The organism is Cryobacterium sp. HLT2-28 (assembly GCF_004402495.1).
In the GTDB taxonomy this organism is placed as follows: Bacteria; Actinomycetota; Actinomycetes; order Actinomycetales; family Microbacteriaceae; genus Cryobacterium; species Cryobacterium mannosilyticum.
Window position 1 is genome coordinate 55,580 of the sequence record NZ_SOFH01000005.1, and the last position, 104,097, is coordinate 159,676.

Consider the following 104,097-nt stretch of genomic DNA (forward strand, 5'->3'; position numbering starts at 1 on the left):
TCCGGTCAGAAACCCGACAACGGCACCCGTGGCCAGTGCTCTGGGCAGGCAACTGCGCCAGTGGACGCCTCCACCGGGAAGGGCGCAGGGCCCCCCGGCCGACCTGGTCGGCAGGAGCATCCTCACGCCGGCGATGACCATGATCACGGCGAATGCCCCGAGCAGCACCCGCTGGTCGAGCATCCGGTTCACCATCGTACCCAGGTAGGCGGTGGCCACACCGGCCGCGCCGACGATGATGGCAAGACGCCAGTTCACGCCGCGCCGGAGCCGCGGGAGCACCGCTACGGCAGATGCCGCGCCCACCACGATCAGGGACGTCGGGATGGCCTCCGACAGCGGCAAGCCGACGCCATAGACGAGGGCGGGGACAGCGAGAATCGACCCACCCCCGCCGACCAGGCCCAGCAGCGCCCCGACGATCAGGCCCAGGACGAGGGCAGTGACGATCACGGAAGCTGGGGCAGAACCATTGGGAGGCCGACGGCCGCCCACTCGAGCATGCCTCCCGTCATCGTGTGCGCATCGAATCCTGCCTCTGCCAGGTGGTCCGCGGCGGCGGCGCTTCGACGCCCGCTCCGGCAGACGAGAATGACGGGCCGGGTCGATTCCAGAGCCGCGTGGCTGTCGGGGATGAGCCCCAGCGGGATGTGCCGAGCGCCGGGAATCATCCCGTCGACCAGTTCTTCGGCTTCCCGGACGTCGATGATCTGGGCGTCAGCAAGCCGGGTGGAAACCTGCTGGGGGGTGAGTTCCATCATGAATGCCTTTCTAATGAGGGGTCGGTGCGGTATCTCCACCACAGGACCCCGGTGAGCCAGGCCAGCGCAAAGACGCCGATCAGGACGCCGTCCGCGCTGTCGAACAATGCCATTCCGGCCGTGAAGACGACGGGGAGGACCATCGCGGCATACCAGGGCAGGTTCGGCGTGAGCACGCCAGCAGGCAGGACGAGGGCGAACAGTGCCCCCCAGCCGATCAGGTGGAGGGCACCCACGGCCGCACCCCTGCCGAGGAGGCTTCGCTTCTCGGCCGGGTGGAATGCCGTTCGGAGCACCGACACGGTGCTAGACGGTTTGCTCGGCCATCGGCAGTCCGGCCGCTTCGGCATCGCCGAAGGACGCGTCGACGTGCACGACGTCCCGGCCTGCGCGCTGCAGAAGGCTCGCGGCGACTCCGGCACGGTAACCGGACCCGCAGTGGACCCAGATCGTGCCGGCCGGGATGTCATCCATCCGGGAGAGGAGCTCGTGGAGGGGCACGTTCATCGCGCCGAGCAGGTGGGAGTCGCCGAATTCGTCGGTGCGTCGCGTGTCCAGCAGGACGTCGCCGGCGGCGCGGTCGCGCAGCAGTTCTGTCCAGCCCACGCGCGGGTACGAGGCGACCGGGGCGTCCGGGGCCAGGGCGTGCGGCTCGGTGCCGATGGCGGCGTCCGGCGAGTCGATGCCGATCCGGGACAGGTCACGGATCGCGTCCTCGACGTCGGCGTGCGCGCCGACGAGGGTGAGCTGCTCGTTCCAGGGCAGCACCCAGCCGAGGTAGGTGGTGAAGTTGGAACCGTTGCCGTATTCAAAGCTCACGGCACCCTGCAGGTGGTTGCTGGAGAATGCGACCCGGTTGCGCAGGTCGACGACCCATTCGCCGTCGGCCAGCCTCCGGGCCAGTTCGGCGGCATCCAGCGACTCGGGCACCTGGAGGTTCGCCGGGCCCGGACCCTGGGTGTTGGCCGGGGCCATGTGCGCATAGTACGACGGGTAGGCGGTGAGGTTGGCGATCAGGTCGGCGACGAAGTGCTCCTCGTCGGCGTCGGTCAGGGCGTGGTTGGCCGTGAGCTGCTCGCCGATGGTGGATGAGCCGGCTCCGGTGGCGGGGCCGCTGGAGCAGAACGAGCCGAAACCGTGCGTCGGGAACAGCGCGGCGTCGTGTTCGGCTTCGTGGACGAGCCTGCGCGCGGACGCGTACTGGTCGTGGGTGAGCCCGACCGTGTCCGTGGCGGCAACCAGGTCGGTGCGGCCGACAGATCCGAACAGCAGGCTTCCCCCGGAGAACACGGCCTCGGTGGTGCCGTCGCTGACAATATACGAGACGTGGGTGTGCGTGTGCCCGGGGGTGGCGACGACGGTGACGCTGAGGTTGCCGACCTGGATGACCTGGCCGTCCGTGACCGGTTCCCGGTCGAATTTCACCGGGTCGGCGGCGTTGACCAGGTACTGTGCGCCGTGCGCCCTGGCGAGCTCGTAACCCCCGGTCACGTAGTCGTTGTGCAGGTGGGTCTCGGCGACGTGCGTGATCACGACCCCGGTCTCGCGGGCGACGGCGTCCACCCGGTCGGTATCACGCTGCGGGTCGATGACCAGCGCGACAGCGCCGTCATGCACCAGGTAGCTGCGGTCTCCCAATTGCGGGGTTTCGATAACGATGACATCCATGGTTCGAAGTCCTCCAGGTCTCAATGCGGATCGGTCCTACCGTTCACAACATACCCCCGGGGGTATCAAATGGCAAGTCGGACACCCCCACCCCGCCCTCGTACTCACTCCGGCAGCAATACCCCACCGAGTATTTGCCATAATACCCCATAGGGTATATTGTGGTCTCATGGCTACCATTGACATCACCGAAAAGACGTTCGACGAGACCATCACCGACAACAGCATCGTGCTCGTGGATTTCTGGGCCGGCTGGTGCGGCCCGTGCCGCATGTTCGCGCCGACCTTCACTGCCGCGTCGGTGAAACACCCGGAAATCGTGTTCGCCAAGGTCGACACCGAGGCCGAACAGGGTCTGGCCGCCGCGGCCGGCATCCGTTCCATTCCGACCCTGATGGCGTTCCGCGACAAGGTCCTCGTGTTCTCCCAGCCCGGAGCGCTCAACGCCGCCTCCCTGGACGAGGTGATCGCCGGAGTCCAGAATCTGGACATGGCGGCCGTACACGCCAGCGTCGCCGCCCAGCAAGCCTCCGCCTGACGCGTCGGCCGCCACGCAGTATCGTGAGCCTCCCCGCAGCCCCCAGGATGCGCCGTGATGCGGCGCGCCGCCCGGCTGAGCTGGGACTGAAGCAGAACCTCGCCCAGTTCCTGCTGCTCGTCGCCGTGAACGCGCTCGTCGGCGGCACGCTCGGCCAGGAGCGCACGGTGTTGCCGCTCCTGGCCGATCAGGTCTTCCACCTGGACCGCTACACGAGCGCCCTGACCTACATCATCGCCTTCGGCCTGGCGAAGGCGGGCACCAACTACTTCGCCGGCACCCTCTCCGACCGCTACGGTCGCAGGCCCGTGCTCATCGCCGGCTGGCTGATCGCCATCCCTGTACCTCTGCTGCTGATCTTCGGGCCCTCCTGGGAGTGGATCGTTGCGGCCAACCTCGTGCTCGGGATCAGCCAGGGCCTGACCTGGTCCACCACCGTGATGATGAAGATGGACCTCGTCGGTCCGGAGCGGCGCGGATTGGCGATGGGCTTCAACGAGGCCGCCGGATACCTCGGCGTCGCCGGCACCGCGCTGGCCACCGGATACATCGCCTCCACGTCCGGGCTTCGCCCCGGCCCGTTTCTCCTCGGCGCCGCCTTCATCGCCCTGGGCCTCGGACTATCCGTCGCCTTCGTTCGGGAAACCCACCACCATGCCAGGGCCGAGGCGGCCTCCCACGTCTCGGCGCACGCCGACGCCGGTGCCTCGCTCACCAACCGCCAGGTGTTCACGCTCACCAGCTTCCGGGACCGGTCCCTGTCCTCGGTGAGCCAGGCCGGCCTGGTCAACAACCTCAACGACGGCCTGGCCTGGGGACTGTTCCCCATCCTCTTCGCGGCGGCCGGCCTCAGCATCGAACGCATCGGCATCCTCGCCGCCGTCTACCCTGCGGTCTGGGGCGCCGGCCAGCTCATCACCGGCGGTCTCTCCGACCGGATCGGCCGCAAATGGCTGATCGTGGGAGGGATGCTCGTCCAGGCCGTCGCGCTGGGCCTGACCGGTGTCGGCCAGGGTTTCGGCATCTGGCTGGCTGCCGCGGTGTTGCTCGGGGCCGGCACCGCCATGGTCTACCCGACCCTGCTGGCGGCCATCGGTGATGTCGCCCACCCCGAATGGCGCGCTCGCTCCGTGGGCATCTACCGACTGTGGCGTGACGGCGGGTTCGCAATCGGCGCCGTGCTCTCCGGGCTGCTCGCCGACGCTTTCGGCATTCCCAGCGCCATCCTGGTCGTGGCGGCCCTCACTGCCGCGTCCGGTGCGGTCGTCGCCGTGCGCATGCGCAGCAACGACTACGTTGAGATCCAGCATCTGGCGACGTGAACGGGCGGGACATGACGTGACCCCTAGCCTGCGGGGGCAGCCGTGACAGGCAGCCGGATGGAGATGATGGTTCCCTCGCCGGGCACCGACGTCGCCTCGATGGTGCCGCCGTGGCTGCTCACGATCTCACGCACCAGGGCCAGGCCGATCCCTGAGCCGGCGACCTGCTCCGCCGCGCGGCCCCGCCACAGCCGGTCGAAAACGTGCGGGAGTTCATCCGGCGGAATGCCCGGACCGCTGTCAGCGACCCGGAGCACCGCCTGGCCGTGCTCGAGCGTGACCGTCAGTGCTACCCCGTCCCCCGGTCGGCAGTACCGGGCGCTATTGGCCAGCAGGTTGCCGACGGCCTGATGCAGGCGGTCGGCATCCGCCCGCACGAACGCGGGCCCACCCGGGTCGACAGTCAGATTCAGGTCCGCCGCCCGCAGCTGCGGCTCTCGGAGGGCGGATTCGTCACGGGCGATCTGCGCGAGGTCGACGGTGGAAAGGCGCATGGACAGCCCGGCGGTCTCCACCGCCGACAGCTCGGCCAGGTCGGCCACCACCCTCCCCAGACGGAGCGATTGGTCGTGCAGGCCGGCGAGGCCTTCCGGAGTGGGCTGCACCAGTCCATCGCGCAGTTCCTCCAGCCCCGCCTGCAGCGCCGCCAGCGGGGTGCGCAATTCGTGGGCCACGTCGGCCGTCAGATTCCGCCGATCACGATCGGACCGCACCACCGCATCCGCCATCCCATTGAAGGCAACGGCCAGCTCGCCGAGCTCGCCCGGCCCCGGACCGGCTGCACGCGACTCTCGGTCCCCCGCGGTGAAGGAGCGTGCCGCATCGGTCATCCTCCGGATCGGCCGGACGAGCAGCCGAGTCACCAGCCAGCTCGCACCGAGTGCCACGATGAGCGCGACGACCGCGGCCATCGCGATCCACGACCAGGCGACGTCGACCACCCGGGTTCCGGCCATGGCGCCGAAGTTCACCCGGACCGTGCCGACCTGGCCGCCATCGCTGAGGATCGGCGCGGTGACGACGTTCTGGCTCATTCCGGCCCCCTGGCCCATTCCCTGACCGTTGGGGCGTCCGCCGCCGGATCCACTGGTCTGAACCATGTTGCCGTCCAGGTCGAGAACGGAGAGCCGGGCCGGCGCGGCGTCGGCGATCGCGATGGCCCGGCTCAGATCGGCCCGGTCCCAGCCACCGTCCCTCCGGTAGGCGTCGGCGGCGGCTGCTGCGGCTGCTGCTGCGATCTGCTCACGGTCGGCCTGCTCGGCCACCTGCACTCCCCGATCCACACCGATCACGGCCGCCCCGGTGAGCACGAGCACCGATGAGACGGCGACGAGGACGAAGGCGAGCAGGAGCCGCCGCCCGAGCGGCCCCAGTCCCAGGCCGACGGGGGTCACGGTGTCTCGTCCTGGCGAAGCCCGAGCCGGTAGCCGACGCCGAGCACGGTCTCCACCACGTCGGCTCCCGAGGCGCCGAGCTTGCGCCGGAGATTCTTGATGTGGGAGTCGATCGTGCGCTCGTAGCCCGCGTACTCGTAGCCGCGCACCCGGTTGACGAGTTCGTACCGCGAGTACACCCGGCCGGGCGCGGCGGCGACCGCGGCCAGGAGCCCCCATTCGGTAGGGGTCAGGTCGAGCAGTGCGCCGTCCAGCCAGGCCTTGTGTGACCCCTCGTCAATGCGAAGGCGGCTGTTCCCGTAGCTGACCGGACCGGCCTCGCCGGGCAGGCCGCTGTAGCGGTGCATCACGGCCTGCACGCGGAGCACCACCTCGGCGGGACTGAAGGGTTTGGTCACGTAGTCGTCCGCGCCCAGCTCGAGCCCGTGGATCCGGTCCTCCGTTGTGCTGCGGGCGGTCAGGACGATCACCGGCAGGTTACCCATTCCGTGGATCTCCCGCAGAATGTCCGTGCCGTCGATGTCGGGAAGGCCGAGGTCGAGGATCACCAGGTCGGCCGAGGCAAGCAGGCGCAGCGCCTCCGCGCCCGACGAGGTCGTGAGCACGGAAAACCCCGCCCGTTCCAGGTAGCGGCGGAGCACGTCCCGGATGTCGCGCTCATCCTCGACGACCAGCACTGTTGGCATGACTTCACCCTATCCGTCAGGTCAGGCACGGATGCCGCGGCGCCGGATCTCCACGCGATCTCCACACGCCCGACAGATCCCCTGCACGCGGCGGAGGGATCTTGTAGGGAGAAACAACCCCAAGCCCAAGGAGCACACCATGCGCAAGAGAATCATTGTCACCACGGCGATCGCCAGCGGAGTCGTCATCACCGCCCTCATTGCCACGCCGAGCATTGCGGCCATGAACCGGGGCGGAGACGCCCAGGGACCCGGCCCTGCAGTGACCAGCAGCCAGCCGTACGCCCATTCCGACGACATGCCCGGCCAGGCCGGCAACATGCACCGCGGCATGGGCGACAGCGCCGGTACCGGCATGGGCATGGGCATGGGCATGGGCGACGGTGTCGCCGACGGCACCGGCCCCGGCCCCGCAAACGGTGCCGGCATGCGGGGCGATCACGAACCCGGCCAGGGAATGGGAACCGGCATCGCCGACGTCGCCAGCGGCACAGTGACGGACGAGCAGAAGGCCGCGCTCACCGCGATGGCCGCGGAGGAGAAGCTGGCCCACGACCTGTACATCACTTTCGCCGAGAAGTACGACGCCACGGTCTTCAGCCGGGTGGCGCAGTCGGAGACCAAGCACCTCGAGGTCGTTCGCACGCTCCTCGAGCGCTACGACATCACCGACCCGACCGTCGGACTGGAAGCAGGAAAGTTCCCGACCGATGCCGCCCAGAAGCTCTACGACACGCTCCTCAGCCAGGGCTCGGTCAGCCTGGACGCGGCGAGGGAAGCGGCCCGCACGGTCGAGACGACGGACATCGCCGATCTGACGGCAGCCTGGGAGGGAGTCACGGCTCCTGACGTGCTCGCGGTGTACGCGAACCTGCTCGCCGCCTCGCAGCACCACCTGACCGCATTCGGCGGCTAAACGGGAACACCACCCGTGAGGGGCGTCCACGACCGTGGACGCCCCTGACCCCTGTCCGCGAGGATCGGAGCCGACCGCGCTACGGGGTGGTGACGATGGCGAGGCCGGTCGAGCCGGCCGCTGCCGACATGGCACCGGCATCCGTCACGTGGGCGTAGCCCAATTCTCCCAGCCGGGCGGCGGCCGCCGCCGACCGATTGCCCGACTGGCAATAGACGACGTAGTTGCCGGACGTCGGCAGCGCCCTGATCCGGCTGTCGAAGTCGGGCGACTGCACGTCGATGTTGACGGCGCCGTCGAGGTGACCGGCCGCGTACTCCCCCGCGGTGCGCACGTCGATCACGACGGCATCGGCGGGCAGGGCTGCCGGCGCGGCGGACGAACATGCGGTCAGACCGAACAGGGCGGTGAGGACAAGGGCCAGGGTTGTGATCACTGTTTTCATCCTCCCATGCTATACCCCCTAGGGTATCATGGGACCAAAGTCCCAATACCCCCTGAGGTATCAGAGTAGGTTCGAGTCAACAGCACGGTAACTGGGATTGTGGGGTTTGAGATGTCACGAGTCGTCATCCTGGGCGCGGGGGTCTCCGGGCACACCGCGGCGCTGTTCCTCAAGCGACGCCTGGGCAGGGACCACGAGGTCGTCGTGGTGTCGCCCAACTCGCAGTGGAACTGGATCCCCTCGAACATCTGGGTCGGCGTCGGCAAGATGAGCCCCGACAGGGTGGTCTTCCCACTCGCCCCGATCTACCGGCGCAAGAAGATCGATTTCCGTCAGGCCAGGGCCGTCGCCCTGCGCCCGGAAGGTGATGCCGACAATCCCCAGGGCGCCGTCGACGTGGTCTACACCGATCCGAAGCGAGTCGGCCGGACCGAACGCATCCGCTACGACTACCTGATCAACGCCACCGGCCCCAAACTGAATTTCGCGGCGACCCCCGGGCTCGGCCCGGATGCCGGCAACACCGTCTCGGTCTGCACGCCCAGCCATGCCGTCGATGCCGCCGCGCACCTGGCCGCCGTCATCGAAAAGCTGAAAGCGGGCGAGCTCCAGACGCTGGTGATCGGGGTGGGTCACGGCACCTGCACTTGCGAGGGTGCAGCCTTCGAGTACGCGTTCAACGTCGAGCACGAGCTCCGTGCCGCGGGGGTCCGGGACCGGGCCGAGGTCATCTACCTGACCAATGAACACGAACTGGGCGACTTCGGCGTGGGCGGAATGACCTTCAGCCAGGCCGGCCGCCGGATCACGAGCGAGGCCTGGATGGAATCGCTCTTCCGCGAGCGGAAGATGAAGGCGATCACCCAGGCCGCAGTGACCGAGATCGAACCCGGGCTGATCCACTACCGGCAAATCGACGGCAGCGCGAACACCCAGCCCTTCGACTTCGCCATGCTCCTGCCGCCGTTCCGGGGCGTCGGCCTCGAGGTGTTCGACCGCGGCGGAGCCGAGATCACCGACACGGTCTTCGCCCCCAACGGCTTCATCCGGGTCGACGCGAACTACGAGGCCAAGCCCTTCGAACAGTGGACGGCAGCGGACTGGCCGAAGACGTACCAGAACCCGAGCTATCGCAACGTCTTCGGAATCGGGATCGCCTTCGCTCCGCCGCACGCGATCTCCCGGCCGTACGCCACTCCCGACGGGATTGCCATCGCGCCGGCTCCCCCGCGCACGGGCATGCCTTCCGGCTCGATGGGGAAGGTCGTCGCGATGACCATCGCCGACATGATCCTCCACGGTGCTGCCGAGCCGACCCACACCGCGTCGATGGGCGAGATGGCGGCCGCCTGCATCGCGTCGACGGGCACCGGGATGCGCTCCGGGACTGCCGCGGCCATGTCGATGTCGCCGATCGTGCCCGACTACTCCCGCTACCCGGATACGGCCGGCCGGGATCCGAAGGAAACGACAGGGGACATCGGCCTGGCGGCGCACTGGGTGAAACGGATGCTGCACACGATGTTCATCTACAAGGCCAAGGCCTATCCGCTCTGGTATCTCATCCCCGAATAGCCCGCACCAGACGACTCGATCCAACGGAGAACAGCATGGACGACACCCAGCGCCGAATCAACGCGGCACCGCTGCCCGCGGCCCGCGAATTGCGGCGCCGGCGCAATCTCATCCTGCAGTTCCTGCGCTTCGTGCGCCTGAACTGGACGATGTACCGACTCGCCAGACACCACCACTAGGAAGCCGGGTCGCACCGGCGCGAAGGCCGTGCAGCCGGGACGGGCCGCTTGCGCAGGAGGCTAGTTGCAGGTGCAACGCTGCTCGGGCGGAACATCGGCCATGACGCTGGCGACGTGTTCGCCGCATCCGGCCCAAGTGATCTTGCCACAACGGTTACAACGGACTGCACTGCACATGGGGCGCTCCTTGATTGTTCCAACGGAGATTCCAGCATACCCCCCAGGGTATCAAGGGGCAAGTGGCAAGAGGGTTCGAAGGTGAATCCGGCACCCAGCGAGCCCCTCTCCTGCCGATGACGACCTAACATTGGTCAAATGGAAATGCAGAAGGCCCCTGTGGTGGCGGCCCGGCCGGGAGCCAAACGCGTCTCGTATCGATGGCCGTTGATCAGCGGCGTGGTCACCCTCGCACTCGCCGTGGCCCTCGGCACCCTGATCGCGCTGCGCGAGAACGGGATGCCGCTGTCCATCGACACCGAGTGGATGACGGAGCTGATCGAGAATCGCGCGCCGGTCTGGGACGTCCTGGCCCTGGCGATGGATTCCCTCGGAGGGGGTCTGGTCGCCATCCTGGTCCTGCCCGTCCTGATATCCGGCGCACTGCTGCTGGCAAGACGCCCCTGGGCCGCCGGCTACTTCCTCACGGCTTCGCTGCTGACCGGCGGCCTCGTCCAAGTGCTCAAGACCCTCTTCGGCCGGGCCCGCCCGGAGAACGTCCTGACGAACCTGGATTTCGGTTCATTCCCGTCCGGGCATGTGGCCAATGCGGCGACCATGGCCGTGGTTCTGGCGCTCCTCTTCCCGCGGGTGTGGGTTTGGGTGGCCGGGTCCGTGTACACGGTCCTGATGATGATCAGCCGAACCTACCTGGGCGCGCACTGGCTCACCGACACCGTCGGCGCGCTGTTCCTCGGGATCGGCGTCGCGGTCGTGCTCTGGGCGCCCGTTGCGGCGAGACTCGACGGCGAGCACGCCCTCGCGGGCAGCCGGCCGGCCCGCCTCTCCCCCGTGCTCCGGACGCTGCACGCACGGCTCATCGTCGAAGCCAGGCCCCTCGAGCCGGCCACCCGGCGGCGACTCCAGCTGGTTGCGGCCGGCCTGGCCGGTCTCGGCGCGCTGTGCTTCACGGTCATCCTCCTCTCGGTGCTCGGCCGGAATGGCCTCACCGCCATCGACGCGCCCGTGCAGGAGTGGCTGGCGGCCGGACGGTCCCCGAGCCTGACAGCGGTCATGATCGGGCTGGCCATCGTCTTCGGGCCGATCGCACTGCCGATCATCCTCCTCGTTGTGGCACTCACCTGGGGCATCGTCACCCGGCACGCCTGGCGGCCGCTCGTGCTGGCGACGGCCATGCTGACCGGGGTCGTGCTGGCGCAGATCATCGGGCACTCGGTCAACCGGCACCGACCGCCGACCGAGCTCATGCTCTTCGGCCCGGATCCATCGTTCTCATTTCCGTCCGGCCATGTCCTCGGCGCGTCGGACTTCGTCCTGCTCACGGCCTATCTCGTGCTGTCACGCCGGTGGAGCACCCGCGGTGCCGTCGCCGGGTTCGGCGTCGCGGCGGTCTGCATCATTGCCGCTGCCGTCAGCCGGGTCTACCTCGGCTATCACTGGGCAACGGATGCGCTGGCATCCGTCTCGCTGTCCCTGCTGATCCTGGGCTGTGTGATCGCCTTCGACACCTGGCGCGCCTCGCCGGTCGCGGAGACGGCCGACCCGGTGGAGACGGCCGACCCCGTCAGGTGAGCCGGGCGCGCCAGGCCCGGGCGAAGCAGTACACCCCGTAGGCGAGGAGCCCCACTCCGATCACGCCCAGGATGACCCCGCCAAAGGGCAGGGCCGCCAGGCCCTTCAGGGCTCCGTCGAGCCCGGTCGACTTGCTCGGGTCCAGGGTGAACGCCGCCACCAGGATGAGCACCGCCACCACGATCAGCGCGACGCCCTTGGCGATGTAACCGGCGATTCCCAGGGCGATGATCGCCCGGCCGGCGGCGCCGGCGGGCACCGAGAGGTCGGCGGTGAACTTCCTGAGCGCGCCCTTGCGCACGAAGTAGACACCGATTCCCAGCACGACGAGGCCGCCGAGCAGGAGCACGAACACCCCACCCGGAGCCTTCATCAGTGCGGCGCTGGCGTCGCGGGTGCTGGTGGCCGAATCCGTTGTGCCCCCGAAGGCGAAGGTCGCCGCTGTCCCCGCGAGCAGGAGGTAGACGGCGGCCTTGCTGACCTCGACGACCCGATGCGACCATTTGCGCTTCGGGTCGGCACCCTGGATCAGGAATGCCCCGAGGAGCAGCCAGAGCCCGAGGGCGAACAGCCCCACCACCACGGTCCAGAGCACGAAGACCCCGCCGGGGCTCGCCGCGAGCTGGCCGAGCGCCCCGGATTGGTCGGCGGTTCCGCCGCCGCCGACCGCAACGGCGATGGCGATGCCGGCGATCAGGATGTGCAGCAGGCCGTTGACGGCGAAGCCGAGGCGGGCCAGCGCCTGTAACGTGGTACTTCGTTTGGCCGCGCGGGCGACCTGGGCTGCGGGATCACTGTTCACGGCCCCAGCTTAGGTCTGCCGGCCCGATTCGTGGCAGGAAATCGGCGGGTGGGCCCGGCAGGCCGAGAGGTCGGCCTGCCGGGCTCGACCATTACTTGAGGATGCGAATGAGCTTCTTGTTGGCGAACTCCGCGATGCCGAAGCGTCCCAGTTCGCGGCCGAACCCGGACCGCTTGACACCACCGAACGGAAGTTCCGGGCTGTCCAGGAGCGAGCCGTTGATGAAGACCATCCCGGCGTCGATCAGGTCGGCCACGCGCAGGGCCTGCTCGGGGTCCGTGGTGAACAGGTAGGAGCCGAGGCCGTAGGGGATGTCGTTGGCCACCTGCACCGCCTCGGCCTCGTTCTGCACGCGGTAGATCGCGGCAACCGGGCCGAAGAATTCCTCCCGGTAGGCGTCGCTCTCCGGGGAGACATCGGTGAGGACCGTGGGCGAGAAGAAGGCGCCCTTTCGGCTCCCCCGGGCGTGAACGGTCGCGCCCTGGGCCTCGGCGCGCTGGACCTGTTCCTCGAGGCCCTCGGCGGCGCCGAGGGAGGAGAGCGGGCCGAGCGTGGTCTCCGGCGACGTGGGGTCGGCCGGCACGTTGCCGGTGATCTTCGCCGTGAAGCTCTCCACGAAGGCGTCGAACAGGTCGTCGATCACGATGAAGCGCTTCGCGGCGTTGCACGACTGGCCGGAGTTGTCGATGCGCGCCGCGACGGCCGCGTCGACGGCTTCGTCGAGGTTGTCGGTGCTGAGCACGATGAACGGGTCTGAACCGCCCAGCTCGAGCACTACCTTCTTGAGGTTGCGGCCGGCGACCTCGGCGACGGCCGCGCCGGCACCCTCCGAGCCGGTCAGGGACACGCCGCAGACTCGGGGATCCGGAATGATGATGTCGGCGATCTGAGCGCTGGACGCGTAGAGGTTGCGGTACGCGCCGGCCGGGAACCCGGCATCCGCGAAGATCTCTTCGATGGCGGCGGCGGATTCGGGGCACTGCGAGGCGTGCTTGAGCAGGATCGTGTTGCCGAGCACCAGGTTCGGGCCGGCGAACCGGGCAACCTGGTAGTACGGGAAGTTCCACGGCATGATGCCGAGGAGCACACCCAGGGAGGCGTTGCGGATGAAGGCCGATCCGTCGCCTCCGAGCAGCTCGATCGGCTCGTCGGCCAGGAACGCCTCGCCGTGGGTGGCGTAGTACGAGTAGATGTCCGCCGAGAAGTCGACCTCGCCGAGGGCCTGCTCGACGGGCTTGCCCATTTCGCGCACGATGAGCTCGGCCAGGTGCTCGCGGCGCTCGGTGTGCAGGTCGGCGACCCGCTGCATGAGGGCCGCGCGCTCGGCGACCGACGTGCCGCGAGAGAACTCACTGTGGGCACGGTCCGCGGCCCCGATGGCTGCGGTCACCTCATCATCGGTGGCGAGGGGAAAACTCGATCCGCTGGCTCCGGTCGCCGGGTTCGTGACTGTGTATTTGCTCATTGTCTCTCCAGGTGTCGTCGTTAACGCCGATCGAAAATGCAACCATCCTGCCGGGGCAGGGTCACTCGTGTGTGGTTACAGTCTGCCGTAGTCGCGGCGCGGATGGCCACGGCCCGAAGACCGCCCCCTCGCCTCAGACCGGCGGCTCCGGGTCGTACTGGATTCCCCGGCGCACGGCGCGGGCGCGCTCGAGACCGGCAAGGCGCCGCACCAGGTGCAGCGCCATGTCGATGCCCGCGCTCACGCCGGCGCTGGTGATGACATCACCGTCGTCCACGTACCGGTCCTGCTCTCGCACCGTGATGGTCGGGTCGAGTTCGGCGAGCAGGCCGAGGGCCCCCCAGTAGGTCGTGGCCGGCCGATTCCGCAACAGGCCGGCAGCGGCGTAGACGAGGGCGCCGGAGCACACGCTGGTCATCAGCGGCGTCTTCGCGTTCTGCGCCCGTACCCAGTCGAGGTGTTCCGGGTCCCTCATCAATGTCCGGGTTCCGTTGCCGCCCGGGTGAAGGACGACGTCGTAGTCGGGAGCGTCCGCGAACGAAGGGTGCGCGCCCAGGGTGAGGCCCTTGGACGCGAGCACCGGCTTGCCGTCCCTGGACAGCATCGATACCGCATACCCGTCTTCGGGGAAGGTGAGGGTCCAATACGCCAGCACCTCCCACGGGCCGACCGCGTCGAGTTCTTCGACGTCGTCGAAGAGGAGGATTCCAATGTTGCGTGTCATGGCACGTTCACCTTTCTTGTGGTTGAGTCCGAGAGTGGTTCGGGTCGGACTGCCTGCCGGAGGCCGGCCGCCGCGGGCCGGAGGAAGCAGAGGGCGACCAGGGCGCCGAGCGCCGCGACCAGGCCGGCGGCGATGAATGCCGCATGGAATCCGGCGGCGAGGGCCGGCACGTCGGCGATCCGGGCCGCGCCGGCCTCGCGGGCACTGAGCGCGGCGGCGGCACTGAATGCCGCGATTCCCACGGCGGCGCCGATCTGAGAGCTGGCATTCGACAGCCCGGATGCCAGGCCCGGCATCGTCGACGGAACCCCGGAAGCGATCACCATCGTTGACGGCGTGAAGCTGAGCGCGACGCCGGCGGCGGCCAGGAGCAGCCCCGGAAACACGTCGAGGCCGTACCCGGCGCCGGGCGGGGTGCGCGAGAGCCAGAGGTGTCCGCAGGCGAGCAACAGCAGGCCCAGGGTCAGCGTGCGCGCGGCGCCCAATGTGCGAATGATCCGGGGCAGGAGAAGCAGGGACACCAGGAATCCCGCGATCGATGTGGGCAGCATTGCCATGCCGGCCGTGCCCGGTTCGAGCTCCAGCACCTGCTGGAGGTACAGGGCGCTGAGGAAGAAGGTCGACACCCGCGCCGCGCCGCCGAGGAGACCCACGACGACTCCGGCCGACACCGTTCGTTCGCGGAACAGGGTGAGGGGGATGATCGGGTCGACGGCGTGGCGCTCGATGACGACGAATCCGACGATCAGGCCGATGCCGGCCAGCGCTCCGCCGACGGCCTGAACGGAGAACCAGCCCTGGTCGGCGATCGAGAGGGTCGCATAGATCAGGGCGAGTGCGCCTCCGGTCACGGAGATCGCCCCCCGCAAGTCGAAGGAACGCCGAACCCTGGGCCCCGATGGACCGACGACGAGCAGTGGCGCGCAGACGAACGCGAGGAGGGTGACGGGCACGGTGAGGAAGAACACCCATTGCCAGCCGGCAGCCGCGGTGATCAGGCCCCCGACCGAGACGCCGACGGCCCCTCCCGCCGCCGAGGCGGCGCCCCACGCGCCCATGGCCCTGGCCCGCTCGTCACCGGGGAATTGCAGCAGGATGATCGACATGGCGGCCGGGCTGAGCACCGCGGCACCCAGACCCTGCAGCGAGCGGGCGAGAATGAGCACCGCTTCGGTGGGAGCAAACCCGGCCATCAGCGTCGTCGCCGTGAAGAGTGCTGCCCCGGCCATGAACATCCGTCGGTTGCCGAACAAGTCGGAGGCGCGCCCGGACAACAGCAGGAAGCCGCCGAACGCCAGGAAATAGGAGTTGACCACCCACGCCACGCCCGTCTGGGTGAGGCCCAGGTCGTGCTGGATGGACGGCAGGGCGACGTTGACCACGGCCGTGTCGAGCATGACGACGAACTGGGCGGAAATGAGCGTCACCAGAGCGGCGCGGCGCCTGCGGCTCATGATCGCCGCCCGAGTCGGAGTGGTTCGACCGGGGAGAGGAGAGCGTGAAGCGTGTCGCGGAGCACCCGGGATGCGTCGTTTTCGGCGAGCCGGCCGGCCCTGATCTCGGACCCGGCAACGTGCAGGATCGCGTACAGGCAGGCCGCCTGCAGCCCGACGGTGAGGTCGGTCCGGAAGACCCCCTCGGATCGCCCGGAGACGAGCAGGGGCTGCAGGAGCAGCAGGGGGCGATCGTGGAAGTCGCGGACGCGTTCTGTCGGGACCTCGTGTTGTGCGGCCTCGAGGAACCCGGTGGACTGGGCGAATATCCGCCAGGACGATCGGACCAGATCCTCCAGGCACTCCCACGGCGCCCTGGCCAGGTCCAGAGCCGCCAACTGGGCCTCGGTCCGACTGATCGTCCGCTCGAAGACAGCGCCGATGAGTTCCTCCCGTGTGGCGAAGTACTCGTACACCGTACCCCTGGCCACGCCCGCCGCGATGGCGATCTCAGCGACGGTCGCGCGAGGCTTCTCATTCAGGCAGGCCAGGGTCGCGTCCATGATCGCGTTCTTGTTCCGAGTCGAATCAGATCGGGGCATTCTCATACCCACTAACTTATACATACTTGTTTGAGATATGAAATGAGTTGAGGAAACTTCTTTCATTCGGCGGCAGCGACGGGGCTGACATCTCGACCTGAAAATAAGTCTTGACATCTCAGACACGTGTGTATAGTTTATGAGAAACAAAGTCCAACACTCGTGTACGACTTAGCGGCGAGGGTCTCCCGGCCCCGCCGTCACCGCCACCACTTCGACAAAGGAGAAAGCCCATGCTCAACTTCTCTCGCCGCCCGGCCGAACCGGCTACGGTCTCCACCCCGTCCGTTCCCGACAGCCGTCGCCGGCCGTGGGCACGGAGGCTCCGCATCACCGGGATCGTGGCTGCGGCTGCCGTCGGTTTGACCCTCGTGTCCACGGGCGCGAACCTGGCCCTGGAGGGCGCTGAGCGCTCGAGCATCACGCCCTACGGGGAACGGATCGAGATCAGCGCCGGCTCGCTGAACGTCTACCAGTCCGGAACCGTCGGCCCGGCGATCGTGCTGCTCAGCGGTCTCGGCACCGCGGCGCCCGCGCTGGATTTCGCCCCGCTGATCCGGGCGCTCGGCAACCGCAAGGTCATCGTCGTCGAGGGTTTCGGCTACGGCTACAGCGACATGACCGCCCCCGCCCGCACTGTGGAGAACATCACGACCGAACTCCACGAGGCACTCACCGGGCTCCATGTCCCCGCACCGTACGTACTGGCCGGACACTCCATCTCCGGTTTCTACACCCTCGCCTACGCCAACCGTTACCCGGAGGAACTGTCCGCCGTCATTGGGATCGATCCGACCGTGTCCGCCGGCAAGCTGGGCGCGCCTTCGGTCGGCACCTCGACCGGCTCCCACGGTGGCATCCCCTGGTCCCGGATCCCGTCCGTCACCGGGCTCGTGCGCTGGGTCGACTCGATCGCGCCCAGCCTGGCCGAACCGGCCGGCGACGCCTTCACGGCCAGTGAGCGAGAACGCCTCCGCCTGATGTCGAGCTGGAACTTCTACAACCCCGCCCTCACCGACGAAACGCTGGAGATGGGCAACAACGCCCGGAAACTGCAGGGGCTCCGCTACCCCGACGGCCTGCCCGTGCTCGACTTCCTCGCCCAGGACACGATCGACTCCGACCCCGACTGGCAGAAAGCCCACGAAACGCAGCTCCAGAACGTTCAGCAGCACAAGATCGTCGTGCTCAAGGGCGGGCACTACCTGCACTGGACCCAGTCCACAGTGATCGCGAAGACGATCACCGACTTCCTGGCTCGGAACAACTAGCACGGCACGACGATCTGCCTCGAACCCTTCCCGAACCCATCCCGAAAGGATCACCACCATGGAATTCATCATTCTCGCGGCCATCACGTTCGCCGCCGCGGCGACAGTCCGGGCCATCACCCGAGACGGCTACACCCGCGTCGCGACCCGCACGCACCACACCGGCCCGGCGAAATGGAGCAAGTGATGGCCTCCGACCGAACCCTGGCCACGTTCGCCCGCCGTTGGCCCGGCAGGGTGCTCGCCGCCGTCGTTCTGCTCGCCATTCCGGCGGTGATGCTGTTCATGTCGCTGAACGGCGGCACCTACGCCGACGACAGCTGGACCGCCCTGCTCATGACGGGCGCACTGGCCCTGGCCTACCTCGTCTCACGCCGACTGATTCCCACGGTGGTGGTCGGAGCGCTCGTCGTCGGCCTGACCGCCTGGACCCTCTCCCCCAGCCTCGCCGACAGCCGCATCGGCGACGCGGCGGTCCTCGGCAGTTTGGACCGGGAAGCAGGCCAGGGAATGCTCGCCGGATTCCAGGACCTGGCGGTCGCCCGGGTCGACCTCGACTCAGCCCACCCGGTCCGGTTCGGCGGCCTCGGTGCCGACGAGACAACCCTCATGGAGGTCGGGTCGCTGACGAAGGCGATGACCGGACTCGTGATCAGGGACGCCGTGGACCGGGGCGAACTGCGCATGGACATCCCGGTGTCGACCTACCTGCCCCAGCTGGCAGGGTCGCCGGCCGGCACGGTCACCCTGAACGAGCTCGTCACCCACACCGCCGGCTACGCCGAATTCGGAGCCGCCAGCCTCCGCCGCGCACTCTGGGGCGCACCGCTCGGCCAAAACTTCCTGGGCACCGGCCTCACGCAGCTGCTCCAGGAAGCCCGGGAGGGAACTCTCCCAACCAGAGGGGCCTATGCCTACTCCACCCTGGGCGCCGCCATTGCCGGGCAGGCCGCGGCGGACGCAGCCGGGATGAGCTACCCCGACCTGATGCGCACCCGCCTCTTCGAACCGCTCGCGATGACCCACACCGTCATCGAAGACCAGCGCTCCCTCGTTCCGGGCGGCCGATCGAAGAGCGGCCTCCGCGTGCAGCCCTGGCTGCTGGACGCCTACGCACCGGGCGGCGGCGCCGTCTCCACCACCGGCGACCTCGCCAGGCTCGCCACCGCGCTCCTCGACGGCACCGCACCCGGCCTGGCCGCCCTGGACCCGACCACCGCTACAGACATGACGGGCACCCGCATCGGAGGCTTCTGGCACGTCTCCACCAGGGATGACGGCCGGACGCTCGCCTGGCACAACGGCCAGACCGGCGGCTATAGCTCCTACTTCGGCGTCGACCGCACCCGGAGCATGGCCGTCATCGTGCTCTCCGATGTCGCCAACCCCGCCGCCTACGACCTGGGCGTCGAACTCCTGGCCGACCGCGACTGACACCAGTGCAGGTCACACGAGGCTGACACTGGATTCACGCGTCCAGGTAGGCGACCACGTTGGCCGGAATCCCGAGCACCAGGGCATAGGCGTCGTGCGCGAGCAGAAGGCCCCGCGGATGCCGGGACACCTGCCAGCCGTGCAGGTCGAGGCCGCGCGTGAGGGTTTCAATCCACGCCTCCTCCCGTTCCCGGGCATTGCGCGGTTCGCGGTCCGCCCCGAGGATCACGCGGTATCGCACCTCCTCGACCGAGAGGCCGGACAGCTCCTCCAGGTGATGGTCGACGTCGAGGGCGACGGGAGCGAGGTACAGATCGGCCAGGTCATGTGGTCGTGTGCTCACAACCGCCTCCTTCAGTTGACCTCAACATAGCCGTGCACTCCGCCGAACGATAGCGAATTGACGGCATTGGACAGCCCGTCGAACGCCCTGACCGCCGGTCGGCGGTCGGCGAGCGCCGTTTCCCCCGGCCCTCAATATGATGAGGTCATGCCGACGCCCGTCCTGGCCACGAAACTCTTCGTTCCTGCTCTGCGACCCCAGGTCGTTCCTCGCCCGCGCCTGATCGCGCGTCTGAGGGAGGGCCTGCGCCCGGGCCGGAAGCTGACTCTCATCTCGGCCCCTGCCGGCTTCGGCAAGACAACTCTCCTCAGCGAGTGGATCGCCGACAGCCGGCAACGTGACGCGAGCGTTCGAGTGGCCTGGGTGTCCCTGGACGACGGCGACAACGATCCGGCCCGCTTCCTGACCTACCTCGTCGCCGCCCTGCGGAGTGCCGGGCCCGCTCAGCCGCCATCGGTCGAGCAGGCACTGACGGTCGAGCAGACGCTCACGGCGCTCATCAACGACATCGCACAGGCGCCGCACGACACCATCCTCGTGCTCGACGACTTCCACCTGGTTGATGCGGCACCGGTGCGGGATGCCCTCGCCTTCCTGCTGGAGCGCCTCCCGTCGAACGTTCACCTGGCCATGGCCGGCCGCTCCGACCCGTCGCTTCCGTTGGCCCGGCTGCGGGGCCGGGGCGAGTTGACCGAGTTGCGTGCGGCCGATCTGCGCTTCACACCGGACGAATCCGCTGCGTTCCTCAACGAGGTGATGGGCCTGACGCTGTCGGCCACCGACATCGCCGCCCTCGAGACCCGCACCGAGGGCTGGATCGCCGGCCTGCAGCTGGCCGCCCTGTCCATGCGGGATCGTTCGGACATCGCCGGTTTCATCCGGGCGTTCACGGGCAGCCACCGGTTCGTGATCGACTATCTGGTCGAAGAGGTGCTGCAGCGCCAGCCGGACGACGTGCGCAACTTCCTGTTCCGCACCGCCATTCTCGACCGGCTCAGCGGCCCCCTCTGCGACGCCGTCACCGGGCAGGCAGGGGGCGACGAGATGCTCGAGAAACTGGAGCGGGAGAACCTGTTCGTCGCTCCGCTGGACGACCACCGCCGGTGGTATCGCTACCATCACCTGTTCGCCGACGTTCTCCGGGCTCGGTTCCCCGCCGAGTGGCGCGACAGCCTTCCCGACCTCCATCGACGAGCCGGCGAGTGGTATGAGCGCAACAACCTGCCCGAGGACGCGGTCAGGCATGCGCTTGCCGCCGAGGACTTCGAGCGCGCCGCGAACCTCATCGAGGGGGCCGTGCCTGCCCTGCGCAAGGGCAGGCAGGACGCGACCCTGCTCGAGTGGCTCACGCTGCTGCCTGCCGAGGTCGTGGCTCGCCGGCCCGTGCTCAGCGTCTACCTCGCCTGGGCGATGCTCATTGCGGGCAACCTGGATGCCGTCGAACTCCGGCTGAGGGATGCCGAGGCTGGCCTGCGTGCGGCGGCCGGCGCAGGCAGCGGGCCCGGCGCAGCCTTGGCCGACGCAGCCGTGCCCGGCGCAGCCGTGGCCGACCCTGCCGCAGTCGGAGAAGAGCTTCGGCTGCTGCCGGTGATGATCGCCGTCTACCGGGCCTCGCTCGCCCAGGCGCTGGGTGATGTGGCCGGCACCGCGGAGCACGCCCGGCGCGCGCTCGACCTCACCGAGCCGGGCGATCACTTCGGACGTGCGGCGGCGGCCGGCTTCCTGGGCCTCGCCTCCTGGGCGAGCGGAGACCTTGAGGCGGGACTGCGGGCCTTCGCCGAGGTCAGGACGACACTGCGGCTGGCCGGCAACACCGCCGATGTGCTCGGCACCACGGTGGTGCTGGCCGACATGCTGATCCCGCTCGGTCGCCTGCGTGACGCCCGGCGGGCCTACGACGAAGCCCTGCAGGTGGCGAGCGCGCAGGGCGAGCCGGCTCCGCAGCCGATGGCCGACCTGCATGTGGGCATCAGCGAGCTGCACCGGGAGCAGGGCGAACTGGATGCCGCCAGGGAGCACCTGTTGGCAGCCCAGGCACTCGGCGAGCGCGCGTCCCTGCCCGAGAACCGCTATCGCTGGTTCGTCGCGATGGCGCGGGTCAGGGAAGCCGAGGGAAACCCCGACGCGGCGCTGGACCTGCTCACCGAGGCGGAACGCCTGTACGCGCGCGGCTTCTTCCCCGAGGTGCGCCCGATATCCGCGCTGAGGGCACGCGTCTGGATCTCGCAGGGCCGGCTCGCCGAGGCACGGGAGTGGGCGACCGGGCAGGGGCTCTCCACCGCCGAGGTCAGCTATCTGGGCGAGTTCGCGCAGATCACCCTGGCGCGACTGCTGATCGCCGAGCACCGGGCCGATCCGAAGCAGGGCGCGATTCAGGAAGCACTGGCACTGCTGGACCGGCTCCTCGAGGCGGCCGAGGCAGGGGGCCGCACGGGAAGCGGCAACGAGATCCTGGTGTTGCAGGCGCTCGCCCATCAGGCCCGGGGACGTCTCTCCCTCGCCCTCGCGTCCCTGGAACGGGTGCTCGACCAGGCCGAACCTGAAGGCTACCTGCGACTCTTCCTCGATGAGGGTGCTCCCCTGGCAGAGCTTCTGGGTGAGGCCGCGCACCGGGGAATCCGGCCGGGGCACCTCTCCCGGTTGCGCCGCGCATTCCGGCCGGCCACCGCCGGGGCCCAGCCCGTCGGGGCCCAGCCCGCCGTACCCCTGGCCGCCGGGGAGGCGCTGAGCGAGCGCGAACTGCACGTGCTCCGGCTCCTGGCCACCGAGCTCACCGGGCCGGAGATCGCCCGCGAGCTCTACCTGTCCCTGAACACGATCCGCACCCACACGCGGCACATCTTCGGCAAGCTATCGGTGAACAGCCGGCCGGCGGCCGTGCGCCGGGCCGAAGAGCTGGATCTGCTCTAGCGCCGGTCGCCGACGGCGACACCGACGGGACACCGACAGGGACTGACAGGAACTCTGACAGACAGGGGTGACATCATCGAAGGACAGGGCGGGCGCCGCTGACGCATTCGCGGCCCACCGCACCGCCATCGAAATGAAAGCCGCCGTGTGACCCACCCAGCAGAGCAAGCCGACATCCGCCTCATCGTCTCGGACATGGATGGCACCCTTCTCGATGACGACGGCCGCGTTCCCGACGCGTTCTGGCCTCTCCTCGACGACCTCGCGCAGGCCGGAGTGCTGTTCGTTCCCGCCAGCGGCCGCCAGTACCAGACCCTCCACGCGGTCTTCGGCGAGCGCGACGGCCTGCTCTACATTGCGGAGAACGGGGCCAACGTGGTCAAGGACGGCACCAGCATCGTGCAGGAACCCGTCGATCCAGCGATCATCGCCCCCATCGTGGACTGGGTGCGCACCACCGCGGCCGCCGGAGCCGACCTGGGGATCATCGTCTGCGGCGCCCGCTCCGCGTACATCGAACGCTCCGATCCCGACTTCGTCAGCCACGTGTCCCGCTACTACGCGGCACTCGAGGTCGTGGCGGATGTCCAGGTCGCCGCCCTCGATGACGTCGTCCTCAAACTCGCGATCTACGACGTCGGCAGGGCCGAGACCCGCACGGGACCGGCGATCCGCGAGCTCGACCTCCCGGCGGACGTTGTGGTCTCCGGCGAGAACTACGTCGATGTGATGGGCCAGGGAGCGAACAAGGGCCGGGCCCTGGTGCGGCTCCAGCAACAGCTGGGCATCAGCAGGGATCAGACGATGGCGTTCGGCGACTACCTCAACGACGCCGAGATGCTCGATGCTGCCGGGCATTCCTACGCTGTTGCCAACGCGCACCCGAGCATCCGTGCCCGCGCCCGGAACATCGCCCCCTCGAACTCGGAGGCCGGCGTGATCAGCAGCATCCTCGCCGCCCTGCCGCACCTGCAGGGCGAGCGCGCGACGAGCATCCTCTAGCCGTACGCGACCTGACCCCCCGGCGACGGGGAACCAGTCGTATGCTCGAAGCGGGTTGGATCGAGTCAGACGACGCCGGCGGGCAAACGCCCGCGGGCAAACGCCGACGGGCAAACGCCGACGGGCAGACGCCGACGGGCACCGCCAGGTCGGCCCGGCGCTACAGAGGGAGACACGATGAGCATCGCCACGCGCACGGACACGCAGACGCCGGCACTGCACGTTGCCGACAGCCACGATCGGATTCGCGTGCGGGGCGCGCGCGAGAACAACCTCAAGAACATCGACGTCGAGATCCCGAAGCGGCGGCTGACGGTGTTCACCGGCGTCTCCGGCTCCGGCAAGAGTTCGCTGGTATTCAGCACGATCGCCGCGGAGTCGCAGCGGATGATCAACGAGACCTACAGCGCCTTCGTTCAGGGCTTCATGCCGACGCTGGCGCGGCCCGACGTGGATGTGCTCGACGGGCTGAGCACCGCGATCATCGTCGACCAGGAGCGGATGGGCGCCAACCCCCGGTCCACCGTCGGCACCGTCACCGACGCCAACGCCATGCTGCGGATCGTCTTCAGCCGGCTCGGGCAGCCGCACATCGGCTCGCCGAAGGCCTACTCGTTCAACGTCGCCTCGATCAGCGGGGCCGGCGCCGTCTCGATCGAGCGCGGCGGGCAGACCGTCAAGGAGCGGCGCAGCTTCAGCATCACCGGCGGCATGTGCCCGCGCTGCGAGGGCATGGGCAACGTGACCGACCTCGACCTCGCCCAGCTCTACGACGACAGCAAATCACTGAACAGTGGGGCCCTCACCATCCCCGGCTACAGCATGGACGGCTGGTTCGGCCGCATCTTCAGCGGCTCGGGCTTCTTCGACCCGGACAAGCCGATCCGCGACTTCACCAAGACCGAGCTTCACAACCTGCTCTACAAGGAACCGACCAAGATCAAGGTCGACAACATCAACCTCACCTACGAGGGGCTGATCCCGAAGATCCAGAAGTCGATGCTGTCCAAGGACAAGGAGGCGATGCAGCCGCACATCCGGGCCTTCGTCGACCGGGCCGTCACCTTCACCACCTGCCCCGACTGCAACGGAACCCGGCTCAACGAGGGCGCCCGGTCCTCCACAATCGAGGGCATCAGCATCGCCGACGCCTGCGCCATGCAGATCAGCGACCTGGCCCAGTGGGTGCGCGGCCTCACCGAACCGTCCGTGGCGCCGCTGCTCGACGCGCTGCGGGAGAACCTCGAGTCGTTCGTGGAGATCGGCCTGGGCTACCTGTCGCTCGAACGGCCCACCGGCACGCTGTCCGGCGGCGAGGCGCAGCGGGTCAAGATGATCCGCCACCTCGGCTCCTCCCTCACCGACGTCACCTATGTGTTCGACGAGCCCACCATCGGGTTGCACCCCCATGACATCCAGCGGATGAACGGCCTGCTGCTGCGGCTCCGGGACAAGGGCAACACGGTGCTCGTCGTCGAGCACAAGCCGGAGACGATCACGATCGCCGACCACGTCGTCGACCTCGGCCCCGGCGCCGGTGCGGCGGGCGGCGAGGTCTGCTTCGAGGGCACGGTCGAGGAGCTGCGCACCAGCGGCACCCTCACCGGTCGCCACTTCGACGACCGGGCCGTCCTCAAACAGACGGTGCGGATGCCCGCCGGCTCGCTCGAGATCCGGGGCGCGACGGCGCACAACCTGCAGAGCGTCGACGTCGACGTGCCGCTCGGGGTGCTCGTCGTCGTCACGGGTGTCGCCGGCTCGGGAAAGAGCTCGCTCGTGCACGGCTCGATCCCCGCCGGCGACAATGTGGTCTCGATCGACCAGGGCGCGATCCGCGGCTCCAGGAGAAGCAACCCGGCGACCTACACCGGGCTGCTCGACCCGATCCGCAAGGCCTTCGCGAAGGCCAACGGGGTGAAGCCGGCACTGTTCAGCGCCAATTCCGAGGGTGCCTGCCCCGCCTGCAACGGCGCCGGCGTCCTCTACACCGATCTGGCGATGATGGCCGGCGTCGCCACCACCTGCGAGGAATGCGACGGGAAGCGGTTCCAGGCATCCGTGCTGGAGTACCACCTCGGCGGCCGCAACATCAGCGAGGTGCTCGAGATGTCGGTGACCGACGCCGAGGCATTCTTCGGCGCCGGGGAGGCGCGCACGCCGGCCGCGCACGCCATCCTGGACCGGCTCGCCGACGTGGGCCTCGGGTACCTCAGCCTCGGCCAGCCGCTCCCCACGCTGTCCGGCGGCGAGCGCCAGCGGCTCAAACTGGCCACACACATGGGCGAGAAGGGCGGCGTCTACGTGCTCGACGAACCGACCGCCGGCCTGCACCTCGCCGACGTCGAACGGTTGCTCGGCCTGCTCGACCGGCTCGTCGACTCCGGCAAGTCGGTGATCGTCGTCGAACACCACCAGGCGGTGATGGCGCACGCCGACTGGATCATCGACCTCGGCCCCGGTGCCGGGCATGACGGCGGCCGGATCGTCTTCGAGGGCTCCCCCGCCGACCTCGTCGCCGCCCGCTCCACCCTCACCGGCGAGCACCTCGCGGCCTACGTCGGAGCCTGACCGCGAGGAGACGCGCGTCCGGCCCTCAGCTGCCGGTCGTGTTGGCCGACGCCGCGGCGTGCTCTGAGCCTGCTTGCCCGGCCTCGGCGACCTTGCGCCTCTTGACCAGGACCGCGAAGTATGCGGCGGCAACGGCGCCAACCAGGCCGATACCGGCCGTGATCAGGAAGTACAGGTTGTTGGCGCTGGCCACGTCATCACCATAGGCGGTATAGATGGCGGCGCTGATCTGAGGCAGGACGATGTCGGGAAGGTACCCGACGAGCGAGATCAGCCCGATCGCGATGCCCGTCGCCGCCACAGGAACCCGGCAGTCTTCAAGCAGCGACCAGTAGACACCGCGGATGACGTAGACGAACAGTCCGACCAAGACCACCAGCACGTAGACCAGACCGATGGCAAAACCACCTGGCATGAGCGCCAACCCGATCAGCCCGACGGCCGCGGCCAGCATGGCGGCCGACAACACCCGAGACTTTCCGAGCTTGTCGGCGAGGTATCCACCACCGAATCCACCGATGGGCCGCATCCACATCACGACGACGGTGACGACTCCGGCGGCAACCGGGGTAACCGAGTGGTTCGTCGTCAGGTATCCGGAGAAGTAGTAGTACGCCCAGAAGAGGGTGTACCCACAGAACAGTGCGAACATCAAGACCCACACTTCACGGATCTTGAGGATGCGGCGAACGGCGGCGAACGTCGACTCGACCGGCTCGGCGTGGGTCTCCTCGGCTTTCATCTTCTCGTCGCTGGAAAGCACGAAGAAGAGCACAACGGCGAGCACGATGAGCACAGCGCAGTACATGTACACGACCGCCTGGAATCCTGCCGTGGTGTCGGTGATGTTCGACCCGCCGTCGCCGACGAACGCCGCGAAGATCCCGACCGCCACGGTGGCAAGGGCCGCTTCAACCACTCCTCGCCCGCCATCGAGGGCACCGAAGAATCTGCCTTCCTCGTTCTTCTCAGCGAGCAGGTTGACTGCCTTCAGGAGCGCACTCCAGAAGGTGAAGACGGAGGCAAAGCCCCAGACGAGGAAGACGTAGACCAAAGTCGACTTGTCCGGGATCTGGGCGTAGAACAATCCCGTGACCGCTGTGAGGGCCAACGAAAAGGTGATCATGTACTTCGTGGGGAATTTGTCGGCCAGCCATCCGCTGGGGAGGTAACCGATGACGAAGATGATGCCGAGCATCGAGTACAGATTTGCCAACTCGGCATTCGACATGTCGAAGACCTGCAGAATTGTCGCCTCAAAGTTCTGACGCAGGTACACCAACGGGTAGATGGAACCTCCCGCCAGAATCAGCAGCACGAGTTGGAAGATCTTCTTTGAGTGGCCGGTCTTATACATGTGCGATTGCCCCTTTGCGATCGTAGAGGATACGGTGCGTGCGTTGGAGGATGGCGTCGGTCTGCGCCGTGATGTCGACGGAGACCGCGCGGAGTTGGGTGTAGAGGTCGATGTTTTCGACGTTCGGCTCGAAGGTGTCCTCGCGATGCACCATCCTGCTGGAGGCGTCATCGAAGGTCGGGTACACACCGCAGGCGACGGCGACGCAGATGGCCGCGCCGAGGCCGGCTGCATTGCGCACCTCGTTGCGCACCACAGGAATGCCGAAGACATCGGCAAAGATCTGCATGCACAGGTCGCTGTAGGAACCGCCGCCGGAGACGACGAGAGTGTCGATGGTGATGCCCCGCTCCTCCTCCATGTTCACCATGTTCTGCTTCATGGTGAAGGCGATGCCCTCGAGGATCGAGCGGTACATGTGGGCATAGCCGTGGCGCTCATCGAAGCCGAGGAACATCCCCTTCTTGTACGGCTTGGTGGGCGGCGCGAGCCAGTCGAGCACGCACAGCAGGCCGTCACTGCCCGCCGGAACGTCAGACGCGACCGCGTTGAGGAAGTCGTCGCCGGTCATCCCTGCGGCTGCTGCGCCGTCGGTGATTTCCCGCCCGAGAAGGTTGCGGAGCCAGGAGACGGTCCACATGCCACGACGGATGCCTCCGCACTCGTAGATGTACCGGTGCGGTTCTGACGCGAAATTCGAGAAGAACGACGTCGGCTCGGCGACGAATTCCTTTCCGACGATCATGCCCGCGATGTACGTGCCCAGAGACACCAGGCCCGTCGTTTCGTCGCGGAGCCCTGCCCCGAGTGCTTCGGCGGCCTTGTCGTTTGCGGTGTGCACGACTGGAAGGCCCTGCGGGATTCCAGTGCTGGCCGCGAACTGCTCGTTCACGAAGCCGCCGACGTCGCCGGGCATCTGCAGCCGATACAACATGCTCCGGCTGACGTTGTACGTGTCGAATGTCTCCTGGTCGCTGAACCAGTCCCAGGTTCCAACGTCCATGGGCCATGGGCCGATGTAGTTGGCGATCGTGTCGGTCAGTTCGCCCGTGAGGCGCCCCATCAGGTAGCCCGATGTCGTTGTCACGTGTACAACGTCGTCGTTGGTCGGTTCGTAGGGCTTGGAGAGGCGTTCGTCCATCCAGCTCTGCACTGGCTCGACGAGAGTGCCGTCCGCGCGGGTGAGGGCGCGGCAACACCGGATGCTGCACAGGCCCACGCCGATGATGTCTGCCGGATCGCCCTGGAATGCCTGCATTGCACGCGACGCGGCGGCAACGATGGAGTCGTAGAGGTCGTCGTGTGGATGCTCGACAACGCCCGGTTCGGGTGTGTAGAGGGGCTCCAGGGCCTGGCTGGCTTCGCACACGACTCGTCCGTCGGTGTCAAAGATGACCACCTTCGAGCTTTGCGAGCCGCCGTCGATCCCCAGAATGTACTTCTTCGTCATTGTGAGATTCATGTTCAGGTCCCGGCGCTCAGCGCACCAGATAGCCCCCGTCGACGCTCAGGATGTGCCCGTTCACGTAGTCGGAGGCGCGGCTGGCGAGGAACACTGTCGCCCCCATGAGATCTTGCGTCTGACCCCAGCGGTTGGCCGGGATGTGATCGAGGACCCGCTGGTTGGTGTCGGGGTTGGCTCGGGTTGCGGTCGTGAGCTCGGTGGCGTAGTAGCCGGGGGCGATGCCGTTCACCTGGATTCCGAACTGCGCCAGCTCGTCGCAGTATGCCTTGGTGAATCCGGCGATGCCGTGCTTGGTGGCGGCGTAGGCGGGCGACCACTGGCCACCGAGGAAGGTGAACACCGAGCAGATGTTGATGATCTTGCCGCTGCGTTGCGGAATCATGTACTTGGCGCATTCGTGCGACATCTCGAAGGCAGCGGTCAGGTTGAGAGCAACCATCGGGTCCCACTGCGCGCGGGTGTACTTGGTGACGTCGGGCTCGTTGATGCTGCGGCCGGCGCAGTTCACGAGAATATCAATGCTGCCGAATTCCCGGACGCAGGCTTCAACAACTTTGTTGGGGTTTCCTTCGGCCGTGATGTCCGCCATGAGATACGAGTATTTTGAGCCGGCCGCCTCGACCAGCGCGCCGGTTTTCCCGTCGTCGGGCATGATGCTGACGGCGAACACGTTCGCACCGGCTTTGGCCAGCGCGAGGGTGAACGCCTGACCGAGCCCGGTGTTTCCACCGGTGACGATCGCGGTCTTGCCCTTGATTGAGAAGAAGTCCATCTGGAAGTCCGAGATGTTGACGTCAGTCATGCGTTTTCTCTGTTTCTTGTTCAGTGGGGTTGTGCGCGGGTGCGCCGGTCGGCACACGGTCATCGTGTGCCTTTCGGCGCACCCGCGCCGGAATGGGTGGCTACTTCTTGAGTGGGAAGATCGTTCCGCGGTTCATGATTCCGTTCGGATCGAACGCGGTTTTGAGGGTCTCGAGCATGTACAGCGACGAGCCGTATTCCTCGGCCAGGAAGTGCGTGCGGTGCTTTCCGACGCCGTGGTGGTGGCACATCGACCCGCCCAGCTTGAGGGTTTCCTCGACGATGATGTTCTGGATCGGGTCGTGGTAGGTGGCACGTTCTTCGGTGGGATCAACGTCGATCTTGTAGTAGTAGACGAAGTACATATTGGTTCCGTTGAGGTAGCTGTGGCTGGAGTGGCCGCCGAGCAGGCTGAACTCCGCCGAGATCTCATTCCGGATGCGAGCAAGCGCGTTGGTGTAGATGTCGTGGATGACGCTCCAATTGCCCGAGATCTCGGTGGTGAAACCGTTGATCAGGGTGTCCCGGATCTCGATTCGCTCCTCTTCGATCTTCGAGACGTCCCAGTTGAGGTTGTCGAACCAGTCCTCGATGAGCTTGTCCTCGACCCGATCCGCCGAGCCGAAGCCGGCGACGATCTCCTCGATGGCCGCTCCCGTCGCGTCGGCGATCGGCTTGGGTCCTTCGGCGACGAAGATGAGCACGCACCGCCCGTCGGAGAAGTGCTTGAAGTGGTACAGGCCGTCTTCCTTGTCGTAGAGGCGGGCAACGGACGGACGGTAACCCTGGGTGATGACCTCCCGGAGGATCTCCAGGCCGGTCTTCATGTCGTTCAGCAGGTAGCCGTAGAACTTGTTGTTCTCCGGGTAGTAGCGGAAGATCTTGACCGTGACCTCGGTGACGTAGTTGAACGCACCCTCATTGCCGATCACCAGGTGGCGGATGTCCGGCCCGGCCGCGCGTCTCGGCACGTTCTTGATGCGGCAGATCTGGCCGTTCGGGAAGACCGTTTCAACGCCGACGAGCATGTCTTCGATTCCACCGTAGAGGGTGGAGAACTGTCCGATGGAGCGGGTTGCGACCAGCCCGCCGTATTGCGCGAGGGGCTTGGACTGCGGCGAGTGCCCGGTGGTGTAGCCGATCTTACGGAGCTCATTCTCCAGGTCTTCGAGGCAGACGCCGCACTGCACGGTGGCCAGCATGTTGGCGGTGTCGATGCTCAGAATCTGGTTCATGCCGGAGCCGTCGACGACGATGGAGTCTTCGATCACCGTTTCGAGGCCGCCCTCAGTGGCTGAGCCTCCGGTCTTCGGAACGACGTTGATGCCGTTCTCGTTCGCGAATTTCAGCACCTGGGCAACCTCCTTGGGGGTGCCGGGCTTCACGACGGCCGCGGGCAACGGCAAGGCGTAGATGCCGAAGATGTTCTCGACTTTGTAGTACCGATCTGCGCTGTTGTCCTTCAACGTCTGCTCGTCGGTGATGACTCGCTCGCTACCGAGGATGTCAACGTAGGCACTAACGATCTGTTCACGGGTGAGGCGCATTATTCGACTGGTTCCGTTCGTTCTAGGTGTTCGTGTTTTGCGGTGTGAGGCACTGAACCCACCACTTCGTGGATTAACGACAAAAAAAGAACAGCGATCCCCTCAGAAGAGGGGGTCGCTGTTCTCTAAGTTTTAAGCAACAGTCCCGAACCAGGTCCGGAACGCGTGTGAAGTTGAAGGTTGAGCGGAAGCCTAGCATGGCCATTCGTCTCCCGCGCAAGCAGGTTCTCGAATGAGGCGCGTGGAACCGTGCCTGAGTCGCCCGGTAGAGTTCAGCGCATGGCTGACGAATCGTCCCGGATCAGCGACGTCATGTCGCTTCACCCCGTAATCGCGAGCATCAAGGATGAAGACGGGCTCAGGGCGGTTTTGCGTGCCCCCTGCCCTGTCGTCTTCGTTCTCTTCGGATCCGTGATGACCATTCAGGGCATCGTTGCGACCCTGAAGAACGCCGAGAAGACGGTATTCGTGGATGTGGACCTGCTCGACGGCTTTTCGAGCAAACCGATCGCAGTCGATTTCCTGAAGGCTCACACCCAAACCGACGGAGTTCTGAGTTCAAAGACCATCATGGTGAAGGCGGCGAAGGCTGCCGGCCTGATGGCTGTCCATCGACTGTTCCTCGTTGATTCCCTCAGCTACAACAACGTGTCCAAACAGGTGAAGATTTCGGAACCGGATGCCATCATGATCCTGCCAGGATGCATGCCGCGAGTGCTCTCCTGGGTGCGCGCCGACACCAACCTTCCCCTGATCGCGGGGGGATTGGTCTGCGACAAGGAAGACGTGATGGCCGCCCTGAACGCCGGCGCCAATGCGATCGCGTCTTCGAATCGCGGCGTCTGGCTGATGTAGCGGCCACCCGGCTCTGTGGTGCGCCAATCGGCGCCGGCGTTACCAGCCGTCGCTCAGCACCTGGTCGAGCGCGTCCACGAAGAAATCCGCGCTCTCCCGGCTCAGGCACAGGGGCGGCTTGATCTTCAGCACGTTCTGCCGCTCGGAAGTCGGCTGCACGATCACGCCGAGCTCCAGCATCCGTTCGCAGATGGCGGCGGTCTCGCTCGTCGCCGGCTCGAGGGTGTCCCGGTCGCGCACGAGTTCCACCCCCAGGTACAGGCCCAGGCCGTGCACCATCCCGATCAGCGGATGCCGCTCCGCGAGTTCCGCGAGCCGGCCTGCCAGGTGCCGGCCGACGGCATCCGCGTTCTGCTGGAGGGATTCGTCCCGGATGACGTCGAGCACCGCGAGGCCCGCGACGCAGCCGACCGGGCTGCCGCCGGCCGAGGAGAAGAAGTTGCCCTCCCCGGCCAGGGATTCGGCGATGTCCCGGCGGGTGAGCACCGCGCCGAGCGGATAGCCGTTGCCCATGGCCTTGGCCACCGTGATGATGTCGGGCACCACGCCCTGCTGCGCCGCACCCCAGAAGTGGCTGCCCAGCCGGCCGTAGCCCACCTGCACCTCGTCGGCGATGCACAGCCCGCCGCGGGCGCGGACCTGCTCATAGGCGAGCGCGAGGTAGCCCGGCGGCGGGACGACCCCGCCGGCGTTGCCCAGCACGGGCTCGCAGATGAAGGCGGCCAGGTCAGCCCCCGGGCCGTTCGGAGCATCGAGCAGCCGGGCCAGATCGGCCGCGTATCCCTGCGCCGCCCCGGTGCCGCGATGCGTCCCGCGATACGCGTTGGGAACATCCGCGATGTGCACCCAGCCGGGCCGGGAGGCCGCGGCGTGGGGGTTGTCGAAGGCCGAGGTGGACACCGCGTCGGAGGCCATCGTCCAGCCGTGGTAGCCCTCTCTGAGGGCGACGACGCCGTCGCGGCCGGTGTGGATCCGGGCCAGGCGCAGGGCCAGGTCCACGGCCTCGCTGCCGCTGTTGACCAGCAGCACGGTGTCGAGTGAGGGGTCAGGCGCTGTCGCCACGATCCGTTCGCAGAGATCGGCGAGCGCCGAGTAGAGAAAACGGGAGTTCGTGTTGAGCAGCTGCAACTGGTCGCTGACGGCCCGGCTGAACCGGGGATGGCTGTGTCCGATCACGGCGACGTTGTTGACAATGTCGACGTAGGAGCGCCCGCGGGTGTCGACGAGCAGTTCCCGCCAGCCGCGTTCGATCTGCGGCGGCTGTTCGTAGTACTTCTCCTGCGCGGCGGCCATCACCCTGCCGCGCCGGGCCAGTTCGGTCGCCGGATCGGCGACGGATGCCCGCGCGGCCAGCCCCAGCAACCGCGCCGGGTCCGGCACGAGGGTTGCCCACGCCGCGGCGCGGGAGGTCTGCGCGAAGGGCGGGGCGGCATCCGGGGCCGCCAGCCCCGGGCGGGCGAACTCCTGCACGGTCACCCGGCCGACCGGGCCCGCCGCCGACTCCCGGTCGCCGTTCGGGCGGGCAACACCCAGTGGCTCCCCCGCGGCGACCCACGCTCCCGGCACCTGGTTCGACGCGATCCCGCCGATGCGCAGTTCGAAACCGGCCAGGGCCAGAACCAGATGGTCGTCGCCGACCTCGGCGACCTCGGCGACCTCGGGCGCCACGATCTCCGACCCGGCAGGCAGGAAGACCTCGGTGAAGAGGGCGAAGGTGTGAGGTTCCGCGTGCGAGCGCGGCGGGGTTCGGGTGAGCCGGAACTGCCCATAGGGGGCGACGGCCGCGGTGCGCCGGGCGAGGGCTGCACGCGCGAGCTGCCATTCGGCATCCGTCTGCTGCCAGAGGCCGTCGGCCAGCAATGGGCTGGTCACAGAGAAGTCGAGCACCTCGTAGTCGCCGCCGGCCAGCGCGGGGATCATCGGGAGGAACGTTTCCGGCTCGGCCGGGGCGTGCGGCGGCCGGCCGAGCGCCAGCCGGATGGTCGCTTCCGCCTCCTCCCAGCCGATCGCGCTGGCCGCGGCGAAGACGCGCCACTCCGCGTCCATCCGGTGCCTGGCATAGTCGTTGTCCTCGTCGATCCGCACCTGCTGCTCGCCGCTGGCCACCAGCACCGCCCCGCGCAGCACGATCAGCGGCCACAGCGCGACGATCTCGTCGTCGGTCAGGGGAACCACCTCGTCGAAGGCGACGATCGCCGCAAGGGCGGCGAACGGATTGTCCGGCACGTGGTGCAGCACGGATGCGGCGGTGACCGCGAGTTCCGCGATCAGCCACCCTGTTCCGAGGTCGCCGAAGTCGATCACCCCGTCGGGGAGGTGGTGGCCGTTCGGCAGCACCCGGCAGATCACATTGTCATCGGTGATGTCCCCGTGGATCGTCTGCAGCCGGAGGGCCGGGATCACCGTCGCCAGGCGCGCGGCGGCGCTGTCGGCGATGGCGCGGAGCCGTGCCCGGGTGTCCTCCTCCGGCACCCAGTGCACCAGCAGGTCGACCACTGCCTTGGCGTTGCGCAGGTCCCACTGCAGCGTGCGGTCGAGCCCCGCCGCCGCGAAGTCCTGCAGGTGCAGAGCCGTGGTGCCCGAGAGCCGGCCCAGCGCCCTGACCACCGGCGGGGCCAGATAGCCCTGGGCCTCGAGGGAGGGCCCCTCGATGAAGGTCAGCAGCCGAACCGGGAGGGCGCCATCCGTTGCCGGCCAGTACTGACGGATGTTGCCGTCCAGCCCGCGCACCGGCTGCGGCACCCGCATTCCGCGCGCGGACAGGTGCTCCATCACCGCGTCCTGCGCGGCCAGCTCGGAGGCGGAGAAGGCGGGATTGTCGACCTTGAGCACGTAACGCGGCGCCCCGTCACTGGATGCGGCGTCGCGGGAGCCGATCAGGAAGTTGCGGTCCTGCTGGCTGCCGAGCTCGCGGGCCGTGCCCGTGATCCCGAAGAGGGACGCGGCCATGGTCTCGGCGTCCGCCGCGGTGACGTCCGGGCGCACGAGTCCCTGCCCACTGAAGAAATCAAAACCTGGCACGTCGACGCTCCTCGCAGATGGGGCAGTGAATCCTGCCAGTTTGGCACCACCGCGACCCGATCACCGCCCGGCTACGTCGGCGACCGACCTGGCCCGCTGAGAGGGCGCAAGCTGGCCCGGTCACCCAGCGAGACGGTGCCCGGGCGGATCACCCGGGCATAGACGCCGAACTCGATCTCGCCGGCGTTGAGCCGGTAACCGGCGAGCGTCTTGAGCAGGCTCGTGCCGCGTGCCCCGGTGTCCGGCTCGAGGTCGATGACCGCGCACCGCGGGATCCCGTGCCCCACGAGCAGCCGGGCACCGCCCAGGTCCAGTTCCCGGCCGGCCCAGGAATCCTCGGCGTGAGCCGCGGCGTCGCCGGTGTCGATCGTGAAAGTCGACCGGAACCGGCGCTCGTCGACGATGATCCCGGCCTCGTCGGCCAGGCGACCCAGCGACCCGGTCGTGGAGAGCGTGACGGAATCCCCGTAGACCACCGCACCCACGACGGAGCAGCGTGCCAGCACGACCGCTCGCCCGAGAAGCCGGGAGAATTCTTGGGCCCAGGGCCCGTGGACCACCTCCATGGCGGCGGCACGGCCCCAGTAGTCGAGTGCGAGGCGGCGCCCGCTCATCCGGGGAACCGCCTCGATGCGTTGCCCGTCGATCTCCACCGACAGCACCCCGTCGTCCCAGCGCGCGCCGCAGGTCACCAGAGACGGATGCTCAACGGTCCTGATGACCTGTCCGACCTCCAGATCGACGACCGCGAAGACCCGGTCTCCGACCGGCCCATCCGGCCCGAGCAGAACGTGGCTCCGCGACCGGTGGCGACCGCCCTTGAGCGCGCAAACACCGATGCCGTGCACGTGCATGATGATCACCACCCAATCGGCCGGATGCGGCCCAGCACAGCGTACCCAACAGCGCGCGGGGCCGTGCGCCCAGCATTGACCACACCACTGACCGCCAAATAATATATGATTCAACAAGCGATAATCGAACTGCGCGTTCCATTATCGAATCGACAGTGCCGTCCGATTCGCCCACACAGAGAAGTGAGGAAGCCGTGCAGTTCCACCACCACGGATACGTGTCCACCGATCCCCGCATACAAGACGCCGCGGGCGTCGGCCTCGATCGCCCCGACGAGCTCCCCGAGAACGTCGACGTTCTCATCGTCGGCACCGGCCCCGCGGGCATGATCACCGCCGCCCAGCTCTCTAAGTTCCCGGGCATCACCACCCGCATCGTGGAGCGCCGCGGCGAACGCCTGGCGATCGGGCAGGCCGACGGCATCCAGGCCCGCAGCGTCGAGACCTTCCAGGCGTTCGGCTTCGCGGAGCGCATCATCGCCGAGGCCTACCGCATCACCGAGATGGCGTTCTGGAAACCCGACCCCGCAGACCCGTCCCGCATCGTGCGCACCGCCCGCGCCGTCGACGACCCCACCGGCATCAGCGAGTTCCCGCACCTGATCGTCAACCAGGCCCGCGTGCTGGACTACTTCGGCGAGGTGATGGCCGATTCGCCGACGCGGATGAAACCCGATTTCGGCTTCGACTTCCACAGCCTCGTGAACACCGACTCGGGCGAGTATCCCGTGACGGTGACGCTCGTGCACACGACCGGGGAACGGGCGGGCCAGGAGCGCATCGTGCACGCCAAGTACGTGGTCGGCGCCGACGGCGCCCGGAGCGCCGTGCGCGACTCGATCGGCGCCGTGATGGCCGGCGACCAGGCCTTCCACGCCTGGGGAGTGATGGACGTCCTCGCGGTCACCGACTTCCCTGACATCCGCACGAAGTGCGCGATCCAGTCCGGCTCGGGCGGGAACATCCTGCACATCCCCCGGGAGGGCGGCTACCTGTTCCGCATGTACGTCGACCTGGGCGAGGTGGCCCCCGACGACAACGGGGCCGTGCGCAAGACGACGATCGAGGAGATCATCGCGAAGGCGAACGAGATCCTGCACCCCTACACGCTGGACGTGAAGAACGTGGCCTGGCACAGCGTGTACGAGGTCGCCCACCGGCTCACCGACCGGTTCGACGACGTGCTCCCCCACGAGATCGGCACCCGCACCCCGCGCGTGTTCATCACCGGTGACGCCTGCCACACGCACAGCGCCAAGGCCGGCCAGGGCATGAACGTGTCCATGCAGGACGGCTTCAACCTGGGCTGGAAGCTCGCCTATGTGCTCGACGGTCGCAGCCCCGAGTCGCTGCTCGGCACCTACTCCGCCGAACGCCAGGTGATCGCGAAGAACCTGATCGACTTCGACAAGGAGTGGTCGAGCCTGATGGCGACGAGGCCGGAGGACCTCGAGGTGCCGCTGGAAGACTTCTACACCCGAACGGCCGAGTTCCCGGCCGGTTTCATGACCCAGTACCCGCCGTCGATGCTGGTCGGCGAGGCAACGCACCAGGATCTCGCCACCGGGTTCCCGGTCGGCAAGCGCTTCAAGTCCGCCCCGGTCGTGCGGGTCGCCGACGCCAACCCCGTGCAGCTCGGGCACCACCACCGTGCCGACGGACGCTGGCGGGTGTACGCGTTCGCGGATGCCCACCTCTCCGGTGAGCCCTCGGCCCTCGCCGACTGGGCGCACTGGCTTCAGACCTCGCCCGAGTCGCCGCTTGGCGTGCACACCCCCGCGGGCAGCGATATCGACAGCGTCTTCGATGTCAAGGTGGTCTACCAGCAGGACCACACCGGCGTCGACGTCGGCCGGGTGCCCGAGGCGTTCCTGCCCAGGACCGGCCCGTTCGAGCTGATCGACTACGAGAAGCTGTACGCCGCCGACCCGGAGCACGACATCTTCGAGCTCCGCGGGATCAGCCGGGACGGCGCCGTCGTCGTCGTGCGCCCCGACCAGTACGTGGCGAACGTGCTGCCCCTGGCCGCGACGGGCGAGCTGGCCGCGTTCTTCCGGCAGATGCTGCTCCCCCGGTAGACGTCACCGCCCGGCGGCCGCGCTCCGCTACTCGGCGGGCGGGCGCTGCCGTTGCCGTTTGGTTTCCGACCGCTGCTGCTTGGCGGCCAGGTGCCGCCGGCCCGACCCTCGGGTGGGTTTGGTCGGGCGGCGGGGAGCCGCCGCGGGGGCGAGCCCGTCGGCGACGAGGTCGGCGAGCTTGGCCAGGGCGATCTCGCGATTGCGCAGCTGCGATCGCCGCTCTGAGGCGGTCACGGTGATCACCCCGGCGATGAGCCGCCGGCCGAGGCGGGTGATCAGCAGCATCCGCTGATCGTCGGTGAACGCGGCCGACTCGGCGACGTTCCAGAACAGTTCGACCCGGCTGTCCGAGGTGTTGACGTGCTGGCCGCCCGGGCCGGACGACCGCGAGAACCGCCAGCCGAGTTCCGACGCGGGAATCGTGAGCGCGGGTGACACCTCCAGGTCCATCCCCCCAGCGTGGCACGATCCGAGGTCGAGCGAGCGCCGCACGGGGCTCTGAGAGCGAACGCGTTGCGCTCAGGCGGAGCCGGCTGGGGGTTCGCCGTGCAGCGGCAGCGTGCGCACGCTCTCGAACTCGCGCAATCGGCCGTCCACGGGGTCGGTGAATCGCACCTCGCTGGCCAGGAGCTGCAGCGGGCGGGTGAAGTCGTCGATCTCGACGTCCTGGACGACCGGGTACACCGGGTCATCGATGATGGGAATGCCGAGGCCCAGCATGTGCATCCGCAGCTGATGCGTGCGCCCGGTCCTCGGCGTCAGCCGGTAGACGGCCGCGTCCTCGACGACCGTCTCCAGCTCGATCAGCGACTCCGCGTTGGGCGGCAGGTCGGCCACCAGCTCGGCCTGCCACTGGCCTCGGCGCGTGGTGAGGTGGTTGCGCACGGTGACGGGCAGATCCAGATCGGGCCGCAGCGGGGCCAGCGCCCGGTAGGTCTTGCCGACCTCGCCGCGCTGGAACATCGACTGGTACGCCCCGCGCCAGCGTCGTTCGGTGGCCAGGATCAGCAGCCCCGACGTCACCCGGTCCAGCCGGTGCAGCGGCGAGAGCTCAGGCAGTCCGAGCTCGGCGCGCAGGCGCACCACCACGCTCTGCAGAACGTGCCGGCCGCGGGGGATGCTCGAGAGAAAGGCCGGCTTGTCGATCACCACGATTCGCGCGTCCTGGTGCACGATGTGGACGATCCCGGGCACGAAGGCCTCATCGGCGAGATCCCGGTGGAACCAGACGAAGGTGTGCGGCGCATACGGGTCGCCGTCGGCGACCGGCGTGCCCGAGTGGTAGGTGAAGCGCTCCCCGGCCAGAAACCCGGTCACGTCGACGAACTCGGACAACCGCTCGTTCAGCCAGGCGCCCATGCTCGGCCACGGGTGCGCTGGGGCGCTGCCCCGTTCCGGGGTGCACACCCACGCCGCATCGAGCCCGTGACGTTGCGGCAAGGGTGAACGCGGGGGCATCACCGTATCGTACGTCTCACGCGACCTGCCCGCACGAGGAGTCGACGCCCGCGGCGGCCCACTTCCCCTCCTGCCAGGACACACTGACCACGCCACAATTCGGCACGCTCGCGCCGAAGCGATGTTCGGGCACCAGGCTGCGAAGCAGGCTCCCGAGCACACTTCCGTGGGTCACCACGAGCACGTCGCCGGCATCCTGCTCGGCTGCGCGCCCTGCCGCGGCGACCACGATCTCGAGTGCGGCCGTGACGCGTGCGGTGACATCGGCCCCGGTCTCGGCGCGGCCGATCGGGTCGAGGCGATGGATGCTGTCGATGACGCTGTCGAAGCCGTCGGCCGTCACTCCCGGCCAGTCGGCCGGGCTCGGGGCGTAGCGTTTGCCGTGCGCCTCGAAGACCGGCGTCCAGAGGTCGGCGTTGGGCTGGCCCTCCCAGCTGCCGAAGTGCCACTCGCGCAGTTCCCGCAGCGGCGTCGGCTCCAGCTGGGGATGCCCGGCGAGCGCCGCCGTCATCGTCGTGCGGGTGCGGGTGAGATCGCTCACGAACGCCGCGGCCAGCGGAACGTCACGCATCCGTTCGCAGAGGGCGGCGGCCTGGCGTTCGCCGCGTTCGGTCAGCGGAGAGTCGCACCAGCCCTGCAGTTGCCCGCTGACGTTGAAAAGGGTTTCCGCGTGCCGGACGAAGTGGATCTGGGCCATGGTGGGTGAGGCCTTTCGGTTGTCTGGAGCATTCCGGGCGCGCAACAGCGCCGAAAATCGGAATCAGGCCAGGAAGAATTGGGGGCCGGTCAAAAGTCTAGGCCGAGAGAATCGCTCTCAGAACAGCGGCCAGGGCACCGCGGGCATCTGCCCGTGCGGGGCGGGGAATCGCCCTTCGGCGCGCAACCGGTCGCAGCGTGCGGCGAGGGCGGCGATCTCCGGGTCGCTGAGCAACCCGGCGAGGGTCTCCCCGAGCCCGCCGGCCAGCTGGGAGACGACCCGGTCGATCCCGGCCAGCTCCTCGGCGGTGAGCGCCTCACCTATCCACCCCCAGAGCACGGTGCGCAGCTTGTGGTCGGCGTGGAAGGTGAGTCCGTGGTCGACGCCGTGACGGTGGCCGCCCGGCATCGCGAGGATGTGGTCGCCCTTGCGATCGGCGTTGTTCACGACGATGTCGAACACCGCCATCCGTCGCAGCGCGGCCGAGTCCTCGTGGATGAGCGTGACCTGGTCGCCCTGCTCGTCCGTCCCGTCGAGCACGGGGCGCCAGCCCGCCTCGGGCACGGCTCCCGATCCGACCAGGTCGACGGCATCCTGTTCGGGGTCGGACTCCTGCCAGAGCTGCACCATCCCCCGGCCCATCGGGCCGTCGCGCAGCCAGGTGCGGGGCACCACGTTCCAGCCGAAGACCTCCGAGACCAGGTACGCCGCGACCTCCCGGCCGGCGAGATCGCCGTCGGGGAAATCCCACAACGGATGCTCGCCGGCGATGGGCTTGTAGACGACCGTGACGCCGCCGATGCTGCCGAGGAAGGTCGCGTTCGAGGCCGTCGTGATCCGGCCCGTGAGCTCGAGCTCGCCGTCGCGGAGGTCGGTATCGGCATCCGCGTCGGAGCCGGCCTCGGGCGGCATCAGGGACTGCCGGGGAGGGCGCAGGTGTGCCCGTCCTCGTCGATGGGCTCGCCGCAGAACGGGCAGAGTGGGCGGCCTGCCCCCACCACTTCGCGGGTGCGCTTCGCGAACGCCCGGGCGGTGCCGACCGGCATCCGCACCAGCAGCACATCCTCCGGCTCCGGCGCGGCCTCGTCGAACTCGTCGGCCTCGCCCTCCAGGAGCGGGTAGGCCTCGACCACGACCTGCACGGTCGAGGGGTCCCAGGCCAGGCTCATCGAGCCGGTGCGGAATTCCTCCGCGACCGGCTCGTCCAGCGGGTCGTTGTCGACGAGTTCGACGGGAGTGCTGGTGGGGATGCTGAACGGGTTGCCCGTGTGGCTCATCAGCTGGTCGAGCATCTCGTCGATCTTCTCGGCGAGCAGCGCGGACTGCTGCTTCTCCAGCGCGACGCTGACGATGCGGGCTCCGTCGCGCACCTGAAGATAGAACGTGCGCGACCCGGGCTGGCCGATGGTGCCGACGACGACCCGGTCCGGCCAGTCGAACTCGTGGACGATTGTGGGCATGTGGGTATTTTAGGCGCCGGATGCGTGCGGCGCCTGACCGGCCCCGCCACCGACCGGTGCGTCGGCCGGCGGGGCTCCGGCGCCCAGCCAGGAGAGGTCGCCGGCGTCGGTGTTGACCGCGTGCACGCTCGGCCGGCCGGCGCCGTAGCGCACGATCGAAACGGATGCGGGGCCCACGTTGATGCGCTGGAACAGGTCAAGGTGCATGCCGAGCGCGTCGGCCAAGACCGACTTGATGATGTCGCCGTGGCTCACCGCCACCCACACGGCACCGGGCCCGTGCTCTGCTTCGAAGGCCGCGTCGAGGCGCCGGATCGCGGCGACCGACCGGGCCTGCATCGCCGGCATCGACTCGCCGCCGGGGAAGGTGACGGCCGACGGCTGCGTCTGCACCACCGACCAGAGCTCCTCCGCGGCGAGGTCACGCAGGGTTCGGCCCTGCCACTGCCCGTAGTCGCACTCGGTGATGCCCTCCTCGATCGGCGTCGCCAGGGAACCACCCTGGCGGTCGAGGATCAGTTGCGCCGTCTGCCGGCACCGTTCCAGTGGGCTGGAGACCACGGCGACGAGCGGCACCGCGGCCAGTCGCGCACCCGTCAGGGCGGCCTGGTCACGGCCGAGCTGGTCGAGACGGACTCCCGCGGCCCGCCCGGCGAGGACTCCGTCGGCGTTCGCGGTGGTGCGGCCGTGCCGCACGAGAAGGACTGTGGCCATGGGTACAGCCTAGAGAGCCGCCGTGGAAGCGGACTCCCGGGTCAGCGGACGCTCCTGATCGGCAGGATCGCCAGCGCCCCGACAAAGACGATGACGCCCGCCACGACGAACAGACCCTGAAAGCCGAAGACCGTTCCGATCAGCGCCGCGGACAGGGCGGGCGCGAGAGCCGTCGGAATGCCGGTCGCCATGTTGAGAATGCCGAGGTCTTTGCCCGCGGTCTGCCCGGCCCGCGGCAGCACCTGGGTCATCAGCACAACGTCGGACGCCTGGTACATCCCGTAGCCGAAACCGGTCAACATCGACATCACGGTGATCCCGACCAGGGTCGGCAGTGCGATCGGAACGACCAGGCCGGCAATCATCACTCCGGATCCGATCCAGATGAAGATCTTCCGCCGGCCGAGCCGGTCGGAGAGGAAGCCGGTCAGCAGCACAGCGATCACCATCCCCGGCAGGGCGGCGAGGCCGACAAAGCCGACGTTCGCGTTCGCCTGCGCGAGCGACAGCCCCGCGTAGTTCGTGAGCAGGAAATAGGTGAAGGTGCTCACCGAGGAGAATCCGAGCACGAACAGGAAACGCGCGAGGAACACCCACCCGAACTCCGGATGCTTCCTCGGACTCAGCCAGAACTGGGTGATGAAGGTGCGCAGGGAGAAGGGGTCGAGGCTGAGCTCCGTCGACGAGTAGTCCCGGTTGAGGATCAGGAAGAGCAGCGTCAACACCAGCAGCATTACGGCGAACGCGACGTACGCGACGCCCAGCTGCGCCGCCAGCATCCCCGCGATCACCGAACCGATCGTCGCCCCCAACATGGTCCCGGCACCGATCATGGCGGATGCCCCGCCCCGCCGCGCAACGGCGTAACGGTCGGGCAGCGTCGCCGTGAGCGGGGAGATGAGCGAGTTGATCCCCAGGCTCAAGACCGCCGCGGACAGGCCGACCGCCACCACGCTGGTCGATGCGCTCAACGCCAGTAGCGCCGCGGAGCCCAGTCCCGCTCCCAGCAGCATCCAGAGCGCTCGACGGCCGAACCTGGATCGGGTGCGATCGGAGAACGCGCCGATCAGCGGTTGCGACAGTGTCGTCACCACCGCGAAGAGCGTCGCAATGACCGCGAAATCGTCGATTTTGTTCGCCGGGTCGATGATGCTCAACTGGTTCGGGATCAGCACCGCCGCCACCGCCCCGTAGACCCCGTAGATGGCGAGCGCCTGCACGAGGAGCCACGCGGTCAGCCGGCCCGTGGCAGGGCGGGCGATCTGCTGCACCGGGGCGCCGGATCCGTTCGAGGGGAGACCGGCACCCGAATCAGCCGCACGATCGGGCAGGGTCATGCGGGTCCCTTCCGCTTCGGTGGATTCAGGCTAGGGCATGAGTGGTCGTTTCGGGCCTCACCGCTGGGCCGGATCCTCGCCCTGCGGAACGACCCTAGGATGGTCCGATGCAGTTCTCCCTGTGGTTGGCCCTTGTCGGCGCGGGCACGTTGATCAGTTTCACGCCCGGCGCGGGCGCGATCAACACCATGAGCAACGCCCTGAACGCGGGATTTCGCCGCTCCATCTGGGGAGTCCTCGGCCAGCAGGCCGCGCTGCTGATCCACATCGTGATCGTGGCGCTCGGTGTCGGTCTGCTCGTGGCCAGCTCCCCGATCGCCTTCAACATCATCCGTTACGCCGGCGCCGCCTACCTCGTCTATCTGGGCATCCGGCAGTTTCTCGCCAAGCCGGAACTCGACTCCGAGCGGGCGAGGGCGCTGAGCGACGAGCCGCGCTGGTCGATGTTCCAACGCGGCCTGTGGGTGAACATACTCAACCCCAAGGCGATCGTGTTCTTCCTGGCGTTCCTGCCCCAGTTCATCCGGGTCGACCGGCCGTTGCCGGCCCAGTACCTGATTGTGGCGGCCACCGTCGTGGCGATCGACGTTCTGGTGATGTGGTTCTTCTTCGCCGGGACGGCCCGCTCATTCCAGCGATTCACCCGCGACGCCCGCGGCCAGCGCGTGCTCAACCGCGTCTTCGGCGTGCTCTTCGTCGGCGTCGGCGTGCTGCTCGCGTTCATCCACTGAGCGCTCAGGGCGCACGCCGAGCAGGCAACTGGACGAGGCGGGTGAGCTGGATCAGGTTGCCGCAGGTATCGTCTACGCCGACCCCAGGTGATCAGCTGACGTGGATGTGCGGGCGTCGCTTGGCGTTGGGTTCCGATTCGCGCAACACCTCACGGGTGACGGGGGCGATCTCGCCGAGTCCGGTGAAGAAGAACTTGAACATGTTGGAGATCGGGTTCCCCTGGGTCCACTCGAAGTAGATCTCCGGGATCAGGCCGGTCTGGTCGCGGATCTCGAGCAGCACGGCGGCGATCGTGTTGGGCACGTTGCCGCTCGTCACCTGCAGCACGCGGTACCCGTGCTTGGCGACTCCGCGCACGAGTAGATCCTCCTCGAAATCGGACGAGTCGGAGGGGTGAACTTCGAGGAACATGATCGGCGACCCCGGCGGGATGTGCCCGAATCGACGCTCGTCACGGCTCTTGTTGCGGTACTCGGCCTCGGTGTCTTCATCGGGCTCGTGCGAGATGATCCGAATCACGTCATACTCCTCGGCATCCGACATGACGTAGTCAAGTGCGTTGGAATCCAACACGACCGAGGTTGCCCGAAGTTCGAAGGAACGCCGAATACGGGAGAGGATCGAGGTTGCCATGATGGCGAGAATGAAGAGGCCCGCGATCCGCACGCCATCCGGGCGTTCAAAGACGTTGGCGACCGTCGTATAGACCAGGATCACCGCCGTGACGCCAAACCCCAGCGTGCGCCAGCGCTGCTTCTTTCGCCGGGCTGAGAGGGTCACCGCGATGGAGGCGGACGTCATCAGCACGAGCACGCCGGTGGCGTAGGCGCTGCCCTGGGCGTCAACGCTCGCCTGGAAGACGACAGTGAGCAGGAAGGCGATGCCGATGAAGACGAGCACGAGCGGGCGGACGGCCCGGGCCCATTGGGGTGCCATCCCGTACCGCGGCAGGTAACGGGGAACAAGGTTGAGCAGGCCCGCCATTGCGGACGCGCCGGCGAACCAGAGGATGCAGATCGTACTGATGTCGTATGCGGATCCGAAGACGGGGCCGAGGTACTCGTGTGCGAGATAGGCGAGGGCGCGGCCGTTGGCCGGTCCGCCGGGCTGGAAGTCCTTCTGCGGGATCAGCAGGGTCGTCACAAGGCTGGAAGTGATGAGGAAACCGCTCATGATGAGCGCCGCCGTGGTCAGCAGGCGCTTGGTGCCGCGGATCCGGCCGGCCGGGTCCTCTTCGGTGTCGCCCGGGTCACCGGTCACTTGCGGCATCACGGCGACCCCGGTCTCGAAGCCGGACAGGCCCAGCGCCAGCTTGGGGAACACGATCAGAGCGATCCCGACCATGACCAGCGGATTGCCGTGTTGCACGGTGAGGGCGGCCCACCAGTCCGTGATCAGGGTCGCGTGCCCGGCGACGTGTCCTATGGCGACCAGGATCACGACAAGATTGAGGAGCAGGTAAACCGCCACGAGCACGACGGCGATGCCGATGGCCTCCTTGAAACCACGGAGGAAGACGATGCCGAGCAGCGCGACCAGGAACAGCGTGACCAGCACCTCCTGGCCCTGCATCCACGAGGGAGCGAACGGGTTCTCGATCGCGTGGGCTGTGGCATCCGCCGCCGACAGGGTGATCGTGATCATGAAGTCCGTGGCGGCGAACCCGAGCAGCACGAGCACGAAGAGCTTGCCGGCCCACCAGGGCAGCAGGCGTTCCAGCATCTGGATCGAACCGGACCCGTTGAAGCTCTCCTGCGCAACCCGTCGATACACCGGCAGGGCGCCCAGAAGAGTCAGGACGACCAGCACGATGGTGGCGATCGGCGACAGCAATCCGGCTGCGAGGGCCGCAATGGCGGGCTGATAGCCGAGAGTCGAGAAGTAGTCGACGCCGGTCAGGCACATCACCCGCCACCAGGAATGCGTCTTTTCGATGCTGGCGGCATGCGGCCCCACGTGCTCGCCCCGCTGGTTGACGAGGCCCTTGAGCATCCACGTGCGGACGCCGTCGGAGAAGACGCGAGATTTGGTCACCCGCAAACATTACGCCGTGCCGGTCAATGCCGTGTGCGCCCAATCGTGGGGCTGAGACGATGGCTGCCTTATTGGCGGGTTGCTTCCAGCACCGATTTGAGTTGTCCAAGCTGAGCGACTTCGGCCTGCATCGACCTGGTGATCATGGACCCCATGATCTTCATGAGCCCCTTCGCGTGGAAATCGAGGATGAAACGAACCGTGGTGCCACCGTCGTGTTCCGTGAGAAGGTATCTTCCCGTTGGTCGCGCCGGGACCGTGATCACCCGAAAGGCCAATTCTTTCCCCGGTAGAGCAGTTGTGATCTCATAGTCGCCCTGAATTGACCGGCCGCCAGGGCCGATCAAGGTCTGGCTGTAGACGGCGCCTGACGTACCGCCCCTGCCGCTCGCCAGGGCGATACTTCTCACGCCGGACCGCCATGTCGGGTTATTCACGCCATGCGCCATGTCGGGTTATTCACGCCATCCGCCAGGAAGGCATACACCTCTGCGCCCGGGCGGCTGATCTTGATTTCGTTCTCGGCGTGCGCCATGGGTCTCCTTGAGTGCTCCGATGTCTCTACATCATGGCGCAGCACCTGACCGTGTCGAATGGCGGGGCTTCCCCATTCATTCACGGATCGCGGAAGATCGGTGCGTCCGGCACGCATGGTATCCGCGCGCCATGAACGAACCCGGGTGTTCTGCCGGTTCGAAAACGAGCACGCGAGTCAGCTCGTGACGGATGCCATCTTCCCGGCGACGCAGACAACCACAACTTCTCCGACAGGACCGCGGGTTATGAGAATGCTTTGGCGATGCTGATCACGGCGGGGGTCAGCAGAACGATGAAGAGCACCGGCAGGATACAGAAGACCAGCGGGAAGACGACCTTCACTGGCACCTCCATCGCTTGTTCTTCGGCGCGCTGGTGTCGACGCATACGCATTTCAGCGGCCTGAACGCGCGGGACGTCGGCGATCGCGATGCCGCAGGTGTCGGCTTGGATGACGGAGCGAGGGAACCGTCCGAGGTCCGGTGAGGACATGGGTTCGCTGAACGCCTGGTAGGCATCTTTCCGGGCCTGTCCAACGCTCATGTCCTGCAGGGTTCGGATGACCTCCTCGGCGAGAGGGCCCTTACCGTTCGTGGCCGATTGCGCCCTGGCCGCTTCGATGCCGAGGCCGGCCTCCACGGCGATCGTCATCTGGTCGAGGGTGTCGGCGAGAGCATTCTGGGTCAGTTCCTGCCGTTCCTGCCCCAGCTGTAGATGAGTAGATCGGGGACGAAGAAACGGAGGAGCACAAGACAGATGCCCAATGCGATACGCAGCGGGCCAGGGTCCCCGCTGATCCAGAGAACAGCAAGGAGCGCGCCGGCCGCGGCGATGAGGGGTTTGCCGATCAGGATCTTCTCGAGACTCCACCCAGCCGGACGTCCGGCGGCGATGCCTTCATAGAGGATCGCGGCGTTCATCGCCGGCCTCGGGTGGTCAGGTCAGCCTGGAAGACGCCCGCTGACAAGGTGATCCCCCGGTCGCGGAACTTGTCTGCGAACCGAGGTCGAAACCCGGTTGCGACTGCGTGGCCAGAACCCCCCTGCACTGGGGGACGGCGAGGCCTTACGGATCGCCGTGGAACGTCTTACGGTTCCTGACATGTCCTCCCAAAGGGGGACGATCGAGACCCGAAATCGAGACGAAGGACAACCCATGACCAAGAACACCACGCTCACGGCAGTCACCGGCGACATGCAGCACAAGAGGTTCCGAGGCAAGAGGGCCATTGCGATCGTCGCGGCCGGCCTGCTCCTGGCCGGCGCAGGCGGAGCGTACGCGTTCTACTCGACGACCGGCGCCGGTACCGGGTCCGCGAAGAACGCCCCGGGCAATGGCACGCTCGTGCTGACCGCGAGCTTCGCCCCCGGGCTCACCCCCGGTGCCTCCACGCCGGTGACGTTCACCGTCACCAACCCGGGCACGTCGACCCTCAACCTCAACACGATCACCTCGGTGGTCAGCACATCTCCCTCTGGTTGTCTCCCGGCTGACTTCTCGATTTCCCCCGTCGTTGTCGACATCCGAGTGCCGGGCACTCCGAAGAACCAGGCAGCCGTCCCCGTTGCCATCCAGCCCACCGGTACCCTCGCGTTCGCCGACACGGCCCTCAACCAGGATCTCTGCAAGGACGCCGTCGTCACCCTGACCCTCAGCTCCAACTAGCGCACCAACGAGTGGGCGTGCTCACCTCCGAGCCCGCCCACTCGTGCAGTTCCCCGGTTCCCGGCGTGCCCGACTGCTTTGAGAGGTTGACGTGATTTCCCTCCGTCCCCACCGCACCACGCCCGGCACCACGCGTCTCTCGCTGTTCTCCCTGACCACCGTGCTCACCTTCATCGCGCTCCTGGTGTCCGTCACCGGAGTCGCCTCGGCTTACTACACCGCACCAGGTGGGGGCTCCAGCTCGGCCACGCTCGGCACTCTGCAGCCGCCCACGAACCTGGTCGTTCCCGCGACAAGCTCGGGCACCGTGAATCTCAGCTGGACGGCATCCGTCGGCGCACTCGTCCCGACCGGCTACTTCGCCACGCGCACCGCGACCAGCACCGGTTCGACGGCGGTGGCGGCCTGCGGCACCAGCCTGACGTCGACCTTGACTACCGTTTCCTGCGACGACTCGGGCGTGCTGACGGGTACGTACACGTACACCGTCACCGCCGTCTACAAGAGCTGGACCGCCACGAGCACGAAGAGCAGCAGCGTCACAGTTTCGAACGCCACCAGCCTGGCCTTCCAAACCGAACCGTCCGGCGCTGCGAGCGGCACCGCCTTCACCTCGCAGCCCAAAGTCGTCGTCCGGGACGCCGGCGGACAGACCGTGACGGCCAGCTCGAACACCGTCACCCTGGCCATTTTGGGCTCCCCCGTCGGCGTCACCCTGACATGCGCACAGAACCCGCTCCCGGCGACATCCGGCATCGCCACCTTCAGCGGCTGCCGAATCGACAAGGCCGGCACGTACACGCTCACGGCAAACTCTACAGGCCTCACCGCGGCCACGAGCGCCAGCATCACCATCACGTTCGGCGCCGCCACGAAGCTGGCCTTCACTACGCAGCCCACCGCCAGCACCGGCGGGGTCGCGTTCAGCACCCAGCCCGTCCTCACCGTGCAGGATTCGGCCGGAAACACCGTCACCACCAGCACCACTCCCGTCACCCTCAACATCACCACACCCGCCGGCGCCACACTCACCTGCACCTCCGCGAACCCGCTCCCGGCCACAGCCGGAGTCGCCACCTTCGCCGGCTGCAAGATCGACAAGGCGGGCACCTACACGCTGACGGCAAGCTCCGGAACCCTGGCCTCCGCCACCAGCACCGGCCTGACCATCTCGGTGGGCACGGTTGCGAAACTGTCCTTCACCACTCAGCCGCCCAGCACCAGCGGCGCCGGCTCTGCGTTCGCCACGACCGTCACTGTGCAGGACGCGGGCGGAAACACCATCACCGGCAGCTCCGCCGCCGTTGCCCTCAGTCTCACCACTCCAGGCCCGGCTGTGCTGACGTGCGCGTCGAACTCCCTGGCGGCATCCGCCGGGATCGCCACTTTCACCGGCTGCCAGATCGACAAGACCAACACCTATACGCTCACGGCAACGTCGTCCGGCCTCACCACCGCGACGAGCAGCTCCATCGCCATCACACCCGGCACCGCCACGAAGCTGTCCTTCACCACGCAGCCGTCCGCCACCGGGACCAGCGGCAGCGCGTTCAGCCCCCAGCCCTCAGCCACCGTGCAGGATGCGTTCGGAAACACCGTCACCACCAGCGCCGCCCCCATAACCCTCAGCATCACCACACCGGCCGGCGCCACGCTCACCTGCACCCCGACGACCTCGCTCGCGGCCGCATCGGGCGTCGCCACCTTCGCCGGCTGCAAGATCGACAAGGCAGGTGGCTACACGCTCACGGCCGCCTCGTCGGGCCTCACCGCCGCCACAAGTATCGGCATCACCATCTCGGCCGGCGCCGCCGCGAGGCTGGCCTTCTCGGCGCAGCCTTCCGCCAGCACCGGCGGCATCGCGTTCGGCACCCAACCATCCGTCACCGTGCTGGACACGTTCGGAAACACCGTCGCCACCAGCATCGCCCCTGTCACCCTCAGCCTCACCACACCCGCCGGTGCCGCTCTCACGTGCACCTCCGCGAACCCGCTGGCAGCCGCATCCGGTGTCGCGACGTTCGCCGGCTGCAAGATCGACAAGGCCGGCAGTTACACCCTGACGGCAAACTCTGGAACCTTGACCTCCGCCACAAGCAGCAGCGTGACGATTTCAGTCGGCTCCGCCGCGAAACTCGGTTTCCTGCAGCCCACTGCCAACGTCTCCGCCATTAGCCAAACCGTGTTCGCCACCGGCAGCCAGCCGAGCGTCGCCGTGCAGGACCTCGGCGGAAACACCCTCACCGGCAGCACCGCCACCGTCACCCTCAGCCTCACCGCCCCCGCCGGCGCCACGCTGGCGTGTACCCCGAACACCCTGGCGGCCGTATCAGGCGTCGCCACCTTCACCGGCTGCCAGATCGACAAAACTGGAGCATACACACTCACGGCAACGTCGCCCAGCCTGACCAACGGCACAAGCAGCACCGTCACCATCACGCCTGGCACCGCCACAAAGCTGTCCTTCACCACACAACCCTCCGCCAGCACCGGCGGCATCGCCTTCCCCACCCAGCCTGTGGTCAGCATCCAGGACGCATCCGGAAACACCGTCACCACAAGCACCGCCCCCGTAACCCTCAGCATCACCACACCCGCCGGCGCCACGCTCACCTGTAACTCCGCGAATCCGCTCGCGGCCACGTCCGGCATCGCCGCCTTCGCCGCCTGCAGGATTGACAAGACCGGCAGCTACACCCTGACGGCGATCTCGGGAACCCTGACCTCTGCGACGAGCACCAGCGTGACCATCTCGGTTGGCGCCGCCGCGACACTCACCTTCACCACTCCGACACCCGCCCCTTATGCCGCCAACACGGCATTCTCCACGTCGGTCACAGTGCAGGACGCGGGCGGGAATGCCGTCGCGACCTCCGTAACCCTGGATATCGCCAGCGGCGGCAACTCATCCGCAGTACTGACTTGCTCCAGCCTGACAGCGCCGACCGTGTCCGGCGTCGCCGCCTTCAACGGTTGCAAGATCGACAAGAAGGGCATTACGCCTTACAAGCTGAGGGCAACGGCGGGGGGCGTCTTCTCGACGTTCGACATCCAGGTCAACTGACTGCGTTGGTCCGCATCGCTTGGTCTATCGCGATACCGAACAGGCTCACAATGCAGCGCGGTAAACGACCTCAGGTGTGAGCTCGGAGAGAGGCCCAGGCGGGCGACCGACGCAACCGACCTCATGCCCTCAGTTGGTGCGTATCCGGGATCTCGGCATCTTCCGCACAGCTCCGGGGAAACAACTTTCGACCGCGGGGCGATAGTCGGGCTGCTCGTAGCGCTGGGGCGCCTAGGGCAGCGGACCGCGCCGAGCCAGAATCCCGGCGAAGAGGGCGTGCAACAGCGGGAGCGCAGAAACGGCCACGAGCACCGTTCCGATCACGATATCCTCCGCACGAAGCAGGATGCCCCCGATCAGCAGGGCGGCGAACAGGACCGCCGAGACGATCTGCCGTCCGGTTCGCTCGATGGCGCCCAGGCGACGCTCGAGCCGCGGAGTCTGCACCGAGACCGTGCCCTCTTCGATCCGGGTCGTGAGGTTGTCGAGCCGCTGCGGCAGCCTGGCGATGATGCCGGCCACCGACACGGCTTGCCTGGCGGCCGCCTGAACCAGGTTCCCGCCCTCGGCCCGGATCAACTGGGCCGAATAGGGCTCGACGGAGTTCCAGATGTTGAAGGCAGGGTCGAGCGAACTGCACATGCCCGAGGTCAGCGACATCGCGCGCACGATGAGGAGGAAGTTCTCCGGAAGCTGGAACGGCAGCGAGCGCACCACGTCACCGAACTCGAGGGCGAAGGCGCGGAACTCGCGCGGGTCGACATCCTGCAACTCGGCGAAACCCATCCCGCCGAAACGGGCGAACAGCTTCGTCATCGCCCGCTCGAGCTCCGCGGTGTCGGCGGACGGCAGCAGCACCCCTACCTCGCGGATGCCGTCGACCATACCCTTGCCGTTGCGTGACGCGGCGGCGATGAACAGCTTGCGAAGCCCCTGGCGCAGGGCGTCGGGCACCTCGCCCATCATCCCGAAGTCGATGAAGGTGAACTTCCAGCTCCGGCTGCCCTCCGCTCCGGGCCCGCTTGCGCCGCCGAGCGGGGTGACGAAGATGTTGCCGGGGTGCGGGTCGGCGTGGAAGTAGCCGTTCACGAAAAGCTGGTCGAACATGACGGCCGCGAAGTCGTCGGCGACCTCGGACGGGTCGATGCCGGCGGCCCGCAGCCCGTCGACATCGTTGATCTTGATCGCGGTCACATCCTGCAGGGTCAGCACCCGCCGGGTCGTGCGCTCCCACACCAGTTCGGGGACGCTGACCCGGGCGTCGTTGCTGAAGTTCTGGCCGAACCGTTCGGCGCTCGCCGCCTCGTGCAGGTAGTCGATCTCCTCGAGGCTCGTGAACGCAAACTCCTCGACGAGGGCGGGCATGTCGACGCGATCCGAGACCAGGCGCACGTGGCTGAGCCAGCGGGCGACCCGGCGCAGCGCGCTGAGGTCGACGTCGACGATCGTGCTGATGCCGGGCCGCTGGATCTTGACGACGACGTCGAGCAGGCCGGTGTCGGCGGCATCCGTTTCCGAGAGCCGGGCGCGGTGCACCTGGCCGAGGGATGCCGCGGCCAGCGGTGTCGGGTCGATGAACGAGAACGCTCGCTCGAGCGTCACTCCGAGCTCGGCTTCGGCGAGGGCGCGGATGGCCGGGAACGGCACCGGCGGAACCTCGTCCTGCAGCCCCTCGAGCTCCCTGGTGATCTCCGGCGGCAGCACGTCGAGGCGCGATGACATGAACTGGCCGACCTTGATCATCAGGCCGCCCAGGTCGACCGCGAGCACGTGGAAGTTCTGGGCGATGCGCTGCAGGCGCGCCGACCGGTTTCGGGCGGCGACGCGCGCGAGTCCGAACCGAGGGAGAACGAGTTCGTACCACCAGGTCTGCACCAGGTAGCGGGCGGCGAACCGCAGGATCCTGCGGGAGCGGGCGCGCATATTCCCGACGTCGGTCATCTGTTCTCCTTGATGCCGACGTGCTGTGGGCACTCGGTCAGTCCTGAGCGAGGATGGAATAGAGCTTACGACGTGCCTCGTCCAGTACGGCGACAGCCTGCTTCACCTGCTCGGGGTTGCCGGAGCGCCCGACCTGTGCGGCCGCCTGGGCCAGGTCGATGCCGGCCTTGGGCAGCGCGGTCGCCCGACCGGTGTCCCGGGCACCCTGTGCCTCCCACGGCGCAGGCTGGTCCGGTGCGGCGTCGGCCAGCCGTCGCCCCTCGTCGGTGAGCGAGTAGGTCTTGCGGCCGTTGGACTCCTCGGCGCCGATGATGCCCTCGTCCGCCAGCAGCTGAAGTGTCGGATACACCGAGCCGGGACTCGGCTTCCAGGCACCCCCGCTGCGTTCCTCGATCTCGTGGATGATCTGGTAACCGTGCATCGGCTTCTCGGCGAGCAGCGCGAGCACCGCCGCGCGCACGTCGCCTCGTCCCATCCTCGTGCCGGCCTTGCGGTCGAACTGTCCGCGCAGCTGCTCCATCGCGTCCCACACCGCGGCACCCGGCCAGCCCTCAGCACCGTGGCCCCGGCGGCCCCCGAACCCCTCGCCCATGAATGAATTGCTCATGATGTCCTCCTCAGTGCGCCCTAGCCACCACGGCTCGGCGATACCTAACGATATATCGTCCGGGGGTTCGATGGCGAGACCCGATTCCATATTCCGCCAAACAGTGCCGCCCAGGCCGTCGTTGCTAGGGGTGGGGTTCGAGCACAATTTCCAGGCCGGCTGGTGAGTTGGCGGAGAGGAGCAGGGCGTAGACCCAGTCGGAATTGAGGGGTGGCCTGCGGCTGCCGGCATATTTGTAGGAGAGGGAGATGTTGGGGTGCAACCAGATGGTGGTGCGGCCGATTCCGCTTGGGGGGCTGTCGGTCCAGCTGAAGTAGCAGCCTTCGCCGTGTTGGAGTTTGGCGGCGATGGCTGCTTCGAGGTGGGCGAGGAGCCGGTCCTCGAGATTGACCGTCAGCGACGCGTTGTAGGTCAGTTTTCCCATGCCAGCACCTCGCCCGGGCGCGACAGACATGGTTCTGGGCACCCCGGATTGTGTCGGTCGGTGTGGGGCGGCCCGGTTGTCGGGAAGGTACGCATCGGCACTGAGTTTGTCACCAATCGAGTAGGAGAGAACGTCGCGCGGGAACCACGGTGAGGCGGGAACCGTCCTGCCTGTTCCGGCAGGTCATTCGGTGAAGTCGACGTCGTGCCAGTCGACGTCGGTGGTCGCGATAGTTTCCTCAATTGGATACGACTTCGGCGCCGTCAGCGCGTGGATGCGGGCGTTGAGCACGGCGATCACCAGAGTCGTGTCGGGCCCCTTCCACGGGGAGAACTCGGGGACACTCATCAGCGCGCTCATCGGGCCCACGACCATGGTCACGATCAGGGTGTCTCCGTCGTCACCCACGGCGGGGAGGTCCAGGGTCTCGTTGGTGTGACTGATTCCCAGCACTGTGACCAGTTCCAGGAGCGCGTCCGCGACGTCGTCGGGGGTCAGGAATGACGCCCCACCATACGAGATCCGTTTCATACACCCCACCATGGCCCCGTGCAAGCCAGTGGCCTAGGCCCTTGCGCACGGCCCCGAGAGGGAGTGCCCCGTCAGCTGACCCATCACGCGAAGGTGATGCTCTGAGTACCGGCGTCCGGCGTTGCATTGACGAAATGCGAGATCATCAGCAGAGACAGCCGCAGTCCGCCGTTACGGTGTCCGCACCGACACCAGTGTCGGCGCGGATCGCGCTCGACACGCGTCGGCCGGTCGTCGCCGACATCCGGTGTCAGTGAGCCATCGGTGGCAGAGGTCAGTTCCCGGAAAGGCCGTTTGAGGATGCGTCGGCCGCCACCCGGGCCGCGAACTCGTCCATGCCCCTGGCGATGTTCTCCTGCCGCGACTCGTCGTCTTCGGGGTCGTCGGGGGCGTCATAAGGCCACGCCATGTACACGTTGGGGTCGATGATGAGGTACGCGGACAGCGAGCTGCGCGGGATCGATTCATAGTCGCGCACCTGCTCGTCGGAGGCGTCCATGCCCATCCACGCGATGCCCGTGTCTTCGGGCAGGACGACCCAGCCTTGACCGCGGAACACTTCGGCGAGATCCGGCGGGACGCTGGCGTGCACCTGGGCGAAACCGCGGGTGGTGAGGGCCGGCGCGAGAGTGTTGAGAAGTTCCCGGCACACCTCCGCGGATCCCCCGGCGATCAACAGTTCGATGACGGCGGTGCCGTGGTCGCTGACGATGGCATCGTCGATGTCTTCGTCGGTGGAGTCCTCGTCGAGCTGATTCTCGTCGACGTAGCTGTCGGGTTCGACGACGACCGCGCCGACGACCCGGCCGTCCTGGGTCTCGGCGACCAGGGCGAGGGCCATGGACTCCATTTGGAGTTCGATGGTGTCGTCGAAGTAGATCTCGGGCGCGTCATCGATTTCAGCCTGCGGGTTCTCAGCGAACAACGTGACGAACGCTGCCCGGTGACCTGTGCCCAGGCGTCGGACTCGGAAGCTCGGTTGCTCGCTCATGCGTGAGCCTTTCAACGATGGTGTGTGTGATGGAACGCTCCGAACGCGGAACACCCGTAGCCATCATCCCGCATGGCACGCACTACGGTGCTCGAAACCGGGCCAATCCGCCGTTCCGGCCGATACCCGTCGGGATCGGGGCTCGGACCCACGCCGACCATCCGACGTGTACTTCCACGGTTAGGGTGAGCACATGCGTTGGGGCCGAACATATTTCGCCGTGCAGGCGGTTGCCGGTGCACTGTGGTGGGCCGCCGTGTTCGCGTCTCCCGTCGTGCGCGACGTGACGCTTGGCGGCCTCGACCCGGTTGCGGTCGCGGTGTTCGACATTCCGCTGTTCGTCGTGGCCTCGTTCGTTGCGGCGTTCGGCATGAGGTGCGCCGCGATTGTCAGCACCGGCTGGACGGGCGTCGTCGCCATCGCACTCGCCGTGTACGCCACGGTCACCACCGAGGCAGGCTGGGGCGCTGTCACGATGGCTGCGGCCACCCTCGGATGCGTCGTGGCGCTGTGCCTGGTGATGCTCGGCCGCGTCCCAACCGCCTGGATAATCCGGGGTCCGTTCGCCTTCCGCCCCGCCGCGATTCGCGCCACCGCTGCGACGAACGTGGCTTCGACGTTCAGGCAGATCGTCGTGTTCTGGGGTCTGTTCCTGGTCGTGATTCCGCTCATCGTTGCGGCGGTCGAGCAACGCTGGGCCATCGCGCTGCCGTTTCCGGCCTTCGCTGGGTCCGTTGGTGGCGTCGTTCTCCTGGCCGCCAGCATCCTGGGCCTCTCGTCGGCATTCGTCATGTCGACCCTCGGAAGCGGCACACCGTTGCCGTCGGCGATGCCCAACCGCCTGGTCATCGCCGGCCCCTACCGCTGGGTTCGCAACCCGATGGCGCTCTCCGGCATAGTGCAAGGCGCCGCGGTCGGCGTCATGCTGTCGTCGTGGGTCGTGATCGGCTATGCGATCGCTGGTTCCCTGCTCTGGAACTACGTCATCAGACCACTGGAGGAATCCGACCTCGAGCAACGGTTCGGCGAGGTGTTTCGTCAGTACCGCGAAACGGTGCGGTGCTGGATTCCGCGAGCACCGGCTTCGTTCCCCTTGATTCATCGATGACGAGGCATTAGCGCGCGCATTGCCGGGCACAGAAGCCTCCCATTCCCGCCGCGCGATAATGTGGACACCATTGCCGCCGCCCTGCTCCAGGGCGACGCCCCCAATCCGAGGAGAACTACATGTCGGTCGGCTTGCTCGCCGTAGTCGATGACATCCTGACCGCCGCCCTCAAGGCGAGCGCGAAGACCGCCGGCGTCGTCATCGACGACGCGGCCGTCACCCCGCAGTACGTTCAGGGGCTCACGCCGGCGCGCGAACTGCACGTGGTCTGGCGAATCACACTGGGCAGTCTGTTCAACAAGTTCGTCATCATCATCCCGCTCGCCTTGCTCCTGTCCGCGTTCGCTCCGTGGGTGTTGCCGTTTCTGCTCATCCTCGGCGGCAGCTACCTGTGCTTCGAGGGTGCGGAAAAGGTCACCGAATGGTTCGGCGCGCATCACGACACCGGCGACACTGAGCTGCGGGATGAGCGCAAGCTCGTCTTCGGCGCGATCCGCACCGACCTCATCCTCAGCACCGAGATCATGCTCATCGCGCTGGCCAGTCTCGATCCCGATTTTGGGATCTGGATGACGCTCGGCGCGCTTGTCGTGATCGGCCTTGGGATGACGGTGCTCGTCTACGGCACGGTGGCGCTGCTCGTCAAGATCGACGACATCGGGCTGGCGCTGATGAAGAACTCGGTCAGACGGGTGCGACGCGCCGGCGCGCGCATCGTTCGATCGATGCCCGCCGTGTTCCGGGTGATCGGGATCGTCGGCACGGTCGCCATGTTGTGGGTGGGCGGCCATTTGGTGATCACCAACCTCGCCGACACGTTCTGGCACGGCCCCGCCGACATGCTGCACGCCGTGACGCGCGCCGTCGAGGCTGCCGGCCCGGTCGTCGTCTGGATCACCGACACCGCGCTGTCGGCCGTGTTCGGGCTGACGCTTGGCCTGATCATTGTCGCGGCTGTTCTCCCGCTGACGCTCGCCCGTCGGACACGAGACCGGTAGCCCTCACCAGTCACGCCACTGTTGACGCCAGCCGGGCGATGGCCGAGTCGATCGGCGGCATCAGTGCGCGGACTCACCAAGGCGGCGGCCCTTGATCTCGGCGCAGACAACATCCGTGTGGTCTCGGTTCGCCCGGGCAGCATCCGCACAGCGATGACGGCCGGACTGGAGGGTTCGGAGATGTACGCGACGCAGCCAATCCCGCGGATAGGCGAGCCGGAGGAAGTGGCGAAGCTGATTCTGTACCTGGTCGCCGACGCAACCTACTCCACGGGCATCGACTTCATCGCGGATGGCGGCGGGACGGTGGGGCCAGGTCCTGAACGTGTAGGCGTGTTCCGCTGTTCGGATTCCGCATCCCTGACCTCGTCGGGGTGAGCCTCCACCACCGGCCGGAACGGGATCGACGACGCAATCGCGAACACGGTGAGCAGCGAGAACGCGAGCAGTGCGACCCAGACGCCGCGCGCCTCGGTCATCGCGAGACGTGGTCCGGCGATGTCGAACGTCGTGAGCGTCACGCCGAGGATCAGCAGGGCGCTCAGCACGCCGCAGACGATGCGCGCCGTGAGGCGGCCTCGCCCCGAGATGGCGAACCCTCCGCCGATGGCGAGCAGCGCAACCGCTATGGCTCCCCCGCCCAGGCCCTGCGTGAGAAGCGCCAGGATGGCGTCGGGGAGGAGCATCGGGGCGATGGCGAACGCCGCGGGCGCGGCACCGAGCCACCGCCACCGGCGGCCTCCTCCGCTCAACCGAATCGTGTGCGCCCACCCCAGCTCAGCATCGTCGCACACGATCGGCCCGCCGCCGCCCACCTGTACGAAATGCTCAGCCCGCACGGACACCTGCACGTGATGCCGACCGTCATGACCCCTTACGGGGGCGCGGTCGCTCTCTACCTCGGCGATCTCGCGGCATTCCTGGGACGTTCCGCGAGTGCGCGGACGCACTACGAGGCGGCGCTCTCGAGCAGCCAGGACATGCACGCGCCCGCATTCTCGCGCCGGGCGCGAGAGGCGATTGCGCGACTCGGTCCGCCCACGTCTCCGCGTTCGCCGCTGTCTCTGCGCGAGGCGGAGGTCGCCGAGCTAGTCGGGGCGGGGATGACCAATCGCGAAGTGGCGCATCGGCTGTTCCTGTCGGAGCGAACCGTCGAGAACCATGTCAGCAACATCCTGCATCGCGTGGGCCTGCCGAATCGCGCTGCCGTCGCCGCATGGGTATCGCGGCAGCACCCCGCCTGACTGGCCGGATCAACCCGGTGATTCCCGGTGGCACTACTCACCCTCCGCAGGCGTCGACCCCTGCGGGGTGACGACAACCTTGCCGAGCGCCCGCCCTTCGCCCACGTAGGCGAGCGCCTGCGGCACCAATCTCGTCGCGGAGTGAAGAATCGTTCATGCCGTCAAGGTATCAGCGGAGAGTTCTCTGCCCGACACTCGGGTGAGCCAGATCGGATTCCCCGGTCCGCATCAGCGTCGGAAAGTGACGTGGATGACGCCGCTCTCCGCCACCTCGGATGACACGTCGTACCCGTCCTCCAGCCGATGCAGATCGTCCCAGAGATGGTGACCTCGGCCGAGGACGATGGGCGTGATCGCGACATGCAGGCGGTCGATCAGGCCGGCCCGGAGGAAGTCGCGCACCACGCTCGCTCCCCCGCCGATCCGGATGTCGCCGTCACCGGCCAGGTGCCGTGCCTCGGCGAGCGCCTCGTCCGGGGACATGGTGCGGAATTCGAACCGTGTGCCGTTCGGGAACTCGATAGGAGGGCGCGGAGTGTGCGTGAGGACGAGGACGGGAAAGCCGAACGGCGGTTCCTCTCCCCACCACCCACGCCAGTCGGGATCGTCCGGGAAGGCGTGGAGTCCGAACATCCCGGCGCCCATGATCTCGGCGCCGACTCCCTCGAAGTAGGCCTGCGCGTAGCGATCATCGATCCCGGTCGTCCCGGCGCCGTTCTCCTCGTGCATGACCCGTTCCCGAAAAGTCCGTGTGGCCGTGTAGGGGGCGACCAGGCGACCCCAATCCTCGCCGAACATGTTCTCCGGCGTCTGGTCGGTTGTCGCGGCAACGCCGTCGAGGGAGAGATTGAGGTCGGCGCGAACGGCCATGGGTACTCCTTGGTCCGTGAATGTATAAGGTCCAAATTTTCACGGCTCCCGCGCCGTGTCAACTCGCTCTTAAGACACGGTGATCGTGAGGAGCGTCACGCCTCGCTGGCGAGCATCCGGCCGTCGGGGTCCAGTCGCTTGAGCATCGCCGCCGAGATCGCTGAGAGCTGCGCGACCTGTTCGGCGGTCAGCGCGTCGAGGACGAACCCGCGGACCGCCCCGACGTGCCCGGGGGCGGCGGCCACGACCTTCGCCCAACCGGCTTCGGTGAGCGTGACGTTCGTCGCGCGGCGATCCTCCGGGCACAGCGAGCGTGCGACGAACCCGGCGCTCTCGAGGCGGGAGATCACGCGTGACAAGCGAGGAAGGCTTGCGTTGGTGCGAGCCGCGAGTGCGCTCGTGCGAAGGATGCGGCCGGGTGCCTCGGAGAGCATCGCCAGGGTGAAGTACTCGAAGTGAGTCAGGTCCTCGTCGGTCACGAGCTGAAGGTCCAGGGCCGCGGGGAGGAGTTCAAGCACAGCGGTGAAGCGCACCCAGGTCGTGCGCTCGTCGGCGGACAGCCATCTCGTCTCGGTCATGAGGAACATCCTACCGATAGTTGTACATGCAATGAATCGGTGGGTAATAGTTGCACCTACAAGCAATTGATGTATAGTTGCATCTACAAGTAATCCGCAGTCCGCGGTACGCCTCGATAGACAGGACACGAACATGACGAGCTTCACGATCATCGGAACCGGCAACATGGGTAGTGCGATCGGGGGCGTCCTCGCCGCCGGCGGCAGCGGCGTCACTCATGTCACCCATGAGGAGGTCGGAACTGCGCCACTGACCGGCGACGTCGTCATCCTGGCCGTCCCTTACTCCGCCCTCGACGGCATCCTTGCCGCCTACAGTGAGCAGCTCGCGGGCAAGACCGTCGTCGACATCACGAACCCGCTCGATTTCGCAACCTTCGACTCACTCGTGGTGCAGGCCGGAAGCTCAGCCGCCGCGCAGCTCCAGGCGCAACTGCCGGGCAGCAAAGTCCTGAAGGCCTTCAACACCAACTTCGCAGCGACCCTCGCGAGCAAAACGATCGGAGGGCTGACCACGACGGTGCTCGTTGCCGGTGACGACCTGGACGCGAAGGCTGCGCTCATCGCCGCGGTCGAGGCTGGCGGCGTTTCCGCCCTGGACGCCGGATCGCTCTCCCGCGCCCACGAGCTCGAGGCGCTGGGTTTCCTGCAGCTTGCCCTCGCGGCCCGCGAGAAGATCGCCTGGACCGCGGGCCTCGCCGTCGTCCGCTGACCACATTGGTGGGGCCGGAATCCTGGCCCCACCGCCGAAGAGGAGCACCATGATGAGCGTGTCAACTGACGAACGGTCTATCAACACCGAGACCTCGATGGGCGCGGTGACCCTGCGGGTCGGCGACCTTGAGGGCCTGTCGGACTACTATTCGCGAGCGTTCGCGATGGAACCCCTCGAGGAGCGCAGCACGGGCCGAGAGGTGCACCGGGTTCTCGGCCGGGGTCTGACACCGCTCGTGCGGCTGATCCACACCCCGGACCTGCCCGGGGGTGACCCGCGTCAGGCGGGCTTGTTCCATACCGCGTTCCTTTTCGAGAGCCCTGCCAGTCTCGCGGCGACCGTCTACCGTGCCGCGCAGGACTCCCGCAGCCGCTTCGTCGGGTCGAGCGACCACCTCGTGAGCGAGGCGTTCTACTTCACCGATCCCGAGGGCAACGGCGTTGAACTCTATACCGACCGGGACCGTGACCTGTGGGTTCGCCAGGGCACCGAGATCCAGATGGACACCCGATACCTCGACCCCAAGGCCTACCTGCAGCGCCATCTCGTCCAGGAGACTCCGGACGAGGTGGCGTCGCTGGCAGGAACGGTCGGACATGTCCACCTGCAGGTGGGCGATCTGCACACCGCCCGCGCCTTCTATGTCGACGCGCTCGGCTTCGACGCGACGCAGACCCGCTACACCGGCGCACTGTTCGTAGCCGCGGGCGGCTACCACCACCACATCGCCATGAACGTGTGGAACAGCCGTGGCGCTGGGCCGCGCGCGGCGACCCTGGGTCTCGGCGACGTCGCGGTGACGGTCCCTGGCGCGGCAGACTTGGAGTCCCTCATGGCGAGGCTGCGGGCCCGATCGATTCCGTTCGGCAACGACGGCCGTTCCGTGACCGTCACCGACCCGTGGGGCACGCACGTCACCGTCGCCCTGCCCGACCTCTCTACCGAGGAGCTCCTCACCCGATGAACACCCTGTTGCGTGATGTGCGGTCGCCAGGCTGGGCGACGGCCGGCACCACCTCCGCCATCGCCATCTTCCTGCATGGTTTCGGATCGAACGAACGAGACCTGACCGGCCTCGCCCCTGCTCTGGCACTGACGATGCCGTGGGCCGCTCTGCGCGCCCCGATTGAACTGGGGAATGGCGGGGCCGCGTGGTTCACCATCACGACCCCCGGCAGTCCGGACCCGGGGCCGGTCGCCGAAGCAACGGATGCGATCTGGGCGTGGGTTGATGCGGAGGTGGGTCCGGGCATCCGCGTGGTTCCCATCGGTTTTTCTCAAGGCGGCCTGATGGCCAGCCAGCTCCTGCGCACGCGCCCCGAGCGGGTGCTCGCCCCGGTCGTGCTCGGCGGTTTCGTGCAGGGCGCTGCCCAGCCAGGTGACCCGACACTCGCCGTGAGCCGCCCGCCGATGTTCTGGGGGCGCGGCGCCGACGACCGCGTCATCGCCGAACCAGCGATCGTGCGCACCAGCGGCTTCCTCCCGCATCACACCTCCCTCGTGGCGCGGGTCTACCCGGGCTTGGCTCACGGCATCAACACGGCCGAGATCAACGACGTGCGCGACTTCCTCACCACCCACGTTGGCGTCGGCGCCGTCAGAGCATGATGAACGCCACGTCCGGGCTGTTCGAGATCGGCATCTTCACCTTCGACGAGCTCACCCGGAGCGCTGGCGCAACCCGACTCCCCACCGATTCACGATTCTGTCCCTTTCGCCAGGCAGACGGCGGTACCGCGGGTCTCAGGTGATCCCGTCGTCGGTGCGAAAGGCTTAGGACACGGCGCTGGCCCGTCGTGGCTCGTTGACGATCTCGTTCAGGGGCAGCATCGCGGCGCCCAGGGCGACCGTATCGCCCCCGAATTTGCTGGCAGACAGCGTGAACTGGTTCCCGGGACGCTCCAGCGCCTCCCGGCGGATGGCGGCCTCGATGCGGGGCGCCAGGGTGTCCATCAGCCGCAGGCCCACCCAGCCACCGATGACGACGCGCTCCGGGTTGGTGAGGTTCACAAGTCCCCCCAGGGCCGAGCCGAGCGTCGCAATGAGCTCGGTGACAACCGCGGATGCCTCGGGGTCACCGCTCGAGTTCGCCTCAAGCAATTCGCCGAGCGCGTTCCATCCGCTTCCCTCGAACGTGCCCCCCGCGTCACGCCAGTCGGACAGGATGGCATCCGCGCCGAGGTACGCTTCAACGCAGCCGTGACCGCCGCACCGGCACAGGCGACCGCCACGCTCGATCTTGACGTGGCCCCATTCGCCGGCGCTGCTGTAGCGTCCGTGTGCGAGCTGGCCGTTCGTGACGACGGCCAGGCCGACGCCTCGGCCCATCAGCACGACGAGCGCTTCGCTCGCACCACGGGCTGCGCCGTCCCAGAGCTCCGCCATGGCCTGAGTCTTCGCACCGTTCTCGGCGAAGATGGGGAGGTCATGCGACACGAGTTCGGTGACGGGAATGGCCGGCCAGCCGAGGCTCTGGGCGTAGAGCACCTGCTGCCCGGAACCGTCGGTCTCCACGATTCCCGGGAGCCCGAGCCCTATGCCCACCATGCGATTCCAGGCCGCCGGGTTCCGTTCGAGGAGTGCGGCCACGGCCTCGTCGAGGTCTCTGGCGATGGCGGAGATCGGCTCGCCGGTGTGCCCACCGCGGAACTCCCGGTCGACACGCTTCATCGACAGGTCGAAGAGTTCGACGGCGACGCCGCGCTCGCCGACATCCGCCCCGAGCAGATATGCCCCCGACGGATTCGGCTCGATGAGCGTTGTGGGCCGGCCGCCACTGGACGCAATGGTGCCTCCTTCCATGACGAGGCCTTCAGCGAGGAGCTCGGAAACAAGATTCGTCACCGACGCCACGGAGAGACCCGACTCCCGCGCGAGTTCCGCCCGGGTCGTTGAGCCAGAGAGGATGATGCGTCGGAGGGCCCGAGCGCGGTTGCGCTGGCGAACGTCGCTCACCGTTGCTGGCGCGGTCGAGGCTGCTGCGGCTGAACGCTTGGTCTACTTCCAGAACCTACCAAGTTCCTGCACCCCCCATCACGAGACTGGACAGCGCGGCATTGCCCGTGGCAACAACGCGGATTCCCCGTGGGCTGGACTCGACGCGGGTCGCTGCCTCGGCTCCCACGACCCGCACGGATGCCGGGTCAACGTCCACGGCTTCGAATTCCAGCCAGTCGCCGGCCTGAAGGGTGATGACGAGTTCTTCGTGGAGTGCGTACGGGCGTCCGTCCGTCTGCTGGAAGGGATTGTCGGGGTTTCCGGTTCCGGGATTCGCCCAGGACAGTGCAACCCCGTCCGCCGAGCCAATGCCGGGGATGAGGCTCACTCCGGCGGCTGAGTACGATTCTCCCGCGCCGCGTGCGCCGAACCCCCAGGCAGGAATGACACGCGGTCGCTCCCCCAAGAGCGCCGCCACCAGCCCGGGCTGCCAGACACAGTTGTCGATCTGCGCATTCCGCAGAAGATCGTCAAAGATCCGGCTGGCCTCGGGAACCTCGAGGGTCGAGTCGGCCCCAGCCGCGACAATCTGGTCCCATCCGTGCGGAGCTGCGATGGAGGCGGGCGACGTTCGGGTGTCGATCTTCTTCCACGGCCAGAAGTTCCACCCGATGTCGTGCGACTCGTAGAGCCGGAACGCGGTGTACAACCACTCGAGCGTGTTCTCGCCTCCCTCGCCCATGTAGATGGGCAGCCCGAAACGGTCACGGGTTTCCAGGAACTTCTCGATGCTCTCGGTGTCAGGTGACGACCAATACTTGTGGAACTGGAGAAGGGAGTTCTCGTCCCAGACCTCGGTGAAAATGCTCCAGTTCGTGGCCCAGTGCGAGCCTTCGTAAACGATGAGGTGCCTCGACGGACCTCTGCGTCGACCAAAGCACGACTGGACGAAATCGCGAAACCGTTCCTGGTCATGACCTTCAACGAGCAGTCACGCAGAATTCGCCGCGCCTCAAGAAGATTGATGTATCCTGCGACCAGACCCACAGGATGGAAACCGGGCGCTCCCCCAAGGAAGAGGTTGTAGAGGTCGGTGATGTCCAGGATGTCGCCCTGCTCGCCGACTATCGCGGCCACGTCTTCGAGCGCTTGGAATGCCGCGTCGTCCGCGTCGGAGGTGGACGCAGTCCCAAATCGTCGGATCGGCAGGAACGACGACGTCGAGGCTGGCTTCAGCCCGCTCCGCCTCCGCGAATCTGGCGCCGGCCAGTCGCAGTCCCTTCCTCGCGTAGACGAGGGCCTTCTTGCGGTCCGCCCGCGGTCATCTTGGGTCAACCCCGGGGCCGAAGCAAGAACGAACTTCACGCCGCAAGTTCGCCACGGGCGTCCTGTGCAGAGTTCAGCTTCCCCACACAGAGGAAGACGCTGCAATTTCCATGTTGCTGACACCCCGTTCTCTTCTTTCGCGGGCAAGCTCCCCCGGCAGTGAATAGCGAGGCGCGGCGGCGGTCGAAAGGGTGGCGTGAGCGACGATTGAGCTAGTGAGCGACTTGACCATGTCCAGCCGCGGGTAGCGTGAGTGAATGAGCCGCTCCTGTGACATGACGATGTCGGCCTTGTGGCCAAAGTCGATCCCGATCCCCTCCGTTGTCAGGTAGGCAAGGAGTCCTCGACGCTCGGCGATGCCCGGCGAACTGTGCAAGGCAATCGCTTCCCACACCCGGTCAACGTCCCCCACCGCCACTCCATGCTCGGTTAAGATTTCGGCTGCCAGATCCGCGCCTTCCACCTCGAACCGCTGCTTGCCGGGTGCCTCGGCGCCGGTACCCAGGTCGTGCATGACGCAGGCGGCAAAGAGTAGATCCCGGTCATACGCCGCATCGTTCAGTGCGCCCTCATGGCCGGCGAGGAGTTCCGCAAAAAGGAAACTGCGGATGCTGTGATTGGCCACCGAGGTACTCTCTGAAGTCTGTGCTGCCGCGAGCGCCGCGCGAGCAAGGGGGGTGGCGGGCAGGTCGATTGAAAGTGTCATGGCCCCACGCTAAGGATTGGGGCTTGGCATAGGAATGGCAGAAATGACAGCTATGGACGAGATACTGCCATTCTTTGAAGGCGTTTGCTCACCAGCTGAAGGGGCCAGCACGCGCCAATGACCGCTGCACGAGCCGACTCAGTGACGTGAGCCGTGAGCCGAGAGCCGAGAGCCGCAATCGGGCATCCCGCGGTAGTCACTACTCACCAGAAGGCCCGCGAGGTCGCTGATCACAGTGCCAGCCAGCTCCTCTCAGGACGCGCTCACCGCCGTGGCCTCCGCAATCAATGACCTGGAACGTTCGACGGGGCAGCGAGACTGCCGCGCTTCCCACGTGAAGTCGCGATGTTCCCGTGAGACCGCGCGCTTGGCCCCGAGCGCCCGAACGGCCAATCCGCCGCCAAACTTCCTGGCCAAAACCGAAGGCGTCGAACAAGGCCAGTCACGAGCGCACCATCGGTTGGGCAATCGAAACCCCTGGTTTCCGAGAAAACCAGGGGTTAGGGTCGGAAGCCCAACCCGGGCGCTCGCGGTCGCATCTAGGCGACCTGTAGTCGTCTTGCCAGCAGGCGCCCGGGTCATGGAGCCCCGCCGCGGACGTGCGCCCAGCGGCGGGCCCGACCGGATCGGTCAGGGACGGATGTACGCGCCAGACTCGATCGGCAGGCCGGCCTCTACCCAATCCTGAATGCCCTCGCTGTACTTGCGAATATTAGAGTATCCAGCAGCAGTGAGCATGTTCGCGACGTTCTGGCTGTTCGGGCAGGAAACATTCGAACAGTAGGTGATGATCGCGGCGTCCTTGTCCGGAAGCAAGCTCGAAGCCTGCAGCGCGACATCCTCTCCCACAAGTGGCAGCGCCCCCGGAAGGTGCTGCTGCTCGTAGTACATGCCTCCCAGCGCGTCGATCACGGTGACGGTCCGAGAGTCGATGGCCGCCTTGAGGTCGTCGCGGGTAATAAGTGTGGTCATGATGCCCTTTCTTGTTTATGTGCGTGCGCACACAACAATACGGATGTGTGCGTGCGCACGCAACTCCGCTATGTTTAGGGCATGCCCTCTCGCAAGAAGCTCGCCGCCGATGCTTGGGGCGCACTGCTCCAAGTCCACGCCTCCCTCGTCCCCGCGCTGGACAAGGAAGTCCAAAGGCAGACCGGCCTGCCGCTGTCGTGGTACGACGTGCTGCTCGAGCTAGCGGCGGAACCTGCCGGTCGGCTGCGGATGACCGACCTTGCGGAACGGGTGGTCCTTAGCCGATCCAGGGTCAGCCGTCTCGTCGATGAGCTGGCGAGCCGGGGCCTGATCACCAAGGAGGAGCATCCAGACGACCGGCGCTCAGCGTACGCAACAATCACGAAAGCGGGACTCGCCGAGTTCCGTTCAACCGCCCCCGTCTATGTACGCGCGATTGAAGGCCAGTTCGCGTCCAACCTCACAGACGAGGATCTGGCACTCTTGGGGGGCGTCCTCAACAAGATCCGAAAGCCCGCAGGGTGACCTCAAGGCAAATAGTGCCCGAGAATTTTTGCGTTCACTGAACTATTCGTCGAAGAGCTCACAACGACCGGATGTCGCCCTCGACGCAGGGTTCATCGGAGCGCCTCTCCACGTGTCCTCTTCAAGCAGAGCGGGGGTGTCGGCGCCGTTTGACGGCGAGCCGACGACCACACAAACTCAAGTAATACAGCTATCTGACGTCCCGACGATCAACGAACCGTCTGCGGTATTCCGTTGGAGTGATGCCGACCAGTCGCGTGAAGTGATGTCTCAGCAAGGGGGCCGCACCGAACCCTGATTCTGCCGCGACGTCCTCAACCGAAAGGCGCGTATCGTCCAGCAGCTCCCGCGCGCGTGCGACTCGTTGCTGGGTGAGCCACGTATGTGGCGCACAGCCGACTTCGGCCATGAAGCGACGTGTGAGCGTCCGTTCCGCAACACCAGCGACGCGTGCCATGGCCGCGACCGTGATGGTGTGCGCGATGTTTTCCGTGATCCAATCAAGAGTGGGCTGCAGGCTCTGTTCTGAGCGACCAACCACCGGTCTCTCGATGAACTGCTTCTGACCCCCGTCCCGGTGGGGCGAAACGACCATGCGTCTTGCAATGCGGTTCGCCACGGCCGAGCCAAGTTCTGTGCGCACAATGTGCAGGCAGGCGTCGATCCCCGCGGCCGTGCCCGCGCTGCTGACGATCGTCCCATCCTGCGCATAGAGGATGTCGCTGTCAACTCGCACGGCCGGGTATTCGCGCGCCAGCCGCTCCGCATAGCGCCAATGCGTGGCCACCGTGCGGTCGTCCAGGAGCCCGGCCGCTGCCAGGGCGAAGGCGCCCGAGCAAAGAGACATCACGTACGCACCACGTCGGTCAGCATCCCGTAGCGCGCTGATCACCGCTTCGCTCGGCGTGGCGGTGAGCGACGACGAGGGGACGGCGACCAGATCAGCGTCTGCTGCGGCGTCCAACGTCATGGTTGCCACGACGAACGAGCCTGGTCCCGCTGACAGAGGCTCGTTCGGATTCTCGGCACACACTACGTACTCGAACTTCGGCACTCCGTCGGCCGACCGATCAACACCGAACACTTCTGTGAGCACGCCGAATTCAAACAGAGCGACGGGTGGTTGAAGGATGACGGCGATCTTCTTGAGCACTCGACCAGTATGGCCGTATCTTGTTCATAAGGCGCGTTTATGCCACTGGCATGTGCCAGGTGGCAACAGGACGATAGGTCTTATGTCCCTTCTCTCGAGCAATGTCTCATCCCCTTCTCACAGTGCACCGGGCGTCATGACGGCGTGGACCACGACCGGCAACGGCATAGAGAATATGTCCACGGTCCGGGTTCCGGTGCCCCAACCCGGCCGAGGCGAGGTGTTGGTCAAGATCGCCGCCCTCTCACTGAACTATCGCGACCTCATGGTGATCAATGGGGTCGGCAACTGGAAGCCAACCAGTCGCGTGGTGCCGCTTTCAGATGCCGTCGGCACAGTCGTTGGCGTGGGAGAGGGCGTTGACCGGTTCGATCTCGGGGATCGTGTTTCGGCCATGTTCCTGCCGGAGTGGCGATCGGGTCAGCTTACGCGCGAGACGTATCTGAATCCGATCGGCGGACCCATCAATGGCGGCATGTTGGCCGAGTACGTGGTCGTGTCACAGGACAACGCCGCGAGAACGCCGCACAGCCTCGACGACGAGCACGCCGCAACTCTCCCGATTGCCGCCCTGACCGCATGGCATGCCGTGGCACGGCGAAGTCGCGTCCAGCGGGGTGAGACGGTACTGATCCACGGCACTGGCGGCGTGGCCCTGTTCGCGCTGCAGTTTGTCCTGGCGCTCGGCGGGATTCCGATCATCACCTCCAGCAGTGACGAGAAGCTGGATAGAGCGCGCAAATCCGGCGCCGCCCACTCGATCAACTACAAATCCACCCCCGACGTCGCCGCGGAAGTGATGAGGCTCACTGGCGGCGAAGGGGTCAATCATGTGATCGAAACGATCGGCGGGGAAAACCTCAATCGATCGCTTAATGCCGTGAAGGTTGGCGGGACGATTAGCTTCGTTGGGCTCATCGCCGGCCTGGCCGCGCAGATCAACACCTACGAATTCGTGACGAGACACGTGACCATTCACGGAATCGAAACCGGATCGCGGGAAATGTTCGAGGAGATGGTTCAGATCATCGATAAACACGGGATCGTTCCTGTCCTCGACTCGACGTACCCCGTTCACCGGATCCGCGCGGCATTGCAGCATCTGGCAGAGGGCAAGCACTTCGGCAAGGTTGTGATCACGATCACAGCCTCGAACCTCTAGTAGTTCATCCGAGTTATCCCTGACGAATCGGCGCGCGGACCAGATCCCACGACAGTTCCAGGTCACGAATGGTGGTCGCGAGCCCCAGCATTTGCTCTGATTCACCGTTCACCAAGTCGCCTATGACGGTCGCCGGGTTAGCGATCGTCCAAGGAACGCTGAGCTTGGTCCGCATAGGCCTGGACGACCGCGTCATTCTCCACCTGGATACCTCATAGGCGCCGAGGCGGGTTACTGGTACTTGCGTTTGGCCTCCGACCAGGGAATCGATGCCGGTCCTGCCCGCCGACCCGATAGCCGGACAGGTGCACCAAACGGCCAAGGTGCGGAAGCGTCGCCGCGACTCCACCACGCGACGCGAGGACATTCGCCGCGCGCGCCGCTGCCGGCGTCATTCCGCACGCGTGGGCTCCGGCAACGTTAACGATTTCGCGGATGTGGTTCAGGCGTCCCGGCCTCAACTCGATTCCGTCGACTACCAGGTCGACTTCGACAACACTCAAGGCCGTCGTGGCGACGTTGTGGTCGCGCAGCCACTCGGCAACGGCACCAAATCGGGCGAGGTTGCGAACCGCGGCTGTGGTCGAGATGCCCTGGTCGAGAAGCTCCTTCACCAGCCACCGCCCAAAGAACCCTGTCGCGCCGAAGACCAGTGCGTTTCGGGTACCGTCGCCGCGTGCGATTGTGGATTCAGACGGCACGGTGTGCAATGCCGCCTTCATTTCGTGACACATTCGAGAGCGAGGCGTGCCGAGCAGAACGCCACAGGGCGATTACAAGCGCGATTGTCACGGGCGCCCAGACGATGCGCTCCAGGAATGAGGGTGAGGCGACGTTCACTACCGTTCCAATCACCATCAAAGCGGCCGCACCGTACAGCAGACGTCGACGGAGCGTTGCTCCGGTCCACCGGGTGCCAGCGACGGCGGCGAGCAACACATACACAACCACTGCGATAGCGCTATTCGTGCGGAGAGATGCAGGAAGGACCCCCGGGTTGGAGCCGCCAAAGGAGGCTTCACCCCATGGCGCGCCTGCAGCTAGCGCCACCTGGAAGGCCACCACGACAAGGAATAGGGCAGCGGCGGCCTTTCCGGCAGGGCTTGCGGGCGGGTGAACTTTGAACGGTGTTTGACCTATGAAGGTCTCCTTGCATAGTTTTCCAATTTCGCCCCTGGCTGGCATCGTCCACAGCGACTTCCACCTCGCCTTGCTCTCTGCTGCCTTTCCACCGCCGAGGCCTTCGTCGTTTCTGCGGTGTTCTCTGAGATCGGTAACCCGTTCTGCGGCGAGACGATGCACCTCGAGTGCGCGCGTGACACGGTCTTCCTCGGCCCTGTGGAGGCGGTAGAACGATATATCCGAAATGTGCATCGTTTGGTCTTCCTCAGATCGTGAAAATTGTGTGAACAGCCAGGATGCCGGCGGCAACAAAGTCGACAGTCGCGCAGAACGGAGGCCACCATCTGGCATTGCGGACGAATCGGGTGCGGTGCTGCCAGAGGTCCTTCAGGCCGTGGCCCGCGAAACCGGCCACGACCAGCCAGGCGGAACCCGTGAGCGCCGCAATAGCCAGCGCCACGAATAGCACCGCGACCGTGCCCTCCAGAGCGAGCACCCGTGCCCGGCCGTCGGCGACGGCGAACCCGATGTAGACCGCGGCGACGATTGCCAGAACGAGCGCGTAGACCATTGATGGGGTGAGCCACCACAATCCGAGTGGAGCGGCGGCCGTGACTACTCCAACGACCGCTCCCCAGCCGATTGCTGGTGAGAACATCGCCGTAGGCCACCGTGGTGTCTGGTCGTGCGCCCGGATGTCGGCGGGAAATGGCATGGCGTCTCCTGGCGTGTATTGGCCTTGCGGCTGCGAATGGACTCGGAATCAGTGCAGGAAAGGGGGCGAATCCGACGGTTGCATGACGCGCGGCGCCAGGACGAGCGCCCAATTTTCGCCGTGCCATGCCGGGAATGAGCTCAGACCGGCGGCTGGGGGTCGTACTGAAGATCCCGCCGTACGTTGAGGGCGCGGTCGACACCGGCGAGGCGTTCGACGAGGTGAAGTGCCATGTCTATGCCCGCGCTGACCCCGGCGCTCGTAATCACGTCACCATCGTCGACGAAACGGTCGTACCTGGTCACGATCGTGGGATCGAGCTCTGCGAGCAGACCCAAACTCTCCCAATGCGTCGTCGCCGGCCTTGCCCGGAGAATACCGGCAGCGGCGTACACGAGGCTCCCGGTGCACACGCTCGTCATGAGCGGGGTCGTCGCACGCTGAGCGCGTACCCAATCCAGATGCGCGTCGTCCCTCATCAGCGTGCGAGTTCCCTGCCCACCCGGGTGCAGCAAGATGTCAAAGCTTGGCGCGTCCGCAAAAGAGTGGTGTGCACCGAGAACGAGCCCCTTCGATGCCCGAACCGAACGCCCGTCACGGGAGACGCAGGAGACCTCGTATCCGTCGTCCGGAAATCTGAGGGTCCAATTTGCCAAGACTTCCCAAGGCCCCACGGCGTCGAGTTCTTCGACGTCGTCGAAGAGGAAGATGCCAATGTGTCGGGCCTCTCCGGCCGTAGTAGTTGTCATGAGACACACGATGGCAGGGCCGTTGGACAGACGAAAGTGGCAGGAATGCCGCAGATCGAAAGAATTCTGCCTGAATCGTGCGACACTGACTGCATGCATCGCATTGTGGCTCTGGCTCTCCCCGACGTGGTTGCCTTCGACCTCGCAATACCGGCGCAGGTCTTTGGTCACAGTGACGAGCGCGAACGCTATACTTTCTCGGTCTGCGCGGAGATTCCGGGACTGATCCCGACGACATCCGGATTCGCCATTGAGGCGACGCGTGGCCTGGACTCGCTACTGGATGCGGACACTGTCATCGTTCCAGGATTCGTCCCCCTTGGAGACCCGTCGGCCGCCGTACTCGACGCGCTGCGTGAAGCGTCTCACCGCGGCATTCGCATGGTTTCCGTGTGCACCGGCGCTTTCGCGTTGGCGGCCGCCGGGCTTCTGGACGGCAAACGGGCGACAACTCATTGGCGAGACGCCGCCGAACTCTCCTCCCGCTATCCGCGCATCAGCGTCGACCCCGACGTGCTCTACGTCGTTGACGGCGGTATCAGCACAAGCGCCGGAGTCGCCGCCGGCATCGACCTGTGCCTGCACCTTGTCCGACAAGATTTCGGCACCGACGCCGCAACCGGGATTGCTCGGCGCATGGTCGTGGCCCCTCACCGCGACGGCGGCCAAGCGCAATTCATTGAGCGCCCTGTCGTCGCCCACTCTGAAGGGCTCGCTGCCACCTGTGCGTGGGCGGTCGATCACCTCGCAGAGCCCATATCGGTCGCCGACATGGCCAAACACGCGCGCTGGTCTCCGCGCACCTTTGCCCGCCGGTTCCTGGCCGAGACGGGCACAACCCCCTTACGATGGCTCACGTCCCGGCGCGTCGACGAGGCACGGCGACTGCTCGAGGTCACCGATCTGACCGTGGAGGCGATCGCGCAGCGTTGCGGGCTCGGGACATCCAGCAACCTGCGATTTCACTTCGCGGGCGATCTCGCGACAACTCCCACAAATTACCGACGCATTCACCGCGGGACGTAGGGCACCGGCACCCATCCGCTCGGAGTCGAAAGCTTCTTTCTGGAATAGACGTCAGCGAGGCAGCTAGACCAACAGCAATCCGGAAGCCGACCATGCGGGTGATTGTGAAGTTGGTCTTCTCCGCCAGCTTCAACTCGAACGCTTGACGTTCGTATCCGATGCTTCCTAGGCGAAAAAGATGGACGCTATATCCAAGAACGCCCTGTTGTCTCGGAGCTCGCGGGCCACGGTCGTGGCGGCCAAGCCGGTGGTGACGACCAGCTTCACAGCCTCGTCTTTGTAGTCAGGAGTGAACTCCGGACGTGATCTTGCCATGATGAACATTCTCCCTTGTGAGGTGTCTCCCAACGGGGTCACGGCCAAACAGATGCTCATCCCGGCGGTCGTCGTGATGAGGCCGACCATCCGGACGATTGGCTCGAAGCCAGTGGCGGCTTGATTGCCCCGATGCGCGCCTAGTACTGGGGTGCTACTTTCCCGCTCTGAGGAATGCCAGGTAGTCCGACGACGAAAGCCGCCCCGGTTCGTAATTTGGATACAGATTTACGCATGTGCTCTCAATCCGAGGTCGCTGGCGTAACCAGATGAACCGGAGACTTCAATGCAGCACCGCCTTCGACGCGTAGGTCGCGTCGCCCTCGACGTCAACCAGGTGGATCGTTTCCTGGCTGTCCGGGAAGCCGGGGAAATCATCACCCAGAGCGAGATGGGCGGCTTCGACGCCGCGTTCGAGCAACTGGGACCCACGGTCAGCCCCTCCTTGGTCGATTCCGTCAGCAAGGTTCGCACGTGCCCGCTCGACATGGTGAACGGTGACCAACCGCCCATGTACCAGCAGCGGCGATCGCCGGTGCTCCTCGCCACCGCCGACTCGCTCCAACTCGTGGCCCACCGGATCCTGCGCCGCACATGAAACCCGACCACTTCGCCCCAATCCCACCCAAACCAAGAAGGAGGCCAGCCATGGCCAGCCAACCGAACACAGCCACAGGACACGAGACTTCTCACTACGCCCGGCGCCACCTCCGCAGCCTTCTCGAGTACCTCGGCATGGTTGCGGCGATGCTCGCGGGAATGGTCATACTCGGTTTGATCCGAGATCTTGTCGCACCCGGTCCCGTCCTGCGGGCCGACGTCGAGGCGATCATCATGGCCAGCGAGATGGTCATCGGCATGTCAGCGTGGATGGTCGCACGCCGCCACGCCTGGCGCGGCATCGTCGTCATGTCCGCCGTCATGTACCTCCCCTTCCTCATCCTCGCCCCGCTATTCTGGGTCGGCACAATCTCCGGCGACGTACTCGCGGCCGGAGGCCACCTGCTGATGCTCCCGGCCATGGCCCTCGCGATGCCGCTCACTCACCGAACCCGTGGCCCCGCAGAACGGTTGAGGTTGACCGAAGCACCCACCATGGAAGCAGGGGCGTCGAGTGCCGACCTCGGCGCAACCGGTGAGCAACCTCGATGAGCGTGGACACGGGAGTCGCTCGCAAGCAGGATCTATTCGGCGAAGCGCCCTGAGTACATTTGGGTCTCCTGACCTCGGAAACGGGGATGGGGACTTGCCGGGAGAGCAAGCAGTGCGCAAGCCGACGACGTGTCGGTATGCGCCGGAGGAGAGAGCCGGCGCGGTCCGAATGACGCGGACATCGCAGGTGAAGTTGGGGACTGAGCACGGGATGGTGCGGGCGTGGGCCGATCAGGCCGCCATTCATGAGGGTGTGTCCGCAGGCGTGACGAGCGTCGAGTCTGTGAGGTTGCGGTTGTTGGAGCAGGAGAACCGTGTCGTGCCGGGCCTGATCACAGCGGACCTGGAGTGGGGTTAGCCGGCCCTGAGCCGGGTCATCGTTCCCGGCGCAACAAGCGTGAATTCGATCGACCCGCAGCTGGCAGAATGGGCGAAAGCCCGCAACATCCCGGCAGACGCGCTGCACGGCCCGACCGGCTCGACGGGCTTCGACGGCGCTCTGGAGGACCTCACCGCGCACACGAATCGTGGCACCGCGATCGCCGCCGCAAATATGATCGACTACCCGACCGCGGGTCTTGAGTTGGCGGCCGGCGGCCTCGCGTGGCGAGCGCCGATCCCGCTCTTCCTGAGCCTCCTATTCTCGGTGGGGGTTTGACTAATTCCGACCATGATGAGGCGAGTGAAGCGAGTGAAGCGAGTGAGGCAGCAAGTAGCCCAGATTTTGCTACTGCCAGCCCGCCGGAACAGCGTCGCATCGCGGTCGCGTGTTCGGGCGGGCTTCTGGTCTCTGGCGATAGAGTTCAGAACATGAGCGAGTCGAGAACTGAGCCGGAACGATCGGCCGCGCCGCGTCCGCCGTCTACGGGCTGGCTCGCATCCCGGCCCGGCGTGACCGATCTTCTCGTTGCCCTCGCGTATGCGCTGCCCGCGTTCGCGGTGGTCCTGGCAGTTGCGTTTGGCGATCACGACGCAATCCAATTCGCCATCACTTCATGTGCAGTTGCGGCTTCAGGGCTGGCGCTGCTCTTTCGCCGCAGGGCACCCGTGCTCGTCTTCGTGCTGACGACGGCAGTGATGTTGGCCACGTTTTGGACTCCGGGTAGTATCGCCGTCATCGCGGTCGGTTGCGCGCTATATGCGGTTACGGTCTACCGCAGCGTGCGCGGCGCAGTCATCGGTTGGGGGGTCGTCGGCGTCCTGCTGGTCGTCGAGGGAGCCCTGCTGCCCCAGTCGGTGGCGAGCGTCGGCGAATCGGTGCAGGCAATCGTGGTGCTCGTTGTCGCCGTACTGGTCGGCCTCAGCGTCAGGAGCAGCCGCCATTTCGCCGCCGTGCAACTCGCCCAGCTGGCCCGCGAGCGCGAACAGGATGTGGCCGCCGCCGCCGCCGCCGAGCGCACCTCGATCGCTCGCGAGATGCACGACATCGTGTCGCACAGCCTCTCGGTCATGATCTCACTTGCTCATGGATCGGCCGAAATTGCGACCAAGGAACCGGATCGTGCCGTTGAGGGGATGCGCGAGGTGGCGCGGACCGGGCGTGGTGCGCTGGGTGACATGAGGCGGATGCTGGGTGTCTTGCGAGACGCCCCCGACGGCAGACCCGCAGACGGAGCGACTTCAACCCCTGGAATCGAGGACTTGCCCGCACTGCTCGAACGTTTCCGTGCCACCGGGTTGCCCGTGAACATGCGCTCCACCGGCGACGCTCCACCGGATGCAGTCATGCAGCTGACCGTGTACCGCATCGTGCAGGAGTCGTTGACCAATGCGCTCAAGTACGCGCGCGGCGCAACACGGGTAGCGGTCACGATCACGTTCGCCCCAGACCTGGTGACGGTGATCGTCGATGACGATGGAACCGCGGATGAGACTGCCGGCGATGATCTGGGTCGTGGTCTTGTCGGCATTGGTGAGCGCGTCGCGCTCTACAGCGGGAGGGTGACCACTGGACCACGTGACGGCGGTGGCTGGGCAATGCATGCCCAACTCATCCCCCAAGTGGCGGCGTGAGCGGGACAGGCGAGGCGGCGGCGCCCATCCGGGTGATGCTGGTCGACGACCAGACGCTCGTTCGAATCGGGTTTCGAATGGTCCTCGACGCGGCGGACGGGGTCGATGTGGTCGGCGAAGCCGCGGACGGAGCCGCCGCGATGGAACTGGCGAACGCACTCGTACCCGACGTTGTCCTCATGGACGTGCGCATGCCACGACTTGATGGGATCGAGGCAACCCGACGGATCGTCGAGGACCAGCCGACCGTGCACGTCATCGTCCTGACGACCTTCGACCTCGACGAGTATGCGTTCAAGGCTCTCCGGGCGGGGGCGAGCGGATTTCTGCTCAAAGATGTCGAACCCGCCGAACTGCTCGCGGCCATTCGTGCCGTCGCGGCTGGTGAGGCGGCGCTGTCATCCCGGGTCAGTCGCCGAATGCTGGACTTGTTTGGCCAGCGACTACCCGCGGATGATCCGGACGGCGGCGACCAGGCTGTCGCGGCGCTCACGCCACGGGAACGGGACATCCTGTTTCTGATCGCGCGCGGAATGTCGAACACCGAGATTGGCGAGCAGCTATTCGTCTCGGAATCCACCGTGAAGACCCACGTCGGTCGGGTACTCATGAAGTTGGGCCTGCGCGACCGCGTTCATGCTGTGATCTTCGCCTACGAACACGGCCTCACCTAACACCGACCGTCATAGAGAAGGCCCTGGCGCTGGGAGCGTTGACCGAGGAAGCCGCACCCTCCCGGTTCATTCAGCTGGCAGCTCCAGACTCGGCAGCGCTGGTTCAGCCCTGATCACCCGGTCGTGCCTAGAATCCCGGCGTCCTGGGCATGGTGATACCGCTTAAAAGACGCTTTGCAGCGGAGCTACATCCGGAGCCGTTTCACGTCTGACATGGAGGAGATCGTCTCCGGCATTCGCTGCGACACAATCAATCGACGATATGGCTCTCCTGACGTAACTGTCGGCGCAGATCACGTATTTTTCCGCGGACGGTGCGGCCTGGATCGCAAGTGTCGTCGCGGAGAAAGCCCCCCAAGGCCATCCGCTGCGCTGATCCGTTTCACGTCGCGAAATGGGCCACCGACGCCCTCGACGAGGTCCGCCGGACCGCGTGGAACGATGCCCGCAAAGCGGCCCGGCAACACGATGCCCGCTGCACGCGCTGCCGGCCCGCCGTACCCGCGGCCGGCCCGCCGCCGACGCTCCGGCCCGACCGGATAGTGCTCGAGCTGCCGGCATCAAGAACTGCCGCTACGCGCTCAGGAAGAACCCGGAGAACCTGACCGAGAAACAGCAAGCGAAGCTGGCCTGGATAGTGCAGACCGACCCCGGCTGGCCCGCGCTTACTACACGTGGACGTGAAGAAACTCGGCCGCATCCCCGACGGCGGCGGCCACCGCACCCTCGGCCGGCAGGCCGGCAAGCGAAACAGGCGCGCCGGGGTCGGCCATTCCTTCCTGCACTCCGCGATCGACGACCACTCCAGGCTGGTCTACTCCGAGATCCTGACCAACGAGACGAAGGAAACCGCCGCCGGGTCCTGGCAGCGCGCCAACGCGTTCTACGCCTCCCACGGCATCACCGTGCTGCGCGTGATGTCCGACAACGGGGGCCTGCTACCGATCCCGGTTCTTCAACGACACCCTCGGCGACATCAGGCACAAATTCACCCGGCCCTACCGGCCGCAGACCAACGGCAAGATCGAGCGCTTCCACCGCACCCTCGCCGCCGAGTGGGCCTACGCCCGGCACTACAGCTCAGACCAGGCTCGAGCCAACACCTACCAGGACTGGATATCCATAGCTACAATCACCACAGACCCCATACCGGCTTCGGCGGCAAATCACCCATCGACCGCGTTCACAACGTCAGTAGGAACAACAACTAGTCCGTTGGGTATCCGTATTGACTCGAACTGTTCCGCCGGGTGACGGCAGGCAAGTTGATGGTCTTGCCCCGTGATGTCCCTGGGTGCCGAGATCACCAGTTGTCCCACGTGATCCCGTGTCCCAGTGTGGCGGTGAAGAGCACCCATATCACGGCCGTTAGGACAGGTAGCATCGCGTTGCTGGTGAATGGGGTTCCGGTGACCGGCGATGTTCCGCGATGCGGCAGAAACACCAGGAGTGGAAGTCCGGCGAGCCCGATCGCCAATACCGTGTCGAGGAGATTTGTCGGGCCGAGTGGAGAGATCGAAGCGGCGATCGTTACCGCAAGTGTGCCGGCTAGCCAGGAAGATCGAGAGACCTGGCTGGCGAGCGTGGCATGGCCCGCGATCGAAAGTAGGGCGGCGCGCGTGACCGCTGCATTGATGATGTAGAGGGTGGCACCAGCGAGTGCGATAAGTATGCTCATACCGATTCCGGGGGGTCCGAGGGTGTGTGCCAGGAGATCATAGAGGTCTCCGCGGCGAAGGAGCATCGCTTGGATTGCGTAACCTCCTTCCCAGAACCATGCGAACGCGGTCACCAGCGCGAGGTACAACTGCAGCGCGGGTGCGGGCGTGCGCAGTCGAAGTCTGAGCATGAGACATATGAGGCCCACGAGGAGGTTGGCGGCCGGGCCGCCTGCTGCGACGACGGGCGTGGGGACCGTGCACCAAAACATGGACGTCGAGACGACGGTCGGGTGTCCTCCCACGGCGAGGCACATCGATCCGTGTCCGATGAATTCGTGTATGACGGCCGGAGTGATCGCGGCGAGCACCGCCACTGGTAGCACTACTAGCGCCGGGAACCGCAACCGCGTCGCAATAATACCGGACGAGACATGGTCGCCCGATTCGGCCTTCATCGCGGCCGACCATTGGCGATGGACGCGTTGAGCGCGGCGACGACGAATCGGGTTGCGCTCTCCTCGGTGTCCCTGCTCGGCACAGGGAACCGTCCGGATGCATGACTGGCCGCCTTGTCGAGCGCGGGCATTGTTACGAGACGTTCGACATCGCACACACAAACCTCGGGAACACCTGATCGCTTGAGTAGCGAGTACACCTGCTCACGGACCAGCCGTGATATGCCTGTCCTCGCGGGACGTGCGAGGAGCGAGGCTGCGTGATAGGCCCGCCTGGTCGCTCCGACAGGCGGATGTTCCTGAGGAGCGGATCTCGGAACGGTGTTCATGAACTGGACTCTACTGACTCTGCGAGGCGCGAGGTCCCGATCCGTCGCCGACGGATGGCGAGGCGAATGGCTGCGGGAAGGAAACCAACCGCAATGGCCAGGAGGACGCTGGTGAGCAGCAGGAGCGGCGCACGCCAGGAGGTGCCCTCGGGGCTCAGGGCCAGGTGCTTGGTCGGGTAGTCGATCATCTTCGCGGCGCTTTCCGCTGTCGCCTGGTCAGTGTCGTGAGCAATATAGCGAAGTGCAGCGTCGAACCCGTTCTCGCCGGCGGACCGGTTGATGGTATCGATAGGCACGGTGTGTTCGGCGGCCCAGTCGATCATCGCTGGATCCACCTCATCTGCCGGCGTGGTGCCGGGAATGATCAGCCGGTCGATGGTGGGTCCCGTGCCGAGCGCTCTGGTGGAGAGGACAAGTCCATGGCGGGTAGTGATTGTATCTCCCGCTGACACCGCGACGGCTCGCGCCGCGAACGAGACGTTGTAGACCTCGAACAGGCCGGCAATGTCGATTTCGCTGTCACCGTCGCTGAGCCCGACGCCCAGCGTTGGTCGCAGCCACGGCAGAATCGCGTTCAGTGCTACCGGTGCGTCGGCGACGGTAAAGTGTTGGGTCGGGATGTCGGCTGGGCCTTCCAGGGACCACCCCGGATAGTTCAGCGCCTGTCCCACTCGTTCGGCTTCCGCGGGTCCGGCCAGGTCAGCCATGACCTTCAGGGCACCGGGGATGCCCGACGTCACACCTGCAGTGGTGGTTACTGAACCGTCTTGCACGTATCGTTTTCCACGCACCCAGTCAACCTGCGGTCGGCTCTCCTCGAGTGCGCTGATCCTGGACCAGTGGGAGGTTGCGTGCAGGCCGTCAAGGATGCCGGTTTCGGCTAATACCAACGCGCCGCTGCAAATTCCGAGGATCCGAGCCCCGCGATCAGATTGGTCCGTGATGAAGGTGCGCAGCGCGGATTCTTTTGTTCCGGTGGGCTCTTGGACTGCCGGAACCACAACGACGTCCGGGCGGGGAGCCTCGCCTGATTCGACCTGGTCGAACGTGTGCACTGGTAGCACGGCCGGTCCACCCTCCAGCTGAGCGGGCGAGGCGCTAGCCGCGACCGCGTACACCGAGAACTGTGGCGAGCTGGCGAAAACCTCGTACGGTGCCAGGAAGTCGCTTGCGACCGTGGGAGTAGCGCCCAGGGCGATTGCAACAACGATCGGCCCGGCAGAGTTATAGGCGCTCGGGGTGGGCCACACCAGGCCCGGATCCACTGGTGTGGTAGCGGCGGCCTGGCTGGTTGTGACCAGCGCCCCGCCGACTGCAATGGTGGCGATCGTGACGACTGACAAGCCGATCGCGCCGGTGACGCGAAGCGTGCGGCGAAGAGAAAATGGCATCAAGTACTCCAAGGTGATGAGGGGGAAGGGGCCGCTCCTGGCGTAGCCGCGAACGTAATATCAAGCTACGGAACGGCCATTTCCAGTGAGTCCTCCTCACGGGTGGAGTTAGCGCCCCGTTATGGTCCCTGGGTACGACACCGGGCTTTTCTTCAGAACCCGAATCCTCCAGCCGGTGCGGTGCAAGAGCTGATTGCCGCCGCCGGACGGCGTGCGGTGGGTGAGGGGCGGACTCATCAGGTGACGCGCGCAATCGCGGGGAGTAGCCGTTTAAACACGTGGTTCGAATCGAACCCGTCTAATCGGACAATGCTGGCGTTCCAATCGCCGTGTGACTCACGTTCGACATCCGCCGATAGGGTCCTGCAGGTTCACGGCCGGCCGCGTCCACGCGCGGGTTGGGACGATGTAGCCTCAAGCTTCGCAAGGTCAGCAAGCGCCTCATCCGCCCAGGCAATCGCGGCACGCGCGGAGTGCTCACCCGCCGAGACAGTAAGGAGGATATAGGGAGCGGCCTGGGCAAGCCCTCCATTTTCGGCCACTTCCGTGCGAGCTGTCTCCATGCGCGCGAGAGCGGCCTCCGCTTGCTCCCGCGCCTGCAGCACGAGCTCCCTACACGCTTCAGGACCGAGCTGGCTGCCGAAGAACAACCGAAGCATGAGCCCATTTCGTGGGTTTGGTGCCTGTGGGGGCTCAGCAAGAAGCTCTCGGAGTCGAGTAACTCCAGCGTCGGTAATCCCAAACTTGCTAGAGCGGGAATCGGTAGCCTCTTGCCGTTCAACTAAACCCTTTCGCTCCAGCTCGGCCAGGACGGGGTATATCTGACCGAAACTCTCGCTCCAGAAGTGACCCAACGTATCCCGAATCTCCTCCCGCAACGCATATCCGGTCATCGGCATAATGCTGAGCGCTCCAAGTATCGCTGTCTGGGACTGATCGGAACGCGGCACTAGTGATCCCCTCATATATCTGATAGATACATCACCGTAGTCAGGCTCAGCCTCGGTGTCAAAATCACCGGCACCGCACCTTCAGGCCCGGCCTCCGGGGCGCACTGGCTATCCGGCGGACGGGCGGAGCCGTGGTACCTGTTCGAGCAGATCGGCGGTGGTAACGACCGTGGCGAATTCCCCGTCTAGGTTTACCCCGGTCATCCGAGACAGGACAGCTGCCGCGACGTTCTCACCGTCCTGAGCGATGCGGTCAAAGGTATGGGTGGCGTCCAGGGGGAAGTACACCCGGTAACCGAGGTTGCCCCCCACTCGCGCTGTGGTCTCGCAGCAGTGGTTGGTCGTGATCCCACAGACGACCAGTTCCTCGATGGCGTTCTCCTGCAGCCAGGCGTGCAGGTCAGGAGTGCCATGGAAGCTGGAATTGACGCTTTTGGTGACCAGGAGATCCGGGGTGCCCGTGATGATGTCCTTGAACGCGTTTCCGGGGTTGTCCGGGTGGAGAGGTGAGGAAGGCGCGGTGGAGTCATGGCGGACGAAGATGACGGGTCGACCGGTTTCCCGCCAGCGCGTCAACAGAGCCTCGATGTTCGCCTCGCACGACGGATTATCTCGCGGACCCCAGTAGGCGGTCTCATCGAAGGCTTGTTGGACGTCGACAATCACAAGAGCGGCGCGCGGATCAAGGGCTCGAGGCAAGGACGGGTTATCAGTCATGGTGTTCCGTTCAGTGAGGTGCGTCGTTCAATGAGGATGGTATCGCGCCACGTGCCATCAGCAGGTCCGTACGACATGAGTGCGATTCGTTCACGTCGGCCGATAACCCGGAATCCGGCGCCCTCGTGCAGGCGCAGGCTGGCCGTGTTCTCCGGGAAGACCGAGGACTGGATCGTCCAGTGCCCATTCTCCTCGGCGGCGGTGATGAAGCTCTTCAGGAGCAGACTGTGGAGCACACAGCCGTCGCAGGCAGCTTGAGTTCGACGTTGCTCGCTGCCGTGATGTCGCCGGCGATCCATGCAGTGATGGAGCGTACCTGTTCGTATCCGGTGGCGAGCAGGAAGGTGGGCGCGCGGCCATAGCTCTTCATTCCTGCCAGGAAGAAACCGGGCTCCGGGTGGGTGAGCTCGGCGAAGACGTGCGGCTCTACCGTCCCGCAGGTGTGCACATTCGGGTCAATGAGCGGCGCGAGGCGCTTGGGCGCTTCAATGATCTCGTCTAGTTCGAGGCGGATCTCCCGAAGCATGGCAAGGTTCGGCCGGAATCCGGTGGCGCTGACCACGAGGTCGGTGTCGTGCTCGACCAATTCGCCAGCGCGAGAGCCATAGACGCGGACTCCGTCGTCGGTGCGGCCTAAGCGCACAATCTCGAATCGGTCGACGACGGCGATGCGCCCGGCGGTGACGAGCGCGTCGACGCGACGCCCGATCGACGCCCGCGCAGCGAGTCCTTCGTCGTCGGAAGTCGTAACCCGGACAGCGCTTGCGTTCCTGATCAACCATGTGATGCGGGTTTCCGGTTCCTGCTCGGTGAGCTCCGCCAACGCCAGCAGCGTGTTCGCGGCGGAGTGACCTGCGCCGACCACCGTCGTGTGCCGGCCGGCGAAGCGCGCGCGGTCCCGGCCGAGAACGTCGGGCAGGGCGTGGCTGACCCGGTCAGTAACGTCGGCGAGTCCGAGTGGATCCAGCCCCGACGACGCGAGGCTGTTCGGATACGCGTAGGTGCCGGACGTGTCGATCACGGCGCGCGCAGTGAACTCCTCGACGCCCTCAACGGTTCGCGCACGGAGCAGGAACGGCGTCGACGCACGACGTGCAGTGCGCGTGCGGTCCATGCCCCGCCGAGTCACCGCCTCAACCATGACGCCGGTCCGGATGCGGTGGGCGAGTGAGTCGAGCGCCGCCAGCGGCTCCAGATAGTTCTCCACGAGTTCGGCACCCGTCGGGAGACCCTCGGGGGCCGGCAACTGCCACCCAGTTGCTTCGAGCAGTCGGCGCGACGCGGGGTCAACGACGTGCTTCCACGGCGAGAACAACCGAGTGTGCCCCCACTGCCGAATGCTGGAGGCGATCTCGTCGCCCGACTCGTAGATCACGAATTCGATTCCGCGCTCGACGAGGTTGGCGGCAGCAGCGAGCCCGACCGGGCCCGCGCCGATGATCGCGACCGGCAGGGATTCCGGGCTGCGCTGATGCAGGCTCATCGGGCAGCAAGAACTAGATAGATCGTCGCGAGGGCCAGCGTGGTCGGGGTCATGATGAGGCGTTCAAGTTTGCTGCGGGAGATTCCGTTCATGACAACGCCGAGCACGAAGTATGCCGTCATCACCCACATCGTGATTGCCGTGAAGGATTCGTTGACCACCGGCGGGACAAGGCTTGCCTTGGCCAGGGCCGCATAGGCGAAGAGGACATATATGCCTATGGACAGGGCGCTCCCGGCTCTCAGCTTGGCAGGGAGGACGCGATGCTGTCCGCCCCAGGCCATCCTCCCCAGCGGTGCTCCGGCAATGAGCGCACCTTGGAGAATTGTCAGGCCGGCCAGAACTGCGCAGGCAAGTATTGCAAGAAACTGATCCAAGGGCATTACGTGTCCATCCTCTTATCCGGCACACAGCGAGCACTCCCCCGGCTGAGGGAGAATCTCTTTCGGGACGCATGGCTGCGAAAACGCTGCCGGCGCAGCTCCAATTCAGGCTGCTCGGTCGCTCCCCCCTCTGCGGCACCGCTCCTGCACGCGCCGAGCGCCCGCACGGCCCGTCGAAACAAGACGAAACCCGTCAGGAATGCGGTGCCGACAACGAAGGAGCCCCGGGCAAAGGGTGAGAATGACCTCGTCACTGCAGGGTTCAAAGCACATCGCTTTCTATCTGTCAGATACATCTTACTGACATATCTAACAGATATGCCCGGCGATTGTTTCTCATTTCACGCGTCGGGCGCCGGAGCGCATGATTGTGAAGCGGAGAATCGCGGCCAACCCCATCAACGGAATCATCGCTGCATGACTGAGAGTCATCATCGTCCCGGCGGTCATGCTCCCCACCAGGAAGGGACCACTAGTAAGGACCGCAGGAAGAAACATCGCTGCCGACATTTCTGCGATGGCTCCCCAACTGTGACGTTTACAGATCATGTAGAGGGTCATCGGTATGGTCATGTTGAGCGCCATGGCGAAGTTCGACAGGACGGGCAGCCGGCTCCACGGATCGCTTACTCCGGCGAACCCCGGCAGAAGTTCGTAGAGTGGGTCCAAGGCGAACATTCCTGCGTACATCAACACGACCATTACGGCGAAATGCCCGACGAGGTGGAAGAGTGCTGATCGGCGCTGCAGGCCAGCCTGACCGATCTCCATCGAGGAATCACGCGAACGGACGCGAAAATGCGGCATATGCGACGTCATAGTGTCACTTGCCCCTGGACCGGGATTCCGCAGAGAGGGCGGCGTGAAGATGGCTCCTAATCGTGAAAACATGCGTCTCGATTCATTCAAGGGGTGAAGGGCCGTCGCTCCATGCGCCCGGGTTGCTCTCACGCTACGGAATGCCGCCAACGGGTACATCGGCCTTCGGGACGTTCCCCAGCACATCCAACCGGCACCGCGGTACCACGCGATCGAGAAATAATGTTGCTGCGTACGTTGGGGTGGTGTTCGACGCACGTGACGGCGCATTCAGACCGCTCCGGGGCCGCCTGTCGGCCCCCAGATGAATCGAAGGTCAGGCGCGAGTCGCGGTCAGCCGTCAGGAAGTGGCCTCTGCCGCTGAAGGCGCCGGCCTGGATCCCGCGTCCGGACGCTCGTTCAGAGTGCTCAGCGCCTTTCCACGGATCTCCCCTGGGCGACTGGAAGAGGCGCGGCGATGAACTCGAGGACGGCGTCGAGAGTGAGGTCCGCCGATAGGATTCGCCGATGCCCGAGCCCCTCGGTGGCGACCAGGTGCGAGCGCTCACCGTGGGCGGCGTGAAGTTGTTCCGACTGCTCGATGTCGACGACCGGGTCCACTCGATCATGAAGCAGCAGCAGAGCGACCGATGCCGGAAGTGGGTTCTGGACCCCGGAGAAGCGTGAAAGTGCATCGGGTTCGTTCTCGAAGACCCGGCGCACGAACGCTGCGCCCAACTCAGCCGTCGCGGCCGGCCCCAGGCCAAGCGACTGCCCGAAGTAGCTGAGCAGGTATCCGGGTTCGGCAACCCCCGAAATTCCAACTACACGGTTCGTGTCCAGGCCATTGGCCACGGCGGAGATTGCGCCGAGCACGCCGAACGAGTGGGCGACGACGGCTTCGAAGGATCCGTGCAGGCGCTGCAGCTGGACCATTGCGTCGACGTACTCGCGCACGTCGGTGTAGCGTCCGTCGGAACTTCCGTTGGCCGGCGCATCGAAAGAAACGACGGTGTAGCCCTCGGCGCGTAGCTCACGGATGAGGCGGGCAAACTGGACGGCCCGGCCGCGCCAACCGTGCACGAGCAGCACCGGGCGGGCGCCGGTTCCCCACTGGTAGGTGACGACGTATTTGTTGTTCACGGTGATGGTTCCCACGCGAGCGCTGTCGTGGGTTGCACGTTCGTCCGGGCGCACGGGCAGACGGCTGCCCACACGCCTGAAGAGGATAAGGGCGAGTCGACCAGCCAGGCGCGGGGAGAGAGTTTCAGCAGCGGAAAAAGCCATTCGGATGACACTAGGCATGCTGGTCTCCTCACCAGAAGAACAATACGAACGACCGTACATGTAACAATACGGATGATCGTACTACTAAACTGATGTCATGAAACCACTCGACGGTCGAAAAGTCCGCGGCGACGAGTCACGCCGCGCCGTTCTGGCTCGTGCCGTTGACATTGCGTCCGTCAACGGGCTTGAGGGGCTCACTATCGGGCGTTTGGCAGCCGAGGTGTCCGCGAGCAAGAGCGGCGTGGCCGCACTCTTCGGCACCAAAGAGCAGCTCCAGCTCGCCGCGATCGAGACTGCCCGCGGCATATTCACCGCCTCCGTCATCGACCTGGCACGCACACAACCTCGCGGTCTTCGCCGGCTGTGCGCCCTCCTTCGAAGCTGGATCGACTACTCTGCCGATCGTGTTTTCGAGGGCGGATGTTTCTTCTTCGCTGTTTCCGCTGAATTCGACTCTCGGCCCGGCGTTGTGCACGACGCCATCGTGCGGGCTGTCGACGAGAGAGACGCATACATTGCCGCCAACATCGGTCACGCCGTCGATCAGGGAGAGCTGCTCGACACCACCGTCAGCCGACAGCTCGTGTTCGAACTCACTGCTCTGATCGAGGCGTCCAACTCGTACTCGCTCCTACGCATGTCTGCGGAACCGTACGAATTCGCTCGCCGCGGCGTCGTATCCCGACTCCTGGCGAGCGGCGCCAACATGACGGTTCTCGCTGAGGCTGGCCTCGTAGATCCGGTCCCCGGCAAACCTGGCACCGGTCGACCTTAGCCGCCGAGAAGCGCGGTACCCAACTCGCTTCGGAAATAGAGTACAACGCGGCCATGGCGCGTCGACGTGACGAGGCGTCCGGCGTGGAGTGCCCGCAGGTGCTGGTTCACTGCGGACGTCGTAACGCCCATACGAAGGCCGAGGTCCGTGGACGAAGTTGGCTCGCTGAGAACCGCCAGCAAGGCCGCCCGGGTTCGGCCGAGTAGTTGGATGGCCCCTGCATCAGTCGCCGACGTGCTTGTCTCCCACATCGCACCCTGGCCGCGTGCCGCGTACAGAATCATCGGCGGCCCGCTGGGATCACTCGGTGCGCTGGCGCCGCTCGTGAAAATGGTAGGCACGAAAGTCATACCGCGCCCTGCCACTGCCTTCGAGGTCGTTAGTTTGCACTCCACCTGCACAGAAAGAACGGCGTCGGCGATGGACACCCTGGTGTCAATGGTATTTATCATCGCGGACAACCCAACCTGAGCAATCTGCCGACCGCGATAAGCAATGTCAGCCTCGAGAAGGGTGCGCATCCGAAGCCAATGTGGTTGAAAGCAACTCTCCCAGTACTGCTCGAGAATGTTGGCCGTTCGGTCGAGAGCGGCTCTCGGATCGCCCCTCAGCGCGGCCGGTATCTCGCCATGTATAGCCTCGATCTGCCGCGTGAAAAGCGAAGGATCAGTCGACCGGAATCTGTCCAGCTCGTCGACGATCCGCGTCAGGGGACTTCCCGGTCGCGGATTGAGCAGGTCCGGCGTGCTCAAGCGCGTGTCGATAAGCGCGAGCAGCAGTTCAGTGTCCAGGCGTGAGCGCGCCTTTTCCGTGCGCCTCAGCCAGGGAAGCTGGAGCGGAAATCGGGCAGGGTCCTTGAGGGCACGGAGCGAGAGCCCCATCTCGCACAGGGGTGAAATACCGAACCGCACTTCGCCGACGTCTTCCTCGTTCAGCGTGTAGGTCAGCATGAAGCAATACCCTACATCAGTTCTTTTGCGCACTCACCTCTGGCAGAACTGACATATGCCTACTGAAGCTCCCGCAATCGACCGCATCGAAGTGCACCCCGACGGCCCATCAAGCCACCAGATGTTACGAATTCTCGCCACCCAGATATTCTTGAACTCTCTTGGACGCGGTGTTTTCCTGGCTCTCACCGTCCTGTACTTCACATTGATCGTCGGACTCAGCGTCACGGAAATCGCCGTCATTCTTACTGTCTCAAGCGCGTTGGGCGTGGCCACGTCGTGGCTCGGTGGCAGCCTCGCGGACAGAGTGAGCGCCAAGCGACTCCTTCTCGCGCTCCTGGTGGTGGAAGGGCTTGCCTTAGTGTCCTATGCTTTCGCCTCGTCGTTTATGGTTGCGCTCGTCATAGCCTGCGTGGTGAACGGGGCCAGCAGTGGCAGCAAGGCCGTGAGAGCGACCATCGTCGGCCGGGCCTTCGAAGGCGAAGTCCGGATCAGGACACGAGCGATTCTACTTACTGTAGGAAACGTCGGAATTGCACTTGGCGGCGCGGCGGCGAGCATCCCGCTGTTGTTGGATGCCCCGGACGCGTACCGCCTGACAATCGGTATCGCCGGTTTCGCGACCTTGATCAGCGCCGCGCGTATCGTCGCCCTGCCACGCCGCGTCGACGCTATTGTGCTGTCCAAGGTCGATCGGGCGGCCTCAGCTCACCTGGTTGGCCGGTCACCCTGGCGGGACCCACGCTACCTGGGGCTGGCAGCGCTCTCCGCGCTGTTCGGTATCCAGTTCGGTCTCGCCGAAATTGGCCTCCCGTTATGGGTCTTGCGCCACACGCAGGCCCCGGTGGTTGTCGTTTCCATAGCTCTGATCGTCAACACGGTTTTGGTAGTCGCCCTGCAGATTCCGCTTTCGCGCGGTAGCCATGACATACGACGCGCAGGAAAAGCGGTTTCCTTGGCGGGCGTATTCATGGCTATTGCGTGCGCCGTCTACGCTGCGTCCGCAGGAGTGTCGCCCGTACTGGCTCTCGCGCTGATCCTCGCCGCAGCTGTTGCCCACACATTCGGCGAAATCCACTCCTCGGCGGGAATCTGGGGCCTTAGCTATGAGCTCGCCGACCCGCGTAGCGCCGGCGCATACCAGGGACTATTCGCGATGGCGTTCTCAATCGGCACCATGGTGACCCCCGCTGTTATCGCCGTCACCGTTGTAGACAATGGAACAGCAGGTTGGGTCGTACTCGGCGTGATCTTCCTCTCTTCATCGGCCGGCATTCGCGCGATCGCTCATCGTGCCCCGTCGAGCGCATGATCGTGGTACACCGTTCATGGCGACCGAACGTCAGCCGCAGAACTAGGACGTGACCAGGAATTCACGCCTCTTGAGAGGCGACCCGGACGTGTCATGGATAGGATTCCCCAATGCGTCTTGACCGGTCGGGCTACGAAGTTGATTTCCTCGACACCTTCGAGGGTGACGAACTTGACCGATCGCGTTGGGTTCCGTCGTACCTTCCTCAGTGGGGTAGTCGCGCGTTGTCTGCTGCGCGGTACGCGCAGCAGGATGGCAAACTCCGGCTTCAGATCGAGTCGGATCAGCTTCCGTGGTCGCCGGAGCACAATGGCCGCTTACGCGTGTCGAACCTTCAAACCGGGGTTTTCGCGGGTCCGGTCGGCAGTGAGATCGGCCAGCACCGCTTCGCGGCGGGGTTGCGCGTCCGCGAGGCCCAAGATGAGCAGCGTTTGTACACGCCGCTGTACGGAATCATCGAGGCGCGGGTTGCTGCGATCGCCGATCCGAACTGCATGGTGGCGCTGTGGATGATCGGCTTCGAAGACCAACCCGACCGTTCGGCGGAGATCTGCATCTTTGAGATCTTCGGCAAGGACGTCGCCGCAGACAAAGCGGTTGTGGGCATGGGGTTACACCCGTTCGGTGACACGCGAATTCAGGACGACTTCGTCAAGATCCCCATGATGCTGGATGCCCGTGAGTTCCACACCTACAGCGTCGAGTGGCTGCCAGGCGAAGTCAGGTTCTTCATTGACGATGAGCTGGTCGCATCCATGGAACAGTCTCCCGCCTATCCGATGCAGCTCATGCTGAACGTGTATGAATTTGAGGCGACGGCCGCAGAAAGCTACCCCAAAGTGTTCGAAGTCGATTGGGTGCGGGGCTGGCGACCATTCTCCGATACGACCGGTTCGTGACCACGCGGTGAGCACGTCGCCTGCGCCCTCCACTGAGGACCAGCGATAGGCGACGTTCATCAACCATCGGGCCTACAGGCGCTACTCACCACGGCTCGCAGGCTAGCGCTGTAAAGCCTCGAGGGACGGGTGAAGGTGCTTGGTGCCGAGCGCGACTGCTGCCTGGCGTGTGGCCGCCAAGAGGGCCTCATCAGTGGATGCGCCGGACAGGGTGGCATCCAGATAGCCCGCGAGAAACGCATCGCCGGCGCCGTTTGTGTCCCTGACATCCACCGCCACCGCGTTCACACGGTGAAGCCCGTCGGCGTCGAATGCAACGGCGCCGTCTGCGCCGAGAGTACACACCACTGCATCGGCGCCTCCCTCCACCCGTGCGCGCATGAACGGCACCGGTTCATCCATTCCATCACCGTTCATGAAGATGAAATTGGCCGCCTCAATGAACGGTTTGTGGAATTCGGACAGGCCGTCGTAGTCGTGCACATCCGTCCAGATGGGTATGCCAGTACCCGCGGCCGCGGGGAGGAGAGCTCGGGATGTCTCGGACAGGTCCATCACCAGCGCCGCTGCATCCACACTCATCGCCTCGAATCGGGCGATGTTCGGTGCGATGAATTCGGGTACTGACAGGTAGATCGACACCCGCTCTCCGGCAGGCGTCATCAGGTTCAGGTGCCGTTCGCTGTCGCCGGGAATGTCATCTGCGACCACGGTGATGTCGGCGGACTCGAGCGCCGACCGCAACCGGTCGGACTCGGGGTCGTCGCCCAGCACGGTGTGACATATGACGTGGCGGCCCAGTCCTGAAAGGTGCAGCGCCTTTCCTGCAGACGTTCCGCCGATCGTCTCGAAATGCTCGAGGGCGAACTGAGTGTGGGGGTGAGGCTCCGGCAGCCGGTCGAGGTAGACAAGCTTATTCCACGAGACCGGCCCGCAGATAAGAATGTGATCGTGCACTGCTCGGAGCCTCAATCCTCAAGGGGGTCTGCGGGTCGGACCAGATTGACCCGGGCCGCTACGCGGCGCGTCGCCGACTCCCGGCGATCGCCACTGGCATAACTCTACGCATTGACTGAATCTTCAGCGCACGGAATCGACTCTCGGGAACGGCCACTCCGCGGCACCGCAACCTCGAATCGGAGACCCGTGTCAACCAGGCATGTCACGGCCAAGACACTCGCGCCAAACTGACGCGTCACGAGCGCCAGCGCCACCGTCTAGACCGTGTGCTCAGCTCCGTGAGCAGGTCTTTCAGCCGCCCCGTGACGTCGTGGAGATCGCGGCCGCCGGTGTCGATGTCTCTGCCGACACGGTCGACGAGTTCCCAGTCTCCGTAGCGCTTGCCAGACATGATCGGCCAGCCCATAGCGAGGCTGTGCGCATCGGTGAAATGGATGCTCGGCTGGGGGTCAGTCATGGAGTTGTTCCATTCAGAGTGCCGCCTCTGTCGGCGAGTGGGGCTCATGCCCCAAGGTCCCGCGGCACGCCGGGGGTGAGCCACTTGAGGCGATCAGTCAGACCGGCTCCTGCAAATGAAGCCACGATCTCGTCTTCTGTTTCTGTGAAGTGTTCCCAAGAGGAGTAATGAATCGGTACCACGATGTCGGCTGCGAGAGACGCGGTGAACTTGGCTGCGCTCGCGCTGTCCATACTGATCATCTGGTCCCCGAGGATGGCGAACTTCGCCGCGCCGAGGTGCAGCACCGCTACTCCGATCGAAAAGAGTTCGCTGATTTGATCAAGGTCGCTTTCATAGGTGGTGTCGCCGGAGATGTACAGGACCTTCTCTTCCCCAGGCACCCGGAGGATGAACCCAATCACGTCTCCTGCGGGACCGTGATGTGCAGGCGTCGCTGTGATGATCACAGACTTCTCACCCACCACGACCGTGTGGCTGCTCCAAGGCGCAACGCCCACCGCGTGGCCACCCAGCCGTCCCGCACCACTTTGGGTGGTTATGACGAGCTTGCCGTCCAGCAACCTCCTGCCGGCCTCATCCAGGTTGTCCGGGTGTTCGTCGTGGCTGAGCAGCACGGCGTCAATCGGAGGGAGTTCGCTCGCGGGTATGGCTGGCATGGTGGTGCTCCGCAGGACTACCGGCCCCGAGACATACTCGGTCGGAGCGGGGTCGAACACGGGATCGGTGAGGAACGTCAGCCCCCCGAATTGAACGAGCATTGTTGCTGTGCCGATATGCGTCAGGGTTGTCTGCATGGGTCTTCCTCGGAATCTGGATTTTCAAACGCTCGTACCGTTTGATCGGCACGGCATTCATGGTTAGGGGACAAAAGCCTGCATCGCTGGCGAGAGGGCCAGCAAACGAGCTATAGTAACTATACGCACGATCGTACAGTATGTTGCAAGTTTTTATGAAGTGCGATGAAATCGGGGCCCTCCAGGTCCCCCTCGCGATCTTCGACCTCATGGAAAAGGCGGTCGAGGGCACTGGGCGCTGGGCGTCGCCTTCGACCTCCCGTTAAGGAATCGCGCTTGACGTGGTACCCCATAGGGGTATAGCTTGATACCCCTACCGGGTATCTCTCGGTCTCTACTGTCATTTACTAAAAGGAGCAGCAATGAGTTCGTTTACAGACCGCGGTAGCGGTCGGCGCTGGCTGGGCTTGGCTCTCATCGCCACAGCTCAATTCGTGGTAATCATGGATACGTCGATCATCGGTGTTGCTTTACCGGACATCCAGCGTGAGCTCGGGTTCACTCCCGAGTCGCTGTCTTGGGTTTTCAACGCTTATGTCGTGGCCTTTGGAGGGCTGCTACTGCTCGGCGGGCGGCTATCCGACCTCTTCGGCGCACGGAAGGTCTTCATTGGGGGTTGGGCGACACTGCTCATCGGCTCGGTCCTGGCCGGAGCTGCCGGAACAGTCGCTTTCGAGATCGCGGGCCGGGCTGTGCAGGGAGTGGGTGCCGCATTGATCGCCCCTGCCGCATTGACCTTGCTCATGACCCTGTTCGGGGGAACACCGGACCTCCCGAAGGCCTTCGCGATCTATGGTGCAGCCGCCCCGATTGGAGGAACAGCTGGTGTGTTCCTCGGTGGCGTGCTTACTGAATATGCAAGCTGGCCTTGGGTCTTCTACATCACGATTCCCATCGCTCTGCTCGTCATCATCGCGGCCCCCTTCGCACTGCCGGCCATACCGGCACGCAGCGGGTCAATTGACGTGGGCGGAGCGCTGACAGCAACTGGCGGGCTCACGGCGCTGGTGTATGGGATCGTCCGCGCCCCCGAGGCCGGGTGGGTCGCACCGGAAACTTTGACCGCTTTCATCGCCGGCGTCGTGTTGCTGCTCCTGTTCTTCGTCATCCAATCCCGCAGTCGACAGCCCCTCCTCCGGCTCGGCATCTTCAAGGCGCCACAGCTCGGGGCGGCGAACCTGGCACAGTTGCTTCTCGGCGCAGCATGGATTCCCATGTGGTTCTTCCTGAATCTCTACCTTCAGCAGGTTCTGGGAGCGGGAGCATTCGCATCCGGCGCCGCACTGCTGCCGATGACCGCATTGATCGTAGTCGGCATGATTGCCCTCGCTCCACGACTGCAGGCCCGATTTGGGGCCAAACCGATGATTGTCAGCGGTCTGCTTCTGCTGAGCGCCGGCCTCGGCTGGTTGGCATTCGCGCGGCCAGACGGCAACTACGTGGTCGATGTGCTTCCGGCTTCTCTCGTCGCCGCGCTGGGAATGGCGCTTGCCTTCGTCCCATCGCTCGGAACGGCCATCTCCAGTGCACGGCCCGAGGAAACGGGCACGGCCGCCGGTCTGGTGAACACCAGCTACCAGATCGGTTCAGCAGTCGGGCTCGCTGCTCTCACCGCGGTAGCCGCCGTGTTCACGGGCGCAGCCGGCGATGCGCCTGCGCTCACAGACAGCTACTCCGCCGCCTTCGTGGGGGCAGCCATCATCGCCTTCGTGGGGGCCCTGGTGGTCACTGTTACCCTGCGGCCTGCAGTTGCTGCAGTGCAAGAACCCGCGATGTCGCAAGCAGCGGTCTGAACCGCCCAGTGGGGCAGTGGCACATCATGCCATGCCCCACTGGTCCGCGCCCTTAGGTCGCGTCCCGTTGAGTGGTGGAGTTTGGGACTGCCCCCGGTTTGGTTGACTCCTGACCTGTGGAGATTCGTCTTCGCTGGAAAGATGTCATCATGCCCAAGCCCTACCCACCCGAGTTCCGCCGCGATGTTGTCGCGGTAGCCCGGAAGCACGAAGCCCCGTTGAATCAGATCGCGAAAGACTTCGGCATCTCGGAGTCCTGCCTGGCGAACTGGCTGAAGAAAGCCGACGTCGAGGAAGGCGTCAAGCCGGGTGTGACCGAGAAGGAGTCCGCGGAACTGCGGGATGCCAAGAAGCGCATTCGGCTGCTCGAGCAGGAAGCCGAGGTCATGCGGCGGGCCGTCGCTTATCTCTCTCGGGACGTCAACCCAAAATGATGTACCCGCTGGTCCGTGAGCTGGCCGTCGACGGTGTTCTGGCGGCTCTGCTCCCAGCAACGGCTCTGGAGCGTGTTCGCGAAAAAACGCGGCCTGACGCGCAAAGCCGGCCCGCCCGCCCACGACGACCAGGTCAAGCGGAAGTCCACCGCGACACGCCCGAACCAGCTCTGGCTCACCGACATCACCGAACACCGCACCGACGAGGGCAAGATGTACCTCTGCGCGATCAAAGACGTCTACTCGAACAAGATCGTCGGGTACTCGATCGATTCGCGGATGAAGGCGTCCCCGGCCGTCGCCGCGGCCCGGAACGCGATCGGCCAGCGCACCATCGACGGCACGATCCTGCACCTCGGCAAGCTCACCCCAATCGAGTTTGAGACAATAGACGTGGCCCTCAAAGCCGCCTGAAACCACTAACCCTTTGAGTCAACTGAACTCGGGGCAGTCCCGTTCTCGACACCGTGCAGGTCAGCGTTTCTGATTTCCCCACAGTGAGCTCAGGAACGGGAATCACACCGTGAGTGCGCCGGCGAAGACGCCGGTGGGGGTCTCGTTCAGGGCCTCCAGTTGCCGCATAGATCCCTCGGAGAGGTAGCGGCGAGTGGAGGCCTCCCACTCGCTGTGTTGCTCGACGAGAAAGCAGGGCCACCCCGATCAGGACGACCACGGTCTGGGAGATTGACCGAGTCGTCGACTCTCTGCTTCGAGCTGCCGTCAGGACCGGACGAGGCGGGCGATCGCGTCGCTGGCCTCTTTGATCTTCGCTTGCGCATCGGGGCCGTCCATACGGGCGGCGTCGAGCACACAATGCGCGAGATGGTCATCGAGAAGACCCAAACCAACAGCCTGCAGTGCACTGGTGAGCGCGCTGATCTGCGTGAGGATGTCGATGCAGTACTTCTCCTCGTCGACCATCCGAGAGATTCCTCGAGCCTGACCTTCGATCCGACGGAGCCGCTGAAGATACTTATCCTTGTCCGTGATGTACCCGTGCGGGTGTTCGTGTGTGACGGGCATTGAAGTCATTTCCAGTTCCTTCGTTCTCACGGCCGAGGACGGCCCGGGTGCTCGCTTCGGGGCCGAGATCCATGCGGCGCAACAGCTGCGTTGAGAGCGACCATGACCGTGGACAGAGACATCAGGATCGCGCCCAGTGAATCGTGGACATATCTTGTCCTTCGTGCATCTCGCGGGTGAGATCAGCCACGTGAGGTGCGTCGTGGCCTGGTGACGTCGGCATAGAATCAGGGTATACCCCGTTAGGGTATTAGGGCTAGTTTGCGTTGCCCGGCTCAAGCGGCGCTCCTCGGGGTTACCCCTGCGAGGCCGTTGAACGCTCCCGTAACGATGTTGAGTGCCACAATACCCACGACAACGGCGATCTCGCGGTCGCTGTAGCCGTGGGTAGGGAGGCCGTCGATTTGCTTGTCGGTGATCGACGTCGGCTCTCGACACACCTGGAGGCCGAGGACAATGATCTACGCCATGTTGGCGGCGTACTTGGCGGGATTCGAGTCGAAGGCGGGCCCACATCCGCCGCAGCAGAGGTAGTACCGCTCGTCCTCGTAGTCGCGATACAGACCGGTCGCTTCGGCAGCCTTCTTGCTGACGGGGTTGCCGACCATCACCGGGCAGGTGGTGATGTCTTTCCCCACGCCGCCGAGCAGGTTCTCATGGTTGTTGCTCGCCGCGGCAGGGGTGGGCGCGCTTGCGCTGCAACAGCTGGAGGTCGCCTCGTGGTCGTTCATCATGTTGGGTGATTCCCTTCGTATTCATATTGATGGTGTGGGGTTGGTCGCGTTGTTACTTCGCGACGCTTTTGAACCCGCGCAGGCGCAGGCTGTTGCCGACGACGAAGACGCTGGATATCGCCATCGCTCCCCCGGCAAGCATGGGGTTGAGCATTCCAAGCGCCGCGATGGGGATCGCCGCGACGTTGTAGGCGAACGCCCAGAACAGGTTGGTCTTGATCGTTGCGAGCGTCTTGCGGGACAGGCGGATTGCGTCGACCGCGCTGCGCAGGTCGCCGCGCACCAGGGTGATATCGGATGCTTCGATCGCGACGTCAGCGCCGGTGCCCATGGCAAGACCAAGGTCGGCCTGGGCAAGGGCAGGGGCGTCATTGACGCCGTCGCCGATCATCGCTACGACCTTTCCTTCGCGCTGCAACCGGGCGACAACGTTGACTTTGTCTTTCGGAAGAACCTCGGCAATGACTTCCTCGATGCCCACCTCTATGGCGATCCGCCGGGCTACTGCCTCGTTGTCACCGGTGAGCAGGATCGGAGTCAATCCGAGCGCCTTCAACTGTGCGATCGCGTCGGCGCTGGTCGGCTTGACGGTATCGGCGACGACGAGGATGCCCCGCGCCCGCCCGTCCCAGCCCACAGCGACGACAGTCTTGCCTTCACCTTCGGCGCGCGCCTTCGTGGAAGCAAGTTCGCGGCTCAGCTGTTGAGACCACTCGGCGAGCAACGAATCACGCCCCACCAGTACGGCGTGGCCATCGACAATTCCCTGCACGCCCTTGCCTTCGATGTTCGCGAAGTCCTCCGGGGTCGGTAACGTACCGACCTCCTGCGTCGCCCCCTTCGCGATTGCCTGCGCAATCGGGTGCTCCGAGGCGTCTTCCAACGCCCCGGCTAGGCGCAGCAGCTCAGCACGATCCGTGCCGGGCTCAACGACAACGTCGACGAGCGTCATCTTGCCAGTGGTGACAGTACCTGTCTTGTCCAGAAGGACAGTATCGATCTTGCGCGTGGACTCCAGCACCTCTGGGCCCTTGATGAGAACACCCATCTGTGCTCCGCGGCCCGTGCCGACAAGCAGCGCTGTCGGCGTCGCCAAGCCCAGCGCGCAGGGGCACGCGATCACGAGGACCGCGACGGCAGCGGTGAACGCCGCGGTCACGGGGAACCCTGCGCCCAGCCAACCGCCCAGCACGACGAACGCGATCACGATCACGATCGGCACGAACACGCCGGAGATCCTGTCAGCGAGGCGCTGCACCTCGGCCTTGCCCGTCTGAGCATCCTCGACAAGCTTGGCCATCTGCGCCAGCTGCGTGTCTGAGCCAATCCTGGTCGCACGCATGACGAGGCGACCGCCAACGTTCGTCGTGGCTCCGGTGACGGCGTCGCCCTCGGCAACCTCAACCGGCACCGACTCGCCGGTGAGCATGGAGGCGTCCACGGCGGAGGTGCCGGAGATCACTACACCGTCGGTGGCGATCTTCTCCCCCGGGCGCACGATGAACTCGTCACCGACCTGTAGGTCTTCAACCGGGATCTTCGTCTCGATCCCACCGCGAAGCACCGAGACCTCTTTCGCGCCAAGCTCCAGCAGCGCTCGCAAAGCCGCACCGGCCTGCTTCTTTGACCGCTTCTCGAAATATCGGCCGGCGAGGATGAACATCGTCACACCGGCGCCCACCTCGAGGTAGATGTTTGCCGCACCATCGGACGGGGCCAACGCAAACTCAAACTGATGCGTCATCCCCGGAGTCCCCGCGGTGCCGAAGAACAACGCATACAGCGACCAGAGGAACGCGGCGGAGGTGCCAATGGAAATGAGGGTGTCCATCGTCGCGGCCCCGTGCTTGAGGTTCGTCCACGCCGCCTTATGGAACGGCCACGCCGCCCACAGGATCACGGGGGCTGCGAGCGCGAGCGAGGCCCACTGCCAGTAGATGAACTGCAGCGCGGGGCTCATCGCCATCGCGATTACCGGCACGGTCAGCACGATCGACCCGATCAGCCGGTTACGCAGCGACGTCAGCTCCGGGTCCGCGTCGTCGGCGTCACCGGAGGCCGCGCCGTCCTTCTTCCTGTTCTTGGGGACGGGCATCGCGGCGGTGTATCCGGTCTTCTCGACCTCGGCGATCAGCAGCGCTGGATCGTAGCCATTTGGGACTGTGACCTTCGCCTTTTCGGTGGCGTAGTTGACTGTCGCGGTGACACCGTCGAGCTTGTTCAGCTTCTTTTCGATCCGCATCGCGCAGGAGGCGCAGGTCATACCGCCGATCTCCAACTCGATGCCTGTGCCCAAACTCGGGGGCGCTGATGTGCTCATGTGTTGTTCCTTCTCTTAGCTGTTGGGAAAGGGTGAGACCTGACGCTCAATGCCCCTCCATATGCGATCCGGTCTCGGCACCCGTGGAGCCGCCGCTGCGGGCGGCATCGAGCACGAACTCGGCGGTGTGGACTTCGCCATTCACCTGAAAGTCCAGGTACAGCAGGTAACGGCCCGCAGTCGGGGCCTCTGCGGCAAAAACGATTTCCGGCCCGGCCGTTTCGCCAACCTTGGGGTCTTGACCCTCGGCGTGCACGTGTAAGAAGGCGAGATCGCCTTCACGCAGCGCAACGAGGTGACCGAACGCTCCCAGGTACGGCTCCAAGGTGGTCACCGGTTCACCATCACGGCTGATGGTGATCATGAGCTCGCTCGACGAGCCCGCCACCATTTCGCCGTCGATCGACACCGTGAAGCCAGCGACCTGATCGACCTGAGTCGGCTGCGGCGCCACAGGGGCGAACTCCCCGGCCACCTGAACCGTGCGAGTGAGGGTGATCCCGGAGGACTCCGCCCCTGCCGGCGTGAAGTCTGCGAACACGCGGTAGCTCCCAGCTTCCGCCCATTGCCAGGGCATCGACCACGTGCCCGATGGCTCGTCCAACACTGGGTGAACGTGACGGAACTGACTGCCATCTGACCGCGCCACGATCAGATGCAGATCCTTGTCGTGTGTGGTCGTGTACTCCGTGACCGGGGCGCCAGAGGCATCCCGAATCTGGAAGCTCAGCTCGCCGAGCTCACCAACAGATGCAGGCGTCTGAACAGGCGAGAGCTCATACCCGTCAACGCCAAGAGCAAGGCCCTTCAGCGTGACCGCGGCGGCAGACTTTACCTCGGCGCTGCCGGCATCGTGGCCCTCTTCATGACCGTTCATTTCGCTCCCTTCCGTCCACCCCGCAACGACGCGGTCAGGCACGACGGCCCCGGCGATCCCAAACGCGCCACCGAACGCCACCACAAGGCCGAGTCCGTAGACGGCAAGACGCACGCCGGTATTCATGCCGCCCGAACCGCCGAGTAACCTGCTTCCTCCACGGCGGCCAGAACCTGGGCATCGTCGACCGGATCAGAGCCTGTCACAGCGAGCTTGCCCGTCTGCGCATTCACCTCGATGCGGTCGACTCCAGCGATCTGGCCGACCTCTTCACGGATCGACATCTCGCAGTGCCCGCAGGTCATGCCTGTCACCTGGTACTCGTTCGTGGCCATTACGTATCCTCTTCCTCCGGCGTGGTACCCCTACCGGGTACATGTATCGGTAACTGTATACCCCGCTGGGGTATTCCGCAACGATAGAAGTCGGGACGGTGGCCACTAATACTCGATGCAAAAATTGCCCTCATCGGTGCTGATACGGACTGTTTCTAGCACTCTCGGACGGTTCATGGCACTCAAAGTGGCACCTTCCCGACGGGCTCTCTGAGGGACGGCCGGGACGTGAACCCAGGACCGACGGATGGCGTCAGGCCCGTGGTGGACCGCCGTTCCAACTATCGAATCCCCGGCCTAGTAGCCCGCACCCCTCAAGGACGTGGTCACGCTATCTCGCGGGTACCAGACCAGGCACGTGACTCTCCGGTCTCCGAACACGGTCCAGCTATGCTCCGCAGGATACATTGGGAGAAATTCGAACACGGAGTCTTCGTAACGGACGCCGATGAAGTCCGTGAATCGTTGATGGCAGCCATTGTTTGCGAGCTGTTCTATGGCCGCCGAGCCCGGATACTGGGTGTCCGGGTTACCGTCCAGCGCGAATCGGGCATAGGCCTCATCGTCATGTTCCTCGTTGCAGGGCACGATCGACTCGAGACCACCCGGACGATCCTTCCGCACGTCGATGCATTGGCCGACTTCAGGGTGGAAAGGCTGACTTTCGACTGCGGAAGGCAGCGGCGACGGTGCGGGGATTGCCGGCGCTGTCGCGGACGGAACGGCTCGTTGGGTCGCGGGTGGCGATGGTGGTGGAACGTCGGGTTGCCGAGCCGCACATCCGCTCACACCGGCAAGAAGTAGCCCTGCGATGACTGCACCGGAGAAAGACCGGCTGTGGCCAACGAGTTTTCTGGTGGTCATGTGGCGTTCATTCCAGGTCGAAGTGGCTAGATCGCGCCAATCTGGTTTCACCAGTTGGCGCAGGGCTACAGGGTGCCCGTCGATGCACGGCGTACACGCTGCATTCTGGGTTCCGGAATGAAGGCCGCGATGACGATGCAGACCAGTGCTGCGGCAAGGCCGAAGCCCAGGGCGAGCATGAATCCCGTCTCGCTCGGGCCCGGGTTGCGTTTGCATGAACGATGCACTCACTCCCGAGAGGGCAAGGACGGCAACAACCAGGTTGGGGTGAGTGGTTCGATCCAGCACCGTTCGGTCTGTCATTGTCGCTGGTCTTTCTGGGTGAGTTCGCGTGGGCACAGCGGAGAGATCGCCGCGCCCAGCGGTAGAGATTGCCAGGGGCGGCGATGGAAGGTTGTGATCTGGACCTGGGGACGGGGTGATGCCCGTGCGGCACCGAAGCGCAGATCAGAGGTTGTCGCGGAGGCCCGCGACGAATGCCCGTGAACGGAGTTCGAGCTTTTCGATTCGTTTGAGTCGCGCCGTGTCCCGATCGAAGCCGGTGTAGGCAAGTGGAGGAAGCTTGCGCACGTTGGCTGAGCACTCGAAGTTCGCACAGACCAGGGTTGCCACCGTGTCGCCGGCCCGTCCGGCGGGCCCCGTTCTTCGTGCGGTGAAGTAGTGAACGTCATTGGGGAGGGTAACGTCCTCGCACCAGGAACATTGCGGGCGAGAGCGGGCACGGCCGGAGGACTGCCGCATCATGATCCCGGTCGGTTCATCGTCGAGGTGGGTGACGACGTAACCGATGTTGGGGACTTTGGGATCTTTCCATCCCAGGTAGTCGAGGTCTTTCCAGACCAGGTTGTCGAATTCGGGCGGCAGCTTGACGGCCTTGCGTTCTCGAAGGGACGTATTGATGAAGGACGCGCGCACATCAGCAGCGGTGAGCTGTTTCACGGTGGGTCCTTTCTCGGTAGTGAGTGGATGTCAGCTGGATGGCCAGTGACTGAGAGTGAAGTGCAGCGCGTTCAGGGCGCTGTCCCACGATGCATTGGCGGAGCGGGTGCCGCGGCTGAAGCCGCCACCGCGTTCAAGCAGGACAAAGCCGTGGAAGGTGGAGTGCAGCAACCGCACGGCATCCGTTTCGTCGGGTTCGCTCAGTGCGTAGCCGCGCAAGATGGCTCGTGTCATGGCAGCGTGGCGCCCGGCAGCACTTTGCTCGGCGACAGCAGGCTCCAAGGACATTTGCGTCGACGCGTACCGCCCGGGATGATTCAGCGCGTACGTGCGGTACGCGTTGGCGAAGGCGACGAGCGCGTCGCGCCCGGCTCGCCCCGCAAGTGCCGCGCCTACCTGATCCGCAAGTTCCGCCAACGAGAGAGCTGCTACCCCGGAACGCAGTTCGTGGAGGCTGCGTATGTGGGCGTACAGGCTGGCGTCTTTGACCTCGAAGAGCCGGGCGACCGCGGACATCGACACATTCTCGAATCCGTCCGTGTCGGCCAGGTCTGCAGCAGCGGCGATGATGCGGGCCGGAGTAAGTCCTGCGCGTGCCATGAGTGTCCCTTCCTTCTTTTCCTAGGATTACACTAATTCTACCTAGGGGTCCTAGTCAACCGTCACATTCTCAGAGGCGGTCGGCGAACGGGCCGACCGGCGAGAAGGCATAGTCGGCGAACCGCTCCCCAATGAGCCGATGACTCGCCGCGTCGGGGTGCAGGGCGTCAGCGAGCGGATGGATGACGGCATCCGTCGAGTCGTAGAGTCGTGTCCCGTCCAGATAGTGCAGGTTCGAGTCGTGTGAGCGAGCCTCCACGATCGACGCCAGGGCATCTCGGATCACGCGCAGGGTGAGGCGACCGAATTTCGCGATGCCAGCCCGTCAGCTCCACCACCTCAGTGAGGATCCGGGACTTCCCCGAACGGTCAGCGCTCCGATACACGAGCGCTTTCTTCTTCGTCACAGCCTGGCCGTTGCGTCATCGTCAGCTCGATAGAAACGGGCGTAGCCCCAATACCGTTCAGTTAAGCATTCTCGTGTTACGTTGTGGATATGGCGCGTACAGGGTGGGTGAAACCGGTCTCTGACCGTCGGTTGTCGGATTTAGTGT

Annotated in this window: 105 protein-coding genes and 4 pseudogenes (1 of these 109 running past the window's edge); 39 read left to right on the plus strand and 70 right to left on the minus strand. The window is 65.9% G+C overall.

Annotated elements, in window-relative coordinates; genetic code table 11:
• The 4 genes in view from E3O48_RS01295 to E3O48_RS01310 are tightly spaced (at most 4 nt apart) and all read right to left on the minus strand, a layout consistent with a single transcriptional unit that may run on beyond the window.
• Nucleotides 1–453 carry the 5' portion of a sulfite exporter TauE/SafE family protein gene (locus E3O48_RS01295; protein ID WP_134507296.1) on the minus strand. The gene continues 312 nt to the left of window position 1, outside the view, so the window shows 453 of its 765 coding nt (coding positions 1–453); it begins with the start codon at nt 451–453; the stop codon falls past the left edge of the window.
• The gene (locus E3O48_RS01300; protein ID WP_134537039.1) at nt 450–761 is read right to left on the minus strand and encodes a rhodanese-like domain-containing protein; all 312 of its coding nucleotides are present in this window, start codon (nt 759–761) and stop codon (nt 450–452) included. The genes E3O48_RS01295 and E3O48_RS01300 overlap by 4 nt, the downstream gene beginning before the upstream one ends.
• Complete coding sequence (locus E3O48_RS01305) at nt 758–1,063, minus strand: hypothetical protein (protein WP_134537040.1); 306 nt, start codon at nt 1,061–1,063, stop codon at nt 758–760. Before E3O48_RS01305 ends, E3O48_RS01300 begins: the two co-directional genes overlap by 4 nt.
• 4 nt (nt 1,064–1,067) lie before the next feature.
• A complete protein-coding gene (locus E3O48_RS01310) occupies nt 1,068–2,429 on the minus strand; it encodes a rhodanese-like domain-containing protein (protein ID WP_134537041.1) in 1,362 nt (453 codons plus the stop codon).
• A 169-nt stretch (nt 2,430–2,598) separates the two neighbouring features.
• Here E3O48_RS01310 and E3O48_RS01315 point away from each other — a divergent pair, with 169 nt between their 5' ends.
• Both E3O48_RS01315 and E3O48_RS01320 read left to right on the plus strand, forming a co-directional pair.
• Nucleotides 2,599–2,967, plus strand: coding sequence for a co-chaperone YbbN (locus tag E3O48_RS01315; protein ID WP_134537042.1), 369 nt, complete (start codon nt 2,599–2,601; stop codon nt 2,965–2,967).
• A 47-nt stretch (nt 2,968–3,014) separates the two neighbouring features.
• Nucleotides 3,015–4,289, plus strand: a complete 1,275-nt coding sequence (locus tag E3O48_RS01320; RefSeq protein ID WP_134537113.1) for an MFS transporter — start codon at nt 3,015–3,017, stop codon at nt 4,287–4,289.
• Between the two features lie 23 nt (nt 4,290–4,312).
• Here the strand turns inward: E3O48_RS01320 and E3O48_RS01325 are convergent, their stop codons facing one another.
• Together E3O48_RS01325 and E3O48_RS01330 are read right to left on the minus strand one after the other, a co-directional pair.
• On the minus strand, nt 4,313–5,683 hold the full coding sequence (locus tag E3O48_RS01325; RefSeq protein WP_134537043.1) for a HAMP domain-containing sensor histidine kinase: 1,371 nt from the start codon (nt 5,681–5,683) through the stop codon (nt 4,313–4,315).
• Complete coding sequence (locus E3O48_RS01330) at nt 5,680–6,369, minus strand: response regulator transcription factor (RefSeq protein ID WP_134537044.1); 690 nt, start codon at nt 6,367–6,369, stop codon at nt 5,680–5,682. The genes E3O48_RS01325 and E3O48_RS01330 overlap by 4 nt, the downstream gene beginning before the upstream one ends.
• Before the next feature lie 139 nt (nt 6,370–6,508).
• Here E3O48_RS01330 and E3O48_RS01335 point away from each other — a divergent pair, with 139 nt between their 5' ends.
• Complete coding sequence (locus E3O48_RS01335) at nt 6,509–7,285, plus strand: DUF2202 domain-containing protein (protein ID WP_198413001.1); 777 nt, start codon at nt 6,509–6,511, stop codon at nt 7,283–7,285.
• A 79-nt stretch (nt 7,286–7,364) separates the two neighbouring features.
• Here the strand turns inward: E3O48_RS01335 and E3O48_RS01340 are convergent, their stop codons facing one another.
• On the minus strand, nt 7,365–7,730 hold the full coding sequence (locus E3O48_RS01340; protein WP_134507303.1) for a rhodanese-like domain-containing protein: 366 nt from the start codon (nt 7,728–7,730) through the stop codon (nt 7,365–7,367).
• 111 nt (nt 7,731–7,841) lie between these two features.
• Here E3O48_RS01340 and E3O48_RS01345 point away from each other — a divergent pair, with 111 nt between their 5' ends.
• From E3O48_RS01345 to E3O48_RS17905, 3 genes are all read left to right on the plus strand, one after another.
• A complete protein-coding gene (locus tag E3O48_RS01345; protein ID WP_134537045.1) occupies nt 7,842–9,305 on the plus strand; it encodes an NAD(P)/FAD-dependent oxidoreductase in 1,464 nt (487 codons plus the stop codon).
• Nucleotides 9,306–9,340: 35 nt separating this feature from the next.
• Complete coding sequence (locus E3O48_RS17495; protein WP_166788578.1) at nt 9,341–9,484, plus strand: hypothetical protein; 144 nt, start codon at nt 9,341–9,343, stop codon at nt 9,482–9,484.
• A 315-nt stretch (nt 9,485–9,799) separates the two neighbouring features.
• A complete protein-coding gene (locus tag E3O48_RS17905; RefSeq protein WP_241982351.1) occupies nt 9,800–11,233 on the plus strand; it encodes a phosphatase PAP2 family protein in 1,434 nt (477 codons plus the stop codon).
• Here E3O48_RS17905 and E3O48_RS01355 read toward each other — a convergent pair.
• The 5 genes from E3O48_RS01355 to E3O48_RS01375 form a co-directional block, all read right to left on the minus strand.
• Nucleotides 11,226–12,035: a DUF1206 domain-containing protein gene (locus E3O48_RS01355; protein WP_174774733.1), complete on the minus strand. Its 810-nt coding sequence runs from the start codon at nt 12,033–12,035 to the stop codon at nt 11,226–11,228. The two genes, E3O48_RS17905 and E3O48_RS01355, sit on opposite strands and share 8 nt — an antisense overlap.
• 91 nt (nt 12,036–12,126) lie before the next feature.
• Complete coding sequence (locus tag E3O48_RS01360) at nt 12,127–13,500, minus strand: NAD-dependent succinate-semialdehyde dehydrogenase (protein ID WP_134537046.1); 1,374 nt, start codon at nt 13,498–13,500, stop codon at nt 12,127–12,129.
• Between the two features lie 133 nt (nt 13,501–13,633).
• Nucleotides 13,634–14,224, minus strand: coding sequence for a DJ-1/PfpI family protein (locus tag E3O48_RS01365; protein ID WP_134537047.1), 591 nt, complete (start codon nt 14,222–14,224; stop codon nt 13,634–13,636).
• A complete protein-coding gene (locus tag E3O48_RS01370) occupies nt 14,221–15,678 on the minus strand; it encodes an MFS transporter (protein ID WP_134537048.1) in 1,458 nt (485 codons plus the stop codon). The genes E3O48_RS01365 and E3O48_RS01370 overlap by 4 nt, the downstream gene beginning before the upstream one ends.
• Nucleotides 15,675–16,220 (minus strand): TetR/AcrR family transcriptional regulator, encoded by a 546-nt coding sequence (locus tag E3O48_RS01375; RefSeq protein WP_166788579.1) that lies wholly within the window; start codon nt 16,218–16,220, stop codon nt 15,675–15,677. Before E3O48_RS01375 ends, E3O48_RS01370 begins: the two co-directional genes overlap by 4 nt.
• Nucleotides 16,221–16,492: 272 nt before the next feature.
• On the opposite strand from E3O48_RS01375, the gene E3O48_RS01380 reads away from it, so the two are divergent.
• From E3O48_RS01380 to E3O48_RS01385, 3 genes are read left to right on the plus strand one after another with little or no spacing between them, the layout of a single operon-like run.
• Complete coding sequence (locus E3O48_RS01380; RefSeq protein WP_134537050.1) at nt 16,493–17,530, plus strand: alpha/beta fold hydrolase; 1,038 nt, start codon at nt 16,493–16,495, stop codon at nt 17,528–17,530.
• A 58-nt stretch (nt 17,531–17,588) separates the two neighbouring features.
• The gene (locus E3O48_RS18150; protein WP_255453685.1) at nt 17,589–17,717 is read left to right on the plus strand and encodes a hypothetical protein; all 129 of its coding nucleotides are present in this window, start codon (nt 17,589–17,591) and stop codon (nt 17,715–17,717) included.
• Nucleotides 17,717–18,964, plus strand: a complete 1,248-nt coding sequence (locus E3O48_RS01385; RefSeq protein WP_166788580.1) for a serine hydrolase — start codon at nt 17,717–17,719, stop codon at nt 18,962–18,964. Before E3O48_RS18150 ends, E3O48_RS01385 begins: the two co-directional genes overlap by 1 nt.
• Nucleotides 18,965–18,998: 34 nt before the next feature.
• Here E3O48_RS01385 and E3O48_RS01390 read toward each other — a convergent pair whose 3' ends face one another.
• Entirely contained in the window at nt 18,999–19,307 is a 309-nt protein-coding gene (locus E3O48_RS01390; protein ID WP_134507310.1) for a hypothetical protein, read from the minus strand.
• Nucleotides 19,308–19,454: 147 nt separating this feature from the next.
• Between E3O48_RS01390 and E3O48_RS01395 the strand changes: the two genes are divergently transcribed.
• The 3 genes from E3O48_RS01395 (at nt 19,455) to E3O48_RS01405 (ending at nt 25,787) form a co-directional block, all read left to right on the plus strand.
• On the plus strand, nt 19,455–22,217 hold the full coding sequence (locus E3O48_RS01395; protein ID WP_134537052.1) for a LuxR C-terminal-related transcriptional regulator: 2,763 nt from the start codon (nt 19,455–19,457) through the stop codon (nt 22,215–22,217).
• A gap of 147 nt (nt 22,218–22,364) precedes the next feature.
• Nucleotides 22,365–23,219: a Cof-type HAD-IIB family hydrolase gene (locus E3O48_RS01400; protein WP_241982352.1), complete on the plus strand. Its 855-nt coding sequence runs from the start codon at nt 22,365–22,367 to the stop codon at nt 23,217–23,219.
• Between the two features lie 177 nt (nt 23,220–23,396).
• On the plus strand, nt 23,397–25,787 hold the full coding sequence (locus tag E3O48_RS01405) for an excinuclease ABC subunit UvrA (RefSeq protein WP_134537053.1): 2,391 nt from the start codon (nt 23,397–23,399) through the stop codon (nt 25,785–25,787).
• Nucleotides 25,788–25,812: 25 nt separating this feature from the next.
• Here the strand turns inward: E3O48_RS01405 and E3O48_RS01410 are convergent, their stop codons facing one another.
• From E3O48_RS01410 to E3O48_RS01425, 4 genes are all read right to left on the minus strand, one after another.
• Nucleotides 25,813–27,144 carry a nitrate/nitrite transporter gene (locus E3O48_RS01410; RefSeq protein WP_134537054.1) on the minus strand — a complete coding sequence of 444 codons (1,332 nt, stop codon included), beginning with the start codon at nt 27,142–27,144 and terminating at the stop codon, nt 25,813–25,815.
• Nucleotides 27,137–28,606 (minus strand): FGGY-family carbohydrate kinase, encoded by a 1,470-nt coding sequence (locus E3O48_RS01415; RefSeq protein ID WP_198413002.1) that lies wholly within the window; start codon nt 28,604–28,606, stop codon nt 27,137–27,139. Before E3O48_RS01415 ends, E3O48_RS01410 begins: the two co-directional genes overlap by 8 nt.
• Before the next feature lie 16 nt (nt 28,607–28,622).
• Nucleotides 28,623–29,411: an SDR family oxidoreductase gene (locus E3O48_RS01420; protein WP_134537055.1), complete on the minus strand. Its 789-nt coding sequence runs from the start codon at nt 29,409–29,411 to the stop codon at nt 28,623–28,625.
• A 100-nt stretch (nt 29,412–29,511) separates the two neighbouring features.
• A complete protein-coding gene (locus tag E3O48_RS01425; protein ID WP_134537056.1) occupies nt 29,512–30,957 on the minus strand; it encodes an FAD-binding oxidoreductase in 1,446 nt (481 codons plus the stop codon).
• A 279-nt stretch (nt 30,958–31,236) separates the two neighbouring features.
• Here E3O48_RS01425 and E3O48_RS01430 point away from each other — a divergent pair, with 279 nt between their 5' ends.
• The gene (locus E3O48_RS01430) at nt 31,237–31,812 is read left to right on the plus strand and encodes a glycerol-3-phosphate responsive antiterminator (protein ID WP_134507443.1); all 576 of its coding nucleotides are present in this window, start codon (nt 31,237–31,239) and stop codon (nt 31,810–31,812) included.
• A gap of 39 nt (nt 31,813–31,851) precedes the next feature.
• Here E3O48_RS01430 and E3O48_RS01435 read toward each other — a convergent pair whose 3' ends face one another.
• Entirely contained in the window at nt 31,852–34,833 is a 2,982-nt protein-coding gene (locus E3O48_RS01435; protein WP_134537057.1) for an aminotransferase, read from the minus strand.
• A 71-nt stretch (nt 34,834–34,904) separates the two neighbouring features.
• Nucleotides 34,905–35,696, minus strand: a complete 792-nt coding sequence (locus E3O48_RS01440) for an MOSC domain-containing protein (RefSeq protein WP_134537058.1) — start codon at nt 35,694–35,696, stop codon at nt 34,905–34,907.
• Between the two features lie 185 nt (nt 35,697–35,881).
• On the opposite strand from E3O48_RS01440, the gene E3O48_RS01445 reads away from it, so the two are divergent.
• Nucleotides 35,882–37,765: an FAD-binding monooxygenase gene (locus tag E3O48_RS01445; protein WP_134537059.1), complete on the plus strand. Its 1,884-nt coding sequence runs from the start codon at nt 35,882–35,884 to the stop codon at nt 37,763–37,765.
• 27 nt (nt 37,766–37,792) lie between these two features.
• Here E3O48_RS01445 and arfB read toward each other — a convergent pair whose 3' ends face one another.
• From arfB to E3O48_RS01480, 7 genes are all read right to left on the minus strand, one after another.
• Nucleotides 37,793–38,215, minus strand: a complete 423-nt coding sequence (gene arfB, locus E3O48_RS01450) for an alternative ribosome rescue aminoacyl-tRNA hydrolase ArfB (protein WP_134537060.1) — start codon at nt 38,213–38,215, stop codon at nt 37,793–37,795.
• 69 nt (nt 38,216–38,284) lie between these two features.
• Entirely contained in the window at nt 38,285–39,223 is a 939-nt protein-coding gene (locus tag E3O48_RS01455) for a pseudouridine synthase (protein ID WP_134537061.1), read from the minus strand.
• Between the two features lie 16 nt (nt 39,224–39,239).
• Nucleotides 39,240–39,920, minus strand: a complete 681-nt coding sequence (locus E3O48_RS01460) for a histidine phosphatase family protein (protein ID WP_134537062.1) — start codon at nt 39,918–39,920, stop codon at nt 39,240–39,242.
• Nucleotides 39,921–40,037: 117 nt separating this feature from the next.
• Nucleotides 40,038–40,832, minus strand: a complete 795-nt coding sequence (locus E3O48_RS01465) for an SCO1664 family protein (RefSeq protein ID WP_134537063.1) — start codon at nt 40,830–40,832, stop codon at nt 40,038–40,040.
• A complete protein-coding gene (locus E3O48_RS01470) occupies nt 40,832–41,380 on the minus strand; it encodes a DUF3090 domain-containing protein (RefSeq protein WP_134537064.1) in 549 nt (182 codons plus the stop codon). The genes E3O48_RS01465 and E3O48_RS01470 overlap by 1 nt, the downstream gene beginning before the upstream one ends.
• Nucleotides 41,381–41,389: 9 nt before the next feature.
• Nucleotides 41,390–42,094: a histidine phosphatase family protein gene (locus E3O48_RS01475; RefSeq protein ID WP_134537065.1), complete on the minus strand. Its 705-nt coding sequence runs from the start codon at nt 42,092–42,094 to the stop codon at nt 41,390–41,392.
• 41 nt (nt 42,095–42,135) lie between these two features.
• On the minus strand, nt 42,136–43,431 hold the full coding sequence (locus tag E3O48_RS01480; RefSeq protein ID WP_134537066.1) for an MFS transporter: 1,296 nt from the start codon (nt 43,429–43,431) through the stop codon (nt 42,136–42,138).
• A gap of 107 nt (nt 43,432–43,538) precedes the next feature.
• Between E3O48_RS01480 and E3O48_RS01485 the strand changes: the two genes are divergently transcribed.
• Nucleotides 43,539–44,162, plus strand: a complete 624-nt coding sequence (locus tag E3O48_RS01485; RefSeq protein ID WP_134537067.1) for a LysE family transporter — start codon at nt 43,539–43,541, stop codon at nt 44,160–44,162.
• Between the two features lie 91 nt (nt 44,163–44,253).
• On the opposite strand, the gene E3O48_RS01490 is transcribed toward E3O48_RS01485, so the two are convergent.
• The 4 genes from E3O48_RS01490 to E3O48_RS01510 form a co-directional block, all read right to left on the minus strand.
• Nucleotides 44,254–46,155, minus strand: coding sequence for an amino acid transporter (locus E3O48_RS01490; protein WP_241974577.1), 1,902 nt, complete (start codon nt 46,153–46,155; stop codon nt 44,254–44,256).
• A gap of 110 nt (nt 46,156–46,265) precedes the next feature.
• Nucleotides 46,266–46,634: an SRPBCC family protein gene (locus E3O48_RS01495; RefSeq protein WP_241982353.1), complete on the minus strand. Its 369-nt coding sequence runs from the start codon at nt 46,632–46,634 to the stop codon at nt 46,266–46,268.
• Between the two features lie 343 nt (nt 46,635–46,977).
• Entirely contained in the window at nt 46,978–47,385 is a 408-nt protein-coding gene (locus tag E3O48_RS01505) for a type II secretion system F family protein (protein WP_134537068.1), read from the minus strand.
• A 32-nt stretch (nt 47,386–47,417) separates the two neighbouring features.
• Nucleotides 47,418–47,654, minus strand: a complete 237-nt coding sequence (locus tag E3O48_RS01510) for a hypothetical protein (RefSeq protein WP_134507330.1) — start codon at nt 47,652–47,654, stop codon at nt 47,418–47,420.
• A 235-nt stretch (nt 47,655–47,889) separates the two neighbouring features.
• On the opposite strand from E3O48_RS01510, the gene E3O48_RS01515 reads away from it, so the two are divergent.
• Both E3O48_RS01515 and E3O48_RS01520 read left to right on the plus strand, forming a co-directional pair.
• Nucleotides 47,890–48,399, plus strand: a complete 510-nt coding sequence (locus E3O48_RS01515) for a hypothetical protein (RefSeq protein ID WP_134537069.1) — start codon at nt 47,890–47,892, stop codon at nt 48,397–48,399.
• Between the two features lie 91 nt (nt 48,400–48,490).
• Nucleotides 48,491–51,463: a hypothetical protein gene (locus tag E3O48_RS01520; RefSeq protein ID WP_134537070.1), complete on the plus strand. Its 2,973-nt coding sequence runs from the start codon at nt 48,491–48,493 to the stop codon at nt 51,461–51,463.
• A gap of 231 nt (nt 51,464–51,694) precedes the next feature.
• Here the strand turns inward: E3O48_RS01520 and E3O48_RS01525 are convergent, their stop codons facing one another.
• From E3O48_RS01525 to E3O48_RS01545, 5 genes are all read right to left on the minus strand, one after another.
• Nucleotides 51,695–53,404 carry an AarF/ABC1/UbiB kinase family protein gene (locus E3O48_RS01525; protein WP_134537071.1) on the minus strand — a complete coding sequence of 570 codons (1,710 nt, stop codon included), beginning with the start codon at nt 53,402–53,404 and terminating at the stop codon, nt 51,695–51,697.
• A gap of 37 nt (nt 53,405–53,441) precedes the next feature.
• Complete coding sequence (locus tag E3O48_RS01530) at nt 53,442–54,011, minus strand: PadR family transcriptional regulator (protein ID WP_134537072.1); 570 nt, start codon at nt 54,009–54,011, stop codon at nt 53,442–53,444.
• Between the two features lie 124 nt (nt 54,012–54,135).
• Nucleotides 54,136–54,435, minus strand: coding sequence for an ATP-dependent DNA ligase (locus E3O48_RS01535; protein WP_134507335.1), 300 nt, complete (start codon nt 54,433–54,435; stop codon nt 54,136–54,138).
• A gap of 183 nt (nt 54,436–54,618) precedes the next feature.
• Nucleotides 54,619–54,966 (minus strand): hypothetical protein, encoded by a 348-nt coding sequence (locus E3O48_RS01540; protein WP_134537073.1) that lies wholly within the window; start codon nt 54,964–54,966, stop codon nt 54,619–54,621.
• 274 nt (nt 54,967–55,240) lie between these two features.
• Nucleotides 55,241–55,957 carry a hypothetical protein gene (locus E3O48_RS01545; protein WP_134537074.1) on the minus strand — a complete coding sequence of 239 codons (717 nt, stop codon included), beginning with the start codon at nt 55,955–55,957 and terminating at the stop codon, nt 55,241–55,243.
• 193 nt (nt 55,958–56,150) lie between these two features.
• On the opposite strand from E3O48_RS01545, the gene E3O48_RS01550 reads away from it, so the two are divergent.
• From E3O48_RS01550 to E3O48_RS18260, 3 genes are all read left to right on the plus strand, one after another.
• A complete protein-coding gene (locus E3O48_RS01550) occupies nt 56,151–57,065 on the plus strand; it encodes an isoprenylcysteine carboxylmethyltransferase family protein (RefSeq protein WP_134537075.1) in 915 nt (304 codons plus the stop codon).
• A 119-nt stretch (nt 57,066–57,184) separates the two neighbouring features.
• The gene (locus E3O48_RS01555) at nt 57,185–58,063 is read left to right on the plus strand and encodes a DUF808 domain-containing protein (protein ID WP_134537076.1); all 879 of its coding nucleotides are present in this window, start codon (nt 57,185–57,187) and stop codon (nt 58,061–58,063) included.
• A 63-nt stretch (nt 58,064–58,126) separates the two neighbouring features.
• Nucleotides 58,127–58,441, plus strand: a complete 315-nt coding sequence (locus E3O48_RS18260) for an SDR family oxidoreductase (RefSeq protein ID WP_198413003.1) — start codon at nt 58,127–58,129, stop codon at nt 58,439–58,441.
• On the opposite strand, the gene E3O48_RS17910 is transcribed toward E3O48_RS18260, so the two are convergent.
• Nucleotides 58,327–58,815, minus strand: coding sequence for a hypothetical protein (locus E3O48_RS17910; RefSeq protein ID WP_134537077.1), 489 nt, complete (start codon nt 58,813–58,815; stop codon nt 58,327–58,329). The two genes, E3O48_RS18260 and E3O48_RS17910, sit on opposite strands and share 115 nt — an antisense overlap.
• 9 nt (nt 58,816–58,824) lie before the next feature.
• On the opposite strand from E3O48_RS17910, the gene E3O48_RS17915 reads away from it, so the two are divergent.
• Nucleotides 58,825–59,307 (plus strand): LuxR C-terminal-related transcriptional regulator, encoded by a 483-nt coding sequence (locus E3O48_RS17915; protein WP_241982354.1) that lies wholly within the window; start codon nt 58,825–58,827, stop codon nt 59,305–59,307.
• A 228-nt stretch (nt 59,308–59,535) separates the two neighbouring features.
• On the opposite strand, the gene E3O48_RS01575 is transcribed toward E3O48_RS17915, so the two are convergent.
• A complete protein-coding gene (locus E3O48_RS01575; protein WP_134537078.1) occupies nt 59,536–60,177 on the minus strand; it encodes a dihydrofolate reductase family protein in 642 nt (213 codons plus the stop codon).
• A 95-nt stretch (nt 60,178–60,272) separates the two neighbouring features.
• Nucleotides 60,273–60,755, minus strand: a complete 483-nt coding sequence (locus tag E3O48_RS01580) for a MarR family winged helix-turn-helix transcriptional regulator (protein ID WP_134507344.1) — start codon at nt 60,753–60,755, stop codon at nt 60,273–60,275.
• Between the two features lie 133 nt (nt 60,756–60,888).
• Between E3O48_RS01580 and E3O48_RS01585 the strand changes: the two genes are divergently transcribed.
• Genes E3O48_RS01585 through E3O48_RS01595 form a run of 3 tightly spaced genes read left to right on the plus strand, consistent with a single transcriptional unit; the run spans nt 60,889 to nt 63,078 of the window.
• A complete protein-coding gene (locus tag E3O48_RS01585) occupies nt 60,889–61,467 on the plus strand; it encodes an NADPH-dependent F420 reductase (RefSeq protein ID WP_134507345.1) in 579 nt (192 codons plus the stop codon).
• 52 nt (nt 61,468–61,519) lie between these two features.
• On the plus strand, nt 61,520–62,434 hold the full coding sequence (locus E3O48_RS01590) for a VOC family protein (RefSeq protein WP_198413005.1): 915 nt from the start codon (nt 61,520–61,522) through the stop codon (nt 62,432–62,434).
• The gene (locus E3O48_RS01595; RefSeq protein ID WP_134507347.1) at nt 62,431–63,078 is read left to right on the plus strand and encodes an alpha/beta hydrolase; all 648 of its coding nucleotides are present in this window, start codon (nt 62,431–62,433) and stop codon (nt 63,076–63,078) included. The genes E3O48_RS01590 and E3O48_RS01595 overlap by 4 nt, the downstream gene beginning before the upstream one ends.
• A gap of 165 nt (nt 63,079–63,243) precedes the next feature.
• On the opposite strand, the gene E3O48_RS01600 is transcribed toward E3O48_RS01595, so the two are convergent.
• The 4 genes from E3O48_RS01600 to E3O48_RS01615 form a co-directional block, all read right to left on the minus strand.
• On the minus strand, nt 63,244–64,425 hold the full coding sequence (locus E3O48_RS01600; protein ID WP_134537080.1) for an ROK family transcriptional regulator: 1,182 nt from the start codon (nt 64,423–64,425) through the stop codon (nt 63,244–63,246).
• Nucleotides 64,426–64,480: 55 nt separating this feature from the next.
• On the minus strand, nt 64,481–65,149 hold the full coding sequence (locus tag E3O48_RS01605) for a hypothetical protein (protein WP_134537081.1): 669 nt from the start codon (nt 65,147–65,149) through the stop codon (nt 64,481–64,483).
• A 657-nt stretch (nt 65,150–65,806) separates the two neighbouring features.
• The gene (locus tag E3O48_RS01610) at nt 65,807–66,439 is read right to left on the minus strand and encodes an HD domain-containing protein (protein ID WP_134537082.1); all 633 of its coding nucleotides are present in this window, start codon (nt 66,437–66,439) and stop codon (nt 65,807–65,809) included.
• Between the two features lie 630 nt (nt 66,440–67,069).
• Entirely contained in the window at nt 67,070–67,411 is a 342-nt protein-coding gene (locus E3O48_RS01615) for a rhodanese-like domain-containing protein (RefSeq protein ID WP_134537083.1), read from the minus strand.
• 81 nt (nt 67,412–67,492) lie between these two features.
• Between E3O48_RS01615 and E3O48_RS01620 the strand changes: the two genes are divergently transcribed.
• A complete protein-coding gene (locus E3O48_RS01620) occupies nt 67,493–67,936 on the plus strand; it encodes a MarR family winged helix-turn-helix transcriptional regulator (RefSeq protein ID WP_134537084.1) in 444 nt (147 codons plus the stop codon).
• A gap of 190 nt (nt 67,937–68,126) precedes the next feature.
• Here the strand turns inward: E3O48_RS01620 and E3O48_RS01625 are convergent, their stop codons facing one another.
• A complete protein-coding gene (locus E3O48_RS01625) occupies nt 68,127–69,089 on the minus strand; it encodes a helix-turn-helix domain-containing protein (RefSeq protein WP_134537085.1) in 963 nt (320 codons plus the stop codon).
• Nucleotides 69,090–69,309: 220 nt separating this feature from the next.
• On the opposite strand from E3O48_RS01625, the gene E3O48_RS01630 reads away from it, so the two are divergent.
• Nucleotides 69,310–70,251, plus strand: coding sequence for an NAD(P)-dependent alcohol dehydrogenase (locus E3O48_RS01630; protein ID WP_206751279.1), 942 nt, complete (start codon nt 69,310–69,312; stop codon nt 70,249–70,251).
• 212 nt (nt 70,252–70,463) lie between these two features.
• Here the strand turns inward: E3O48_RS01630 and E3O48_RS01635 are convergent, their stop codons facing one another.
• The 4 genes from E3O48_RS01635 to E3O48_RS01650 form a co-directional block, all read right to left on the minus strand.
• Entirely contained in the window at nt 70,464–70,973 is a 510-nt protein-coding gene (locus E3O48_RS01635) for an NAD-dependent epimerase/dehydratase family protein (RefSeq protein ID WP_166788582.1), read from the minus strand.
• Nucleotides 70,942–71,625, minus strand: coding sequence for a hypothetical protein (locus E3O48_RS01640; RefSeq protein WP_134507359.1), 684 nt, complete (start codon nt 71,623–71,625; stop codon nt 70,942–70,944). The genes E3O48_RS01635 and E3O48_RS01640 overlap by 32 nt, the downstream gene beginning before the upstream one ends.
• Nucleotides 71,626–71,638: 13 nt before the next feature.
• Nucleotides 71,639–72,031 carry a hypothetical protein gene (locus E3O48_RS01645; RefSeq protein WP_134507360.1) on the minus strand — a complete coding sequence of 131 codons (393 nt, stop codon included), beginning with the start codon at nt 72,029–72,031 and terminating at the stop codon, nt 71,639–71,641.
• Between the two features lie 197 nt (nt 72,032–72,228).
• Nucleotides 72,229–72,837 (minus strand): DJ-1/PfpI family protein, encoded by a 609-nt coding sequence (locus tag E3O48_RS01650; protein ID WP_134507361.1) that lies wholly within the window; start codon nt 72,835–72,837, stop codon nt 72,229–72,231.
• Between the two features lie 45 nt (nt 72,838–72,882).
• Between E3O48_RS01650 and E3O48_RS01655 the strand changes: the two genes are divergently transcribed.
• The gene (locus tag E3O48_RS01655) at nt 72,883–73,863 is read left to right on the plus strand and encodes a GlxA family transcriptional regulator (RefSeq protein ID WP_241982355.1); all 981 of its coding nucleotides are present in this window, start codon (nt 72,883–72,885) and stop codon (nt 73,861–73,863) included.
• Between the two features lie 165 nt (nt 73,864–74,028).
• On the opposite strand, the gene E3O48_RS01660 is transcribed toward E3O48_RS01655, so the two are convergent.
• A complete protein-coding gene (locus E3O48_RS01660) occupies nt 74,029–74,268 on the minus strand; it encodes a hypothetical protein (protein WP_134507363.1) in 240 nt (79 codons plus the stop codon).
• 196 nt (nt 74,269–74,464) lie between these two features.
• On the opposite strand from E3O48_RS01660, the gene E3O48_RS01665 reads away from it, so the two are divergent.
• The 7 genes and pseudogenes from E3O48_RS01665 to E3O48_RS01695 all read left to right on the plus strand — a co-directional run.
• Entirely contained in the window at nt 74,465–74,776 is a 312-nt protein-coding gene (locus E3O48_RS01665; protein WP_134537088.1) for a hypothetical protein, read from the plus strand.
• A 50-nt stretch (nt 74,777–74,826) separates the two neighbouring features.
• Nucleotides 74,827–75,330, plus strand: coding sequence for a hypothetical protein (locus tag E3O48_RS01670; protein ID WP_134537089.1), 504 nt, complete (start codon nt 74,827–74,829; stop codon nt 75,328–75,330).
• 397 nt (nt 75,331–75,727) lie between these two features.
• On the plus strand, nt 75,728–75,988 hold the full coding sequence (locus E3O48_RS01675) for a hypothetical protein (RefSeq protein ID WP_134537090.1): 261 nt from the start codon (nt 75,728–75,730) through the stop codon (nt 75,986–75,988).
• A 233-nt stretch (nt 75,989–76,221) separates the two neighbouring features.
• Nucleotides 76,222–77,343 carry a sensor histidine kinase gene (locus E3O48_RS01680; RefSeq protein WP_166788583.1) on the plus strand — a complete coding sequence of 374 codons (1,122 nt, stop codon included), beginning with the start codon at nt 76,222–76,224 and terminating at the stop codon, nt 77,341–77,343.
• Nucleotides 77,344–77,378: 35 nt separating this feature from the next.
• On the plus strand, nt 77,379–78,017 hold the full coding sequence (locus E3O48_RS01685; RefSeq protein WP_134507446.1) for a response regulator transcription factor: 639 nt from the start codon (nt 77,379–77,381) through the stop codon (nt 78,015–78,017).
• A gap of 283 nt (nt 78,018–78,300) precedes the next feature.
• Nucleotides 78,301–78,689, plus strand: a pseudogene (locus tag E3O48_RS01690) (transposase); the annotation flags it as partial.
• Nucleotides 78,683–79,228 (plus strand): annotated as a pseudogene (locus E3O48_RS01695) (integrase core domain-containing protein); the annotation flags it as partial. The pseudogenes E3O48_RS01690 and E3O48_RS01695, both read left to right, overlap by 7 nt.
• Nucleotides 79,229–79,320: 92 nt before the next feature.
• Here E3O48_RS01695 and E3O48_RS01700 read toward each other — a convergent pair.
• The 9 genes and pseudogenes from E3O48_RS01700 to E3O48_RS01740 form a co-directional block, all read right to left on the minus strand.
• Nucleotides 79,321–80,133, minus strand: coding sequence for a hypothetical protein (locus tag E3O48_RS01700; protein ID WP_134537092.1), 813 nt, complete (start codon nt 80,131–80,133; stop codon nt 79,321–79,323).
• Between the two features lie 325 nt (nt 80,134–80,458).
• A complete protein-coding gene (locus tag E3O48_RS01705; protein WP_134537093.1) occupies nt 80,459–81,865 on the minus strand; it encodes a DJ-1/PfpI family protein in 1,407 nt (468 codons plus the stop codon).
• A 359-nt stretch (nt 81,866–82,224) separates the two neighbouring features.
• Nucleotides 82,225–82,818 carry a PadR family transcriptional regulator gene (locus E3O48_RS18265; protein ID WP_370248883.1) on the minus strand — a complete coding sequence of 198 codons (594 nt, stop codon included), beginning with the start codon at nt 82,816–82,818 and terminating at the stop codon, nt 82,225–82,227.
• Nucleotides 82,819–82,911: 93 nt separating this feature from the next.
• Nucleotides 82,912–83,520 carry a cysteine hydrolase family protein gene (locus E3O48_RS01715; RefSeq protein ID WP_134537095.1) on the minus strand — a complete coding sequence of 203 codons (609 nt, stop codon included), beginning with the start codon at nt 83,518–83,520 and terminating at the stop codon, nt 82,912–82,914.
• Nucleotides 83,517–83,741: pseudogene (locus E3O48_RS01720) on the minus strand (N-acetyltransferase family protein); the annotation flags it as partial. The gene E3O48_RS01715 and the pseudogene E3O48_RS01720, both read right to left, overlap by 4 nt.
• A complete protein-coding gene (locus E3O48_RS01725) occupies nt 83,735–85,003 on the minus strand; it encodes an NAD(P)-binding domain-containing protein (protein WP_134537096.1) in 1,269 nt (422 codons plus the stop codon). The gene E3O48_RS01725 and the pseudogene E3O48_RS01720, both read right to left, overlap by 7 nt.
• Nucleotides 85,000–85,386 carry a hypothetical protein gene (locus E3O48_RS01730; RefSeq protein WP_174774735.1) on the minus strand — a complete coding sequence of 129 codons (387 nt, stop codon included), beginning with the start codon at nt 85,384–85,386 and terminating at the stop codon, nt 85,000–85,002. The genes E3O48_RS01725 and E3O48_RS01730 overlap by 4 nt, the downstream gene beginning before the upstream one ends.
• 336 nt (nt 85,387–85,722) lie before the next feature.
• Nucleotides 85,723–86,205, minus strand: coding sequence for a hypothetical protein (locus tag E3O48_RS01735; RefSeq protein WP_134537097.1), 483 nt, complete (start codon nt 86,203–86,205; stop codon nt 85,723–85,725).
• Between the two features lie 408 nt (nt 86,206–86,613).
• Nucleotides 86,614–87,531, minus strand: a complete 918-nt coding sequence (locus tag E3O48_RS01740; protein WP_134537098.1) for a S9 family peptidase — start codon at nt 87,529–87,531, stop codon at nt 86,614–86,616.
• 37 nt (nt 87,532–87,568) lie between these two features.
• On the opposite strand from E3O48_RS01740, the gene E3O48_RS01745 reads away from it, so the two are divergent.
• Nucleotides 87,569–88,249 carry a TetR/AcrR family transcriptional regulator gene (locus E3O48_RS01745; RefSeq protein ID WP_134537099.1) on the plus strand — a complete coding sequence of 227 codons (681 nt, stop codon included), beginning with the start codon at nt 87,569–87,571 and terminating at the stop codon, nt 88,247–88,249.
• On the opposite strand, the gene E3O48_RS01750 is transcribed toward E3O48_RS01745, so the two are convergent.
• Complete coding sequence (locus E3O48_RS01750) at nt 88,246–89,199, minus strand: DUF5937 family protein (protein ID WP_134507377.1); 954 nt, start codon at nt 89,197–89,199, stop codon at nt 88,246–88,248. The two genes, E3O48_RS01745 and E3O48_RS01750, sit on opposite strands and share 4 nt — an antisense overlap.
• A gap of 55 nt (nt 89,200–89,254) precedes the next feature.
• Between E3O48_RS01750 and E3O48_RS01755 the strand changes: the two genes are divergently transcribed.
• On the plus strand, nt 89,255–90,511 hold the full coding sequence (locus tag E3O48_RS01755; protein ID WP_134537100.1) for an MFS transporter: 1,257 nt from the start codon (nt 89,255–89,257) through the stop codon (nt 90,509–90,511).
• Between the two features lie 110 nt (nt 90,512–90,621).
• Nucleotides 90,622–91,410, plus strand: a complete 789-nt coding sequence (locus tag E3O48_RS01760) for a glycoside hydrolase family 16 protein (protein ID WP_134537101.1) — start codon at nt 90,622–90,624, stop codon at nt 91,408–91,410.
• Nucleotides 91,411–91,512: 102 nt separating this feature from the next.
• Here the strand turns inward: E3O48_RS01760 and E3O48_RS01765 are convergent, their stop codons facing one another.
• The 3 genes from E3O48_RS01765 to E3O48_RS01775 all read right to left on the minus strand — a co-directional run bounded on the left by E3O48_RS01765 (nt 91,513) and on the right by E3O48_RS01775 (nt 93,624).
• Nucleotides 91,513–92,367, minus strand: a complete 855-nt coding sequence (locus E3O48_RS01765) for a carbohydrate kinase family protein (RefSeq protein ID WP_134507380.1) — start codon at nt 92,365–92,367, stop codon at nt 91,513–91,515.
• 238 nt (nt 92,368–92,605) lie between these two features.
• On the minus strand, nt 92,606–92,827 hold the full coding sequence (locus E3O48_RS01770; RefSeq protein WP_134537102.1) for a hypothetical protein: 222 nt from the start codon (nt 92,825–92,827) through the stop codon (nt 92,606–92,608).
• 44 nt (nt 92,828–92,871) lie between these two features.
• Nucleotides 92,872–93,624 (minus strand): MBL fold metallo-hydrolase, encoded by a 753-nt coding sequence (locus tag E3O48_RS01775; protein ID WP_134507382.1) that lies wholly within the window; start codon nt 93,622–93,624, stop codon nt 92,872–92,874.
• Between the two features lie 362 nt (nt 93,625–93,986).
• On the opposite strand from E3O48_RS01775, the gene E3O48_RS01780 reads away from it, so the two are divergent.
• On the plus strand, nt 93,987–95,417 hold the full coding sequence (locus tag E3O48_RS01780) for an MFS transporter (protein WP_134537103.1): 1,431 nt from the start codon (nt 93,987–93,989) through the stop codon (nt 95,415–95,417).
• Nucleotides 95,418–95,566: 149 nt separating this feature from the next.
• Nucleotides 95,567–96,205 (plus strand): annotated as a pseudogene (locus E3O48_RS17920) (DDE-type integrase/transposase/recombinase); the annotation flags it as partial.
• A 366-nt stretch (nt 96,206–96,571) separates the two neighbouring features.
• Here the strand turns inward: E3O48_RS17920 and E3O48_RS01795 are convergent.
• The 9 genes from E3O48_RS01795 to E3O48_RS01835 form a co-directional block, all read right to left on the minus strand.
• Nucleotides 96,572–96,883 (minus strand): metal-sensitive transcriptional regulator, encoded by a 312-nt coding sequence (locus tag E3O48_RS01795; RefSeq protein ID WP_134507385.1) that lies wholly within the window; start codon nt 96,881–96,883, stop codon nt 96,572–96,574.
• A gap of 452 nt (nt 96,884–97,335) precedes the next feature.
• Entirely contained in the window at nt 97,336–97,608 is a 273-nt protein-coding gene (locus tag E3O48_RS01800) for a hypothetical protein (RefSeq protein ID WP_134537105.1), read from the minus strand.
• 52 nt (nt 97,609–97,660) lie between these two features.
• On the minus strand, nt 97,661–99,928 hold the full coding sequence (locus tag E3O48_RS01805) for a cation-translocating P-type ATPase (RefSeq protein ID WP_134537106.1): 2,268 nt from the start codon (nt 99,926–99,928) through the stop codon (nt 97,661–97,663).
• Between the two features lie 46 nt (nt 99,929–99,974).
• Complete coding sequence (locus E3O48_RS01810) at nt 99,975–100,931, minus strand: heavy-metal-associated domain-containing protein (RefSeq protein ID WP_134537107.1); 957 nt, start codon at nt 100,929–100,931, stop codon at nt 99,975–99,977.
• Nucleotides 100,928–101,140: a heavy-metal-associated domain-containing protein gene (locus E3O48_RS01815; RefSeq protein ID WP_134507389.1), complete on the minus strand. Its 213-nt coding sequence runs from the start codon at nt 101,138–101,140 to the stop codon at nt 100,928–100,930. The genes E3O48_RS01810 and E3O48_RS01815 overlap by 4 nt, the downstream gene beginning before the upstream one ends.
• 297 nt (nt 101,141–101,437) lie before the next feature.
• Nucleotides 101,438–102,004 carry a septum formation family protein gene (locus E3O48_RS18270; RefSeq protein WP_166788585.1) on the minus strand — a complete coding sequence of 189 codons (567 nt, stop codon included), beginning with the start codon at nt 102,002–102,004 and terminating at the stop codon, nt 101,438–101,440.
• 447 nt (nt 102,005–102,451) lie between these two features.
• Nucleotides 102,452–102,943, minus strand: a complete 492-nt coding sequence (locus E3O48_RS01825) for an FBP domain-containing protein (protein WP_134537109.1) — start codon at nt 102,941–102,943, stop codon at nt 102,452–102,454.
• 30 nt (nt 102,944–102,973) lie between these two features.
• On the minus strand, nt 102,974–103,543 hold the full coding sequence (locus tag E3O48_RS01830) for a TetR-like C-terminal domain-containing protein (RefSeq protein WP_134537110.1): 570 nt from the start codon (nt 103,541–103,543) through the stop codon (nt 102,974–102,976).
• A gap of 70 nt (nt 103,544–103,613) precedes the next feature.
• Nucleotides 103,614–103,829 (minus strand): hypothetical protein, encoded by a 216-nt coding sequence (locus tag E3O48_RS01835; protein WP_174774736.1) that lies wholly within the window; start codon nt 103,827–103,829, stop codon nt 103,614–103,616.
• Nucleotides 103,830–104,097 lie beyond the last annotated feature (268 nt).

What these genes read in the sequence shown, in the direction of transcription:
- E3O48_RS01365 (WP_134537047.1), bottom strand. Translation starts at nt 14,224, where the DNA reads ATGACACGCAACATTGGAATCCTCCTCTTCGACGACGTCGAAGAACTC.
- E3O48_RS01340 (WP_134507303.1), bottom strand. Translation starts at nt 7,730, where the DNA reads ATGAAAACAGTGATCACAACCCTGGCCCTTGTCCTCACCGCCCTGTTC.
- E3O48_RS01815 (WP_134507389.1), bottom strand. Translation starts at nt 101,140, where the DNA reads ATGGCCACGAACGAGTACCAGGTGACAGGCATGACCTGCGGGCACTGC.
- arfB (WP_134537060.1), bottom strand. Translation starts at nt 38,215, where the DNA reads ATGGACCTGGAGGTGTCACCCGCGCTCACGATTCCCGCGTCGGAACTC.
- E3O48_RS01335 (WP_198413001.1), top strand. Translation starts at nt 6,509, where the DNA reads ATGCGCAAGAGAATCATTGTCACCACGGCGATCGCCAGCGGAGTCGTC.
- E3O48_RS01485 (WP_134537067.1), top strand. Translation starts at nt 43,539, where the DNA reads ATGCAGTTCTCCCTGTGGTTGGCCCTTGTCGGCGCGGGCACGTTGATC.
- E3O48_RS01405 (WP_134537053.1), top strand. Translation starts at nt 23,397, where the DNA reads ATGAGCATCGCCACGCGCACGGACACGCAGACGCCGGCACTGCACGTT.
- E3O48_RS01770 (WP_134537102.1), bottom strand. Translation starts at nt 92,827, where the DNA reads ATGACTGACCCCCAGCCGAGCATCCATTTCACCGATGCGCACAGCCTC.
- E3O48_RS01670 (WP_134537089.1), top strand. Translation starts at nt 74,827, where the DNA reads ATGGCCAGCCAACCGAACACAGCCACAGGACACGAGACTTCTCACTAC.
- E3O48_RS01830 (WP_134537110.1), bottom strand. Translation starts at nt 103,543, where the DNA reads ATGGCACGCGCAGGACTTACTCCGGCCCGCATCATCGCCGCTGCTGCA.
- E3O48_RS01750 (WP_134507377.1), bottom strand. Translation starts at nt 89,199, where the DNA reads ATGCTGACCTACACGCTGAACGAGGAAGACGTCGGCGAAGTGCGGTTC.
- E3O48_RS01810 (WP_134537107.1), bottom strand. Translation starts at nt 100,931, where the DNA reads ATGAATACCGGCGTGCGTCTTGCCGTCTACGGACTCGGCCTTGTGGTG.
- E3O48_RS01540 (WP_134537073.1), bottom strand. Translation starts at nt 54,966, where the DNA reads ATGAAACGGATCTCGTATGGTGGGGCGTCATTCCTGACCCCCGACGAC.
- E3O48_RS01455 (WP_134537061.1), bottom strand. Translation starts at nt 39,223, where the DNA reads ATGCCCCCGCGTTCACCCTTGCCGCAACGTCACGGGCTCGATGCGGCG.
- E3O48_RS17905 (WP_241982351.1), top strand. Translation starts at nt 9,800, where the DNA reads ATGGAAATGCAGAAGGCCCCTGTGGTGGCGGCCCGGCCGGGAGCCAAA.
- E3O48_RS01530 (WP_134537072.1), bottom strand. Translation starts at nt 54,011, where the DNA reads ATGAGCAATTCATTCATGGGCGAGGGGTTCGGGGGCCGCCGGGGCCAC.
- E3O48_RS01385 (WP_166788580.1), top strand. Translation starts at nt 17,717, where the DNA reads ATGGCCTCCGACCGAACCCTGGCCACGTTCGCCCGCCGTTGGCCCGGC.
- E3O48_RS01345 (WP_134537045.1), top strand. Translation starts at nt 7,842, where the DNA reads ATGTCACGAGTCGTCATCCTGGGCGCGGGGGTCTCCGGGCACACCGCG.
- E3O48_RS01580 (WP_134507344.1), bottom strand. Translation starts at nt 60,755, where the DNA reads ATGACCGAGACGAGATGGCTGTCCGCCGACGAGCGCACGACCTGGGTG.
- E3O48_RS01505 (WP_134537068.1), bottom strand. Translation starts at nt 47,385, where the DNA reads ATGACGATCGCCGTGGAGGCCGGCCTCGGCATCGAAGCGGCCAGGGCG.
- E3O48_RS01550 (WP_134537075.1), top strand. Translation starts at nt 56,151, where the DNA reads ATGCGTTGGGGCCGAACATATTTCGCCGTGCAGGCGGTTGCCGGTGCA.
- E3O48_RS01535 (WP_134507335.1), bottom strand. Translation starts at nt 54,435, where the DNA reads ATGGGAAAACTGACCTACAACGCGTCGCTGACGGTCAATCTCGAGGAC.
- E3O48_RS18270 (WP_166788585.1), bottom strand. Translation starts at nt 102,004, where the DNA reads ATGACCACCAGAAAACTCGTTGGCCACAGCCGGTCTTTCTCCGGTGCA.
- E3O48_RS01760 (WP_134537101.1), top strand. Translation starts at nt 90,622, where the DNA reads ATGCGTCTTGACCGGTCGGGCTACGAAGTTGATTTCCTCGACACCTTC.
- E3O48_RS01410 (WP_134537054.1), bottom strand. Translation starts at nt 27,144, where the DNA reads ATGTATAAGACCGGCCACTCAAAGAAGATCTTCCAACTCGTGCTGCTG.
- E3O48_RS01510 (WP_134507330.1), bottom strand. Translation starts at nt 47,654, where the DNA reads ATGAACGCCGCGATCCTCTATGAAGGCATCGCCGCCGGACGTCCGGCT.
- E3O48_RS01310 (WP_134537041.1), bottom strand. Translation starts at nt 2,429, where the DNA reads ATGGATGTCATCGTTATCGAAACCCCGCAATTGGGAGACCGCAGCTAC.
- E3O48_RS01735 (WP_134537097.1), bottom strand. Translation starts at nt 86,205, where the DNA reads ATGACGTCGCATATGCCGCATTTTCGCGTCCGTTCGCGTGATTCCTCG.
- E3O48_RS01470 (WP_134537064.1), bottom strand. Translation starts at nt 41,380, where the DNA reads ATGCCCACAATCGTCCACGAGTTCGACTGGCCGGACCGGGTCGTCGTC.
- E3O48_RS01415 (WP_198413002.1), bottom strand. Translation starts at nt 28,606, where the DNA reads ATGAATCTCACAATGACGAAGAAGTACATTCTGGGGATCGACGGCGGC.
- E3O48_RS01775 (WP_134507382.1), bottom strand. Translation starts at nt 93,624, where the DNA reads ATGCAGACAACCCTGACGCATATCGGCACAGCAACAATGCTCGTTCAA.
- E3O48_RS01300 (WP_134537039.1), bottom strand. Translation starts at nt 761, where the DNA reads ATGATGGAACTCACCCCCCAGCAGGTTTCCACCCGGCTTGCTGACGCC.
- E3O48_RS01315 (WP_134537042.1), top strand. Translation starts at nt 2,599, where the DNA reads ATGGCTACCATTGACATCACCGAAAAGACGTTCGACGAGACCATCACC.
- E3O48_RS01575 (WP_134537078.1), bottom strand. Translation starts at nt 60,177, where the DNA reads ATGGCCGTTCGCGCCGACCTCAATCTCTCCCTCGACGGCGTTGCCGCG.
- E3O48_RS01360 (WP_134537046.1), bottom strand. Translation starts at nt 13,500, where the DNA reads ATGAGCAAATACACAGTCACGAACCCGGCGACCGGAGCCAGCGGATCG.
- E3O48_RS01650 (WP_134507361.1), bottom strand. Translation starts at nt 72,837, where the DNA reads ATGACAACTACTACGGCCGGAGAGGCCCGACACATTGGCATCTTCCTC.
- E3O48_RS01685 (WP_134507446.1), top strand. Translation starts at nt 77,379, where the DNA reads ATGCTGGTCGACGACCAGACGCTCGTTCGAATCGGGTTTCGAATGGTC.
- E3O48_RS01475 (WP_134537065.1), bottom strand. Translation starts at nt 42,094, where the DNA reads ATGGCCACAGTCCTTCTCGTGCGGCACGGCCGCACCACCGCGAACGCC.
- E3O48_RS01555 (WP_134537076.1), top strand. Translation starts at nt 57,185, where the DNA reads ATGTCGGTCGGCTTGCTCGCCGTAGTCGATGACATCCTGACCGCCGCC.
- E3O48_RS01545 (WP_134537074.1), bottom strand. Translation starts at nt 55,957, where the DNA reads ATGAGCGAGCAACCGAGCTTCCGAGTCCGACGCCTGGGCACAGGTCAC.
- E3O48_RS01605 (WP_134537081.1), bottom strand. Translation starts at nt 65,149, where the DNA reads ATGGGCGAGGGAGGCGAGAACACGCTCGAGTGGTTGTACACCGCGTTC.
- E3O48_RS01645 (WP_134507360.1), bottom strand. Translation starts at nt 72,031, where the DNA reads ATGTTCTCACCAGCAATCGGCTGGGGAGCGGTCGTTGGAGTAGTCACG.
- E3O48_RS01480 (WP_134537066.1), bottom strand. Translation starts at nt 43,431, where the DNA reads ATGACCCTGCCCGATCGTGCGGCTGATTCGGGTGCCGGTCTCCCCTCG.
- E3O48_RS01805 (WP_134537106.1), bottom strand. Translation starts at nt 99,928, where the DNA reads ATGAGCACATCAGCGCCCCCGAGTTTGGGCACAGGCATCGAGTTGGAG.
- E3O48_RS01395 (WP_134537052.1), top strand. Translation starts at nt 19,455, where the DNA reads ATGCCGACGCCCGTCCTGGCCACGAAACTCTTCGTTCCTGCTCTGCGA.
- E3O48_RS01525 (WP_134537071.1), bottom strand. Translation starts at nt 53,404, where the DNA reads ATGACCGACGTCGGGAATATGCGCGCCCGCTCCCGCAGGATCCTGCGG.
- E3O48_RS01590 (WP_198413005.1), top strand. Translation starts at nt 61,520, where the DNA reads ATGAGCGTGTCAACTGACGAACGGTCTATCAACACCGAGACCTCGATG.
- E3O48_RS01420 (WP_134537055.1), bottom strand. Translation starts at nt 29,411, where the DNA reads ATGACTGACGTCAACATCTCGGACTTCCAGATGGACTTCTTCTCAATC.
- E3O48_RS01610 (WP_134537082.1), bottom strand. Translation starts at nt 66,439, where the DNA reads ATGACACTTTCAATCGACCTGCCCGCCACCCCCCTTGCTCGCGCGGCG.
- E3O48_RS01380 (WP_134537050.1), top strand. Translation starts at nt 16,493, where the DNA reads ATGCTCAACTTCTCTCGCCGCCCGGCCGAACCGGCTACGGTCTCCACC.
- E3O48_RS01715 (WP_134537095.1), bottom strand. Translation starts at nt 83,520, where the DNA reads ATGACTGATAACCCGTCCTTGCCTCGAGCCCTTGATCCGCGCGCCGCT.
- E3O48_RS01660 (WP_134507363.1), bottom strand. Translation starts at nt 74,268, where the DNA reads ATGGTCGGCCTCATCACGACGACCGCCGGGATGAGCATCTGTTTGGCC.
- E3O48_RS01755 (WP_134537100.1), top strand. Translation starts at nt 89,255, where the DNA reads ATGCCTACTGAAGCTCCCGCAATCGACCGCATCGAAGTGCACCCCGAC.
- E3O48_RS18265 (WP_370248883.1), bottom strand. Translation starts at nt 82,818, where the DNA reads ATGAGGGGATCACTAGTGCCGCGTTCCGATCAGTCCCAGACAGCGATA.
- E3O48_RS01460 (WP_134537062.1), bottom strand. Translation starts at nt 39,920, where the DNA reads ATGGCCCAGATCCACTTCGTCCGGCACGCGGAAACCCTTTTCAACGTC.
- E3O48_RS01425 (WP_134537056.1), bottom strand. Translation starts at nt 30,957, where the DNA reads ATGCGCCTCACCCGTGAACAGATCGTTAGTGCCTACGTTGACATCCTC.
- E3O48_RS01515 (WP_134537069.1), top strand. Translation starts at nt 47,890, where the DNA reads ATGACCAAGAACACCACGCTCACGGCAGTCACCGGCGACATGCAGCAC.
- E3O48_RS01800 (WP_134537105.1), bottom strand. Translation starts at nt 97,608, where the DNA reads ATGATGAACGACCACGAGGCGACCTCCAGCTGTTGCAGCGCAAGCGCG.
- E3O48_RS01700 (WP_134537092.1), bottom strand. Translation starts at nt 80,133, where the DNA reads ATGAAGGCCGAATCGGGCGACCATGTCTCGTCCGGTATTATTGCGACG.
- E3O48_RS01745 (WP_134537099.1), top strand. Translation starts at nt 87,569, where the DNA reads ATGAAACCACTCGACGGTCGAAAAGTCCGCGGCGACGAGTCACGCCGC.
- E3O48_RS01330 (WP_134537044.1), bottom strand. Translation starts at nt 6,369, where the DNA reads ATGCCAACAGTGCTGGTCGTCGAGGATGAGCGCGACATCCGGGACGTG.
- E3O48_RS01595 (WP_134507347.1), top strand. Translation starts at nt 62,431, where the DNA reads ATGAACACCCTGTTGCGTGATGTGCGGTCGCCAGGCTGGGCGACGGCC.
- E3O48_RS01615 (WP_134537083.1), bottom strand. Translation starts at nt 67,411, where the DNA reads ATGACCACACTTATTACCCGCGACGACCTCAAGGCGGCCATCGACTCT.
- E3O48_RS01370 (WP_134537048.1), bottom strand. Translation starts at nt 15,678, where the DNA reads ATGAGCCGCAGGCGCCGCGCCGCTCTGGTGACGCTCATTTCCGCCCAG.
- E3O48_RS01320 (WP_134537113.1), top strand. Translation starts at nt 3,015, where the DNA reads ATGCGCCGTGATGCGGCGCGCCGCCCGGCTGAGCTGGGACTGAAGCAG.
- E3O48_RS17495 (WP_166788578.1), top strand. Translation starts at nt 9,341, where the DNA reads ATGGACGACACCCAGCGCCGAATCAACGCGGCACCGCTGCCCGCGGCC.
- E3O48_RS01795 (WP_134507385.1), bottom strand. Translation starts at nt 96,883, where the DNA reads ATGACTTCAATGCCCGTCACACACGAACACCCGCACGGGTACATCACG.
- E3O48_RS01430 (WP_134507443.1), top strand. Translation starts at nt 31,237, where the DNA reads ATGGCTGACGAATCGTCCCGGATCAGCGACGTCATGTCGCTTCACCCC.
- E3O48_RS01490 (WP_241974577.1), bottom strand. Translation starts at nt 46,155, where the DNA reads ATGCTCAAGGGCCTCGTCAACCAGCGGGGCGAGCACGTGGGGCCGCAT.
- E3O48_RS01640 (WP_134507359.1), bottom strand. Translation starts at nt 71,625, where the DNA reads ATGCACATTTCGGATATATCGTTCTACCGCCTCCACAGGGCCGAGGAA.
- E3O48_RS01465 (WP_134537063.1), bottom strand. Translation starts at nt 40,832, where the DNA reads ATGCCGCCCGAGGCCGGCTCCGACGCGGATGCCGATACCGACCTCCGC.
- E3O48_RS01730 (WP_174774735.1), bottom strand. Translation starts at nt 85,386, where the DNA reads ATGCCCTTGGATCAGTTTCTTGCAATACTTGCCTGCGCAGTTCTGGCC.
- E3O48_RS18150 (WP_255453685.1), top strand. Translation starts at nt 17,589, where the DNA reads ATGGAATTCATCATTCTCGCGGCCATCACGTTCGCCGCCGCGGCGACA.
- E3O48_RS01780 (WP_134537103.1), top strand. Translation starts at nt 93,987, where the DNA reads ATGAGTTCGTTTACAGACCGCGGTAGCGGTCGGCGCTGGCTGGGCTTG.
- E3O48_RS01665 (WP_134537088.1), top strand. Translation starts at nt 74,465, where the DNA reads ATGCAGCACCGCCTTCGACGCGTAGGTCGCGTCGCCCTCGACGTCAAC.
- E3O48_RS01655 (WP_241982355.1), top strand. Translation starts at nt 72,883, where the DNA reads ATGCCGCAGATCGAAAGAATTCTGCCTGAATCGTGCGACACTGACTGC.
- E3O48_RS01725 (WP_134537096.1), bottom strand. Translation starts at nt 85,003, where the DNA reads ATGAGCCTGCATCAGCGCAGCCCGGAATCCCTGCCGGTCGCGATCATC.
- E3O48_RS01620 (WP_134537084.1), top strand. Translation starts at nt 67,493, where the DNA reads ATGCCCTCTCGCAAGAAGCTCGCCGCCGATGCTTGGGGCGCACTGCTC.
- E3O48_RS01740 (WP_134537098.1), bottom strand. Translation starts at nt 87,531, where the DNA reads ATGTACGGTCGTTCGTATTGTTCTTCTGGTGAGGAGACCAGCATGCCT.
- E3O48_RS01635 (WP_166788582.1), bottom strand. Translation starts at nt 70,973, where the DNA reads ATGAAGGCGGCATTGCACACCGTGCCGTCTGAATCCACAATCGCACGC.
- E3O48_RS01375 (WP_166788579.1), bottom strand. Translation starts at nt 16,220, where the DNA reads ATGGACGCGACCCTGGCCTGCCTGAATGAGAAGCCTCGCGCGACCGTC.
- E3O48_RS01585 (WP_134507345.1), top strand. Translation starts at nt 60,889, where the DNA reads ATGACGAGCTTCACGATCATCGGAACCGGCAACATGGGTAGTGCGATC.